The sequence below is a fragment of the Mesorhizobium sp. CNPSo 4684 genome (assembly GCF_057784315.1).
Genome location: NZ_JBWLUX010000024.1, coordinates 57,672 through 143,258, shown reverse-complemented (window position 1 = coordinate 143,258; position 85,587 = coordinate 57,672). Strand labels below are relative to the sequence as shown.

The 85,587-nt window shown below is 63.6% G+C and carries 83 protein-coding genes and 1 tRNA gene (1 of these 84 cut by a window edge); 60 read left to right on the top strand and 24 right to left on the bottom strand.

Going from position 1 to position 85,587, the window contains the following annotated elements:
• The 30 genes from AC04SG_RS22285 to AC04SG_RS22140 form a co-directional block, all read left to right on the top strand.
• A partial coding sequence (locus tag AC04SG_RS22285; protein ID WP_488552806.1) for a FliI/YscN family ATPase occupies positions 1-1,150 on the top strand: 1,150 nt, incomplete at its 5' end.
• Positions 1,137-2,327 carry a hypothetical protein gene (locus AC04SG_RS22280; RefSeq protein WP_488552805.1) on the top strand — a complete coding sequence of 397 codons (1,191 nt, stop codon included), beginning with the start codon at positions 1,137-1,139 and terminating at the stop codon, positions 2,325-2,327. The genes AC04SG_RS22285 and AC04SG_RS22280, both read left to right, overlap by 14 nt.
• Before the next feature lie 91 nt (positions 2,328-2,418).
• On the top strand, positions 2,419-2,799 hold the full coding sequence (flgB, locus tag AC04SG_RS22275) for a flagellar basal body rod protein FlgB (RefSeq protein WP_488552804.1): 381 nt from the start codon (positions 2,419-2,421) through the stop codon (positions 2,797-2,799).
• A 2-nt stretch (positions 2,800-2,801) separates the two neighbouring features.
• The gene (gene flgC / locus AC04SG_RS22270) at positions 2,802-3,218 is read left to right on the top strand and encodes a flagellar basal body rod protein FlgC (protein WP_112396534.1); all 417 of its coding nucleotides are present in this window, start codon (positions 2,802-2,804) and stop codon (positions 3,216-3,218) included.
• Positions 3,218-3,553 carry a flagellar hook-basal body complex protein FliE gene (fliE, locus tag AC04SG_RS22265; protein ID WP_477332608.1) on the top strand — a complete coding sequence of 112 codons (336 nt, stop codon included), beginning with the start codon at positions 3,218-3,220 and terminating at the stop codon, positions 3,551-3,553. Before flgC ends, fliE begins: the two co-directional genes overlap by 1 nt.
• Positions 3,554-3,564: 11 nt before the next feature.
• The gene (gene flgG / locus AC04SG_RS22260) at positions 3,565-4,353 is read left to right on the top strand and encodes a flagellar basal-body rod protein FlgG (protein ID WP_112559336.1); all 789 of its coding nucleotides are present in this window, start codon (positions 3,565-3,567) and stop codon (positions 4,351-4,353) included.
• Positions 4,354-4,359: 6 nt separating this feature from the next.
• Positions 4,360-4,884 carry a flagellar basal body P-ring formation chaperone FlgA gene (gene flgA / locus AC04SG_RS22255; RefSeq protein ID WP_488552803.1) on the top strand — a complete coding sequence of 175 codons (525 nt, stop codon included), beginning with the start codon at positions 4,360-4,362 and terminating at the stop codon, positions 4,882-4,884.
• Positions 4,881-6,122 (top strand): flagellar basal body P-ring protein FlgI, encoded by a 1,242-nt coding sequence (locus AC04SG_RS22250; protein ID WP_142865960.1) that lies wholly within the window; start codon positions 4,881-4,883, stop codon positions 6,120-6,122. Before flgA ends, AC04SG_RS22250 begins: the two co-directional genes overlap by 4 nt.
• 3 nt (positions 6,123-6,125) lie before the next feature.
• Complete coding sequence (locus AC04SG_RS22245; protein WP_488552802.1) at positions 6,126-6,701, top strand: MotE family protein; 576 nt, start codon at positions 6,126-6,128, stop codon at positions 6,699-6,701.
• Complete coding sequence (flgH, locus tag AC04SG_RS22240) at positions 6,698-7,402, top strand: flagellar basal body L-ring protein FlgH (RefSeq protein WP_112559332.1); 705 nt, start codon at positions 6,698-6,700, stop codon at positions 7,400-7,402. Before AC04SG_RS22245 ends, flgH begins: the two co-directional genes overlap by 4 nt.
• 17 nt (positions 7,403-7,419) lie before the next feature.
• Positions 7,420-7,920: a flagellar basal body-associated FliL family protein gene (locus tag AC04SG_RS22235; RefSeq protein WP_477338822.1), complete on the top strand. Its 501-nt coding sequence runs from the start codon at positions 7,420-7,422 to the stop codon at positions 7,918-7,920.
• Positions 7,917-8,648 carry a flagellar type III secretion system pore protein FliP gene (gene fliP, locus AC04SG_RS22230; protein WP_192254432.1) on the top strand — a complete coding sequence of 244 codons (732 nt, stop codon included), beginning with the start codon at positions 7,917-7,919 and terminating at the stop codon, positions 8,646-8,648. The genes AC04SG_RS22235 and fliP overlap by 4 nt, the downstream gene beginning before the upstream one ends.
• Before the next feature lie 213 nt (positions 8,649-8,861).
• Entirely contained in the window at positions 8,862-9,746 is an 885-nt protein-coding gene (locus tag AC04SG_RS22225; RefSeq protein ID WP_488552801.1) for a flagellin N-terminal helical domain-containing protein, read from the top strand.
• 282 nt (positions 9,747-10,028) lie between these two features.
• Positions 10,029-10,913: a flagellin N-terminal helical domain-containing protein gene (locus tag AC04SG_RS22220; protein ID WP_488552800.1), complete on the top strand. Its 885-nt coding sequence runs from the start codon at positions 10,029-10,031 to the stop codon at positions 10,911-10,913.
• A 195-nt stretch (positions 10,914-11,108) separates the two neighbouring features.
• Positions 11,109-12,752, top strand: a complete 1,644-nt coding sequence (gene fliF, locus AC04SG_RS22215) for a flagellar basal-body MS-ring/collar protein FliF (RefSeq protein WP_488552799.1) — start codon at positions 11,109-11,111, stop codon at positions 12,750-12,752.
• 3 nt (positions 12,753-12,755) lie between these two features.
• Positions 12,756-13,382: a hypothetical protein gene (locus AC04SG_RS22210; RefSeq protein WP_488552798.1), complete on the top strand. Its 627-nt coding sequence runs from the start codon at positions 12,756-12,758 to the stop codon at positions 13,380-13,382.
• A gap of 13 nt (positions 13,383-13,395) precedes the next feature.
• Entirely contained in the window at positions 13,396-14,754 is a 1,359-nt protein-coding gene (locus AC04SG_RS22205) for a MotB family protein (RefSeq protein WP_488552797.1), read from the top strand.
• The gene (locus AC04SG_RS22200) at positions 14,751-16,178 is read left to right on the top strand and encodes a chemotaxis protein MotC (RefSeq protein ID WP_488552796.1); all 1,428 of its coding nucleotides are present in this window, start codon (positions 14,751-14,753) and stop codon (positions 16,176-16,178) included. The genes AC04SG_RS22205 and AC04SG_RS22200 overlap by 4 nt, the downstream gene beginning before the upstream one ends.
• Positions 16,175-17,572, top strand: coding sequence for a flagellar hook-length control protein FliK (gene fliK, locus AC04SG_RS22195; protein WP_488552795.1), 1,398 nt, complete (start codon positions 16,175-16,177; stop codon positions 17,570-17,572). Before AC04SG_RS22200 ends, fliK begins: the two co-directional genes overlap by 4 nt.
• Complete coding sequence (locus tag AC04SG_RS22190) at positions 17,505-18,092, top strand: transglycosylase SLT domain-containing protein (protein ID WP_488552811.1); 588 nt, start codon at positions 17,505-17,507, stop codon at positions 18,090-18,092. The genes fliK and AC04SG_RS22190 overlap by 68 nt, the downstream gene beginning before the upstream one ends.
• A 221-nt stretch (positions 18,093-18,313) precedes the next feature.
• On the top strand, positions 18,314-18,982 hold the full coding sequence (locus AC04SG_RS22185) for a response regulator transcription factor (RefSeq protein WP_112559323.1): 669 nt from the start codon (positions 18,314-18,316) through the stop codon (positions 18,980-18,982).
• Between the two features lie 79 nt (positions 18,983-19,061).
• Complete coding sequence (locus tag AC04SG_RS22180) at positions 19,062-20,315, top strand: flagellar hook protein FlgE (protein ID WP_352586310.1); 1,254 nt, start codon at positions 19,062-19,064, stop codon at positions 20,313-20,315.
• A gap of 176 nt (positions 20,316-20,491) precedes the next feature.
• Positions 20,492-21,946 (top strand): flagellar hook-associated protein FlgK, encoded by a 1,455-nt coding sequence (gene flgK, locus AC04SG_RS22175; RefSeq protein WP_488552794.1) that lies wholly within the window; start codon positions 20,492-20,494, stop codon positions 21,944-21,946.
• 3 nt (positions 21,947-21,949) lie between these two features.
• On the top strand, positions 21,950-22,993 hold the full coding sequence (locus tag AC04SG_RS22170; RefSeq protein ID WP_488552793.1) for a flagellar hook-associated family protein: 1,044 nt from the start codon (positions 21,950-21,952) through the stop codon (positions 22,991-22,993).
• A 30-nt stretch (positions 22,994-23,023) separates the two neighbouring features.
• Complete coding sequence (flaF, locus tag AC04SG_RS22165; RefSeq protein WP_192254454.1) at positions 23,024-23,371, top strand: flagellar biosynthesis regulator FlaF; 348 nt, start codon at positions 23,024-23,026, stop codon at positions 23,369-23,371.
• Positions 23,368-23,808 (top strand): flagellar biosynthesis repressor FlbT, encoded by a 441-nt coding sequence (gene flbT, locus AC04SG_RS22160; protein WP_488552792.1) that lies wholly within the window; start codon positions 23,368-23,370, stop codon positions 23,806-23,808. Before flaF ends, flbT begins: the two co-directional genes overlap by 4 nt.
• Positions 23,808-24,215, top strand: coding sequence for a flagellar hook assembly protein FlgD (gene flgD, locus AC04SG_RS22155; protein WP_477288311.1), 408 nt, complete (start codon positions 23,808-23,810; stop codon positions 24,213-24,215). Before flbT ends, flgD begins: the two co-directional genes overlap by 1 nt.
• Before the next feature lie 25 nt (positions 24,216-24,240).
• Positions 24,241-24,507 carry a flagellar biosynthesis protein FliQ gene (gene fliQ, locus AC04SG_RS22150; RefSeq protein WP_192254461.1) on the top strand — a complete coding sequence of 89 codons (267 nt, stop codon included), beginning with the start codon at positions 24,241-24,243 and terminating at the stop codon, positions 24,505-24,507.
• Between the two features lie 150 nt (positions 24,508-24,657).
• Entirely contained in the window at positions 24,658-26,526 is a 1,869-nt protein-coding gene (asnB, locus tag AC04SG_RS22145; RefSeq protein ID WP_488552791.1) for an asparagine synthase (glutamine-hydrolyzing), read from the top strand.
• A 222-nt stretch (positions 26,527-26,748) separates the two neighbouring features.
• The gene (locus AC04SG_RS22140; protein ID WP_488552790.1) at positions 26,749-28,392 is read left to right on the top strand and encodes an MFS transporter; all 1,644 of its coding nucleotides are present in this window, start codon (positions 26,749-26,751) and stop codon (positions 28,390-28,392) included.
• A gap of 40 nt (positions 28,393-28,432) precedes the next feature.
• Here the strand turns inward: AC04SG_RS22140 and AC04SG_RS22135 are convergent, their stop codons facing one another.
• Positions 28,433-29,047 (bottom strand): TetR/AcrR family transcriptional regulator, encoded by a 615-nt coding sequence (locus AC04SG_RS22135; protein WP_488552789.1) that lies wholly within the window; start codon positions 29,045-29,047, stop codon positions 28,433-28,435.
• Positions 29,048-29,171: 124 nt separating this feature from the next.
• Between AC04SG_RS22135 and AC04SG_RS22130 the strand changes: the two genes are divergently transcribed.
• The gene (locus tag AC04SG_RS22130) at positions 29,172-29,834 is read left to right on the top strand and encodes a hypothetical protein (RefSeq protein ID WP_488552788.1); all 663 of its coding nucleotides are present in this window, start codon (positions 29,172-29,174) and stop codon (positions 29,832-29,834) included.
• Here AC04SG_RS22130 and AC04SG_RS22125 read toward each other — a convergent pair.
• Positions 29,783-31,618 carry a chloride channel protein gene (locus tag AC04SG_RS22125; RefSeq protein ID WP_488552787.1) on the bottom strand — a complete coding sequence of 612 codons (1,836 nt, stop codon included), beginning with the start codon at positions 31,616-31,618 and terminating at the stop codon, positions 29,783-29,785. The genes AC04SG_RS22130 and AC04SG_RS22125 overlap by 52 nt on opposite strands.
• A 234-nt stretch (positions 31,619-31,852) precedes the next feature.
• Between AC04SG_RS22125 and AC04SG_RS22120 the strand changes: the two genes are divergently transcribed.
• Entirely contained in the window at positions 31,853-32,161 is a 309-nt protein-coding gene (locus tag AC04SG_RS22120) for a hypothetical protein (protein WP_488552786.1), read from the top strand.
• A 25-nt stretch (positions 32,162-32,186) separates the two neighbouring features.
• On the opposite strand, the gene AC04SG_RS22115 is transcribed toward AC04SG_RS22120, so the two are convergent.
• Positions 32,187-32,486 carry a putative quinol monooxygenase gene (locus AC04SG_RS22115; protein WP_436261219.1) on the bottom strand — a complete coding sequence of 100 codons (300 nt, stop codon included), beginning with the start codon at positions 32,484-32,486 and terminating at the stop codon, positions 32,187-32,189.
• A 125-nt stretch (positions 32,487-32,611) separates the two neighbouring features.
• On the opposite strand from AC04SG_RS22115, the gene flhA reads away from it, so the two are divergent.
• From flhA to AC04SG_RS22100, 3 genes are read left to right on the top strand one after another with little or no spacing between them, the layout of a single operon-like run.
• Positions 32,612-34,699, top strand: a complete 2,088-nt coding sequence (flhA, locus tag AC04SG_RS22110) for a flagellar biosynthesis protein FlhA (protein ID WP_192254471.1) — start codon at positions 32,612-32,614, stop codon at positions 34,697-34,699.
• Positions 34,696-35,448, top strand: coding sequence for a flagellar biosynthetic protein FliR (gene fliR, locus AC04SG_RS22105; RefSeq protein WP_203278554.1), 753 nt, complete (start codon positions 34,696-34,698; stop codon positions 35,446-35,448). The genes flhA and fliR overlap by 4 nt, the downstream gene beginning before the upstream one ends.
• A 1-nt stretch (position 35,449) precedes the next feature.
• The gene (locus AC04SG_RS22100) at positions 35,450-35,833 is read left to right on the top strand and encodes a hypothetical protein (protein ID WP_488552785.1); all 384 of its coding nucleotides are present in this window, start codon (positions 35,450-35,452) and stop codon (positions 35,831-35,833) included.
• 35 nt (positions 35,834-35,868) lie between these two features.
• Here the strand turns inward: AC04SG_RS22100 and AC04SG_RS22095 are convergent, their stop codons facing one another.
• The 3 genes from AC04SG_RS22095 to AC04SG_RS22085 all read right to left on the bottom strand — a co-directional run bounded on the left by AC04SG_RS22095 (position 35,869) and on the right by AC04SG_RS22085 (position 38,690).
• Positions 35,869-36,684: an oxidoreductase gene (locus tag AC04SG_RS22095; protein ID WP_488552784.1), complete on the bottom strand. Its 816-nt coding sequence runs from the start codon at positions 36,682-36,684 to the stop codon at positions 35,869-35,871.
• Between the two features lie 103 nt (positions 36,685-36,787).
• Positions 36,788-38,065: a beta-ketoacyl-ACP synthase II gene (gene fabF, locus AC04SG_RS22090; RefSeq protein WP_488552783.1), complete on the bottom strand. Its 1,278-nt coding sequence runs from the start codon at positions 38,063-38,065 to the stop codon at positions 36,788-36,790.
• A gap of 46 nt (positions 38,066-38,111) precedes the next feature.
• The gene (locus tag AC04SG_RS22085; RefSeq protein ID WP_488552782.1) at positions 38,112-38,690 is read right to left on the bottom strand and encodes a TetR/AcrR family transcriptional regulator; all 579 of its coding nucleotides are present in this window, start codon (positions 38,688-38,690) and stop codon (positions 38,112-38,114) included.
• Positions 38,691-38,933: 243 nt separating this feature from the next.
• On the opposite strand from AC04SG_RS22085, the gene AC04SG_RS22080 reads away from it, so the two are divergent.
• The 4 genes from AC04SG_RS22080 (at position 38,934) to AC04SG_RS22065 (ending at position 40,992) form a co-directional block, all read left to right on the top strand.
• The gene (locus AC04SG_RS22080; protein ID WP_488552781.1) at positions 38,934-39,506 is read left to right on the top strand and encodes a rod-binding protein; all 573 of its coding nucleotides are present in this window, start codon (positions 38,934-38,936) and stop codon (positions 39,504-39,506) included.
• Positions 39,507-39,519: 13 nt separating this feature from the next.
• Complete coding sequence (locus AC04SG_RS22075; protein WP_488552780.1) at positions 39,520-39,936, top strand: hypothetical protein; 417 nt, start codon at positions 39,520-39,522, stop codon at positions 39,934-39,936.
• A gap of 28 nt (positions 39,937-39,964) precedes the next feature.
• Positions 39,965-40,513: a hypothetical protein gene (locus AC04SG_RS22070; RefSeq protein ID WP_488552779.1), complete on the top strand. Its 549-nt coding sequence runs from the start codon at positions 39,965-39,967 to the stop codon at positions 40,511-40,513.
• Between the two features lie 194 nt (positions 40,514-40,707).
• Positions 40,708-40,992 carry an SCP2 sterol-binding domain-containing protein gene (locus AC04SG_RS22065; RefSeq protein ID WP_192254487.1) on the top strand — a complete coding sequence of 95 codons (285 nt, stop codon included), beginning with the start codon at positions 40,708-40,710 and terminating at the stop codon, positions 40,990-40,992.
• An 87-nt stretch (positions 40,993-41,079) separates the two neighbouring features.
• Here AC04SG_RS22065 and AC04SG_RS22060 read toward each other — a convergent pair whose 3' ends face one another.
• Together AC04SG_RS22060 and odc2 are read right to left on the bottom strand one after the other, a co-directional pair.
• Positions 41,080-41,643, bottom strand: a complete 564-nt coding sequence (locus AC04SG_RS22060) for a GNAT family N-acetyltransferase (RefSeq protein ID WP_352556557.1) — start codon at positions 41,641-41,643, stop codon at positions 41,080-41,082.
• A 252-nt stretch (positions 41,644-41,895) separates the two neighbouring features.
• Positions 41,896-43,029 carry an ornithine/lysine decarboxylase gene (gene odc2 / locus AC04SG_RS22055; protein WP_488552778.1) on the bottom strand — a complete coding sequence of 378 codons (1,134 nt, stop codon included), beginning with the start codon at positions 43,027-43,029 and terminating at the stop codon, positions 41,896-41,898.
• A gap of 539 nt (positions 43,030-43,568) precedes the next feature.
• Between odc2 and AC04SG_RS22050 the strand changes: the two genes are divergently transcribed.
• The 4 genes from AC04SG_RS22050 to AC04SG_RS22035 all read left to right on the top strand — a co-directional run bounded on the left by AC04SG_RS22050 (position 43,569) and on the right by AC04SG_RS22035 (position 47,604).
• On the top strand, positions 43,569-44,768 hold the full coding sequence (locus tag AC04SG_RS22050; RefSeq protein ID WP_488552777.1) for an amidase: 1,200 nt from the start codon (positions 43,569-43,571) through the stop codon (positions 44,766-44,768).
• Positions 44,769-44,771: 3 nt separating this feature from the next.
• Complete coding sequence (locus tag AC04SG_RS22045) at positions 44,772-45,671, top strand: LysR family transcriptional regulator (protein WP_488552776.1); 900 nt, start codon at positions 44,772-44,774, stop codon at positions 45,669-45,671.
• 89 nt (positions 45,672-45,760) lie between these two features.
• Complete coding sequence (locus AC04SG_RS22040) at positions 45,761-46,429, top strand: DUF1007 family protein (protein WP_488552775.1); 669 nt, start codon at positions 45,761-45,763, stop codon at positions 46,427-46,429.
• 8 nt (positions 46,430-46,437) lie between these two features.
• Positions 46,438-47,604 carry a nickel/cobalt transporter gene (locus tag AC04SG_RS22035; protein ID WP_488552810.1) on the top strand — a complete coding sequence of 389 codons (1,167 nt, stop codon included), beginning with the start codon at positions 46,438-46,440 and terminating at the stop codon, positions 47,602-47,604.
• Between the two features lie 10 nt (positions 47,605-47,614).
• Here the strand turns inward: AC04SG_RS22035 and denD are convergent, their stop codons facing one another.
• The 4 genes from denD to AC04SG_RS22015 are packed head-to-tail and all read right to left on the bottom strand — an operon-like array spanning position 47,615 to position 50,563.
• Complete coding sequence (gene denD, locus AC04SG_RS22030; protein ID WP_192254497.1) at positions 47,615-48,598, bottom strand: D-erythronate dehydrogenase; 984 nt, start codon at positions 48,596-48,598, stop codon at positions 47,615-47,617.
• 14 nt (positions 48,599-48,612) lie between these two features.
• Positions 48,613-48,819: a hypothetical protein gene (locus AC04SG_RS22025; RefSeq protein ID WP_488552774.1), complete on the bottom strand. Its 207-nt coding sequence runs from the start codon at positions 48,817-48,819 to the stop codon at positions 48,613-48,615.
• 59 nt (positions 48,820-48,878) lie between these two features.
• Positions 48,879-49,862, bottom strand: coding sequence for a cation diffusion facilitator family transporter (locus AC04SG_RS22020; protein ID WP_488552773.1), 984 nt, complete (start codon positions 49,860-49,862; stop codon positions 48,879-48,881).
• A gap of 14 nt (positions 49,863-49,876) precedes the next feature.
• Positions 49,877-50,563, bottom strand: a complete 687-nt coding sequence (locus AC04SG_RS22015; RefSeq protein WP_488552772.1) for a GNAT family N-acetyltransferase — start codon at positions 50,561-50,563, stop codon at positions 49,877-49,879.
• A gap of 82 nt (positions 50,564-50,645) precedes the next feature.
• Here AC04SG_RS22015 and AC04SG_RS22010 point away from each other — a divergent pair, with 82 nt between their 5' ends.
• Complete coding sequence (locus AC04SG_RS22010; protein WP_488552771.1) at positions 50,646-51,836, top strand: pyridoxal phosphate-dependent aminotransferase; 1,191 nt, start codon at positions 50,646-50,648, stop codon at positions 51,834-51,836.
• 22 nt (positions 51,837-51,858) lie between these two features.
• Here the strand turns inward: AC04SG_RS22010 and AC04SG_RS22005 are convergent, their stop codons facing one another.
• From AC04SG_RS22005 to AC04SG_RS21995, 3 genes are all read right to left on the bottom strand, one after another.
• A complete protein-coding gene (locus AC04SG_RS22005) occupies positions 51,859-52,500 on the bottom strand; it encodes a DUF4304 domain-containing protein (RefSeq protein ID WP_488552770.1) in 642 nt (213 codons plus the stop codon).
• A 15-nt stretch (positions 52,501-52,515) separates the two neighbouring features.
• The gene (locus tag AC04SG_RS22000; protein WP_488552769.1) at positions 52,516-53,277 is read right to left on the bottom strand and encodes an SDR family oxidoreductase; all 762 of its coding nucleotides are present in this window, start codon (positions 53,275-53,277) and stop codon (positions 52,516-52,518) included.
• A 248-nt stretch (positions 53,278-53,525) separates the two neighbouring features.
• Positions 53,526-54,263: a tellurite resistance TerB family protein gene (locus AC04SG_RS21995; protein WP_352586285.1), complete on the bottom strand. Its 738-nt coding sequence runs from the start codon at positions 54,261-54,263 to the stop codon at positions 53,526-53,528.
• A 202-nt stretch (positions 54,264-54,465) separates the two neighbouring features.
• Here AC04SG_RS21995 and AC04SG_RS21990 point away from each other — a divergent pair, with 202 nt between their 5' ends.
• Positions 54,466-54,828 carry a YybH family protein gene (locus AC04SG_RS21990; RefSeq protein ID WP_488552768.1) on the top strand — a complete coding sequence of 121 codons (363 nt, stop codon included), beginning with the start codon at positions 54,466-54,468 and terminating at the stop codon, positions 54,826-54,828.
• A 24-nt stretch (positions 54,829-54,852) separates the two neighbouring features.
• On the opposite strand, the gene trhO is transcribed toward AC04SG_RS21990, so the two are convergent.
• On the bottom strand, positions 54,853-55,785 hold the full coding sequence (trhO, locus tag AC04SG_RS21985; RefSeq protein WP_488552767.1) for an oxygen-dependent tRNA uridine(34) hydroxylase TrhO: 933 nt from the start codon (positions 55,783-55,785) through the stop codon (positions 54,853-54,855).
• Between the two features lie 177 nt (positions 55,786-55,962).
• On the opposite strand from trhO, the gene AC04SG_RS21980 reads away from it, so the two are divergent.
• The gene (locus tag AC04SG_RS21980) at positions 55,963-56,601 is read left to right on the top strand and encodes a 2-dehydro-3-deoxy-phosphogluconate aldolase (RefSeq protein ID WP_488552766.1); all 639 of its coding nucleotides are present in this window, start codon (positions 55,963-55,965) and stop codon (positions 56,599-56,601) included.
• Between the two features lie 62 nt (positions 56,602-56,663).
• On the opposite strand, the gene AC04SG_RS21975 is transcribed toward AC04SG_RS21980, so the two are convergent.
• The 4 genes from AC04SG_RS21975 to AC04SG_RS21960 form a co-directional block, all read right to left on the bottom strand.
• The gene (locus AC04SG_RS21975) at positions 56,664-56,858 is read right to left on the bottom strand and encodes a hypothetical protein (protein ID WP_488552765.1); all 195 of its coding nucleotides are present in this window, start codon (positions 56,856-56,858) and stop codon (positions 56,664-56,666) included.
• A gap of 135 nt (positions 56,859-56,993) precedes the next feature.
• Positions 56,994-57,067, bottom strand: a tRNA-Gln gene (locus AC04SG_RS21970).
• Positions 57,068-57,183: 116 nt separating this feature from the next.
• Positions 57,184-59,013, bottom strand: coding sequence for a peptidoglycan L,D-endopeptidase MepK (mepK, locus tag AC04SG_RS21965; protein ID WP_488552809.1), 1,830 nt, complete (start codon positions 59,011-59,013; stop codon positions 57,184-57,186).
• 490 nt (positions 59,014-59,503) lie between these two features.
• Positions 59,504-61,042 carry a sigma-54-dependent transcriptional regulator gene (locus tag AC04SG_RS21960; protein ID WP_488552764.1) on the bottom strand — a complete coding sequence of 513 codons (1,539 nt, stop codon included), beginning with the start codon at positions 61,040-61,042 and terminating at the stop codon, positions 59,504-59,506.
• Between the two features lie 145 nt (positions 61,043-61,187).
• On the opposite strand from AC04SG_RS21960, the gene AC04SG_RS21955 reads away from it, so the two are divergent.
• From AC04SG_RS21955 to AC04SG_RS21905, 11 genes are all read left to right on the top strand, one after another.
• Positions 61,188-63,026: a M3 family oligoendopeptidase gene (locus tag AC04SG_RS21955; protein WP_488552763.1), complete on the top strand. Its 1,839-nt coding sequence runs from the start codon at positions 61,188-61,190 to the stop codon at positions 63,024-63,026.
• 418 nt (positions 63,027-63,444) lie between these two features.
• The gene (locus AC04SG_RS21950) at positions 63,445-64,182 is read left to right on the top strand and encodes a proton-conducting membrane transporter (RefSeq protein ID WP_488552762.1); all 738 of its coding nucleotides are present in this window, start codon (positions 63,445-63,447) and stop codon (positions 64,180-64,182) included.
• A gap of 165 nt (positions 64,183-64,347) precedes the next feature.
• Complete coding sequence (locus tag AC04SG_RS21945) at positions 64,348-65,490, top strand: aminodeoxychorismate synthase component I (protein WP_488552761.1); 1,143 nt, start codon at positions 64,348-64,350, stop codon at positions 65,488-65,490.
• Positions 65,439-66,101 carry an aminotransferase class IV family protein gene (locus tag AC04SG_RS21940; RefSeq protein WP_488552760.1) on the top strand — a complete coding sequence of 221 codons (663 nt, stop codon included), beginning with the start codon at positions 65,439-65,441 and terminating at the stop codon, positions 66,099-66,101. Before AC04SG_RS21945 ends, AC04SG_RS21940 begins: the two co-directional genes overlap by 52 nt.
• A 52-nt stretch (positions 66,102-66,153) precedes the next feature.
• Positions 66,154-67,074: a heme-dependent oxidative N-demethylase family protein gene (locus AC04SG_RS21935; RefSeq protein WP_488552759.1), complete on the top strand. Its 921-nt coding sequence runs from the start codon at positions 66,154-66,156 to the stop codon at positions 67,072-67,074.
• 133 nt (positions 67,075-67,207) lie between these two features.
• The gene (locus tag AC04SG_RS21930; protein ID WP_488552758.1) at positions 67,208-68,653 is read left to right on the top strand and encodes a homospermidine synthase; all 1,446 of its coding nucleotides are present in this window, start codon (positions 67,208-67,210) and stop codon (positions 68,651-68,653) included.
• Positions 68,654-68,841: 188 nt separating this feature from the next.
• Positions 68,842-69,219, top strand: coding sequence for an Omp10 family outer membrane lipoprotein (locus AC04SG_RS21925; RefSeq protein ID WP_192254529.1), 378 nt, complete (start codon positions 68,842-68,844; stop codon positions 69,217-69,219).
• Positions 69,220-69,421: 202 nt separating this feature from the next.
• Positions 69,422-71,443, top strand: coding sequence for a 5'-nucleotidase C-terminal domain-containing protein (locus tag AC04SG_RS21920; protein WP_488552757.1), 2,022 nt, complete (start codon positions 69,422-69,424; stop codon positions 71,441-71,443).
• A 155-nt stretch (positions 71,444-71,598) separates the two neighbouring features.
• On the top strand, positions 71,599-72,663 hold the full coding sequence (gene hemH / locus AC04SG_RS21915; protein ID WP_488552756.1) for a ferrochelatase: 1,065 nt from the start codon (positions 71,599-71,601) through the stop codon (positions 72,661-72,663).
• A gap of 158 nt (positions 72,664-72,821) precedes the next feature.
• Positions 72,822-73,772: an SPFH domain-containing protein gene (locus AC04SG_RS21910; RefSeq protein WP_488552755.1), complete on the top strand. Its 951-nt coding sequence runs from the start codon at positions 72,822-72,824 to the stop codon at positions 73,770-73,772.
• Positions 73,773-73,809: 37 nt separating this feature from the next.
• Positions 73,810-74,274 carry an NfeD family protein gene (locus tag AC04SG_RS21905; protein ID WP_488552754.1) on the top strand — a complete coding sequence of 155 codons (465 nt, stop codon included), beginning with the start codon at positions 73,810-73,812 and terminating at the stop codon, positions 74,272-74,274.
• Positions 74,275-74,359: 85 nt separating this feature from the next.
• On the opposite strand, the gene AC04SG_RS21900 is transcribed toward AC04SG_RS21905, so the two are convergent.
• Positions 74,360-75,355 carry a KpsF/GutQ family sugar-phosphate isomerase gene (locus AC04SG_RS21900; protein WP_488552753.1) on the bottom strand — a complete coding sequence of 332 codons (996 nt, stop codon included), beginning with the start codon at positions 75,353-75,355 and terminating at the stop codon, positions 74,360-74,362.
• Positions 75,356-75,505: 150 nt separating this feature from the next.
• Between AC04SG_RS21900 and AC04SG_RS21895 the strand changes: the two genes are divergently transcribed.
• Complete coding sequence (locus AC04SG_RS21895; RefSeq protein WP_488552752.1) at positions 75,506-77,287, top strand: outer membrane beta-barrel protein; 1,782 nt, start codon at positions 75,506-75,508, stop codon at positions 77,285-77,287.
• Here the strand turns inward: AC04SG_RS21895 and galU are convergent, their stop codons facing one another.
• A complete protein-coding gene (galU, locus tag AC04SG_RS21890) occupies positions 77,288-78,193 on the bottom strand; it encodes a UTP--glucose-1-phosphate uridylyltransferase GalU (RefSeq protein WP_192254541.1) in 906 nt (301 codons plus the stop codon).
• A 207-nt stretch (positions 78,194-78,400) separates the two neighbouring features.
• Between galU and AC04SG_RS21885 the strand changes: the two genes are divergently transcribed.
• Together AC04SG_RS21885 and AC04SG_RS21880 are read left to right on the top strand one after the other, a co-directional pair.
• Entirely contained in the window at positions 78,401-79,624 is a 1,224-nt protein-coding gene (locus tag AC04SG_RS21885; protein ID WP_488552751.1) for a lytic murein transglycosylase, read from the top strand.
• A 103-nt stretch (positions 79,625-79,727) separates the two neighbouring features.
• Positions 79,728-80,933, top strand: a complete 1,206-nt coding sequence (locus AC04SG_RS21880) for an SGNH/GDSL hydrolase family protein (protein WP_488552750.1) — start codon at positions 79,728-79,730, stop codon at positions 80,931-80,933.
• On the opposite strand, the gene AC04SG_RS21875 is transcribed toward AC04SG_RS21880, so the two are convergent.
• Positions 80,930-82,384, bottom strand: coding sequence for a glutamate synthase subunit beta (locus AC04SG_RS21875; RefSeq protein ID WP_488552749.1), 1,455 nt, complete (start codon positions 82,382-82,384; stop codon positions 80,930-80,932). The two genes, AC04SG_RS21880 and AC04SG_RS21875, sit on opposite strands and share 4 nt — an antisense overlap.
• A 141-nt stretch (positions 82,385-82,525) precedes the next feature.
• On the bottom strand, positions 82,526-85,587 hold the 3' portion of the coding sequence (gene gltB / locus AC04SG_RS21870) for a glutamate synthase large subunit (RefSeq protein WP_488552748.1). 1,687 nt of this gene lie beyond the right edge of the window; 3,062 of the gene's 4,749 nt are visible here — the last part of the coding sequence; its start codon lies off the right edge, out of view; it ends in the stop codon at positions 82,526-82,528.

Genomic DNA, 85,587 nt, shown 5'->3' with positions numbered 1-85,587 from the left:
CCCCCCCCCCCCCCCCCCCCCCCCCCCCCCCCCCCCCCCCCACGCCGTGTTTCGCCGCGGTCCGCTGGTGGTGACGCCACACGCTTCCTGGCGCGGACGCGCCATCGACGCGCTGACCCGCGCCATCGATGGCGGTCCGCCGCTGATCAGGAACGGCGAGGCGGCAAGCGGCGACGGCACCACGCCCGGCGCCATGGCGCGGCAGCGTGTCGGCACCGCCTTCACCACCGGGGTCAAGGTCATCGACATCTTCACGCCGCTCTGCTTCGGCCAGCGCCTCGGCGTCTTTGCCGGTTCCGGCGTCGGCAAGTCAACGCTGCTCGCCATGCTGGCCGGCGCCGATGCTTTCGATACGGTGGTGGTGGCGCTGATCGGCGAACGCGGCCGCGAGGTGCGCGAATTCCTCGAAGACACGATCGGCGCGCAAAGCATGGCCAAGACGGTCGCCGTCGTCGCCACCAGCGACGAGAGCGCCATGATGCGGCGACGCGCGCCGGACACCGCCATGCGCGTCGCCGAGCATTTTCGCGATCAGGGCCACCGTGTGCTTCTGGTGCTGGATTCGATCACCCGTTTTGCACATGCGCTGCGCGAAGTGGCGACCGGCACCGGCGAGCCGCCGGTGGCGCGCGGCTATCCCGCTTCCGTCTTCACCGACCTGCCGAAGCTGCTCGAGCGCGCTGGACCCGGCGCTGAAGGCCCAGGGGTTAAGGGACAAGGATCCATCACGGCCATCATCTCGGTGCTGGTTGACGGTGACGACCATAACGACCCGGTCGCCGATTCGGTGCGCGGCATTCTCGACGGCCATGTCGTGCTCGACCGCGCGATAGCCGAACAGGGCCGCTATCCGCCGGTCAATCCGCTGTCGTCGATCTCGCGCCTTGCCGACAAGGCATGGAGCCCCGAACAGCGCATGCTGGTGACCAGGCTTAAGTCGATGATCTCGCGCTTCGAGGACACGCGCGATATTCGCCTGCTAGGCGCCTACCAGGGCGGCGCCGATGCCGAGCTAGACATTGCGGTGCGCCAGGTGCCGCTGATCTATGAAGCGCTGACGCAGTCGCCGAAGGATCGCGCCTCCAGCGATGCATTCTCCGACCTCGCCCGTCATCTGAAAGGCAAGCAAAGTGTCGATGCCGGAGACTGAGCGTCAATACACCGAGCGGCTTTTGCGCGAGATGCTGGCCGAGGCCACCGCCGCCGAGGAAGCCATGGCTGACGAAGCAAGGGCTGCCAAGGCGAAAGCCGATCGCGCCAAGGCAGCCAAAACCGAGGCCGCATTGGCCAGGGCGGCCAAGCCACCCTTGCCGAGACTGGTCCAGCCTGCGTTGCGCGGCGTGCCCGAACCTGCCTTGCTCGGCTCGCCCGAGGTTACCTCGCCGAGCGCAGCCAACCTTGCCCTGCCCGGCATGGGCGAGCCATCTACACCCAGCACGCTCAGGCTTGCCTTGGTCGGTGCACCGAAGGCCGCCTTGCGCGGTGTGTCCAGGCTTGCATCGGGCAGCGCGAAACTTATATCGAGCAGCGCGTCCAAGGCGGCGTCGCGCAAAGCGGCCAAGTCCGCCTCGCGCAAAATGGCCAAGCCTGCTCCAACCGGCGAGCCCAAACCCGTATCGATCAGAACAGTCGAACCCGCACTGCGCGATGTCAGCAAGCCTGCCTTCCCCGAGGTCGCCAGACCTGCTCCGCCCGCTTTCCCCAAGCCCCCACTGCCGAAGGCTCCGCATGCCGAACTCAACGAGGCGATCGCGGCTAGCCGTGACTCGCTTCTCGACGGGCTCTTTCCCGACGTCGACTGGCCGCAGCCGCCAAGGGCGCAGTTTCCCAAGGTGAACAAGAAGGATGATCGACGCAGTGATATCGTCTTTGCTGCGCTCGGCATCACGCTCGGCCTGATCTGCGCGCTGTTTCCCTGGTATATCTTCTTCAACCAGGACCAGTTCGGCGTGCAGGCGATCAAGTTCGGCGGCAGCGGCACCAATGCCGGCCGTGTCAGCGGCGGCTCGCAGATGGAAAATTCCGGCCAGCCGCTGACCGCAAACGATGTACCCGATGTCGACCTGTTCGCCACCGGCACGCTGCAGGATCCCGAGGACAAGACACGGGCTCCGGGCGTCGACGAGCAGCCCTTTCCGGCCGACCCAAAGTTCCGCATGGTGCATGTCGCCAATGGCCGCGCCATGATTGAGGACGACGCCGGCCTGTGGATCGTTCAGCGCGGCTCGAAGCTGCCTGATACCAGCACCGTCTCGTCGATCGAGCAGCGCGGCGGCAAGTGGGTCATGGTCACCAGCACCGACCAGGTGATCGAACTCTCCAAGTAATCGCATTCTCCTGGCACGGCTCGGGCCGGCCCGCGCAAGGTCCGCGCAAGACTGGCAGCCTAGTCTTGTGCGTACCAACCCGGAGATCCCCATGGAGCCCGTCAATCTTTTCGATCTTGCAGCCAAGCAGTCGCAATGGCTGTCCGTGCGTCAGTCCGCCATTGCCGGCAACATCGCCAACGTCAACACGCCGGGCTACACCGCCGGCGATGTCGAGCCGTTCGAGAAGGTGCTCGACCGCACCGCTGTGTCGCTGACGGCCACGCAGGCCGGGCATCTCGGCACCGCCGCCACCAATGCCGGCTTCACAGTCAAGCCCGAAGAAACGACCGGCGCCATCATGCCGTCGAAGAACACCGTGGTGGTCGAGACCGAACTGATGAAGGCCGGCGAGGTCCGCCGCTCCTTCGAGCTCAACACGGCGATCGTCAAGGCCTTCCATTCGATGATGATGATGGCGGTTAAGACCTGACCATGGACGCATTGACCTCAGCCCTCAAGATCGCAGCATCCGGGCTCAGCGCCCAGTCGGACCGTTTGCGCGTCGTCTCGGAAAACCTTGCCAACGCGCAGTCGACCGGCAACACGCCGGGCGCCGACCCCTATCGCCGCAAGACCATCAGCTTCGTCTCCGAGCTCGACCGTGCCTCGGGCGGCACGATGGTGGAGGTCAACTCCATCGATCGCGACCCCAGCGACTTTCCCGTCGAATTCCAGCCCGGCAACGAGGCTGCCGACGACAAGGGCTACGTCAAGATGCCCAACGTCAACGTGCTGGTCGAGATGGCCGACATGAGCGAAGCCAACCGCTCCTACGAAGCCAACCTTCAGGTCATCAAGCAGGCGCGTGATCTGATCTCCATGACCATCGACCTGATGAGGAACCAGTAATGATCAGCGGCATTGGCGGTATCGGATCGCTTCCACTCAAGCCGGAGATCGGCGGCACTGACGCTACGACCGACCTGTTTCAGGGCACCACGGCGCCCATGGCCGGCGGCGAGATCGGCGGCACCTTCGCCGAGGCACTGAGCCAGGCCGCTTCAAAGACCGTCAACACCTTGCAGAATGCCGAGCAGGTCTCGATCCAGGCGCTCAAGGGCGACGCCGATACCCGCCAGGTCGTCGACGCCGTCATGAGCGCCCAGCAGGCCCTGCAGACCACGATCGCCATCCGCGACAAGGTCGTCTCCGCCTATCTCGAAATCAGCCGTATGGGCATCTGAGGAGACTTGCCGTGAAAGCACTCGCCATTGCAGCGACCGGCATGAACGCCCAGCAGACCAATCTGGAAGTCATCGCCAACAACATCGCCAACATCAACACCACCGGCTACAAGCGCGCGCGCGCCGAATTCTCCGACCTGCTCTACCAGGTCGATCGCACGCAAGGCGTGCCCAACCGCTCCAATTCCTCCCTGGTGCCGGAAGGCGTCTCGATCGGGCTCGGCGTCAAGACGACGGCGGTGCGCAACGTCCATACACAGGGCGAGCTGACCTCGACCGGCAACAGTTTCGATATGGCGCTGACCGGCCGCGGCTGGTTCCAGATCGAGGGCGCCGATGGCGGCACGCTCTACAGCCGCGCCGGCGCCTTTAACACCAACGCCACCGGCCAGCTGGTGACCGTCGACGGCGCCAATGTCATCCCGGCCATCACCGTGCCGGTCGATGCCATCGAGGTCGTCGTCAACAAGACCGGCCAGGTCTTTGCCCGCATCGACGGCCAGACCGATCTCCAGCTGCTCGGCCAGCTGCAGCTCGCCAACTTCGCCAACGAAGCGGGCCTCGCGCCGCTCGGCGACAATTTGTTCCAGGAAACGCCGGCTTCCGGCCCGGCCAATGTCGGTGTACCCGGCGATCCCGGCTTCGCCACGGTCGAGCAGGGCTATCTCGAGGCCTCCAACGTCGATCCGGTCAAGGAAATCACCGAGCTGATTTCGGCGCAGCGTGCCTATGAGATGAATTCCAAGGTCATCCAGGCCGCCGACGACATGGCCTCGGTCGTGTCGAAGAACATCAGGTAGGGTTTGATGGTCTCTCCGGCCTCCCGCTCCGCGCTTTGCCGCACCGCGCTGATCCTCGCGCTGGTGGCCGGCGGCGTGCCGGCTTTTGCCCAGGAGAGTGCAGACCAGCAGGCAACGCAGGTCGCCAGCAACCAGGCGGCCGGCGAAGTCGTGCTGATTCCGAGCCGGGTCATCTACCCCGGCGAGATGATCGATACCGGCGCCTTGAAGCCTGTGACGCTGCTGCCCGGCAAGCACAGGCCGGATGCGGTCGCCACGCAGGCCGAGGAACTCCAGGGCAAGGTCGCCAAGCGCACGCTGCTGCCCGGCCGCTACATTCCGGTCGCCGCCATCCGCGATGCCTGGCTGGTCGAACAGGGCGCCGCCGTGCAGGTCTATTTCATCGCCGGCGATCTCACCATTTCGGCCACGGCGGTGTCGCTGCAGCCGGGCGCCGCCGGCGATCTGATCAAGGTCCGCAACGCCGACAGCGGCAAGATCTTTTCCGGCACGGTGATGGCCGACGGCACCATCCGGGTCAGCGCTTCATGAGGCGCGGACCTGCCCTTCTGCTCGCGGCCATTCTCGGCCTGCAGCCGGCGCTGGCCGACGGTCTTACGCCCAAGCAAAAGCGCGATCTTGCCGGCCAGAATGGCGGCGCCTTTGTCGATCCCGAATACGACCCGGCCACCACCAGCCGCATGTTCAGGGTCTCCAACGGCCCAAGCTCGCTGCCGCCCGGCCAGGTCGCCTCGCGCATCAAGGACATCGCGCAGCTGCAGGCCTCACGCGACAACCAGCTCGTCGGCTACGGCCTTGTCATCGGCCTCGCCGGATCGGGTGACAGCCTGCGCAATTCGCCCTTCACCGAACAGTCGATCCGCGCCATGCTCGAAAATCTCGGCATCGCCACCGAAGGCGGCAGCGCGCGGGCCAAGAACGTCGCCGCCGTCATCGTCACTGCCAACATGCCGCCCTATGTGCAGTCCGGCGCCCGCATCGATATCGACGTCTCCTCCATGGGCGACGCCACCTCGCTGGCCGGCGGCACGCTGGTGATGACGCCACTGAAGGCGGCCGACGGCGAAATCTACGCTGTCGGGCAAGGCTCGGTGATCGTTTCCGGCTTCACCGCCCAGGGCGACGCAGAAAAGCTGACGCAGGGCGTGCCGACGGCCGGACGCGTGCCCAACGGCGCCATTGTCGAACGCACCGTGCGCGCCGAGTTCGAGGACCAGTCGCTGCTCACCTTGCAGCTGCGCAATCCCGATTTCTCGACCGCCGTTCGCATCGCCGACGCCATCAACGGCTACACCTCGCAGCGCTTCGGCATGCGCGTGGCGGCGGAGCGCGATGCGCGCACCGTGCAGATCAGGCGGCCGAAGAATGTTTCGGCGGCGCGCTTCTATGCCGAGATCGAAAACCTGGTGGTTGAATCCGACACGCCGGCGCGGGTCGTTATCGACGAGCGCACCGGCACCATCGTCATCGGCAACGAGGTCAAGATCTCGCGCGTGGCGATCAGCCACGGCACGCTCACCGTGCGCATCACCGAACAGCCGAAAATCGTCCAGCCCGAACCCTTCTCCAAGGGCGTGACCGCGGAGGAACCCTTCACCACCATCGAGGCCACCCGGCCCGATGCGCGCGTCGCCGTGCTCGATGGACCCAACCTCGAAACACTGGTGTCCGGCCTCAACCGTCTCGGCGTCAAGCCGGACGGCATCATTGCCATCCTGCAAGGCATCAAGTCGGCCGGCGCTTTGCAGGCCGATCTGGTTCTTCAATAGGCCATGAAGATGATCGATCGCCTCTTTCCAAAACGCCGCCGCAACGCAGCCCTGGCGGCCTGCATCGTCGCCACGCTTTTCGCAGCCATGCCTGTCAGCGCGGAGGAAGCGGTGCGGCAGGTTCTACCCGGCGGGCAGCAGCCGGCGGCAGCCCAGCAGCTGGTTCGCGAGAAGGCGCCCGACGAAAGCGAAATCCAGCGCTTCTGCTCCAACATCGCCGACGCCGCCCGTGACCGCCGTTACGCACTGCAGGCCGAAGAGCTGAAGCAGCTGCAGGCCGGCATCGACCAGCGCATGAAGGCACTGGACGATAAGCGCGCCGAATACGAGCAATGGTTGAAGCGGCGCGAAGTCTTCCTGGCCCGCGCCGAGGACGGCGTCGTCAAGATTTATGCCGGCATGAAGCCGGACGCCGCGGCCGAGCGCCTGGCAATGGTCACCCCCGATCTCGCCGCCGCCATCCTGATGAAGCTCGATTCGCGCAAGGCCGGCGTCATTCTCAACGAAATGGACCAGAAGGCGGCTGCCACGCTCACCGGCATCATGGCCAGCTCGGCCCGAAGGGTAGATCCGTCATGAAGTTGCAGTTGCTCGTCCTGGTCGCCGCAGCAGCGCTGTCTGGCTGCGCCGTCGACCCGAAGGAGATCGGCAGGGAGCCGGCGCTGTCGCCGGTCGGCACCGGTATCACCGGCAGCGTCAATGCCCCCTATTCATACCCGGAAGAGCCGCGCGCCCCGGTGAAGAAATTCTCGCTCTGGGACGATCGCCAGAGCCGATTGTTCACCGATCCGCGCGCGCTGCGCGATGGCGACATCCTGACCGTCAGGATCAAGCTCAACGACAAGGCCAACTTCAAGAACCAGAACGACAGGAGCCGCACCGCCGCGCGCAAGCTCGGCTATGACGTCAAACTCGGATGGGAAGATGCCAGCACCAGCGGCAAGGGCGATGCCGGTTTGAGCTCCAGCACCGAAACCAACGCCGACGGCGAAATCAAGCGCTCGGAAAACCTCGAGCTCAATGTCGCCGCTGTCGTGACCGAAGTGCTGCCCAACGGCAATCTGATGATCCGCGGCTCGCAGGAAGTGCGCGTCAACTACGAGCTCAGGGTGCTGACCATTGCCGGCATGGTGCGCCCCTCAGATATCGGCGCCGAAAACACAATCTCCTACGAACGCATCGCCGAGGCGCGCATCTCCTATGGCGGCCGGGGCCGCGTCAGCGAAGTCCAGCAGCCCGCTTACGGCCAGCAGATCCTCGACCAAGTCCTCCCTTTCTAGGTCCGGAGAACGGCGCCGTGGCAAATGTCGAACAGGTCCAGCCCAAAAAGGGCCCATCGCTTGTCATCCAGCTCGCGATGCTTTTGGCGGTGACGGGCGCTGCCATCGGTATGGGCTGGGTCTCCGGCGGCTATCTGAAGGGCGTCGGCGGACCGGTACCGGTGCCGGCTGCACCCGAGAACCAGTCCAACGCCGAGCAGCCGAGCCCGGCCGCGGAACATGCGCCGGGCACCGGGCCGATGCTCGTGCAGCTGGCGCCGATCACCACCAATCTGGCCGCGCCTGCCGATATCTGGATAAGGCTGGAAGCGTCGGTGGTCTACGACGCGCCGCAACCGCCAGAGCTCACCGAGAGCATTCACCAGGACCTGCTGGCCATGGTCCGCACCCTGAAGATGCATCAGATCGAAGGCGCCAGCGGCTACCAGCATTTGAAAGCCGACCTCGAGGAGCGCGCCGCGATCCGCAGCGGTGGCCATGCCAAACAGATTCTGATCAGGACATTGCTGCTCGAATGAGAAAACTCATCCTCGCCGCCGCGATCGTCGTCGCCGCCACTTCTGTCGCCGCTGCCCAGCAGCTGGATCTCGGCGGCATCGGCAAGGCCGACGGCGCCACCGTCGGCTACATCATTCAGATGTTCGGCCTGCTCACCGTGCTGTCGGTGGCGCCGGGCCTGTTGATCATGGTGACGAGCTTCACCCGCTTCGTCATCGCCTTCTCGATCCTGCGCGCCGGCATCGGCCTGCAGTCGACGCCGGCCAATCTGATCCTGATCTCGCTGTCACTGTTCATGACCTTCTACGTCATGGCGCCGACCTTCGACCAGGCGTGGAACACCGGCGTCAAGCCGCTGATGGACAACCAGATAAGCCAGACCGAGGCGTTCGAGAAGATCTCGGACCCGTTCCGCACCTTCATGCTGCACAATGTCCGCGACAAGGATTTCGACCTGTTCGCCGATCTCGCCCGCGAACGCGGCCAGGTGGTTGCCAAGGAAACCGTCGACCTGCGCATTCTGGTGCCGGCCTTCATGATCTCCGAAATCCGCCGCGGTTTCGAGATCGGTTTCCTGATCGTGCTGCCGTTCCTCGTCATCGATCTGATCGTCGCCACCATCACCATGGCCATGGGCATGATGATGCTGCCGCCGACCGTCGTTTCGCTGCCCTTCAAGATCCTGTTCTTCGTCCTCATCGACGGCTGGAACCTGCTGGTCGGCAGCCTGGTGCGATCCTTTACCTGACCGCCCGCGACCCTGCGTGGCGCCTGGCTAGAACTTTATGCAATATATTTCCGGTTAACCGTCCCGTTTAGCCCTTTGGTAGGGACTTGCCCGCATATTGCTCGCAGATGGCGGGTGATCGGGTCTCACGATCATTGGCATGATGCCGCTCCGTCATACCGGAAAAGCCGGTATGCAAAAAAACATCCTGTAAAAATCAAGGTACGAGTAGCCATGTCCAGTATCATGACCAACGCCGCGGCGCTGACCGCGCTGCAGAGCCTCAACAGCACCAACAAGCAGCTCGAAATGACCCAGGCCCGTATTTCCACGGGCTACCGCGTCGCCACCGCCAGCGACAACGCTGCCTACTGGTCGATCGCGACCTCGATGAAGTCCGACAACAAGGCGCTTTCGTCGGTTCAGGATTCGCTCGGCCTCGGCGCCGGCAAGGTCGACACCGCCTACACCGCCATCAACGACATCAAGGACCAGGTCGACCTGATCAAGTCCAAGCTCGTCACCGCTCGCGGCGCCTCGAAGGAAGACCAGCAGAAGATCGCGACCGAAATCAACGCCATCCAGGCGCAGATCAAGTCCTCGGTGACCAACGCCAACTTCGCCGGCTCGAACCTGCTGCAGACCGACGGCGCCGCCGCCTCCGACCTGAAGATCGTCGCTTCCTACAACCGTACCGGCGCGACCGTCACCATCGACACCATCGACGTCAAGGCTGCCGACACGCAGGTCCTTGATGTCGCCGGCACGGGCGGCATCGTTGGCGGCCTGCTCGCCACGACCTTCTTCGATCCGAGCACCACGGCGGTTACCGCCGCCGCCATCGACACCGCGCTCGGCACCGTTGAAACGGCGCTGGCCAAGCTGTCCACCGGCGCTGCCTCGCTCGGCGCCGCCAAGTCGCGCATCGACACCCAGAAGAGCTTCCTGTCGAACCTGTCGGACTCCATCGACAAGGGCGTCGGCGCTCTGGTCGACGCCGACATGAACAAGGAATCGACCCGGCTGCAGGCCCTCCAGGTCCAGCAGCAGCTCGGCATCCAGGCGCTGTCGATCGCCAACGGCAACTCGCAGTCGATCCTGTCGCTCTTCCGCGGCTGATCTCTCGACTTTACGACCGACAAGATCCGATCGGGCCGCGCCAACAGCGCGGCCCGATTTCTTTTTTGTGGCTGTTGATTTTCTCTTTAAATGGCGGCCGATTTTGCTTTTGGCCAGCGCCCGGATTGGCTTGTTTTAACAGGCCATTAACCATATCCCGGTAGTCATGGTTAACGATACCATGGCGGGCAGACCAGACGGTCGATGGGCTTATGCCTACCCCCTGATGAAGTTGATCCGGCGTGTGCGTGACACGCCAGTTTTTGAGAAGGGGTAAAGATCTTGGCAAGCATCATGACGAACGCTTCGGCGCTGACCGCGCTGCAGAGCTTGAACAACACCAACAAGCAGCTCGAAATGACCCAGTCGCGCATTTCGACCGGCTACCGCGTCGCCACCGCCAGCGACAACGCTGCCTACTGGTCGATCGCCACCACGATGAAGTCCGACAACAAGGCGCTTTCGGCTGTTCAGGACGCGCTCGGCCTCGGCGCCGGCAAGGTCGACACCGCCTACACCGCCATCACCGACATCAAGGACCAGGTCGACCTGATCAAGGCCAAGCTGGTTACCGCGCGCAGCGCCTCGAAGGACGACCAGCAGAAGATCGCGACCGAAATCAAGGCCATCCAGGACCAGATCAAGTCGTCGGTCACCAACGCTTCCTATGCCGGCTCGAACTTGCTGCAGAACGATGCTACCGCCGCCTCCGACCTCAAGATCGTCGCTTCCTACAATCGCACCGGCACGACCGTCGCCATCGACACCATCGACGTCAAGGCTTCCGATACGCAGGTTCTCGACATTGCCGGCACCGGCGGCATCGTCGGCGGCCTGCTGGCTACGACCTTCTTCGATCCGAGCACCACCCAGGTCCTCCCGGCTGCCATCGACACCGCACTCGGCGCCGTTGAAACGGCGCTGGCCAAACTGTCCACGGGTGCCGCCTATCTCGGCGCCGCCAAGTCGCGCATCGACACCCAGAAGAGCTTCCTGTCGAACCTGTCGGACTCCATCGACAAGGGCGTCGGCGCTCTGGTCGACGCCGACATGAACAAGGAATCGACGCGGCTGCAGGCCCTCCAGGTCCAGCAGCAGCTCGGCATCCAGTCGCTGTCGATCGCCAACGGCAACTCGCAGTCGATCCTGGCGCTGTTCAAGCAATAGGCCGTACCCGGCTTTCTCCGCCTTCGAATTGAAGGGCCGCGCCAACAGCGCGGCCCTTTCGCTTTGTGGCTGTGTTTTGATGCATGTCGTTGGCCCGGAACCGCTGCACACTTCCGGGCGACATGCTTTATCATCTTCGCACAAGCTTCGCGGTCTAGTGTTCCCACGGAATATCATGCTGGGAGCGCTTGAATCGTGCCGCAACAGATCCAGAGCATCATCTCGAATCTCAGGGCATTTGGCGTCAGGCGCCTCGCCATGCTGGCCGGCATTGCCGCGCTGGTCATGGCCGTCATCGGCATCGGCTCGGTCTATCTCAATCGCCCCGCCTATGAGACGCTCTATGTCGGGCTCGACCGCTCCGACGTGAACCAGATCGGCCTGGTGCTCGGCGAGGCCGGCATCGGCTTCGACGTCGGCTCCGACGGCACCTCCGTGCTGGTACCGGCCGGCACCACCGCGCAGGCGCGCATGCTGCTTGCCGAAAAGGGGCTGCCGACCAGCGCCAATGCCGGCTACGAACTGTTCGACAATGTCGGGTCGCTCGGCCTGACCTCCTTCATGCAGCAGATCACCCGCGTGCGCGCGCTCGAGGGCGAGATCGCCCGTACCATCCAGTCGATTGCGGGCATCAAGGCCGCCCGCGTCCACATCGTCATGTCCGAGCGCGCCAATTTCCGCCGCGACGAACAGCAGCCCTCGGCCTCGGTGGTCATCCGCTATTCCGGCATTGACGCCGAAAAGAGCGCCATGTCGATCCGCCATCTCGTCGCCGCCGCCGTGCCCGGCCTGTCGGCCGACAAGGTCACCGTGCTCGATTCCAACGGTAATCTGTTGGCCGCCGGCGACGATCCCTCCAACACCAGTGCTGCCCGCACGCTCGGCGTCGAGCAGACCGTCGAGGCGCAGATCGGCGACAACATCCGCCGCGCGCTGACACCCTATCTCGGACCAGACAATTTCCGCGCCAGCGTCAAGGCCGATGTCAACACCGACACCCGCCAGACCGAAGAGACGATCTTCGATCCGGAGTCGCGCGTCGAGCGTTCGGTGCAGTCGGTGCGCGCCAACGAAAACAGCAACCAGCGGCAGGCCTCGACCCCGGCCAGCGTCGAGCAGAACCTGCCCGAGACCCAGGCGACCAGCACCGACGGCCCACAGACGACATCGGCCAACGACCGCAAGGAGGAGATCACCAATTACGAGATCAACTCCAAGAAGATCGCCACCGTCTCCAACGGCTATTCCGTCACCAAAATGTCGATCGCCGTCGTCGTCAACCAGCAGCGGCTGATGACCATCCTCGGCAAGGATGCCACGCCCGAGCAGATCGCCAAGCGCGTCGCCGACATCCAGAAGATGGTGGCCTCGGCCACCGGCTTCGACGACAAGCGCGGCGATATCATCGATGTCTCGGCGGTCGAGTTCATCGACGGGCTGGACGGCGAGCCGATCGAACAGCCGGGCATAATGGCATCGATCGGAACCCATGCCGGCACGATGATCAATGCCGGCGCCTTCATCGTCGTGGTGTTCCTGGTCGCCTTCTTCGGCCTGAGGCCGATGGCCACCGCGCTGACCGCGCGGCCGACGCCCGCACTTGCCGGTCCAAGCTTCGACGATGTCCAGCGTTCGCTGCCGACACCTGAAACCACCGCCACTGCCGAACCTCCGCCGGCGGCATTGCCGAGCGGCCGCCCGGGCCCGACTCCGCTCGACGATCTTCGCCAGAAGATCAGGCCGGCGCCGCAGGAGCGGCTTGCCCGCATGGTCGATCTCAACGAGGAGCGCACCGCGCAGATCCTGCGCAAATGGGCCGCCCAGGAAGCAGCGGTATAGACCATGGTCTCGGCAGCGCTTTTCGACCTTTTGCCGGATTTCGGCGCACGTACCCAGCGCGCCGGCCAGCCGCCGCTCGCGACCAAGGCCGAGCCAAGGCCGGAGGCGCCGGCGCCGCAGGCCGACATCGGCGCGCTGATTGCCGAAGCGGTCATCGATGCCGAAACCGCCCTTGAAGCCCGCCTTGCCATCGCCCACCAGGCGGCGCTCGAGGCGCAGAGCCAGGCCAACGCCGATGAAGCAAAGGCCTTTCTGGAAAGCTTCGGCAGCGATGTCGGCGTAGCCGTCACTGCCCGTATCGACGCCATGGAGGCGAAGGTCAGCGAGCTTGTCGGCGCCACCGTTGCCCGCATCATTGGCGGCATAATCAGCGACGATCTGCAGAAACGTTCGCTGGAAGCCCTTGCCGGCACGATCCGCGAAGCCGTCGGCGACAGCGAGGCGGTGCGCATAGCCGTGCGCGGGCCGCTGTCGCTATTCGAGACGCTGAAGGCTTCGCTTGGCCCACGCGCGGCCAATCTCGATTTCGTCGAGGCGCCCGGCTTCGACCTCACCGTCGCCATTGACGAGGCGGTGTTCGAAACCCGCATCGCCGAATGGTCTTCCGCCTTGTCCGAGGCCCTCTCATGAACGGGGACTTGTCATGAGCATTGCCGACGCTGCAGAACCCAGGCACGAAATCATCATCGTGCGGCGCAACCACGACGACCACGACGACGCCCATCATGGCGGCGTCTGGAAGATCGCCTTTGCCGATTTCATGACCGCCATGATGTGCTTCTTCCTCGTCATGTGGCTGATCAATGCCGCCAACGAGCAGACCAAGGCCGCCGTCGCCAGCTATTTCAACCCGGTCAAGCTGGTTGACCGCAACGCCAGCCGCAAGGGCCTCGAAGACCTCGGCGATGGCCCGAGCAAGGTCGGGCTGACGGCTGACGACCCGAAGGACAAGACCAGCAAGGCCGGACAGGACGGCATCGGCGGCGCAGGCACCTCGGACAAGAAGCAGCCGAAGGAATCGGCGCCGAAGGCCGATCTTTCCGACGAGCATCTGTTTGCCGACCCCTATGCGGTGCTGTCGGAAATCGCCACCGATACCGGCGTCATGCAGAATGTCAGCGAGAAGGGCGATGGCGGCACCCAGGCGTCCGGCCCGGCCACCGGCGCATCGGGCGGCCAATCCTACCGCGACCCGTTCGCACCGGATTTCTGGTCGCAGCAGGTGGCGGCACCCGGCGCCGAAGCCACCGCCGAACGCAGCAAGATCGAAGGCGATCCGCTCAAGCCCGGCGACAAGGCGGCACAGACGCAAGTAGCTGAAGTGAAGGCCGTGCCACCGGCGCCGCCTGTGACGGCAGCGCCGCTCGAGCCGCTGGCGAAGCCCGCATCCGACAAGCCGCTGACCAAAGCTGAAGCCAAGGCAGAGGCCAAGGCTGAAGCCGCAAAGGCCGAAGCGGAAAAGGCGGAGGAGGCAAAGGCCGAAGCCGCCGCACAAACCGCACCCAAGCCCGAAGCCGCGGAAAAGGCGCCGAGTGCCGCCGCCGTCAAGGCCGCGGCACAGGTCAAGCAGGAACTGGCCGAGGCCTTCAAGCCAGGCGACAAATTGCACGACGGCGTCTCCGTCGAGGCCACCGACAAGGGCGTCGTCATCTCGATCACCGACCAGTTCGATTTCGGCATGTTCGAGATCGGCTCGGCAGTGCCGCGCCGTGAACTGGTGCTGGCGATGGAAAAGATCGGCCGCATCGTCAACGAGCAGAAAGGCACGATCAGCATCAACGGCCACACCGATGCGCGGCCGTTCCGCAGCGACACTTACGACAATTGGCGGCTGTCCACGGCGCGCGCCCATTCCGCCTACTACATGCTGGTGCGCGGCGGCGTCGACGAGCGCCGTATCACCGAGGTCGCCGGCTTCGCCGACCGCGAGCCGAAAATTGCAGCCGACCCGATGGCTGCCGCGAACCGCCGCATCGAGATCCTGATGGCGACCGACGGATGAGACGAGGCACCATCATCGGTCGGGCCGTCGGCCTGCTGCTGCTGAGCGCTGTCCATTCGCCCGCAGCTTTTGCCGAGGACGGCTTGCAGCCCTATCAGCTGGTGCGCTCGCTGCAGCTGGTGCAGGACCGCATCGCCGCCGGTGATCACGCCGCGTTGCCGATGCAGGCCAAGCTGCTCGAGATGACCGACACAAGACTGCGCGCGGCCAACGCCCAGGACTTCAGCGACCCGAAGAATTTTCGCGCCTTGCTGGTCTATGGCATGAGCGGCGGCAACCCCGTCACCGTCGAGGTGGCGATGTCGCGCGCCAAGACCGACCCACAAAGCCTGGCCATCGCCAAGGGCATTATCGATTATCTGAACGGCCGCCCGGCGGCCGCGATCGAGGCGCTGAAGCCGATCGATCCGATGATGCTGCCCGCCGATCTCGGCGCCTTCCTGGCGCTGGTCAAAGGCTCGCTGCTCGCCACCGAGCAACCGGCCGCAGCACTTGCGTTGCTCGACGACGCCCGCCTGCTCAGCCCCGGCACGCTGGTCGAGGAAGCAGCGCTGCGCCGCTCGGTCGGTATCGCCGCCGCGCAAGGCGATGGCGCGCGCTTCGCGCTCGCCTCGACGCAATATGTCGAGGACTATCTCTATTCGCCCTATGCCAGCCAGTTTGCCGATGCCTTCGTGTCCGGCGTCATCACGCTCCATATGGCGATCAGCCAGGACAAGCTCGCCGACATCACCGCAATGATGGATTCCGAGCGCGAGAAAGTGATCTACCTGCGCATTGCCCGCCGTGCCGCGATCGACGGCCTCGCCGGCCTCTCCGCCTTTGCCTCGGCCAGGGCCGAACAGGGCCGCGACGGCGTCCACAATCATGACGACCCGCGCGCCCAGCTCTATTCCAGCTTGTCCACGGTTACGTCGGGCACCATCGACGAGGTCCGCGCCAAGCTCGACAAGATCGATCGCAGCCAGCTTTCGCAAAGCGACCGCGACCTGCTCGACGCCGCGCAGGCCGTGGCCGGCGAAGTGATCGCGCCGCCGGCGACGCTGCCTGCCGACGAGCTTGCGCCTGCCGCGGTCAAACAGGAGCCGGTCAAGACCGCGGATACGGCAAACCCCGATGAGCCCGAACTGCCGCCGGTCGAAGGTGCAATGCCTGAGCCGCCAGCCGCAGCGGCATCGGGCGGACCGGCCGCAACCGACAAGCCGAAGGCGCCAGTCGAGTCAGCCGCGCAGGCACAGAGTACGCCTCAGACCAAGGGGGCGCAGGCGCCTTCTGTCGCCACCGCCAGCGATGCGGCGCCTGTCGTGCCGGCATCGGCACCTGCAGCCGGCGCCGAGCCCGCCGATCCCACCGACGCCGCCATGGCCAAGACGCGTCGCCAGCTCGATTTGATCGACCAGATGCTTGGAGCAGCCCCGAAATGACCACCAATGTTGGCCAGGCCCTGCCGGGATTTGCGCCCGTGCACGCTGGATCGAAGCAGACCGCGCCGAACGCCAAGGGCGAGGACAAAAGCTTCGGTGAACTGCTGCGCGGCGACGACAATGCGCCGACGCAGAAAGGCCAGGGAGCAACCGAGGCCGTGCCGCACGAGCCATGTTGGACCCGGCGCAGCGCGGCCGGCCCCGTCAAGGGAGAGACTGCACACGCGGAGACGGGCAAGACGGCTCCCAAACCGGTTGTCGGGAAAGTCGCAAAGGACCATGTCGACGGCGATCCGGACAAGACATCCGCTGACGCTGAGGCGGATGGACAAGAGGCAGGCACGGCACCGCTGCAGGACCATCTGCCATTGCTGATAGCGTTGCATGATATCAGCCGTTTCTCGGCGGCCAGAGCGAGCGGGAACGGGCCTGCTACGAATGAACAGACTGAACAACCGGCACTCGACGGCGAGACCGTTTCTGCGCAGACGCCGCCTGTGTCGTTGAAGAAATTCCGCGCGGCATCCGGCCCCGGCAACAGTCTCGACACACCGCCGCGGCCCGAACGGGCCAAGGCCGGCGCTGACGTTTCCTCACAGGATCAGCGGCAAAAGCTGGCCATGATCGAACCCCAGTCAGGCAAGCTGCCAAACCAAGATGGCGCGACACCTCTTCTGCCGGCGGACCAGACGGCAAGCGACGTTTCGGCACCTGAGGCAAAACGGTCTGCGCCGTCGACGAAGGCCGTCGATGGAGTCCATTCCGCCGCTACGTCCACATCCGAAAAACAGGCGCCGTCCGCCGGGCGCGTCGACATTGTCGCCGAGCAGAGTTTCCCGGCGCCGGCGCAAAGCCCGATGAACCAGACGACGTCGGCTCTGATCGACGCTCTCGCTTCGGACAATGGCCTGCGGCAAGCGGTTTCGACGCCGTCGACGACCGCCCAGACGGCCGGTTCTGTTGCCGTTCCGACACATATATTGAAGATCGAGCTTCACCCGGCCGAACTCGGCATGGTCACTGCCAGTCTCAGGCTCGCCGGGGAACAACTTTCGATAGAATTGAAGCCCGAAACTCACGAGGCTTACCGCCGCCTCACCACCGATAGCGACGCTATAGTGAAGTCGTTGCGCGGGCTTGGCTTCGATGTCGACAAGGTCACCATTCTGCAACCATCGATAGCAGTCCACGCTCCGGCGCGCAGTGATGCAGCGAACTCCCAGGCGACGCCGCAAGGCCGCGATCAGTCCGCTTTTCAGCCCGGGAACTCGAGCGGCAACAATGCGGGTTCGGGCGGCCAGCAGTCGGGAAGAAACCGCAATGACGATGCACAGGAATTCGGTCGCCCTGCAGCGCCTGTTCGCGAGCGTGCTGGCGACGATATGTTTATCTAGCCTCGGCACTGGATCGGCCAACGCCGCCACCAACCCTTGCGAGCCCGAGATCCTGCGCGCCGCCGATCGCTATGGCGTGCCGGCCGGCATCCTCTATGCCGTCGGACTTACCGAGACCGGCAAGAAAGGCAGCCTTCAGCCTAATGCCTTGAATATAGAAGGAAAAGCCGTTTTTCCAAGGAGTCACGTCGAGGCCTTGGCGACATTCGAAGCGGCTCGGCGCGAGGGCAAGACGCTCATCGACCTCGGCTGCATGCAGATCAACCATCATTATCACGCATCGCATTTTCGCAGTGTCGACGACATGCTCGACCCGCGCCAGAATGTCGACTACGCGGCGCGCTTCCTGGCCAGCCTGCATGCCCGTCATGTCAGTTGGTCGATGGCCGTCGCCCGCTACCACGCCGGCCCTGACAATGATCCGGCGCAGAAATATTATGTCTGCCGCGTCATAGCCAACATGGTCGCCACCGGCTTCGGCAAATGGACGCCGAACGCTCGGGCCTTCTGCAACCCATAGATGCATCCGCCTTTCGCAGATGTGCGCAAGCCGCGACCCTGCCGGTGCCCCGGCACGTCCCGGTATCGGCGGCCAACGCTACAACTTCGTGACTGCTGTTATTTCGAAACCCGAAATAACTCCCAAGAAAATAGCTACAAGAAATGATGGTTGTTCAGGATTCCCGCCACCGGTTACGCCTCTTCCCACGGGGCAGATGATCTGATTCGGAGGGCGGGCCGATGATTGTAATCGTTGACGAGCGAGAGCTCGTAACTGAGGGGTATAACTCCCTTTTCGATCGCGAGGGAGTCGCCTGTGCAGGCTTCGCGCCCGGCGAATTCGGCGAGTGGGTGACATCGGCCGCCGACACCGATTTGAAATCGGTCCGCGCCTTCCTCATCGGTGACTGCCGCGAAGGCGCCATCTCGCCACGCCAGATCCGCGACCGCACCGGCGCTCCGGTCATCGCGCTCAGCGAACAGCACTCGCTTGAAAATACGCTGCGGCTGTTCGAGAGCGGCGTCGACGACGTCATCCGCAAGCCGGTTCATATCAGAGAGATCCTGGCCCGCATCACCGCCATCCGCCGCCGCGCCCATGAGGATGTCAGCTACACCGAGATCGGCGCCATGCGCATCTTCATGGACGGCCGCGATCCCGAGATCGATGGCCAGCCGTTGCCACTGCCGCGCCGCGAACGCCGCATCCTCGAATATCTGGCGAGCAACCGCGGACGCCGTGTCACCAAGACCCAGGTCTTCAACGCCATCTACGGCATCTTCGACGAAGAGGTCGAGGAGAACGTGGTCGAGAGCCACATCAGCAAATTGCGCAAGAAACTGCGCGAGAAGCTCGGCCAGGACCCGATCGATTCCAAGCGCTTCCTCGGCTACCGGCTGGTGTTCTGATGGCGGTCTGCGCCAGCTTCGCGCAAGACAGAAATTATACCCTCGCGACCACAGACATGGGCATTGAGGAGACGTTTCGATGAGCCTTTACGGAATGATGCGGACCGGCGTTTCCGGGATGAACGCACAGGCCAATCGCCTGTCGACGACAGCCGACAACATCGCCAATTCCGACACCACCGGCTACAAGCGATCCTCGGCCGAGTTCTCGACGCTGATCATGCCGCAGGTCGGCGGCGCCTATAATTCCGGCGGCGTCAACACCACGATCCGCTCGGCCATCAGCGCCCAGGGCGTGCTTCAGTACACAACCTCGGTCTCCGACCTGGCGGTCAACGGCAACGGCTTCTTCGTCGTCCAGGACCCCAGCGGAACACCTTTCCTCACCCGCGCCGGCGCCTTCGTTCCAGATGCCCAGGGCAGGCTGGTCAATGCCGCCGGCTACCAGTTGATGGCCTACAGCTACGCCAACGGCACACCTGCCGCCACCGCCAACGGCTTCGAAGGGCTGGTGCCTGTCGAGATCTCCGACCAGGAAATGACGGCGACGCCCAGCACCTCGGGCAACTTCAACGCCAATCTGCCCGCGGGCGCCACCCCGCCCGCCGGTCCGCTGCCGTCCACCAACAGCGCGACGGCAGAGTACACGTCGAAATCCTCGATCGTCACCTACGACAATCTCGGCAACAAAAAGCTGCTCGACGTCTATTTCACCAACACCGGCACCGGCACTTGGTCGGTTTCGGTGTTCGACCAGTCCAAGGCGACGCCCGGCACATCCTTCCCCTATACGGGCGGCGCGCTGGCTTCGGCCAATCTGACCTTCGACACCACCACCGGCAAGCTCACCGGCGCCGTCGACTCAATTACGATACCCGTACCGGGCGGTGCGTCGCTCGATCTCGATCTGTCCAAGCTGACCCAGCTCGGCACCGGCTTCACGGTCTCCGAAGCGAAGGTCAACGGCAACGCTCCCAGCACGATCGAAAAGATCCAGATCGGGGAGGACGGCGTCATCTACGCCCAGTATCAGGACGGTTCGACCAAGCCGCTGTTCAAGATCCCGTTGGCCGACGTCCAGAGCGCCGACAACCTCACCGCACTGCCTGGCAACGTCTATGCGCAATCCACCGACTCCGGCACCGTGCGCATCGGCTTTGCCAATGAAGGCAAGCTCGGCAGCATCATCTCCGGCGCGCTGGAAAATTCCAACGTCGATATCGCCGAGGAACTGACCAACATGATCGCGGCGCAGCGCAGCTACACCGCAAACTCGAAAGTATTCCAGACCGGTTCCGACCTCATGGACGTCCTTGTCAACCTGAAGAGATAAACGACGGGCGCTAGTGGGATGAACCCAAACCGGAGCAGCGCGGTGCGCGGATTTCGAATTCAAGGCCACCCCGGCAAACCGGCTGGTGTGGTTTGGAATTGGAGGTTTCCGAACGCTGACGCCGCCGACAGGGCAGAAACGTCATCCCCTCCCCACTGGCCTCGTGAAAGACCCGCATGTCGCTGACTTCCGCATTGACCATAGCCCAACAGTCGCTTCAGACCACGTCGAAGCAGACCAGCGTCCTTTCCCGTAATATTGCCGACGCTAGCAATCCCGACTACGCCCGCCGCACCGCGGTCGTCGTCAGCAGCGCGCCCGGCGCCCGCTCGGTGGAGATCCAGCGCGCCGCCAACGCCCTGCTGTTTCGCCAGAACCTCAGCGCGCAATCGGCCTGGAGCGGCCAGAGCACGCTTTATAGCGGCATTGACCGCCTCGCCGTTGCCGTCAACGGCGTCGACAACGCCTCCTCTGCCTCGACCGCGATCGGCAATCTGCAGAACGCGCTGCAGCTTTACGCCTCCACTCCATCCAACCAGAACCTCGGTTCCAGCGTCATCGACGCGGCCCAGCAGGTGGTGCGCGCGCTGAACGACGGCACCGACGCGATCCAGGATTTCCGCACCCAGGCCGATGGCGAGATATCGACGGCCGTCGACGATCTCAAATCGCTGCTCAGCCAATTCCAGGAGGCCAACAAGGCGGTCATCTCCGCAACCCGTTCGGGCACGGACGCGTCCGACGCGCTCGACCAGCGCGACGCCCTTCTGAAGAAGATCGCCGACTATGTACCGGTGTCGACCTTCACGCGCGGCGACAACGACATGGTCATCACCACCAAGGACGGCACGACGCTGTTCGAGACCATTCCGCGCTCGGTCAGCTTCACGCCGTCGGCGGGCTACGCCGCGGGCACGCCCGGCAACACCATCTATATCGACAATGTGCCGGTCCGCGGCGGCACCGGCGGCAACGCCAGCGCCGACGGCAAGCTCGCCGGGTTGATCACCTTGCGTGACGGCGTCGCCGCGACCATGCAGAGCCAGCTCGACGAGGTCGCGCGCGGCCTCATCACCGCCTTTGCCGAGACAGCACCTTCGCAGCCCGACCGAACCGGCCTGTTCACCTGGTCTGGTGCACCCGCCATTCCAGCCGCCGGCACGCTGATCGACGGCCTTGCCGGCTCGATCAAAGTCAACGCTGCAATGGATCCGAGCGTCGGCGGCAATCCGGTTCTGTTGCGCGACGGTGGCGCCAATGGCTCCGCCTATATCGCCAACACCGACGGCAACGCCTCCTATTCGCAGCTTTTGATCGGCTATGGCGACAAGCTCGACAAGCCGATGCCTTTCGACCCTTCGGCCGGCATCACCGTCACCTCCAGCGTGTCCGACTACGCCGCCAATGCCATTGGCTGGTTCGAAGGCCAGCGCCAGCAGGCCTCGACCAACGCCGATGCCAAGGAAGCGCTGGCATCGCGCACCGCCGAGGCGCTGTCCAACGACACCGGCGTCAATGTCGACCAGGAGATGTCGCTGTTGCTCGACCTCGAACACACCTATCAGGCCTCGGCGCGCATGATGAAAACCGTCGACGACATGCTGTCGTCCCTGCTCGATGCTGTGGGATAAGCCATGAAAGCCACATCCGTCTCCTCAGCCGCCCTCTCCAACGCCGCGCGCTATCAGCAGATGCGCATGCAGGCCGAACTGGTCAAAGCCACCAAGGAATCGACGACCGGCACCGTCGCCGATGTCGGCCTGGCGCTCGGCGCGCGCACCTCGCAGGCGGTTACCTTCTCGCGCGATCTTGACCGGTTGAACGTCATCATCGATTCCAATTCGCTGGTCACCGCCCGGCTTTCCTCGACGCAGGATGCGCTTGGCCAGCTTTCCGACACGGCACAGAATTTGCTGACCGCGTTGACCGCCGCCGGCAATTCCTCGAGCACCATCACACAGCAAGCCGGCAAGGCCGCCGTGCAGCAGATGACCTCGATCCTCAACGCCAGCGTCAACGGTGAATATCTGTTTGCCGGCACCAACACCGACGTCAAGCCGATCGACGACTTCACCGCCACCGGCTCACCGGCCAAGGCTGCGTTCGACGCTTCCTTCTCATCCTATTTCGGCTTCACGCAGAACGATCCGCTCGCCGCCAACATCACTGCCGCCCAGATGGACAGCTTCATCACCACCAATGTCGTGCCGCAGTTCATGGGCGCAGGCTGGCAGGCCAACTGGTCGAATGCCACCGACCAGCAGATCGTCAGCCGCATTTCGCTCGGCGAAACCACGCAGACCTCGGCCAGCGCCAATGACGACAGTATCCGCAAACTCGCCATGGCTTCCGCCATGGTCACAAGCCTGCTCTCCGGCAACATCAGCCAGGCCGCGAAGACCACCGTTGTCGGCCGCGCCCAGGCGATGGTCGGCGAGGCGCTGGGCGGGCTCGGCCAGCTGCAGGCCGAGACCGGCCTTGCCGAAAAACGTGTGTCCGACGCCAGCGATCGCATGAAGACGCAGGTCGATCTCTTTGAACGGCATATCCTCGATCTGGAAGGCGTCGACCCGGCCGATGCCGCCACCCGCGTCGCGGATCTGACGCAGCATATCGAAACGTCCTTCGCGCTGACTGCGCGCCTGCAGCAGATGAGCCTGCTGAACTACCTGACCTGACAATCTCAACCGCAACGGTAGAGCCAAACGATGTACCAATTCTCCTACGCCGACATCCAGACCGACTCCGTCACCGACGCCAAGGATCGCGAGCGGCAGCTTTTGACCCGCTCGATCGAAATGCTGTCGGCGGCGGCGGCGGTCGGCCACACTTCGATGGAAGCGGTCGAGGCGCTGCACTTCACCAACCGGGTCTGGACCACCTTCGTTGAGGATCTCGGCTCCAGCGACAATGTCCTGCCCAAGGAACTGCGCGCCAACCTCATCTCCATCGGCCTGTGGCTGCTGCGCGAGGCGGAGGACATCCGCCAGGGCCGTACCGACAATTTCGAAGGCCTGATCGAAGTGTCCCAGATCATCCGGGACGGCATTCAATGACCAACACGCTGAAGATATCGCTGAAGCCGAACGAGAAGATCTACATCAACGGCGCCGTCATCCGCGTCGACCGCAAGGTCACCGTCGAGCTGATGAACGATGTCCAGTTCCTGCTCGAGAACCATGTCATCCAGGCCGAAGACGCCTCGACACCGCTGAAGCAGCTCTACTTCATCCTGCAGGTCATGCTGATGAACCCGGCCGGCGCCGTAGAGGCGCGCGCCATGTTTCGCCGCTCGCTGCCCTTGCTTTTGGCAAGCTTCGAGGACGAGCAGATCAACGGCGCGCTGAAGCAGATCGACCGCATGGTCGGCGAAGACCATATCTATGAAGCGCTGAAGGCGATCCGTGCGCTTTATCCGCTCGAACGCCGCGCGCTTGGCGGCAATGACGATGTTCAGGGCGCGAAGCGCCCACTGGCCGTGGGAGCACACTGATGAATGTGGACATGACGACACAGATCCCGGCTGGCGCCAACCAGGGCACCCAGCAGACGTCGAAGACAGCGGTCGACTACCAGTCGTTCCTGAAGCTGTTGATCGCCGAGATGAAAAACCAGGATCCCACGAAACCGATGGATTCGACGCAATATGTCGCCCAGCTCGCCACCTTCTCGCAGGTTGAGCAATCGGTGCAGACCAACACCAAGCTCGATCAGATCATGCAGTCCTCGGCGCTGTCGCAGGCGGACGCCCTGATCGGCCGCTCGATCACCTCCGCCGACGGCAAGACGACGGGCGTCGTGGCCTCCGTCAAGCTTGCCAGCAACGGCCTGATCGCCGTGCTGCAGAACGGCACCGAAGTGCCGGTCGGCGCGGGCGTTTCGATAAAGCCGGCCAGCTAGACCTGGTTCGTAGAGGCGCACTCCCATGAACGAGGCCGACGCGCTCGACATCGTCCAGTACGCGGTGTGGACGGTGCTCGTCGCCTCCGCGCCTGTGGTGCTGGTCGCCATGGCGGTCGGCATCGGCATCGCGCTGATCCAGGCCCTGACCCAGATCCAGGAAATCACCCTGACCTTTGTGCCCAAGATCGTCGCCATCATGCTGGTCGTGGCGCTGACCGGCCCGTTCATCGGCAGCCAGATCTCGGCCTTCACCAACGTCATCTTCGAGCGCATCGAAAACGGATTCTAGAAGCAATTCCAGGAAAGTGTGCCGCGGTTTTCCCGGGAAAAGCGCGTAGCGCTTTCCCTGAGGAATTGCGTAATAGTGAGAGCTGCTTGCAGCCTGCTTGGTTCCAGCTAGATTGCGAGTCATGACCCAGGCAACATCGACCGGCAGGCCATGTGCGGAATAGCCGGCGTCTGGCGCAAGCGAAACCCGATCGACGCCAACGACCTGTCGGATGTCGTCCGCATGATGCAGGCGCTGGTGCATCGCGGCCCCGATGATCACGACAGCTGGAGCAACAACCGGCTGGCCCTCGGCCATCGCCGGCTGACCATCATCGACCCCTCGCCCGCCGCCCGCGAACCGATGCTGACCGCATCCGGCCAGGGCGTGCTTGTCTACAATGGCGAGGTCTACAACTACCGCTCGCTGCGCGAAACACTGCAGGCGCAAGGCCTGGTCTTTCGATCCATCAGCGATGCCGAAGTGGTGCTCGAAGCCCTGCATCACTGGGGTCCCGAAAAGGCCGTGCCGCTGTTCGACGGCATGTTTTCCTTCGCCTATTTCGACGCCCGCAACAGTGCGCTGTGGCTTGCTCGTGACCGTCTCGGCATCAAGCCGATGTCGGTAGCCGACATGCCGGATCGGTTCCTGTTTGCCTCCGAGGACAAGGCGATCCTCACTTGCAATGGTTTTCCGCGCGACATCGACAGCCGCGAGATGACCTTGCGGCTGGCCTGGCAGAGCCGCGATTCCAGCTACAGCCTGTTCGACCGCATCGAGCGCTTGCCGCCCGCCGGCCTGTGGAAGATCACCGACGGCGGTATCGAAAAGCGCCGCTTCTGGCATGTGCTGGACGCGCTGGAGACCGCGCGCATCACTGGCGACATGTCCTCTGACGCCGAGCACATGGCGACGCTCGAGGCGCTGCTTAAGGACAGCGTCGAGCTTCACTGCATCGCCGATACCGGCGTCGCCACGGCCTGCAGCAGCGGCGTCGATTCCGGCCTGATAACAGCGCTGGCAAGGCGGTTCAGGCCAGAGGTCCATGGTTATGTCGTCGACCCGCAGCTCGGCCGCAGCGAGGCCGAAGACGCCGAGCGCACCGGCCGCCATGTCGGTGTGCCCTTGCGCCGGGTGCCAGTCGACAGGGACCGTTTTTTCGACCTTTGGCCAAGGGTAATCTGGCATCTGGAAAGCGATGGCTGGCACGCCAGCCATGTCGGGCTGCTGGCGCTTGCCGAACAATGCCGGGTGGACGGCGTCAAGGTGTTGCTGACCGGTGAAGGCGCCGACGAATTGTTTGGCGGTTACCCACTACAGGCCTTGAGCCTGAAGATGTGGCGCCCCTGGTCGTGGCCCCGGCGTCTGTTGCATTCGAAGCGCTCGCTCGACCGAAGATTCGAGCATCAGCGCCGTGCGCCCTACAAGGTCTCGGCTGGAAGCCACTCACAAATGGAGCGCAACATGGTCCTGCGCGCCCTGTCGCCGGAGCTGAACTTCCTCCAGACAGAGACTTTCGACCGCTTGCAGCCGGTAGCGCCGCCCGCCGATCGTGCCTTCCTCGGACATTGCCTCTATGACCTCTATTCACATCTGCAGGACATCCTGCACCGGCACGACCGGCTGAGCATGGCGGCGTCCGTGGAGCTGCGGGTCCCGTTCCTGGAGAACCGGCTGATCGATTTCGCGATACATTTGCCGAGGCGGCATAAATACCGCGACAAAACAGGAAAATGGCTTTTGCGGAAGGTCGCGCAAAAGCATATTCCGCGCCAGAACGTCCAGGCGCGCAAGATCGGCTTCGAGATATCGTCCGAATTTTCGGCCGGCACCGAGACTTTGCTGCGCGGCGGTTTCCTGCGCGATGCCATGAAGTGGCCCACAGCCAGCGTGGAGGACATGATCCGGTTCGCGCGGCGCGAAGAACCTTCCAGGCTGCGGCTTGTCGGCATGGAGCTTTTCCTGCGCCTTCACGCCGGCGGCGAGACGACCGGCCGGCTCACCGATGCCCTGCATGCCGCCGCCCGCGACAGAAGCTGACTTCGCCCCGGCCGATCCCCCGGCGCGGTGGACCAACGAGAACATTGCCCTGGGCAGCGAACCCTTGCCGGCTGACGTATTTTCGCCTTGCTACCCTGTTGTTGGACCATGATCTTTTTCGAAGGTGCGTTCGCCCTTTTGGATGTCGTACTCTATTTCAAACGGATGCCATGATTGTCGTCCCGGCGGGCGAAACCAGCGCATGAAGGTGGGACAGGTCTGATGATCGATGACGAGCCGGACAGCGAACGCGTCTCGGCGCTGGCGCCGTTCCGGCATGGTATTTTTCGCGCCGTCTGGTCGGCCAGCCTGGTGTCGAATTTCGGTGGCCTGATCCAGGGCGTCGGCGCCGCCTGGATGATGACCACCATCGCAACCTCGCCCTACCAGGTGGCGCTGGTCCAGGCCTCGACCACTCTGCCGATCATGCTGTTTGCGCTCGTCGCCGGCGCCATTGCCGACAGCTTCAACCGGCGCAAGGTGATGCTGATCGCCCAGGTCTTCATGCTGGTCGTCTCTGCACTTCTAACGCTGTTCACCTGGAACGGCTGGATGACGCCGTGGACGCTGCTTGCCTTCACCTTCCTGATCGACAGCGGCACGGCGCTCAACAACCCGTCCTGGCAGGCATCGGTCGGCGACATGGTGCCGCGCAACAAGCTGCCGGCGGCTGTGGCGCTGAATTCGCTCGGCTTCAACCTGACCCGCAGCGTCGGCCCGGCGATCGGCGGTATCATCGTTGCCGCTGCGGGTGCGGCCGCGGCCTTTGCCGCCAATGCGCTGAGCTATATCGGCCTCATCATCGTGCTCTTCCGCTGGAAGCCGGATCTGCCGGTCTCGTCGCTGCCGCGCGAGACGCTGGGCGCTGCCATGGGCGCCGGCCTGCGCTATGTCGCCATGTCGCCCAACATCGGCAAGGTGCTGGTCAGGGGCTCGGCCTTCGGCTTCAGCGCCGGCGCTGTGCTGGCGCTGCTGCCGCTGGTGGCGCGCGACGTCGTCAAGGGCGATGCCTTGACCTACGGCATCATGCTCGGCGCCTTCGGCATCGGCGCCGTCGGCGGTGCGCTGATCAGCGTGCGTCTGCGGCAATTGCTGTCCAGCGAGACGATGGTGCGCATGGCCTTCGCCGGCTTCGCCGTCTGCGCCCTCAACGCCGCAATCAGCCACAATGCCTGGCAGACATCAGCGGGCCTCCTCATTGGCGGCGCCTGTTGGGTGATCGCCCTGTCCCACTTCAACGTCACCGTGCAGATGTCGACGCCGCGCTGGGTCGTCGGCCGGGTGCTGTCGGTCTACCAGACGGCGACCTTCGGCGGCATCGCGCTGGGCAGCTGGATCTGGGGCGTCGTTGCCGATGCGCATGGCGCCGAAACCGCGCTCATTGCAGCAAGCATCGCAATGCTCGTCGGCGGCGCAATCGGCCTGCTCCTGCCCTTGCCGCAGCAGACCGCGCTCAACCTCGACCCGCTCAACCGCTTCAAGGAGCCGCATCTCGGCCTCGACCTAAAGCCACGCAGCGGCCCGATCGCCATCATGATCGAGTATGTCATTCGCGACGAGGACGTGCCCGAATTCCTCGCCACCATGGCCGAGCGCGGCCGCATCCGCCGCCGCGACGGCGCCCGCAACTGGACGCTCGCGCGGGATCTGGAAAACCCATCCGTGTGGATCGAGCACTACCACACGCCGACCTGGCTGGAATATATCCGCCACAACCGGCGCGCCACCCATGCCGACGCCGTCGTCACCGAACGGGTGCGGGCGCTGCACAGCGGCGACGAACCGCCGCGCGTGCGCCGCCTGATCGAGCGCCCGACGACCGCCGGCACCGCGCTGGTCTCGCCAAAGGGCCCGATCGAGCACTAGACTAGACCGGTCTCGGCGTGGCCAACGAAGATCGGCCTGCCTATTTTGCCAGCAAGGCGAGAAAATCATCGAGGCTTTGCTGCATCAGCGACTCGGCTTTTTCGGCGCCACCCCATTGGGCAAACTGACCATCGATCCACATGCGGGCGAGACCGTAGACCAGCGCACGTGCCTGCAGCGGAACGCCCTCGATGTCGGCTTTCCGTAACTGCCCGGCCGCGCGCGCGTCCTCCAGCATTCGCACCATCAGATTGCGGATTTCTTCATTGAGCCCGACAAGCGTCTCGGAGGCATCGAAATCGATCGCCCGGCGCATCGAGATAATCTCGAAATGCGTCGGGTTGTCGATCACCCAGCGCAGATAGGCGACCCCCAGCGCCCGAAAGCGCGACAGCGGGTCAAGCCGTTCTGCTTTGTCGAGCTCGACCGAAATCCCGGCGCGAAACCGGCGCATCGCCTCTTCGGCCACAGCGGTCATCAGCGCGGTCTTGGTCGGAAAATGCCGGAACGGCGCTCCTGATGACACGCCGGCCCGCTTGCCGGCTTCACGCACTGTCACCTGATCGACGCCATCCTCCCTGGCAATGGCAAGGGCGGCGTCAATTAACGCCTGCCGTAGACTGCCGTGATGATAGGTCTTGCGTTGCGTCGTCATGCCCCTGTCCCCAGCCTTCCCGTCATCACAATCCCGCGATTAATGCAAGCACGACTTACTTCCGGATTGCAACGGCAGCCGATTAATGTAAGTAGTGATTACATAATCTGATCGGGAGGACTCCATGGACACCGTCGTACCAACCCTTGCAACCAAGGCAACGAGCCGCTGGTGGCTGTTCTGGCTTTTGGCCGCGATCATTCTTGCCCTGTCCGGGCTTGTCGCATTTCGCGGCGATTTCTCGGTCGAATCCGTCCGTGGGGTCGTGCGGCTCACCGCCCAGACGTCGCTCATCCTGTTCTGCATCGCCTTTTCGGCATCGGCGCTCGCGCGCCACCTGCCAAGTGCATCCACGCTGTTCCTGCGCCGCCATCGGCGCCAGACCGGACTGGCCTTTGCTTTTTCGCACGGCGTCCATGCGGTCGCCCTGTTCGTTTTCGCGCAGACGAGTCCGGATCAGTTCGACGACGCCACCGATACGGCGATGTTCGTCTTCGGCGGCCTTGCCTATCTGTTCATCATTGCCATGGCCGCGACGTCCTTCGATCGCACGGCTGCGTGGCTCGGACCACGCGCGTGGCGCATCCTTCACACCGTCGGCGGCTACGACATATGGCTCACATTTCTGATTGCCGAGGGCAAACGCGCAGTCCACGACGTCTACTATTGGCCCTATGTGGCTCTTCTCATCGCCGTCATGGCCATTCGCTGGTGGGAAAAGGCAGTCGGTAGGCACTACTCCTCGCCGGACAGGTCGCGCCGCGCCTTGTCGAGTTCTTCGGCATAGCGCCGCATCAGATGGCTCTCGGTGAGCAGGCCGAGCACGACGCGGTTGTCGAAATCCTCGACCACGGCCAGTTCCTCGGCGCCGGCGCGCTGAAAGGTTTCGGCGGCGGACTGGACGTTCATGGTCGGCACCAGCACCGCATCCGTGAATTTGGCCAGCGCCAACACCGGCGCCTCGCCGTCGGACGGGTCGCTATGCAGTTCCGCGACGATCAGCACGCCGACATAATGCTGGTCCTCATCGACGGCGATGACGCGCTGCGCCGAGCCCAGCGGCACATCCTTGCGGAACGCGGCAAGCGTCTTTGCGGCATCGACCGTGCGAACATCCTGGCGCATCATTTTTCCGACCGTCAGATTGCGCATCCAGCCGACATCATGAGCGCTGCGGATGGTCTCGCCGCGCAGGTGAAAACGCCAGGTAGAGAAGGAGTAGCCGAAGGTTTCGCGCACCAGGATCGCCGCCATCAGCGAGGCCGCCAGCACGACGCCGGTCAACGTCAGGTCGCGGGTCGATTCCAGCGCCAGGAAGGTCATGGTCAGTGGCCCGCCGACGACGCCCACGGCAAGCGACGTCATGCCGACAACGGCGGCGACGGAAGAGTCGATGCCGGTCGCCGGCGAGATGATCGCCATCACGCCCGCAAAGGCCTTGCCGAGCAGCGCGCCGAGGAAGAGCGAGGCAAAGAACAGGCCGCCGCGAAAGCCGGAGCCGAGCGAGATCGCCGACGCCGCGAGCTTCAGCACGAAGACGGTGGCGACGACGGCGAGGCCGTAATTCATCGCGAATTCGCGATGCAGCGCACCATGGCCTGAGGACAGAACCTGCGGCGTGATCAGCCCGAGCAGCCCGACGGCGGCGCCGCCGATGACCGGGCGAAGCGAACCGTCGATTGCCAGACGCGCGAAGCCACGCTCGACCAGGCTGACCAGATGCATGATGGCGATGGAGGCCGCACCGCCCAGCAACCCGAGCAGCAGGAACGGCAGATACTGGCTGGCGGTCAGCTCCGGCAAGCCGGAGAGTTCCATCGGAAACGGCACGACGCCGAACATCTCGGCGGTCAGCGACGCGCAGATCGCGGCAGTCATCACCGGAGCGACATTGGCGACCGAATAGATGCCGATGATCAGCTCGAAGCCGTAAAAGGCGCCGGTCAGCGGCGCATCGAAGGCAGCGGCGATGGCGCCGGCCGCGCCACAGCCGACCAGGATGCGCACATCGTTGCGGCGTAGCCTGAACGCACGCGCCAGCCGCGACGCCAGGCCGGAGCCGACCTGCGTGTAGCCGGCCTCCAGGCCGACCGAAGCGCCGAAGCCGCTGGAGATCATCGTCTGCCCGGCGATGATGAAGGTGTCGGTAAGCGACATGCGTCCGCCGTACAGCGCATTGGCCTCGATCGGGTCGACCGGGGTGCGGAATTTCCGCTTCCGCAGCCAGATCACCGTGAGGCCGAGCAGGATGCCGCCGATCGCCGGAATCAGCGCCTGGAACGGGCTTTGCAGGGAAAACATCCCCGACAGCCGGCCGCCGGGTTGGACGCTGAACAAAAGGAAATGCAGGCCCTGCACGGCCTCGCTCATGCCGGTGACCAGCACTGCCGAGATCACCCCGACGGCACCGGCCAGGGCAACGATGACAATGCCGCGCGCCTCGAGCAGCGGGACCGATCGGATCAGCACCGCGCGCAGGCGACGGGCATAGACCTGGGGTTCATTAGGCAACGGAGCGGCTCGCCGGGTGCGAGGGATGAAAGCTGCCGTGGCTGATACGCCCGGCGGCATTGCGTGGCAATCGCAATGCCGACTGCTTGTGGCGCCATTTTGGCGTTGCGGCGAGCCGCGAAAGACGGCAGCTCCTTCGCCCAGGCGAGCAAGCCGGCCGACCTTGACCGCACTGCCGATCAGCCAGGCTCGCCGCCCCGCTTCAGTCCCTTGCGGGCTATATGAGCGGTCGCTTACGCAATCGACGCAACTATGGTATTTTTGCCCGTCTCTATTTCCCTCGAGGAGGAGAACATGAGTGCGCGGGGATTTTTTTCATTAGCTGTTGGCATGATTTTCTTGAGCTCGTCTGCCGTAAGCAATTCAAGCGTGGATATGCCGGTTAGGTCTGTGTCACACCCGACGTCTCTTTTGTCGGGAGGCAATCCGGAAAACCAAAGCCGACCGGCAAAGGAATTTATCCAGACTGCACAACAAGATGTCTGCTGTCCTGGCGGCTATCCTTGGTATCGCAATTCGACAAACACCTGCTACGGCAGCTATGAAGATTGCCACGATACCGATGGCGGCGGTTGGTCCTGCAGACAGGTCAATGCCTGCTAGGCCATCTCCAGCTGTTGCCTAGTCCTCAAGTCGGCTTGGGCTCGCCGGCCTCATAAAGCATGAGGTTGCGCTCGCCGATGCCGAGCGCTGCCCAGCTCGCCCGCCAGTCGGCGATGTGCGGCGAGCGGAAATGCGCGTCGAGCGCTTCCCTGTCGCTCCACACCTCCGTGACATGGATGAGCCCGGCGTCGAGCACGTCCTGCGCATAGGAATAGTCGATGCAGCCGGGTTCAGTGCGGCTGCCCAAGATCATGCGCTGCATGGCCGGCCTTGCTTCGTCGAGCCTCTCCGCCGGCAGTCGGATGGTACCGATGATCACCAGCATGATCGTTCTCCTCAAGGCCTCTGTCTTCGCGGCAAGTAACCAGTCCTCCCACCCTCGCGCAAGCTTGGCCGGTTAGGCTCGAAGGGCTGCCCTCATGTTCGGGCAGTCCATGGCTCGGGGACGATATGGCGATCAGCGAAAGCTTAGCGACGGGAACAGTGGCCAAGAACGGCCGCGATGTCTTCTTCGCCATCGGCATCGTCATCATCCTGGCCGTGCTGTTCCTGCCGATCCCGGCCTTCCTCATCGACATCGGACTCGCTTTCTCGATCGCGCTGTCGGTGCTGATCCTGATGGTGGCGCTGTGGATCCAGCGGCCACTCGATTTCTCGTCCTTCCCGACCGTGCTGCTCATCGCCACCATGCTGCGGCTATCCCTCAACATCGCCACCACGCGCATGATCCTGTCGCACGGCAATGAGGGCACGCACGCCGCCGGCTATGTCATCGCCGGTTTTTCCAAACTGGTGATGGCCAGCGATTTCGTCATCGGCCTGATCGTCTTCATGATCCTTATCGTGGTCAACTTCATCGTCATCACCAAGGGCGCCACCCGTATCGCCGAAGTCGGCGCCCGCTTCACCCTCGATGCCATCCCCGGCAAGCAGATGTCGATCGACGCCGATCTGTCGGCCGGCATGATCGACGACAAGACCGCGCAACTGCGCCGCCGCGAACTGGAGGAAGAATCCTCCTTCTTCGGCTCGATGGACGGCGCCTCGAAATTCGTCCGCGGCGACGCCATCGCCGGCCTGATCATCACCGCCATCAACATCGTCGGCGGCATCGCCATCGGCTATATCAGGCACGGCATGGGCATGGGCGAAGCCGCCGACGTGTTCATCAAGCTGTCGGTCGGCGACGGCCTCGTCACCCAGATTCCGGCGCTGATCGTATCGCTCGCCGCCGGCCTGCTGGTCTCCAAGGGCGGCACGCGCGGCTCGACCAACCAGGCGGTGTTCGGCCAGCTCGGCGCCCATCCGCGCGCGCTCTACGTCGCGGCCTCGCTGCTCGTCCTGCTCGGCCTGATGCCCGGCCTGCCGTTCTTCCCGTTCTTCACGCTGGCCGCCGGCATGGCCGGCCTCGGCTACGTCATCCCGATGCGTGCCAACCGTGAGGCTGCCGCCGTCGAAGCGCTCAAGGACCAGGAAAAGGCCAACAAGGTCGAGGAGGAGAAAAACTCGGTCAAGGCTTCGCTCACCACCGCCGAGATCGAACTTTTGATCGGCAAGCAGCTGTCGACGCGGCTGCTGGTGTCGCACCAGGAACTGGTCTTCCGCATGGCCAAGATGCGCAAGAAGTTCGCCACGCAATACGGCTTCGTCGTGCCGGAAGTGCGCGTCGCCGACGATTTCGGCATCCCGCCGAAGAGCTACCAGATCAAGGTCCATGGCACCGTCGTCGCCGAATACCAGATGCGTGTCGGCGAGATCATGGTGCTGCTCGGCACCCGCGACCTGCCCGACGTTCCCGGCGAGGAAATCCGTGAGCCGGCCTTCGGCATGCGCGCCTTCTCGGTGCTCGAAACCTTTGCCGAGGATCTGAAGCGCGAGAACTACACTTTTGCCGACAATATGTCGGTGCTGCTCACCCATCTGTCCGAGGTGATCCGTAACAACCTGCCGCAGCTTCTGTCCTACAAGGACATGAAGGCGCTGCTCGAACGCCAGGATCCGGAATACCGCAAGCTCGCCGACGAGATCTGCACCTCGCACATCTCCTATCCCGGCCTGCAGGCGGTGCTGAAACTGCTGCTCGCCGAGCGCGTCTCGATCCGCAATCTGCACCTGATCATCGAGGCCATCGCCGAGATCGCGCCGCATGTGCGCCGCACCGAGCAGATCGTCGAGCATGTCCGCATCCGCATGGCGCAGCAGATCTGCGGCGATCTCTCCGAAGGCGGCATGCTCAAGGTGCTGCGCCTCGGCAACCGCTGGGACCTCGCCTTCCACCAAAGCCTCAAGCGCGACGCCAAGGGCGAGGTGCGCGAATTCGACATCGACCCGCGCCAGCTCGAGGAATTCGGCCAGGACGCGACCAAGGCGATCCGCAAACATCTCGAGGCCGGCGAGCGTTTCGTTCTCGTCACCGCCCCCGATGCCCGGCCCTATGTGCGCATGATCATCGAGCGCCTGTTCACCACCCTGCCGGTGCTCTCCCATGTCGAAATCGCCAAGGGCGTCGAGATCAAGGTGCTCGGGACGATCTCGTGAACATACTGTCGCAAGGCGTCGTCATCGCCGCCTTCCTCGCCTTCTGCCGCATCGGCGCCTGCTTCATGCTGATGCCGGGCCTGTCCAGCGCCCGCGTACCGGTCCAGGTGCGGCTGTTCGTGTCGATCGCCGCCACCGGTGGCCTGCTCGCCTTCCTGTGGGACAAGATTTTTCCCTTCGTCGATGCGCGTCCGCAGGTGCTGGCGCCGATGATCATTTCCGAACTGCTTGTCGGCGGGCTGATCGGCGCCATGACCAGGCTCTACATGGAGGCGCTGCGCTTCATGGGCTCGGCCATCGCCATGCTGATCGGCTATGGCGGCACCGGCGGCCCCGCAATCGAGGAGCCGGAACCGCAGGCGGCCCTTGCCGCCATCATCTCGTTTTCGGCGCTGCTGCTGCTCTTCGTTTTCGATTTCGACCACGAGATCATTCGCGCGCTGGTTGCCTCCTACACGGTGGCGCCGGTCAACGTCTTCTTCAACCCGCAGGCCGCCCTGGTCGATCTCACCGACACGGTGTCGGACGCCTTCTTCCTGGTCCTCCGGCTCGGCAGCCCGTTCGTCGCCTATGCCATTCTGGTCAACCTGACGATCGGCTTCGTCAACAAGCTGACGCCGCAGATCCCGGTCTATTTCATCTCGCTGCCCTTCGTCATTGCCGGCGGCATGATCATCTTCTACTTCGCCATCGGCACCATGCTGTCGCTGTTCGTCGACGGCTTCGTCGACCTGACGCTGGCGAGGTGAGATGACAACGCGCAAGGAACGGCTGAAGAAGCTGGTCCAGGTGCAGGAGCAGCTGAAGGCGCTGCACGAGACCCGCCACGCTAGTTTCCTGGCGGCGGCGGCATCCGCCGAGACCGAGGCCAAGGAACTGGTCCAGCATTTCGACGCCGACGGGTCGATGGCGGTCCTGTTTCCCGACCTTTACCATCGCCGCATCGCCAACGCGCTGGTGCGCCAGGAATCCAGCCTGGAAAGCGCCAAGCGGGAGGTCGGGCTGATCGCCACCGCGACGGCGCGCACCAACATGGTCGAGCGCGCCTACAAGGACGTGCGCCGCCAGGACGAGCGCGAACGCTCCGACCGCGACCGGTTGGATCTGATCGCCCAGAAGCGGGGGCAGGAGTAGGCGGCGAGAGTCTTTGCTTTCTTGATGTCCTTTCGTCAGACCGGGAGCCCGAGCTGCTTTCGCAGGCTTTTGTCGAATGCGGACGCGGGGACGAAACGGCGCAGGAGACTGACCTGGCGCGCCATTTTTCCCGCCGCGTAGCGTTTCTTCGGAGTGGGATCGATCGCAGCGGCCAAAACGGTCTGGGCTACCACTTCGGGCGCATCGCCTTTTTCCATCGCTTTCCGCACGGCTACAGTCATGCCAGCGCGGGCGGAATCATAAATATCAAGCAACTGATCGGGGGCGGCGAGATTGTCCTCGAATGACGTGCGGGTATAGGCGGGCTCCACCAACGAAACGCGAATGCCGAACGGGCGCAATTCGTGATCGAGCGATTCGGAATAGCCTTCGACGGCATGTTTGGTCGACGAATAAAGCGCGAAATAGGGGGCGGGGATAAACCCCTGGACCGAACTCAAATTAACGATTCTGCCCTTTCCTTGGCGTCGCATTGCCGGCAGGATCGCGTTGGTCACGCGGAAAACGCCGAAGACATTCACTTCGAACAGCGCCTGAGCCTGTGCGATTGAGGACTCCTCCGCGCCGCCAAACAGACCCATACCGGCATTGTTGACAAGCAGGTCGATGCGTCCGGTCTTGGCCAGAACGTCATCGACCATTTTCGCAACGGACGCGTCGTCGGTCACGTCGCAGGTCAGCATGGTAACGCCGTCGGATTGTTTGGAGGCCGTGCGACGGCTGGTTCCGAATACGTGAAAGCCGGCGTTCCGTAGGGTGTCGGCGGTTGCGCGTCCGATGCCGGAGGATGCCCCTGTGACGAGGGCGACGCCAGGATTGGTCTTGTTCATGGAAATCATTTCCTTCTTTGCGTTGGATCGGAGTTGGAGAAGCATGAAAGGTCGGAGCGGTCGGAGCAGAGGGCGGCAGTCATGACTGCCTCTGGCGCTCGCGTCAGGCTACCGGGTGGTTCCAGCGCCTGAACAAGGCGCTGGCATTCACGCCGCCAAAGCCGAATCCATTGGAGATCGCGTACTCCATCTCCACTGGCCGGGGCTCGTTTGCGACGAAGTCGATTCCGTCGCCGGCCGGATCGGCCGCGCCCAGATTGAGGGTCGGCGGGGCGACCTGATCCCTGAGCGCCCGGATCGCGAAGATGGCACCAAGCCCGCCAGCCGCGCCCAGCAGGTGTCCGGTCGCCGATTTCGTTGCGCTGACTGCTATCGCGTAATCGCGCCCGAACACGCTCTTGATTGCCTCGATCTCACCCAGGTCGCCTACTGGCGTGGAGGTCGCATGCGCATTGAGATGGCGAACCTCGCGCGGCGAAATCCCTGCTTGCGCAATTGCGATCTCCATGGCTCGGCGCGCACCGTCGCCGTCCTCAGGACCAGAAGTGACGTGGTGAGCATCCGCGGTCGTCCCGTAGCCGACGAGCTCGGCGAGCGGTTTTGCGCCGCGCGCCAGCGCATGCCTCAATTCCTCGATGACCAGAATGCCGGCTCCTTCGCCCATGACGAAGCCGTCGCGCGACTTGTCGAACGGTCGGGAGGCCTCATCAGGACGGTGATTAAAGGAGGTCGAAAGAGAGCGTGCCGCGGCAAACCCACCGAGGCTGACGATATTCATGCATGCTTCCGTCCCACCGCACACGGCAATATCGGCTTCATTGGCGCGAATAAGACGAGCCGCATCGCCGATCGCCTGGATGCCGGCCGCGCACGCCGTCACCGGCGCGCCGAGTGGGCCTTTGAAGCCGTGGCGGATCGAGATGTGGCCTGCAGCAAGATTCACCAGGAAGGACGGCACCGTAAAGGGCGACAGGCGGCGGACGCCACGCAGGTCGACGGTGCGCACCGCCTCGGTGATGGCGGGAAATCCGCCGATCCCTGAAGCGATGATCGTGGCCGTGCGCAGGCGGTCCGTTTCCGAGCCCGGCTTCCATTTTGCCTGCACAAGCGCCTCTTCCGCCGCCGCCAGCGCAAAGAGAATGAACCGATCTACCTTGCGCTGATCCTTCGGCGGCAGGACGGCATCCGGATCGAAACCAGCGTCCGGATCTTCTTCTATGGAGGGCACCACCCCGCCGACCTTCGCGGGCAGGTCGCCCACCACATCGTCCGGAAGCCTCCGGATGCCCGAGCGGCCGGCCAGGAGACGCGACCAGGACGCTTCAACATCGGCAGCAAGGGGCGTGACCGCCCCCATGCCTGTAACCACAATCCGTCGCATCTATTCTCCTATCACTTGGGTGCGCCGACAGCGCTGTCCACACCGCTCAAGCAGTGACTGCTTCGCGAACCTGGTCGGTCGCCGCATTCAGAAAAGCCTGCGCGAGGCCCAGGTCGTTGACGACCCGCGAGAGCAGCACCGCGCCGACCATTGTCGAGAGAATGGCCATGGCGTTGCCGCCGGCCTCGTCGCCGTCGGCCTCGCCAACCCAACTGCCGAGCATCTCAAGGTACTCCTTGATCCCGGCTTCGAATGACGCCTTCACGTCGGCACCCTGTCTGGCAGCATCCGAGCCGAGTGCAACGACCGGGCAGCCGTCCATCTTTTCTTCGCGATGATCCATGCTGAGATAGAACGAGATCACTGCGTCGAGCGGATTCTCGGGGTTTGCTGCTGTTGCGGCCGACCACCGGTGGGTGGCGCTCTCCATCGCCCGCCTTGATGCCTGCGCAGCCAAGTCGTCCTTTGACGCGAATTGCTTGTAAAAGGCGCCTTGGGTCAGTCCGGCACCCTTCATCAGATCCTTGAGGCCGATGCCGTCAAAGCCTCGCTCCCGAAAAAGACGGCTTGCCACATTGATCACGGCTTGGCGGTTTTCCGCAGCTTGGGTCCGACTCACGCGCATCGTCATCTCCGGTTTTTAGATTACGTGCATAATCTATACCTCATATAGAGTGTGAACGCAATCTATTGCGGCTCGAGCGATTAAGCCGACTGCGGATGAGATCTATGAGGTTTCGACGGAGGAACTGGAACGACGACCAGTTTAGGCTGCCAACACGCCTGCATTCCGCCCTCTCCCGCGCAAGCCTGCCACAAGCTTGTTGCGGCATGGTCGCTCAGGAAACCCGGCAAAGAGGCGGACTTCTTGGCGATTTCTCCACCCAGTGACATCGTTCTCGATGTTGCCCGAGCCGTCGACCCGACGGATATCGAGGCTGCCCGTGCCGCGCTCACCAAGCGGGCCAATGGCGTTGGCGGTACTTTCTCTGTCGACATGGCGGCTTCGGTCGACGCCGGTTCGATCCTGTCGCGCGCCACGGCCGACAAGGCCGCTACAGGCGCCGATCCCGCCAACAAGTTCAAGAAGTTCGAGGCGATGGTCCTGCAGACCTTCATCCAGAACATGCTGCCCAAGGACACCGAGGGCGTTTACGGCAAGGGGCTGGCCGGCGACATGTGGAAATCGCAGCTGGCCGAGCGCGTGGCCGACGTCATGGCCGAGCGCGGCGGCATCGGCATCGCCAAATCGCTGCTGGCCGACCATTACAAGGACGGCAAGCGCACCGTGCCGATCGGCCCAGTGTCAACCGGGCCGCACAAGACCGAGATCGACCAGCAGACCCGGCTCTCCACCTCGCTGGTCGAGGAATTGCAGCGCAAGGCCGCACGGTCGATGACCGGCGACGAGACGACCATCAAAACCGACATCAAGATCTAGACCAGGATTTTCAATGGCCGATTTTTCAAAATTCTCTTCCAACCTGCCGGCACGTACTTCCGAGGCGCCGATCCCCCTTGCACGGCCGGGCAACCTAGCCGCCATCATCGGCCGCATCGAGGAGGCGGTCGAGGAAGAGACGGCGGGTCTGAAGAACGACACAAGCTATGACCTCAAGGCCTCGAACGCCCGCAAGAGCCGCTACCTCTACGAGCTGACCCGCGCCATGAAGGGCGCCAACGAGATCGAGTTCCTGGAAGAGCACCGCGACAGCCTGGCGCGGCTGCGCCAGAAGCTGGCGAAGAACGAGGCTGCGATCCTCGCCCACCTCAACGCGGTCAACGAGGTCGCGACGCTGTTGAAGAACGCCATCCAGCGCGCCGAAGCCGACGGCACCTACTCGGCCGGCGAATTCGGATGGGCGAGCTGATGATCTCGACGACAGGCGGGAACAGCCGGTGATCAAATTCATCGCCGCCGCGATCTGGATTTGCGCCGCCACGCTGGGCGCCGTGTTCTATTCGTTCCAGGCGGCCGGCGAGCGCGGCGTCGGCGAAACGCCGAAGCCGATGCTGGGCGGTCTCGACTACGTCAAGACCGACATCATCTCGGTGCCGCTGATCCGCAATTCCAGGATCGACGGCTATTTCCTCACCAAGCTCGTCTACACGGTCGAGCCGGCCGAGATAAAGAAGATGTCGATCCCGGCCGAAGCGCTGATGACCGATCAGGTCTATTCCTATCTCTACTCCAACCCGCAAATCGACTTCACCAAGAAGGAAACCATCGATCTCGATGTCTTCCGCAAGGCCATACGCGACACCGTCAATGCCCGCGTCGGCGCCGACCTGGTGCACGAAGTGCTGATCGACCAGGTCAACTTCCTGACCAAGGACGAGATCCGCGACAACGCCATGCGCCGCCGCAAGGACCCGGCCACGCCGACCGAAACGGCCGCGGCGGAATCGGCCCAGGGCGAGCCGGCCAAACCGGCCGCCGAGCACTGACCCCACCGCAGGAGGGAATGTTCCCTTCGCCTTTGTCCCTTCCGACTGAAACGAGATGACGCACCGCGTTGACGTTTACGTCAACTCGAAGCTATATGCGCCAAGCGACCAGGATCGCGGCACGCGCGAGAGAGCGACTTCGGCAGAGGCCGGCACTGACGCGTGGCAAAACGCAACGAGACGAGGAGAACAGCATGGGCGTTCAGGAGATTGCCGAGAAGATCAAGTCGCGCGTGGCGAGCGCCGGTTTTGAACACTCGGTGAAGTTCGATACCGGCAGCGACGGCGTCATCGTCATCGACGGCGCAACCATTTCGACTACCGACGCACCGACCGACTGCACCGTCAAACTGTCGCTCGACGATCTGGATTCGCTGATCGCCGGCGACCTCAACCCGACCATGGCGTTCATGTCCGGCAAGATAAAGGTCGAAGGCGACATGACGGTCGCCATGGCGCTCAGCCAGCTGCTCGGCTGATCCCGTCGCAACAGCAAAACGCCGCCCATCAGGCGGCGTTTTGCTTTTGTCGACCCCAGGCTTTTGCGCCCTAGAAAGCCGAAGGCTTTACGCCGCGAAGGTCAGCGGCAGCGCCTTGAGCTTGCGCCCGGCCGCCTTCACCGTGCCGTGCGCGCCGTCGAGCGCGCCCTCGACCAGCTCCAGCGCCAGCAGGCGGTGCCGCTCGTACGGACCTGGCATCGCCAGCGCGCCCGTCTTGTCAGCCGAAAAGCCGAAGCGACCATAGTAAGGCGCATCGCCGACCAGCAGGATCGCAGCATGGCCGAGACGCGCGGCCTCGGCCAGCGCATGGCGCATCAGCGCCGAGCCGATGCCGGCATTCTTTAGCGCCGGGTCAACGGCAAGCGGGCCGAGCAGCAGCGCTGCCGGACCGCCCTCGCCCACCCTCACATCCCACAGCCGCACGGTGCCGACAACCGCGCCCGCCGCATCGCGCACGACAAAGGCGAGGCCTTCGGAAGGCCGGCGGCCGCGCCGCAGCTTCTCCGACGATTTCTTGCGCCGCATCGGGCCCATGGCATCGTCAAGCAGTGCCTCGCGCGATGCAATGTCGGCCGCAGTTTCAGCGACGATGACAATGGCGCGGCTATTCTCCCCCCTCGAGGGGGAGATGTCGCCGAAGGCGACAGAGGGGGTCGCCGCGCGTGAAGCGCCAACGCCTCTTATCGCAAAAGAAGTCGAGGCAGCCGAGGCGACCCCTTCTGGCCTGCCGGCCATCTCAAGGGGGGAGATCCCCACGGCACCGTCAATGTAATTTGCAACGTCCATTTCCGCGATCCTTCACGAGCGGAGCTTGTTCCACAGGCGAACCCAAGTGGGCGACAAACGCCCACATGGGATGATCTGATCGGTCCTTTCGAACCGTCAGATCACGTAGGATCGGAGAGGCTCGAAGCCGTTGAAGGCGACCGCCGAGTAGGTGGTCGTGTAGGCGCCGGTGCCTTCGATCAGCACCTCGTCGCCGATGGTCAGCGACAAGGGCAGCGGATACGGCGTCTTCTCGTACATCACGTCGGCCGAATCGCAGGTCGGGCCGGCGAGCACGCAAGGCGCCGTCTCCGAACCGTCATGGCGCGTGACGAGCGGGTAGCGGATCGCCTCGTCCATCGTCTCGGCCAGACCGCCGAACTTGCCGATGTCGAGGAACACCCAGCGCATATTGTCGTTGTCGGCCTTCTTGGAGATCAGCACGACTTCAGACTTAATGACGCCGGCATTGCCGACCATGCCGCGGCCCGGCTCGATGATGGTCTCCGGGATGGCGTTGCCGAAATGCTTGCGCAGGGCCGAGAAGATCGCCTGGCCATAGGCCTGGGCCGCCGGCACGTCACGCAGATAGCGCGTCGGGAAACCGCCGCCCATATTGACCATCTTCAACACGATGCCTTCATCGGCAAGCGTGGCGAACACCTTCTTGGCGTCGGCCAGCGCACGGTCCCAAGCCGTCAGGTCGGTCTGCTGCGAGCCGACATGGAACGACACGCCATAGGCGTCGAGGCCGAGCGTCTTGGCATGGCGCAGCACGTCGACGGCCATCGCCGGCACGCAGCCGAACTTGCGCGACAGCGGCCATTCGGCGCCTTCGCCATCGGTCAGGACGCGGCAGAACACGCGCGCGCCGGGAGCGACGCGAGCGATCTTGTCGACCTCCTCGACGCAATCGACCGCGAACAGCCGGATGCCGAGCTGGTAGGCGCGTGCAATGTCACGCTCCTTCTTGATGGTGTTGCCGAAGGAGATGCGGTCCGCCGGCGCACCGGCGTCCATCGCCATCTCGACTTCGGCAACGGAAGCGGTGTCGAAGGACGAGCCCATCGCAGCAAGGAGGCGCAGGATTTCCGGCGCCGGGTTTGCTTTCACCGCATAGTAGATCCTGGAATCGGGCAGCGCTTTTTCGAAGGCGCGGAAATTGTCGCGCACGACATCGAGGTCGACGACGAGGCAGGGGCCGGACGGACGTCGGGTGGCGAGGAAGTCGAGGATGCGCTGGGTGGCCATCGGGGTCTCTCCATAGCGCCTTTCGGCGCGCACAAGGGTGCGGACGCGGGCTGTCGGCCTCGCGAACACGCAGTCAAACAAAGGCGGGACGTCGAATTCATGGAACCAGCCGGTGGAGACCCCGGAACCATGAAACGCCGTCTCGCGGCGATGAACCTTGGCCTTGCCCGGCCTCGGTTCGCTTTGTCTGCCTTGGCTTGGATGGGAGACCCGTCCGCACTGCCGGCAATGAAGGTGTGCCTCTTTAGTAACCCCGGTCTTTGGACAACCGGAAGAGAACCAGAAAGGCCCGCACCGTCGTTGCTTCAAGGTGTCCTCGGGCTGGCGGTTGGCCGCTAGACCGACTGGAGGGGTTGGCTCCAGTTACCTTACCGATTTCCCTCACCATTCGAGGATCGGCGGACACCCACAGGCACGTGCGACTTTGGGCAAGCGCGATATAAGATCGAAAGATTTCACAATCAATAAAAATCGTATCCCAGGTTGTAAAATTTCTGGCATCGAACAATGCTGCGCCAACCGTATCCGGATATCGAACGATGACAGGCACGCACGGCCCGCTCAACGCTTTCCTCAATCTGCGTCGAATGCCGGTCGCCAATGCGGAACTGGGGCCGCTGGCCGGGCTCAGGCTGGCCGTGAAGGACATTTACGACGTCGCCGGCTACCGTACCGGTTGCGGCAATCTGGCGAAGTTCAACGAGGCGCACGCAGCCTCCAGCACCGCACCCGCCGTGCAGATGATTCTCGATGCCGGCGCGCGCTTCATCGGCAAGACGCAGACCGACGAGTTCGCATTCTCGCTGATGGGCCAGAACGCGCATTTTCCGTTCCCGGTGAACCCGGTAGCACCCGATCGCGTCACCGGCGGATCGTCGTCTGGCTCGGCGGCGGCAGTGGCGGGCAAGCTTGCCGACATCGCCACCGGATCCGACACCGGCGGCTCGATCCGCGCGCCGGCGAGCTTTTGCGGGCTGATCGGGCTGCGCACCACGCATGGCCGCATTTCGCTCGAAGGCACGATGAAGCTGGCGCCGAGCTTCGACACGTTCGGCTGGTTCGCCGACGACATCGAAACCTATGAGACGATCGGCAAATTGCTGCTCCGCCGCGACCCGCACCAGCACCCGCTCAACCGGCCGCTTTCGATCCGCTGGCTGGACGCCTTCGTGGCAGGCCCGGACGAGGCAGCCGAATATGCCGGGATGAGAGCGCTGGCGGCCACTGTGGTCGGTGAACCGAAGCCGGTGGAATACGTCTTCGCTTCCGTCCCCGACGAGCTCTACTGGTGCTTTCGCCGGCTGCAGGCCGCCGAAGCCTGGCAGCAGCACGGCGCCTGGATCGTGTCGGGCGAGCGCCATCTCGGGCCGGGCGTCGAGGAACGCTTTGGCTTTGGCCGGACGATCGACGCCAAGACGGTGCAGGCCGAGGCGGTGCGCCGCCTGACCTTCCGCTCCGAGCTTGCCGCCCTGCTCGACCAGGACGGATTTCTGGTCCTGCCGACGGTTCCAGGCCCCGCGCCTCTGGTCAAAGGCGAGCCACAGCAGCTTCAGGCCTACCGCGAAAGGGCCTTGCATCTTTTGTGTCTTTCGGGTCTTTCAGGCTTTCCGCAAATCACCCTGCCGCTGGGCTCGGTCGACGGCGCCCCTTTCGGCCTCTCGCTTCTCGGCCCTCCCGGCAGCGACATTGCCCTGATACGGCTCGGCCGGCGGCTTCTCGATACGGCACGAAAGGCCTGATCCATGGACACACTGACCCGCATGCGCGCCTTCATCGACGTCGTCGAGGCCGAAGGTTTTTCCGCCGCTGCGCGCAAGATCGGCCGCTCCAAGGCGCTGCTGTCGAAATATGTGCGCGAACTCGAAGACGAACTCGGCGCGCTGCTGCTCAACCGCACCACACGGCAGTTCTCGATGACCGAGGCCGGCCATACCTATTACAGCCGCGCTTCGGAAATCGTGCGTGAGGTCGACAGCCTGGCCGACGCCGTGCGCGAGTCCTCCGGCGATGTGCGCGGCCGGATCAAGCTGTCCGCGGCACGCACCTTTGCCGATGCGCCGATCGGCCAGTCGCTGATCGACTTCGCCAAGCAGCATCCCGACATCGTGCTCGACATCCATCTCGACGACCGTTTTGTCGATCTGGTCGAGGAGGGTTTCGATCTTGCGGTACGCATCTCGCGGCTGGAAAACTCCTCGCTGATCGCTCGACGCCTTGGACCATTTTCGGTCAGGCTGTGCGCATCGCCGGAACTGATCGCCAAGCACGGCAAGCCGACGCGCCCGCAGGATCTTGCCAACATGCCCTGCATCGTCGACACCAATGGCCGTTCGCTCGCCAACTGGCGCTTCAAGGGCGAGGGCGAGGAGTCGGTCAGCGTCAATGTGTCGGGTCCGATCGAGGTCAACAGTCCGATGGCCGCGCGTGCCGCCGCCGTGTCGGGCCTGGGCTTCGCCATCCTGCCCGATTTCATCGCCGCCCCCGACCTCGCATCGGGCGAGCTCGTGTCCTTGCTCGACGACCGCATCCAGTCGGGCAGCGGCATTTTCGCCGTCTATCCGCATCGCCGTTATCTGCCGGCCAAGGTCCGCGTTTTCGTCGATTTCCTGGTGCAGTGGTTCAAGAACCGCGAAGGCGCCTGACCTGTCTTAGCTCTGTCGCGGTCCCAATTTCGCCCGCTTTCTGGTAACCTCTCGAAATCTCTCCGAGGCCGATGGAACAGCGACCGAGAATGCACTTGAAACAGCACGCAATCATGCTGGCTTCGGCCTTGGCGGCGCCTTTTGCCGCCGTCGGAGCGGCTGGCGCGCATCCTCACGTCTTTGCCGAGGCCCGCCTCGACGTGATCCTCTCGCCGGATCACCAAAGTGTGAAAGCGCTGCGCCACCTCTGGCGCTTCGACGATTTGTTTTCGAGTACGGTGATGATGGAGTTCGACAAGAACTCCGACCTGAAGCTTGACGACAAGGAGCTGAAGGATGTCGCCGACACCGTCCATGCCTCGCTGGCCGAGTTCAACTATTTCCAGCTCGTCACCGTCAACGGCAAGGACGTGCCGATGACGCCGCCGCCGCACCTGATGGCCAATTTCGACAATGACCAGCTGATCATCCTGTTCGAATCCGAGCCGAAGGAGCCGATCAAGCTCGCCGGCAAGATCGATTTCGGTGTCTACGATCCGACCTTCTACACGGCCATCGATTTCACCGAGGATTCCAACATCACCGTCGAAGGCCTGCCCTCGAACTGCACCAGCAAGGTCATCCGGCCCGATCCGGACGAGGCTATCAAGGAAAACCAGAAGACCCTGACGGAAGCTTTCTTCAACGACCCGACAGGCACCGACATGAGCAAGATCTTCGCCACCAAGCTCGAACTGAACTGCCCGCCAGAAGGATAGATCCGGTGATGAAACCGTCCCTGCGTTTGGCGTTCGGCCTCGTGGCCGCTGCCCTGGTGATGACGCACTTTCTCGGGCAGGCCCACGCCCAAAGTTCGCTCGGCATCGGCGTCAATGACGGCATGGCGCCGACCACCGGACTGTTCGCGCACATCCTGATGTGGATCAATCTCAGGCAGCAGGAATTTTATCGCGCGCTGGCCATGGCGATGAAAGCGATGCGCGAGGACGGCAGCAAGATGTGGCTGCTGATAGGCCTGTCCTTCGCCTACGGCATTTTCCACGCCGCCGGCCCCGGCCACGGCAAGGCGGTGATCTCGTCCTACATGGTGGCCAATGAAGTGGCGCTCAAGCGCGGCATCCTGTTGTCCTTCGTCTCGGCGCTGCTGCAGGGCCTGACCGCGGTCGTGGTGATGCTGCTTGCCTATTTCGTGTTGCGCGGCACCGCCATCTCGATGACCGACGCGGCCTGGTTCATGGAGATCATGAGCTATATCTTCGTCACTCTGTTCGGCGCCTGGCTGCTGTGGCGCAAGCTCGGGCCAACGGTCCTGCGCTGGTTCGGCAAGGCGCCCGCCTACAGCCTGTCGGCCGCCCATGCCGGTCATTCCCATGGCGGCCATGCCGGCCATTCTCACGCCGGTCACTCGCATGCTCCTCACAGCCATGCGGCGCATGCGCATTCGCATGCCCTGCATGTGCATGACGACCATGACCACGACCATCACGATCACGCTGCGCACGATCATTCCCATCACGACCACGCCCATCATGACCACGCGGCGGGCGAGGTCTGCGACACCTGTGGCCATTCGCATGCGCCCGATCCGGCGCTGCTGTCGGGCGACCGCTTCGACTGGCGCACGGCGTGGTCGGCTGTGGCCGCTGTCGGCATCCGCCCCTGCTCCGGCGCGCTGATTGTGCTCAGCTTCGCGCTGCTCAACGGCCTGTGGCTGGGCGGCCTGCTGTCGGTGCTGGCAATGTCGCTCGGCACCGCCATCACCGTCTCGGCGCTGGCAACGATTGCGGTGACGGCCAAGAACTGGGCGGTCTATTTCGCCGGCGATGGCCGCATGGGCAACCGCATCCATACGTTCGTCGAGATCGGCGGCGCCGCCTTCGTCTTCCTGTTCGGACTATTGCTCCTGTCGGCGAGCCTGGCCGGCAGCGTTTGACGCTAACGGGTCAGCCCTGACCCGCTATCTTCCCGCCCAGCTCATCCTCGATATGGGCACGGATGATCTCATCGAAGCTTTTTTCGGCGCTGAAGCCGAGGTCTCTTGAGCGCCGCGCCTCGAAGCGCGTCGGCCAGCCCTTGACGATTGCCCAGATCGTTTCGTCGGGCTGTTCGCGGATCAGCTTCACGACTTCGGCGCCGGCAATACGTTCCAGCGCCTCGATCTGCTCGCCGACGGTGACGGCAACGCCGGGCATGGTGAGGTTGCGGCGCGGCCCGACTGCGGCACCATCGATCCCCGCGGCATGGATCAGGAAATTCACCGCCGAGCGCGGGCTGGCATGGGTGTGCAGCACCGAACGCGGCACCGGCAGGATCGCCTCCTGGCCGCTGAGCGGCTCGCGAATGATGCCCGAGAAGAAGCCCGAAGCCGCCTTGTTCGGCTTGCCGGGCCGCACGCAGATAGTCGGCAGCCGGATGCCGATGCCGTCGAAGAAGCCGCGCCTGGAATAGTCTGCCAGCAGCGCCTCGCTCATCTGCTTCTGGGTGCCATAGGAGGTCAGCGGCGTCGGGTGGAAGTCATCCGGGATGACATCCGGGAACGGCGCCCCGAACACGGCGATCGATGAGGTGAAGACGAGGCGTGGTGCAAAGCCTGCCAGCCGCACGGCGTCGAACAGCGCCCTGGTGCCATCGAGGTTGACGCGGTAGCCGAGATCGAAATTGGCTTCCGCCTCGCCCGACACGATGCCGGCGAGATGGAACATCACGTCGGGGCGTGAAGCGACCAGGCTCACGGCGGCACCGGCGTCGGCAAGGTCGCCGGTATGCGTGGCGATGCTCACACCCTCCATCGCCGGCGCCTGCGGCGGCACGATGTCGTGCAGGTCGAGCGCCGTGATCTTGCGGCCGTTGAGCGTGCCGTCCTTGGCCAGCCGGGCGATGAGTTTGCGGCCGACCATGCCGGCCGCGCCAGTAATCAGGATGCGCATGTCGAAAAAGCCTCTTATTTGCCCTTGTTCTGGCTGCGGCTCCGCAACCAGAACACCAGAAAGAATGCCAGCACGAAGCCGATGCCGACGATGCCGGCAAGGACGGTCGAGACATTGCCGAGCGCCAGCATCACCGTCGGCAGATTGTAGGCCGCAATGCCGAACAGCAGCATGATCCAGGCTGCGGCAATCAGCGCGTTTCTGTTGTCGCGATCCATCATGCCGTCCCGCCGTCGCGGGAACTCGTCAACTGGGATGCCAATGCCATGAAAATTCCCTGTCAGTGGTAATGGCCGTGATGCGGCGGCGCACCATGGTCGTGGTCATGATCGTGGTCGTGTTCGTCATGGCTGTCGGCGCATTGGCCGAATTCCGGCTCGACGGTGGCGTGGCTGATGCCGTGCTCGGCGGCGAGCCGCTTCTTGATGGCGCTGACCGCCTGATGCGCATCGACGCCATCGTTGAGGCAGGCATGCAACGTCGCCATGTTGCTGGAGCCGTCGAGCGACCAGACATGCATATGATGCACTTCGCGCACGCCCTTGACGGTGCCGGCAATGTCCTTGGCAATGAGGTCGCGGTCGAGGCTCGCCGGCACGCCTTCGAGCAGGACATGGGCGGCTTCGCGCATCAGCGACCAGGCGGTCGACAGGATCAGCACCGAGACCAGCACCGACAGGATCGGATCGATCGGCGTCCAGCCGGTCGCCAGGATGACCAGCGCCGCCACGATCGCCGCCGCCGAGCCGAGCAGGTCGCCCAGCACATGCAGGATGGCGCCGCGCATGTTGAGGCTGTCGCGGTCGCCGCCATGCAGCACGAAGAACGATGCGATGTTGACTAGAAGGCCGGCGATCGCCACCACCAGCATCGGCCCGCCCAGCACCGGCGCCGGCGTCATCAGGCGGCCCCAGGCCTCGTAGATGATCCACAGCGCGATGGCGAAGATGGCGATGCCGTTGGTGTAGGCGACCAGCGTCTTGACCCGGCCGAAGCCATAGGTGAGGCGCACCGTCGCCGGCCGTCCGCCCAGATGGAAGGCATACCAGGCAAGGCCAAGCGCGATGGAGTCGGCCAGCATATGACCGGCATCGGCCAGCAGCGCCAGCGATCCCGTCAGCAGGCCGCCCAGCACTTCGGCAACCATGAAGCCGGCGGTCAGGCAAGCCGCGATCAGCACGCGTTTCTTGTCGGTCGAACCATGCACATGACCGGCGCCGTGGCTGTGGCCAGCGTGCGAACCGTGATCATGGCTGTGCGCCATCGCCTAAACTCCTGCTACGCGCCGAACTCGGCGCGGAAATCCTCGAGCCGCCGCTTCTGCCGGCCTTCGCCATCGAAATTGGCCGGATCGAGCCAGGCATCGTAGGCTTTGCGAAGCGCCGGCCATTCCTTGTCGATGATCGAGTACCACGCGGTATCGCGGTTTTCACCCTTGACCACAAGATGCTGGCGGAAAATGCCCTCGAACTTGAAGCCGAACCGTTCCGCCGCGCGTTTCGAGGGTTCGTTGCGGTTGTTGCATTTCCACTCGTAGCGGCGATAGCCGAGCCCGTCGAAAATGTATTTCATGAACAGGAACTGCGCTTCGGTTGCCGCAGGTTTGCGTGAGATCAGCGGACCCCAATAGATGTTGCCGATCTCGATGACTCCATAGGCTGGATCGATGCGCATCAGCGTCTGCCGCCCGGCGACCTTGCCGCTGGCCTTGTCGATGACCGTGAAGAACAGCGGATCCTCACTTGCCTCGACCTTGTCCAGCCATGGCTGGAAATCGGCGCGGGTCTGCGGCGGATAGTCGGGCAGCCAGGCAAAGCGGCCGTCGATATCGGGCACGGATGACGCCTCGTAGAGGCCGTCGCCATGCTTTTCGGCGCTCAGCGGCTCCAGCCTGACATAGCGGCCATCGATGGCCTTGCGCTCAGGCCGCGGACGCGCTTGCCAGTCTTTGAGATTTTCAGACACGTAAACTCCAATCCGTTTGACTTTTGTGAGCAGACGCTCACAAAAACGCGACCCAACAGTAAGAACCACACGGACGGGAAAAATGCTCCACACGATTTCGGCCTTCGACCGTCTCGGCGAGGAAAACGCCTTTGCCGTGCTCGCGAGGGCGACGGCGCTGGCTCAACAAGGCCGCGACATCGTCAATCTCGGCATTGGCCAGCCCGACTTCAAAACCCCGCAGCACATTGTCGAAGCAGCGATCAAGGCCCTGCGCGACGGCCACCACGGCTATACCCCTGCCAACGGCCTGTTGGCGACGCGCGAGGCGGTGGTGCGGCGCACGCTGACCACCACCGGCGTCGAGGTCTCGGCCGAGAATGTGATGATCCTGCCCGGCGGCAAGCCGACCATGTTCGCGGCCATCCTGATGTTCGGAGAACCGGGCGCCGAAATTCTCTATCCCGATCCCGGCTTTCCGATCTACCGCTCGATGATCGAATTCACCGGCGCTGCACCCATTCCCGTGCCGATCCGCGAGGAGAACGGCTTTGCCTTCTCGGCTGAGGAGACGCTGGCGCTGATCACGTCGAAGACCAGGCTCCTGATCCTCAACTCGCCAGCCAACCCGACCGGCGGCGTGACACCGCGCCCCGAGATCGAGAAGCTGGTCAAGGGACTGGAGAAGCACCCGCAGGTCGCCATCCTCTCCGACGAGATCTACGACGTCATGACCTATGACGACGAGACGCATTTTTCGCTGCTCAATTTCCCCGAAATCCGCGACCGGTTGATCGTGCTCAATGGCTGGTCGAAGACCTGGGCGATGACGGGCTGGCGCATGGGCTGGTCGATCTGGCCGAACGGCGACAAGGGCGCCCATCTCTACGACAAGGTGCGCAAGCTGGCGGTCAATTGCTGGTCCTGCGTCAACGCCCCCAGCCAGTTCGCCGGCATCGCGGCCATCGACGGCCCGCAGGACGATGTCGACAAGATGATGCGCGCTTTCGACAACCGCAGGAAGATCGTGGTCGAGGGGCTGAATGCTCTGCCCGGCGTGTCCTGCATCACGCCCAAGGGCGCCTTCTATGCTTTCCCCAATGTCTCCAAGACCGGCTGGAAGGCCAAGAAACTTGCCTCGGCGCTGCTCGAGGATGCCGGCGTGGCGCTGATCGGCGGCCCCGATTTCGGCATTCTCGGCGAAGGCTATATCAGGCTCTCCTACGCCAATTCCGAAGAGAACATCTTGCGCGCGCTGGAACGGATCGAGGCGTTTTTGAAGAAAAAAGCCTAGAGATAATCCGGTGGCCTTCGCGCTAATGGAGCCGATGAATCCGACTGTTTCGGTTGTACCAATGTTCGAGAAGTTCGTTGTGTCGGTCAGATTCGATAGCGCTGATGAGCGTTTCCGCGCGTTCGATACAGACGGCGCACCACTCTCGCCCGTCAGCGATGTAGTACGAGATTGCAGTTTTAAGAGCTTCGGTCGCCCGGGCCTTCTCAGCGGACCCGGCCTCGGCGCCTCCGATTTGAAACCATCGGTGGTGTTCTGATCCCCAGCGCTGGCCGAGCAAATATCGGGCATGCTGTTGGTAGCTGCTGTTCTCCGCAAAAAAGGGCAACGCTTGATCGATCGCAAGCTGAAGCATCGCGATGGCCGATTTTTCTGCATCGTCAGCGGACGCTGACGGCAACCAGACGTCGGCGCCATCAGGCGCCGCCAGCCGAAAACCAGGCTGAAGAACAGGCATGTCATTGCCCGCAATGCTAAACGCAGCGACGTTGACGCAGAAGTCGCGCGATCCGAACGCCGAAATCTGGAAATTGAACTCGTGCAGGATGCCGCCGCAAACTCGGATGAAATCACGACGGCCTGCTCGCTGAAAGCCCTGGTCGCGAATTGCCGAACGCCACACCCGGTCAACAGCTGGGGTAAGTAAGTCCCGCAACTTCGCCATCTGTGATGACCTGCACTACCCCCTGCCCACAAATGGCATCTTCGTCGCCATCACCGTCATGAACAGCACATTGGCGTCGAGCGGCAGGCTGGCCATGTGGACGACGGCATCGGCGACGCGCTGGACGTCCATCACCGCTTCGGGGGCGATCGAGCCGTTGGCCTGTGGCACGCCGACGGTCATCGCCTGCACCATGTCGGTCAGCGCATTGCCGATGTCGATCTGGCCGCAGGCGATGTCATAGGGTCGCCCGTCGAGCGCCAGCGTCTTGGTCAGCCCTGTTATCGCGTGCTTGGTCGCGGTGTAAGGCACTGAACCCGGCCGCGGCGCATAGGCCGACACTGAACCGTTGTTGATGATGCGGCCACCCATTGGCTTTTGTCTGCGCATGGCGCCGAAGGCGGCGCGGGCGCACAGGAACGATCCGGTGAGATTGACGCCGACAATGTCGTTCCAGACCTCGACCGGGATTTCGTCGATCGGTGTTGATTTGTAGCTCAGGCCGGCATTGTTGAAGAGCAGGTCGACGCGCCCGAAAGCCGCCGCCACCGTCTCGAATAGATCATCGACTTCGCCGGCCTTGCTGATGTCGCAGGCGACTGCCAGCGCCTTGGCATCCGTCTTGCCGGCTTCAGCGATCGCGGCGTCGAGCACCTGTTTGCGACGGCCGCAGAACACGGTGTTCCAGCCTGCCTTGAGCAGCGCCGTGGCGACGCTCTTGCCGATGCCGGTGCCGGCGCCGGTGACGATCGCGGTTTTCTCTGTGAGGGCTGTCATGATTTTGCTCCTGCGCACCGCGCATCCCCGGCACAGATCGGGATGCATCCGAATGCACCGAGGCATCGCAAATGACGGGGATCATGGCAAGCCGAACAACCTGTGATCGGCTGAACAAAAAGGGCGGTCATTGGCGACCGCCCTGATCTGAACCGGGCTTGGGAGGAGGAAAAGCCGATCCGACTGCTAGAATCATGCGCTTCCTCGGTAAACGAGACGTTAACGCATTTCCAGCCCGGCCGCGCTTCCTACCAGCGCGGGTTCGGCGCGGTCCCGGCCGGGGCCGGCACCTTGGCCGCCGACACGGTCGCCTCGACATGGTCGACCAGCGCATCCGGCAGGCCGAGCCGGCCGGCGAGCAGGTCGAGATAGCCGCGTTCGGCGCGCGTATCGGGATCGATGGTCAGCCGCGACGCCGTATAGAGCTCGAGCCTCTGCTCATCGGTCTTGGCGCCGGCGACCAGCGTGTCGAGATCGAGCGGGCTGTCCAGCTCGGCCAACAGGAATTTTTCGGCATCGGAACCGACGCCGGCGAGCTTGAGCTTGCCGGCGATCTTTTCGCGTTCCTCGTCGTCGATATGGCCGTCGGCCTTCGCCGCCGAGATCATCGCCCGCACCAGCGTCAGCGTGAACTCATCCTCGCCCTGCGGCGCCTGCGAAGGATGGAAGCCGGTGTCGGCGGGCGGCGGCAGCAATTCCGGCTGGCCGGCGGCCGGCGCCTGCTCGGGGGCATTGCCGGCCTTGTAGTTCTGGTAGGCCTTGTAGGCGAGGCCGCCGATCGCGGCCAGTCCGCCGAGCTTGATGGCGGTGCCCGTCACCTGGCGTCCCGTGCCGGTCCCAAGCAGCACCGCGGCCAGCGCACCGGCGGCCAGCGGATTGTCCTTGGCCATCTGCACGGCCTGTCCTGCCTTGTCGCGGACGGTGCCGGTGGTGCCGGGGACTTGCGAGCCGAGCAGGTCGTCGAGAAGCTTCTTGGGGTCGAACATAGTACCTCCAGAAAAGGGCCAGTCAAACGTGGACGGGCGGGTTTTGGACGTTGCAGACGTAGGGCCCGCACATTGACATTACAATGACGGGCTCGCGCTTTGCTAACGGCGCCGGCAATGCCGAAAACTGAAATCGATGTGTCGATACCGGCCTCCGCTTGGGCTAGTGTCGCAGCCGAATTACCGAGGGAGGAGCTCTGCCGTGACCGATCAGCCTGGCCATGAACCGGCCCGTGACCCACAGGATCTGGAGCGCCTGCTGATCGACCGGCAATGGGTAGGAGACATTGACGGCATGGTGGCGCTGTTCGAACCCGACGCCGTCATCGACAGCGGCGAGGCAGAACTAATCCGTGGCCGCGAGGCGATCCGGGCACTGTTTGCCGCGTTTACCGCGAGCGGGCGAAAATTCCAGCGCGGCGAACAGCGCCCCGCGGCGATCAATGGCGATTTGGCGCTGACCTCGACCCGGCTTCCCGACGGCACGGTGACTTCGGAGGTCGCACGCCGACAGAGCGACGGCACATGGCTGTGGGTAATCGACCGCTATTCCGTCGCGTGGTGATGCAGCCAGGCCGTTGCCCCGACGCTAGCTGCCGATATGCTCCCTGCCCTGCGCCTGCGCCAGTTCGACCTGGCGCTGGCGTTCGGCGTAACGGGTGCGATCCTCGTCCGAGCGGGCGTCATGGCAATGCGGGCATGACACGCCGGTGGTATAGCGCGGCGACAGCCGATCCTCCGGCGTCAGCGGATGCCGGCAGGCGCGGCACAGTTCAGCCTCGCCCTCGGTGAGTCCGTGCGACACCGAAACCCGCTCGTCGAAGACGAAACACTCGCCTTGCCACAGGCTGTCTTCGGCCGGCACCTCTTCGAGATATCTCAGGATGCCGCCCTTGAGATGGAACACATCCCTAAAGCCGAGCGACTTCACATAGGCCGTCGCCTTTTCGCAGCGTATGCCGCCGGTGCAGAACATCGCGACCTTGCGGCCATCGAGCTCGTCGCGATGCTTTTCGACCCAGGCCGGGAACTCGCGAAAGCTCGACGTGTGCGGGTCGATGGCACCCTCGAAAGTGCCGATCGACACTTCGTAAGCGTTGCGGGTGTCGATGACGATGGTGCCGGGGTCCGAGATCAGCGCGTTCCAGTCGGCCGGCGCGACATAGGTGCCGGCGCTGGTCGCCGGGTCGAGATCCTCGACGCCCATGGTGACGATCTCGCGCTTAAGCCGCACCTTCATGCGATGGAACGGCATTTCAGCGGCATGGCTGTATGTGACCTCGAGATCGGCGAGGCCTTCGATAGCCTCAAGATAATCGATCAGATCGGCGATATCGGTCTCGCTCCCGGCAACCGTGCCGTTGATGCCTTCCTGCGCCAGGAGCAGCGTCCCCTTGATGCCGCGGCCGCAGCAGAAGGCGGCGAGCGGCGTCCGCAAGGCCCGCAGCACCTCGAAGTCCCCCAGCCTCGCAAATTTGTAGAGCGCGGCGACGCGCACAGGGTCATGATTGGACAGTGTCATCGCCAAGCCACTAAACCGTGGTCAAAGCGGATTCAAGGCAAAGCCAACAAAGCCTTGTCGGCATTCGCTGAGAGGCTCGTGGGCCGGCAGATGTGACATCGCGGCAGGCCGGGTTTCGTGGACTCGGAATCTGCCTTCTGCTAATCGGTTGAAATCATCCCCAGGAGAGATAAGCCAATGCCCAGCAAGACCGAAAAGCTCCTGTCGCTGCTCAACGGCCAGCCGGTCATCCCGGTGTTGAAGATCGCCAATGTCGCAGACGCCGTGCCTCTCGCCCGGGCGCTCGCCGCCGGCGGCCTGCCGGCAATCGAAATCACGCTGAGAACCGCCGACGCCCTGGAAGCGATCCGCCGCGTTGCCGGAGAGGTCGAGGGCGCCATCGTCGGCTCCGGCACCATCCTCGATGCCAGGCAGTTCGACGAGGCAGCAGCAGCCGGCTCGAAATTCATCGTCAGCCCCGGCATCACGCGCGAACTGCTCGCGGCAGCCAAGGGCAGCGACGTTCCCCTGCTGCCTGGCGCCATCACGCCCGGCGAGATCATGGCCGCCCGCGAGGCCGGCCTGCGCTTCCTGAAATTCTTCCCGGCCGAACAGTCCGGCGGCATCGCCTCGCTGAAGGCTTTCGCCTCGCCACTGGCCGATGTGAAGTTCTGCCCGACCGGCGGTATCTCGGCCAAGAACGCCGCCGACTATCTCAGCCTGCCCAATGTCATCTGCGTCGGTGGTTCCTGGGTGGCGCCGGACGAGCTGGTCAAGGCCGGCAAGTGGGACGAGATCGAGGCGCTCGCCCGAGAAGCAAGCAAGCTCAAGAAGTAACGCCAGTCACGAAAAAACCGGCCGGCTTGCGCCGACCGGGTTTGCTGCTTGCAAAAATACGGTCAGTTACAGACCGTAACCTTCTTGACGATCTTGTGGTGATGCCGCCAGGTCGTGACCCACTTGGTCCGGCAGTGCTTCTTGTGCATATGCATATGATCTTGGGTCTGGATGACAATGGTTGCGGCCTGCGTCGGAGCGATTGCCGCCGAAGCCGTTGCCAATGCGATGGCCGACGCCAAAAGAATGTTTTTCATTGATATCCCCAGGTTGGAACGAACCCAGCCTAACCCGCAAAAAGGTCAGTCGTTCCGGCCTCACAAGAAGTTCAGCCGCGCGTGATCGGCCGGGCTGACCTGGCATGACTGCCTGTGATCGTAGATCGAGAGAGTTGGTTCCCGCTCATGGGCTCGAACCACGATTCACGCCTTCAAAGGGCGCTGTCCTACCATTAGACGAAGCGGGAATGCAGGCTGGTGGTTAGCATTCCGGGACGCTGGAAGCCAGTGCTGGAGATTCGCCAAAAACAAAAAACCGCGCGGGCTTCCCAGCGCGGCTTCGATGTTTACCCGGTCGAGGACCTTACTTCGTCTGGAAGCGGGCGACCGAAAGGAATTTCACGGCATTGCCGGTGAAGCGGTTGGCATCGGCCATCTGGTTGTCCGCCTGGAAGCCTGCGGTGTAGACCTCGCTCGGCGGCGTATGCACGATATTGTAGGCATAGCGCGGCGCAGTCGTCGGGCTGGAAACGGTGGCAATGTTGTCGCCGCTGCTCAGTGCCCATCGCGCCGCCTGCGGTTCGGCCGCCACCACGACGGCCTTCGGGCCGGGCTTCAGGTCGCGGGCCGAGGCCCTGGCTTCCTTGCGCGTGGTTTTCACGCCGGCGCCGATCACGGAGGCGGGATCGGTACCGGCCGGACGGGCAGCAATCGCGCCCCGCGGCGTTGCGGCATCGACGCCTGACGGATCGTTGAACGCCGAGCGCGGCTCGAGCGAGGCAACCTGATAGTCGTCGGTAACACCGGCGGCATCGGCGGCACTGGCCTGTTCGAGAACGGCCTTGACCTCATCCGGACGCTGCGACGGCAGCACCGAGAAGGCGTCGGTTGCGGTCTGCTTGTGGGCAGCCGTATCGGCCAGCGCCAGCAGCACGCCCTTATCCTGCGGCGAAAGCTCAGCCGGCGGGGAAGAGCGGTCGGGACGCCAGGTCGGCAACGGGACGTTGACGGCGACCTGCGCCGGAGCGGCAGCTTGATCGGCCCCCTGGTCAGCATTAGCCGGATCGGCCATGCCGAACGGCACATTGGCCGGCGCCTGCGCCGTCGCCACTGTCTGTTCGGTGGTGGCGTCGGCCATGCCGAACGGTACCGTCTCAGGCTGCTGCGCGCCGACATCGGCTTTCGGCCGCGGCGCGAAATCCGGCAGCGGCACTTCCTTGGCCGGCAGCGCCGCGATGATCGTCTCTGGTGTATCCTGCTGCGGCTCGGAATCGTCCGCGCTGTCGTCGGCAAGCTGCGGAATATTGGCGCGCTTCGCATTTTGCGGCGACACGATCGCGATGCCGGGCAGGTTGCTGTTGTTGTTGCTCCTGGCAGCCAGGACCGGCTTCACGCTTCTCGGCGACGGCGCGGCGGTCGCGACATCGGCGCTGTCGTCGGCTTCGTCTTCGCCGCCACCGCCAAAGAAAGCGGAAAGGAAGCCACCGGATTTCTTGGTGCTGCCGCCAGCGCTGGCCATCATGATGGCCGGAGAACCGGCGCCCTTGCGCGCCTTGTAGGCGGCGAGTGCCTGGTCATAGCCCGGCAGCGGCTTGCCGTCGCTCGGCACATGCAGCGTCTTGCCATTGGGGAACAGGCTGACCAGTTCCTGGCGGCTGATGCCGGGCCAATGGCGCACATTGCCGACGTCCATATGGACGAAGGGCGAGCCGGACGACGGATAATAGCCGACGCCGCCGCCCTGCATCTTGAGGCCGATGTTGCGCAGCTTCTTCAGCGGTACGCCCGGAATGTAGAAGTCCATCGCCTTGCCCAGCATGTGCTGGCTTTCCTTGGCGACACCTCGGCTGCGGCTGCGCAGCATCGAGTTGGTCGCCGGCGAGCGATAGCCGCAGACGACCTGGATGTAGTCTGTGGCGCCGGCCTGCCGATATGCTTCCCACACCAGGTCGAGCAGGCGCGGGTCCATCTTGGTCGGTTCGTTGCGACGCCAGTCGCGCAGAATGATGTTGATCTTCCTGAGACCTTCCGGATCGTAGCGGCCATTGCGCTTGTAGACGATCTCGGCCTTTTCGTGCGTGTGGAGGTGATAGAGTTTCAGCGAGCGCGTTTCGGCGCTTGCCCCGGCAGCAGTTGCGGCAAGGAAACCAAACGCAACGATCACCGCTGCCAGCCATCTCGGCCAGACGCCAATGTGATAGTGCCGCCCGTTGCTGTGTCGTTCGACTTTGTTCAAATCAAAAGGCCTTGCAGGCTGCCGTTTGTCCCCGGATTTGCCCAAACGGATGCGTGGTTCTCACATCCGAATATCGATCCTAATGGTTAATCATCGCTTATTGAAGCCGAAATGCGGTAACACCGTGGCGATATCCCGTCAAAAATAATACACAGGATTTCTTGGTAAACTGCTGGTTTAGATCAAGATTCAGCCTTTTGCCGCTACACGATCTGTTACTGTTAGCCTTAATGCGTGAACGGCGCCGTTCCGCATCGCCATATTTCCGCCCCAACCCCTTATGCAGCGCTAGATATCGCCTCGCAAGCTGGTCCCGGCCTTGCGCCAACAAGCTGTGGAATTCGGGGTTCCAATGCATGTCGCTCAAAAGTGGTCCCGGTTTTGAGACAACGACATGCATAATAAGACCTAAAGCGCGTCGCCTGATTCCGTTCAAGCGCGACGCGCTTTAGGAGGCAAGACGGTCGAGGCGGCCGGTTTCCGGGTCGATGCCGTATTCTTTAAGCTTGCGGTAGAGCGTCGAGCGGCCGATGCCGAGTCGGCGGGCGACTTCGCTCATCTGGCCGTTATAGTGGTCGATGGCGAGCTTGATCATTTCGAGCTCGACATCGGCCAGCGCGCGCACATTGCCGCGCTCGTCCAACGCCCTCAGCGTGCCGAAACGCTGAAGCAGCCTGGCCGGAGGTTCGATCTCCGCCGCGACGGGTCCGACGCCATCAGTCTGGGCGCTATCGCCTTGCGATTCGCTGCTCCAGATCATGACGGGGTCCGACAGGGACGCGTCGGTATCGAGATTGACGGTGCCCTCGACTTGTGCCCGGATCTGCGGGAATTCGTCTGCTGTCAGCACGTCGCCCTCGGCAAGCACCGAGGCCCGGAACACGGCGTTTTCCAGCTGTCTGATGTTTCCCGGCCAGTCATAGGCCTGCAGCATGGCCAATGCGGCTTCCGAAATGCCGTGCAGGCGATGGCCTGCCGGCGCCACCTTGTCCATGAAATGCTTGACCAGATAGGGGATGTCGTCGCGCCGGTCGCGCAGCGGCGGCACGAAGATCGGGTAGACGTTCAGCCGATAGAACAAATCCTCGCGGAACTTGCCGTCCTTGACCTGCTGCAAAAGATTGCGGTGCGTGGCCGAGATCAACCTGATGTCGACCCTGACCGTGGCGCGACCGCCGACCGGATCGACCTCGCCATCCTGCACCGCCCGCAACAGCTTGACCTGCACGTCGAGCGGCAGGTCGCCGATTTCGTCCAGGAACAACGTGCCTGAATGCGCCTCGACGAACTTGCCGGTGTGTTTGTCGGTGGCGCCGGTGAACGAGCCCTTCTCGTGGCCGAACAGGATCGATTCGACCAGATTGTCGGGGATGGCGCCGCAATTGACGGTGACGAAGGGTTTTGAACGACGATCACCGGTGCCCTGGATGGCGCGGGCCACAAGTTCCTTGCCGACGCCCGATTCGCCCTCGATCAGGATTGGGATGTTGGAGGCAGCCGCCTTCTGGCCGAGGCGGATCACCCGGTCCATCGCCGGGCTGTGCGTGATCATGTCCTTGAAGGTCAGGTGGCCGCCACGCCGCCGCGATGTGCGCTTGACCTCATCCTCGACCGCCTCGACCTTGAGCGCGTTGCCGATCGCGGTCTGCAGCCGGTCGGGGGATGCCGGCTTGACGACAAAATCGAAAGCGCCGTGGCGCATCGCCGAAACCACGGTCTCGATGCCGCCCTGCGCGGTCTGCACGATGACGGGAACGGTGATGCCGCGTTCGCGCATCGCCTTCAGCACGCCGATGCCGCCGAGGCCGGGCATGACAAGGTCAAGGATGACCGCCGACACATCGCGCGCGCCGGGTCCGTCGAGAGCTTCGAGGCCGGCCTCGCCGCCATCGGCGACGATGGCACTGTGGCCGAATTTCGTCACCGCCGCCTCGAGCAGCCTGCGCTGCACGGGATCGTCATCGACTATGAGAATGGAACCTGTCATGACTGATTTGAGTTGCCTGCCTGGGAAATCCCCATGGATCATCCTGGCACAGGGTTCTAAACAAGGTTTCAAAAAACCCGGTGAATGAATTCCTTAGGATTTGACCGGCTTGCCCTTTCCCCTTGATTCCAGAAGGTAATTGTTGATGCGCAGGATTCTCGGTCGGCAGCTTGCGGCGGCAGCGTCCGGTCAGGGCGCGGCGGAGCTCGGCGACCTGCCGGAATGGAATCTCGCCGATCTCTATTCCGGCATGGAAGCGCCCGAGCTGAAGCGCGACATCGCCAAGGCGGCGGCCGATGCCGTCGCCTTCGAGAACCGCTGGAAGGGCACGCTGGCCGCGGAGGCCGAGCGCGGCAGCGCCGGCAAGCTCGGCGAGGCGCTGAGCGCCTATGAGGCGCTGGAGGAGCTGATCGGCCGCATCGTCTCCTATGCCGGCCTGATCTATGCCGGCAACACCGCCGATCCGCAGCGCGCCAAGCTCTATGGCGACATCCAGGAGAAGATGACCGACGCCAGCGCACATCTGTTGTTTTTTGCGCTGGAGCTGAACCTGATCGACGACAAGGCGCTCGAAGCAGCCCTTGCCGCCGATGCCGGCTTTGCTCACTACCGGCCCTGGGTGCTCGATCTCAGAATGGACAAGCCATACCAGCTCGAGGACCGGGTCGAGCAGCTTTTCCATGAAAAGTCGATCACCGGGCGCGGCGCCTGGAACCGCCTGTTCGACGAGACGATGACCGATCTGCGCTTCGACATAGACGACGAGGAGTTGACGCTGGAGCCGGCGCTGAACCGCCTGCAGGACGCCGATGGCGAAGTCCGCCGCCGCGCCGCCGAGGCGCTGGCCGCCACCTTCCGCAAGAGCCTACGCACCTTCACGCTGATCACCAACACGCTGGCCAAGGACAAGGAGATTTCCGACCGCTGGCGCGGCTTCGAGGACATCGCCGATTCACGCCACCTCGCCAACCGGGTCGAGCGCAGCGTGGTCGATGCACTGGCCTCCGCCGTGCGCGAGGCCTATCCGCGCCTGTCGCACCGCTACTACGCCATGAAAGCGCGCTGGCTTGGCATGGAGGTGATGAACCACTGGGACCGCAACGCCCCCTTGCCAGAAACCCCGCAAGCGGTGATCCGCTGGGACGATGCCAGGAACACGGTGCTGTCGGCCTATCAGCGCTTTTCCCCCGACATGGCGGAGATCGCCCGCGTCTTCTTCGACCGCAACTGGATCGACGCGCCGGTGCGGCCCGGCAAGTCGCCCGGCGCCTTTGCCCATCCGACCGTGCCTTCAGCGCACCCTTACGTGCTGCTCAACTACATGGGCAAGCCGCGCGATGTGATGACGCTGGCGCATGAGCTCGGCCACGGCGTGCACCAGGTGCTGGCCGGCGGCCAGGGTGCGCTGATGGCCTCTACGCCGCTGACTTTGGCCGAAACAGCATCCGTCTTCGGCGAGATGCTGACCTTCCGTTCGCTGCTCGATCAGACCATCGACAAGCGCGAACGCAAGGCCATGCTCGCCCAGAAGGTCGAGGACATGATCAACACGGTCGTGCGCCAGATCGCCTTCTATGAGTTCGAGCGTAAGGTGCATGCCGAGCGCAAGAACGGTGAACTGACTTCCGACAAGCTTGGCCAGTTCTGGCTCGAGGTACAGGCCGAGAGCCTGGGGCCGGCGATCAAGCTGCGCGAGGGCTATGAGGTCTTCTGGACCTACATCCCGCACTTCATCCATTCGCCCTTCTACGTCTACGCCTATGCCTTCGGCGACTGCCTGGTGAACTCGCTCTACGCGGTCTACCAGAATGGCGAGCACGGCTTCCAGGACAAGTATTTCGAGATGCTGCGTGCCGGTGGCACCAAGCATCACTCCGAACTCCTCGCTCCCTTCGGCCTCGACGCCACCGACCCCGCCTTCTGGCAGATCGGCCTTGGCGTGATCGGCGGCCTGATCGACGAGTTGGAAGCGCTCGACAGTTGATGCTACGAGCCGTTGAACCGGTGGCGCAGAGCAACAGGTTCGGCGGCGCCGGTCTCGACTTTGCGAAGTCGCAGAACAGTTTAGCCGGAATGCATGTGACGGCAGCTCTGTTCTTGTTCTAAATATCTGTTCTTGAAGAACTCTCGGGCCAAATTTTCCGTTAGCTTTCCAGAATCCGTATGATAGCCTTTCTGGCTGAAGCTCAGCCGTGCACGCGGCTTAGGCCGGACAGCATCCCGGCCCATGGCAGCGGTCAGGCGAATGCGACAGCGACGGTTGGCAATGGGCGGGAAAGCCGAAAGCCGGCAATCGACGACAGACCGGCTGTTCCCTGAACTGCCGAACCACCAATGGATGATCCGAACTGCCAAGGTCATGACTTGAGACGGCGGCGGACGGATCCGACTGGAGAGAGACGATGACCTTCTTCTACATTGTCCTGGCGTTCCTTGTAGGTGTGTTGGTTGGCTGGTTTATCTGGGGCCGGCTGCGTGCTGAACTAGACAGCCTGCGCGGCGACCTCGACCGCACCCGCGGCGAGCGCGATAGGCTGCGCGCCGATTCCGATCGTCTGACCGGCGAACTCGACGCCTGCGGCAAGACCCGCGCCGATCTCGAACGCCGGCTGCGTGAAACGTCTACTCCATCGGCCAAACCTTCCAGCTCGGCGCCGGTCGCATTGGTCTCGACACCCGCAACGGCCAAGTCAGCTCCGGCCGCGAAGCCGGCCGCGCCCGCGAAACCCGCCGCGGCAAAGCCTGCCGCCGCCAAGCCAGCTGCGGCCAAATCCGCCGCCAAACCGGCTGCCAGCAAACCTGTGGCTGCCAAGGCGAGCGCCGCTCCGAAGCCCGCCGCTTCAAAGCCGGCTGCAGCCCCGAAGAAGGCTGCACCGACAGCTGCGAAGGCCGACAATCTGCGCCGCCTGATCGGCATCGGACCGGTCAATGACAAACTGCTCAAGGGCCTTGGCGTCACGACCTACGCCCAGATCGCCGCCTGGACGGCGGCCGACGTCAAGCGCATCGAGGACACGCTGAATTTCGACGGCCGCATCGCGCGCGAAAAGTGGATCGAACAGGCCAAGCTGCTTGCCGCCGGCGACGAGAAAGAATTCGCGCGCCAGTTCCCGACCGCCGGGACCGCCAACAACACCTGATCTGATCATCGGCAATAAGCCCGACAAAGCGGCGCCTTCGGGCGCCGCCTTTGTTTTCGCAAGTGCCACCGTCTTTGCGCCCTGCGACGCCGCTCCCTCGATTGCACGCCGCCCGCCCCCCATATAGAGCGGTTCTGGCGTCATCGACCGCAGCATCCGAGCCCCATGCCCCTGCCCTCTGCCATTTTCCGCAACGATGAAAGCGGCCGCCAGTTGGTCTTCGACCGCCCGGCCGACATCATCGTCGCCTATGAGGCCAAGGATTTTCTGCCGGCTCTGGCGGCTGCGCAGGCGGCATCTGACGCCGGCAAATGGCTGGCCGGCTATTTCTCCTATGAAGCGGGTTATTTGCTCGAGCCGAAGCTGGTGCCGCTGCTGCCCGAGGGCCGGCGCGCGCCGTTGATCTGCCTCGGCGTCTTCGATGCTCCGCTGGAGCAGGCCGTGCCGCAGAGCGGCGCGGCGACCAATGGTCCGATCTTCGATGCAAGAGCGTCATGGTCGCAGAAGCAATACGCTGACCGTTTCGCGCGCCTTCACGAGCACATCCGCAAGGGCGATTGCTACCAGGGCAATCTGACCTTTCCAGTCCACGCGCAGTGGTCCGGCGACCCGCTCGCCGCCTTCGACGCGCTGACCGAACGCCAGCCGGTAAAGTATGGCGCCCTGATTTCGCTCGGCGATCCAATCGTACTGTCGCGCTCGCCCGAACTGTTCTTCGAGATCGACACCGAAGGCATGATCGAAACCCATCCGATGAAGGGCACCGCGCCACGCGGCGCAACCAAGGCCGAGGACGCGCGGCTGAAGGCGTTCCTGCGCAATGACGAAAAGAACCAAGCCGAAAACCGGATGATCGTCGATCTCCTGCGCAACGACATCTCGCTGATCAGCGAGGTCGGCACGCTGGAGGTGCCGGAGCTGTTTCGCATCGAGAGCTACCCGACCGTCCACCAGATGGTGAGCCGTGTGCGCGCGAAGCTGTTGCCCGATCTCGGCATCCGCCAGATCTTCGCCGCTCTGTTTCCCTGCGGCTCGATCACCGGCGCGCCAAAGATCCGCGCCATGGAAATCCTGCACGATCTGGAAGCCACGCCTCGTGACGTCTATTGTGGCGCCATCGGCTGGATCGCGCCCGGCGGCACGATGCGCTTTTCGGTGGCGATCCGCACCATCTCGCTCTTTTCCAGCGGCGAGGCCGTCTACAATGTCGGCGGCGGCGTCGTCTTCGATTCGACGGCCGAAGAGGAGTATCAGGAGTGTCTGCTGAAGGCGCGCTTCGCGACGGGAACACCGCCGACTTCGACCTGATCGAGACCATGCGCTGGGAGCCCAGCCAGGGCTTCCTGCGTTTCGAGCGCCACCTCGCGCGCCTCTACGGCTCGGCGGAAGAACTGGGCTTTGCCTGCGATCCGCAGCGGGTCGGCGAGGTATTGGCGAACACTGTCGGGGCGCGGCAGACGGCGCTGCGCACCCGTCTCGTCCTGCAGCGCAATGGCGAGGTCACGGCTGCAGCCCAGCCTTACGAGCCGCTCGCGGCCGACAAGGTCTGGCGGCTGCAGCTGGCGCGGGTGCGGCTCTCCTCCACTGACACGCTGCTGCGCCACAAGACCAGCCGGCGTCAGCTCTACACCCATGCTCGGTCTGAATATCTTGCCACCCAGGCCGACGAGGTGTTGCTCGCCAATGAGCGCGGCGAAATATGCGAAGGCACGATCACCAATGTCTTCGCCGATTTCGGTGACGGCGTGCTGATGACGCCCCGGCTCGATTGCGGCCTGCTGCCTGGCGTATTGCGCGCCGAGCTTCTGGATGAAGGCCGCCTCCAGGAAGCGATCTACAGCTATGACGAGTTAAAGTCGGCCAAGGCGATCTTCGTCGGCAATTCGCTGCGCGGCTTGATCCCGGCAACATTGGCCTGATACGAAGCGGCTGCGAGAATGACCGCCGGTATTGGACACTTTTTAGCAAAGCATGAATTCTCGTCAGCCCACTCACACGCCCTATGATGGCTCCTCAAAGCTCTTCACCATCGGGCTGAAGCCGCTTGAACTCGACAAATGGATCGAGGTCGACGGGCACCTCATCGACCATCTCGCCGAAAAGCGTCGGCTCTATGCCGAAATTCCCGGCAAGGTGTTCGTCGAGGAGAACGGCACGCGCGACGCCCAGCGCGAAGTGCGCGACCTTATCGAAGCCCATCTGCTGTCGACATTTCCTGAAACGTACCGGCAAACCGGTGCCGGCATCGAGGTCATCGGCGCCGAAGGCAACAGAGCCGATGTCTTCAGCAACGCCCCGCTGGTCGCAGCCTCGCTGTTGGTCCAGGAAGACCTGATCCTGATGCGCCGCGATGACAGCGGCTGGCGGCTCGCCGCCGGATCACTGTGCTTTCCATCATCCTGGTCGCTGCTCGAAAAATTCGGGCGGCCGCTGCAGGAGATCCACGCACCGGTGCCTGGCTTCGGTCCGGGCACCAGGCCGGCCGAGCTCATCAACCGCATGTTCGACGGTCTGCAGGGTCAGGCCGTCGAGCGCTTCAACTGGTCGATCCAGGCCGACGACGCACTTTATCATCCGCTCTCCAATGTCGAGCGCATCGACCGTGCCACCAACCGCCCGTCGCGCTTTCCGGATGACGACGTCAACGCCTTCATCCGCGTCGAGCGCCAGACGCTGCGCAAGCTGCCCGTATCGCGCGACATCCTGTTCACCATCCGCATCCATCTCGACCCGCTGGCCGTGTTGGCGCGGCACCCGGACCGGGCAACGCTTGCCGCCTCTTTCGCCGCGCAATTGCTGGCACTGGACGAGGCTCAACTCGACTACAAGGGCATGACCGCTGACCGCGACCGGCTCGCCGTCCTCCTTAACCACATGGCCAATGCTGCCTAGCGGGCGGTTGGCGCTTTTCGCTGGTTTATGACAATGATCTGTGATGTAGCGCATATCCACCGGGCGAAATGCCCGGTTTTTCGCGCGTGTTTTGCCCCAGTTTCCCGGGTTTTTTGAAGGAGTGCTCGATAAAATGGCGAATGAAAACTGGCCCGTTTACGGTGAAATCACCGGCCCTGTCGTGATGATCGGCTTCGGTTCGATCGGACGGGGAACGCTGCCTCTGATCGAGCGCCATTTCAAATTCGACAAGTCGCGCATGACGGTCGTCGACCCGCTCGATATCGATCGCAAGCTGCTCGACGAGCGCGGCATCGCCTTCGTCCAGGAGCACGTCACCGAGAAGAACTACAAGAAACTGTTGACCCCGCTTCTGACCAATGGTGGCGGCCAGGGCTTTTGCGTCAATCTGTCGGTCGATACCGGTTCGGTCGACCTGATGCGGCTCTGCCGCAAGCTCGGCGTGCTCTACATCGACACCGTCGTCGAGCCGTGGCTCGGCTTCTACTTCGACACCAAAGCCGACAATGCCAGCCGCACCAACTACGCGCTGCGCGAAGCGATGATCAAGGAGAAGCACGACAAGCCCGGCGGCGCGACGGCGGTTTCGACCTGCGGCGCCAATCCAGGCATGGTCTCGTGGTTCGTCAAGCAGGCGCTGCTCAACCTTGCCGGTGACCTCGGCCTCGAATTCTCCGAACCGGCGCAGGACGACCGCGACGGCTGGGCAAAGCTGATGAAGAAGACCGGCGTCACGGGCATTCACATCGCCGAGCGCGACACCCAGCGCACCAAGAAGCCCAAGCCGATGAACGTGTTCTGGAACACCTGGTCGGTCGAGGGCTTCATCTCGGAAGGCCTGCAGCCGGCCGAGCTTGGCTGGGGCACGCATGAGAAATGGATGCCGAAGAATGGCAAGGAGCACAAACATGGCTCCAAGGCTGCGATCTACCTGGAGCAGCCCGGCGCCAACACCCGCGTGCGTTCATGGTGCCCGACGCCGGGCGCGCAATACGGCTTGCTGGTGACCCACAACGAGGCGATCTCGATCGCCGACTTCTTCACCGTGCGCGGCAAGAAGGGCAAGGTCCAATACCGCCCGACCTGCCACTATGCCTATCATCCCTGCAATGACGCGCTGCTGTCGCTGGACGAAATGTTCGGCGCAGCCGGCAAGCCGCAGCCGGTCCACCATGTGCTTGACGAAAACGAACTGGTCGACGGTGTCGACGAACTCGGCGTGCTGCTCTACGGCCACGACAAGAACGCCTACTGGTACGGTTCGCAGCTGTCGCTGGCCGAAGCCCGCAAGCTGGCGCCCTACCAGAATGCCACCGGCATGCAGGTCACCTCGGCCGTTCTCGCCGGCATGGTCTGGGCGCTCGAAAACCCCGAAGCCGGCATCGTCGAGGCCGACGAGATGGACTATAAGCGCTGCCTGGAAGTGCAGTCCCCGTATCTTGGGCCGGTCAGGGGCTACTACACCGACTGGACGCCGCTCGATAACCGTCCTGGTCTGTTCCCAGAGGATCTCGACAAAAACGACCCGTGGCAATTCCGCAACATCCTCGTCCGATAGCGGTTCCATACCCCTGCCTCACTGCCTTGCAATCGCCCGGAAATCGGGCGATTGAAGGGATGCGGACGAGAGCAGTGTGCATCCATTTGGGCGCACGAGGGACCGCTCTGGAAACTTGAGGCCACGCACATCGTGTTTCCCAAAACGTTGTTTGGCGATTGGGCCGATGCGTCAGGAGAGGATTTCACATGACGATTGCGCGCAAAATTCTTTCGGCGGGCGCGGCGGGCGCTCTTGCGACGATGATTGCCGCCTGCACAACCGGCGGCTCCGACGGGCCGCCGATCTCATCGCAGCCGCGAGGCGTCGAGGGCTCTTGGCTGAACGCCGAAGGCAAGGCGGTCTCGACATTGAACGGCGGCGTCTTCACCACCGTTTCGGCGGAGACCGGCGAGAAATTCGCTGATGGCAGCTATACCAAGACCGGCGCCACGTCGGTCGAGATCAACGGCACCTCGCTGATCCGACAGCAGCCGATCGCCTTCAACTGCCTGCTGGTGTCGATCAACCAGCTGAATTGCACCAGCTCCGCAGGCCAGAATTTCGTGCTGACCAGGCGCAGTTGAGCCTATCTGATATAGCCTTCTAAAAGGGCGGCGGCGCGATGCCGCCGCCTTTTTTATGCCGGCAAACCGATGCCGATTTCGTCCACCCTGATTCTTCTTGCATCGCCACAACCGCGATGTGAACATGTCGGAAAAGCTGGCTATTATGCCCCGTTCACGCTGGGCGTTAAACGGCTCGACCACATCCATCCGGGAGACGAAGATGAAGAAGCTCGCTGCCATTGCCGCCCTTTCTGCCTCGACGCTCAGCCTGTCGGCCGTGCCATCCTTTGCCGACTACACGTTGAACATCCTGCATTTCAACGATTGGCACAGCCGCATCGAAGGCAACAACAAATATGAGTCGACCTGCTCGGCTGAGGAGGAGACCAAGGGTGAGTGCATCGGCGGCGCCGGCCGGCTGGTCACCGCGATCGCGCAGGAGCGCAAGAAGCTCGAAGGCCAGAACGTGCTGCTGCTCAATGCAGGCGACAGCTTCCAGGGATCGCTGTTCTACATCACCTACAAGGGTTCGGCGGAGGAGGAATTCCTCAATCAGATCAAGCCTGATGCGGTGACGCTCGGCAATCATGAGTTTGACGATGGCGAGAGCGCGCTGGTACCTTACCTCGACAAGGCGCAGTTCCCGGTCGTCAGCGCCAATGTCCTGCCCAACGACAAGTCCGGCGCCGCGGGCAAGATCAAGCCGTCGATCGTCGTCGAGGTCGGCGGCCAGAAGATCGGCATCATCGGCGCCGTGACCAATGACACGCCGGAACTCGCCTCGCCTGGCCCCAACATCGCCATCGCGGACGACGTCAAGTCGATCGCGGCAGAGGTCGAGAAGCTGAAGGCGCAAGGCGTCAACAAGATCATCGCCGTCACCCATATCGGCTACAGGCGCGAGCGCGATGTCATTGCCAAGATCCCCGGCATCGACGTGGTCGTCGGCGGCCACAGCCATTCGCTTCTGTCCAATACCGACCCAAAGGCCGAAGGCCCCTACCCGACCATGGTCGACAACCCCGACGGCTCCAAGGTACCGGTGGTGCAGGCGGCCTCCTATTCGAAATATCTCGGCGAGTTCAAGGTCGTGTTCGACGACAATGGCGTCGTCAAGGAAGCCAGCGGCGACCCGATCTTCCTCGACAAATCGATCACCCCTGATCCCGCCGTGCTTGCCCGCATCAAGGAACTCGGCGCGCCGATCGAGGCACTGAAGAACAAGGAAGTAGCCGAGACCACCGAGGCCATCGACGGCAGCCGCGAGAATTGCCGCACCAAGGAATGTGCGATGGGCAACCTCGTTTCCGACGCCATCCTCGACCGCGTCAAGGGACAGGGCGTCGAGATCGTCGTCTCCAATGGCGGCGGCCTGCGTGCCTCGATCGACAAGGGCACCGTGACCATGGGCGAGGTGCTGACCGTGCTGCCGTTCCAGAACACGCTGGCGACCTTCCAGATTTCCGGCAAGGATCTGGTTGCCGGGCTGGAAAACGGCGTCAGCCAGGTCGAGGACGGCGCCGGCCGCTTCCCGCAGGTGGCAGGTCTCAAATACGCCTTCGACAAGTCGGTCGCGCCCAATGCCGGCCGCGTCAAGTCGGTCGAGGTAATGGAAGGCGGCGCCTGGGCGCCGATCAATCCGGACAAGGACTATCTGGTCGCCACCAACAATTATGTCCGCCAGGGCGGCGACGGCTACAAGGTCTTCGCCGAGAAGGCCAAGAACGCCTATGATTACGGCCCCGGCCTGGAACAGGTTGTCGCCGACTATCTCGCAGCGCATCGGCCCTATACGCCGAAACTCGACGGCCGCATCACCGAGGTCGCCGCAACCGTAGCGGCTGCCCCGGCCACTGAACCGGCAAAACCTGCCGAACCGGCACCTGCTCCGGCCGAGCCGGCAAAACCGGCCGAGGCGGAGCCGGCGATGCCCGCGTTGCCGGCAGGCTCCGGCGACATATCCACCACCCCGCCGAGTGTGCCGGCGGAAACGGCCCCGGCAGCGCCTACCGAACCGGCCAAACCGGCTGAAGCAGCCCCTGCTCCCGCAACGCCTGCCCCCGCCGAGCCGGCAAAGCCGGCCGAGGCCAGCCACGTCATCGTCGCCGGCGATACCTATTGGGACCTCGCCAAGAAGGCCTATGGCGACGGCACCAAATGGAAGGTGATCTCCGAGGCCAACAAGGGCTACGAGCCACGCCGGCTGCCGGTCGGCGCGACCCTGACCATCCCGCCGAAGTAACTTCGCTTCGCGCATGCGACCAGCAAAACCGTCCGTAAAAACGGGGGTTTTGGCTTTCAGGGTAAGGTGCGGCCAGACGCAGCATTGAAAACGCGCGCCGCATCGCTAGTTTCGCCGCGACATCGTCGGTTTCGCGCGGTGTCGGGAGACCTTCCATGACGCTTTCCACGCCTGTCGACCCCAAAGCCGCGAAAGCGCTCGGCCCGTTGCCGGCGAGACATCCGCCGGTCAAGGCCGGCAAGATCGGCGTCATGCTGGTCAATCTCGGAACGCCCGACGGCACCGATTTCAAGCCGATGTGGCGCTACCTCCGTCAATTCCTGTCTGATCCGCGCGTCATCGAGCTCAACAAGGCGATCTGGTATCCGATCCTCTACGGCCTGGTGCTGACCACGAGGCCGAAGAAGTCCGGCGCCAACTATGCCAGGATCTGGAACCGCGAGAAGAACGAGTCGCCGCTGCGCACCTACACGCGAGCCCAGAGCGAGAAGCTGGCGGCGGCGCTTCGCGACCTGCCCGATGTCGTCGTCGACTGGGCGATGCGCTACGGCAACCCTTCGACCGCGAGCGTCGCGCAAAGGCTGGTCGCGCAAGGCTGTGACCGCATCCTGTCCTTCCCGCTCTATCCGCAATATTCGGCGACCACCACCGCGACCGCCAACGACCAGCTGTTTCGCGCGCTGATGAAGATGCGGGCGGCGCCCGCCATCCGCAGCGTGCCGCCCTACTATGCCGAGCCGGTTTATATCGAGGCGCTTGCCCGCTCGATCGAGCTGCATCTGGCGACGCTCGACTTTCAGCCGGAGGTGGTCATCACCTCCTATCACGGCATCCCCAAACCCTATTCCGACAAGGGCGATCCCTACCAGGCGCATTGCCTGGAGACGACGCGACTGCTGCGCGAAAAGCTCGGCTGGAGCGAACAGAAGCTGATCACCACCTTCCAGTCGCGCTTTGGCGCACAGGAGTGGCTGCAACCGTATACCGACAAGATGGTCGAGAAACTGGCCAGGGACGGCGTGAAATCGATTGCCATCGTCAATCCCGGCTTTTCCGTCGACTGCATCGAGACGCTGGACGAAATCGGCCGCGAGGCGGCCGAGACCTTCCACCACGCCGGCGGCGCGAAATTCGCCCACATCCCATGCCTCAACGACAGCGCAGAAGGCATGGCGGTGATCGAGGCGATGGTGCGGCGCGAACTGTCGGGCTGGGCCTGAGCCCGCTACGTTGTAGCGATCGATCGCCACTGTTGCGGTATTCTACGCACTAATAATCAGCGATCACCTGATTGTAACATTATTGAAACACACCTAAGTGTTTGGTGAAGTCGGTTGCATGGAATCAACGCCATGGCTGGCATCTGAGGGAGATTTAAATGGACTTCAGTGGTTTTGGTATTGCGATTGGTGCACTTGCCTTTCTGGTGTTGGTGCTTCTTATCAAAGGCATCCGGACAATCCCGCAAGGCTACAATTATACGGTGGAGCGCTTTGGTCGTTACACCAAAACACTAAGCCCCGGCCTCAACCTCATCGTGCCGTTCGTCGACCGTATCGGCGCCAAGATGAACATGATGGAACAGGTGCTCGACGTTCCGAGCCAGGAAATCATCACCCGCGACAACGCCATAGTCGGTGTCGACGGCATCGCCTTCTACCAGATCCTCAATGCCGCGCAGGCCGCCTATCAGGTCGCCGGCCTGGAGAACGCCATCCTCAACCTGACGATGACCAACATCCGTACCGTGATGGGCTCGATGGACCTCGACGAACTCTTGTCCAACCGCGACGCCATCAACGAGCGGCTGCTGCGCGTCGTAGACGAAGCGGCGCACCCGTGGGGCATCAAGATCACCCGCGTCGAGATCAAGGACATCAATCCGCCGGCCAACCTCATCGAATCGATGGGCCGGCAGATGACGGCCGAACGTAACAAGCGTGCGCAGATCCTTGCCGCCGAAGGTCTCAAGCAGTCGCAGATCCTCGAGGCCGAAGGCCGCAAGGAAGCCGCCTTCCGCGACGCCGAGGCGCGCGAACGTTCGGCCGAGGCCGAAGCGCGCGCCACCCAGGTTGTGTCGGAAGCCATCTCCAAGGGCGACGTGCAGGCGCTCAACTACTTCGTGGCGCTGAAATACACCGAAGCGATGGGCAAGATCGGCACCGCGACCAACAGCAAGGTCGTGCTGATGCCGATGGAAGCCTCGGCGCTGATCGGCACACTCGGCGGCATTAGCGAGATCGCCAAGGAGGTGTTCCGCAGCGAAGGCACCGCCGGCGCCGCGCGGCAGGCTGCCCGCCCTCCAGTGGTTCGCCCGAGCGAGAACTGAGATCAGACGAGAACTGAGGTCATAGGAGCTCACTCCGATGTTCGACCGCATCATTTCCGAACTTGGCCCGTGGAACTGGATGGTTCTGGGCTTTGTCCTCCTGGTGATGGAGGTCATAGCACCAGGCATCTTCATGCTGTGGATCGGCATCGCCGCGCTGTTGATCGGCGTGGTTTCCCTGCTGATCTGGGACGCAAGCTTCTGGACCTGGGAAGTCCAGGTCCTCGCCTTCCTGGCGCTGTCGCTGGTCTCGGCCTTCGCCGGCAAGAAGCTGGTTGGCGGGCGCAATATCCCGAGCGACCAGCCGCTGCTCAACCGCCGCGGCGCACAGATGGTCGGCAAGATGGCTACCCTTGCCGAACCGATCAAGGATGGTCGCGGTCGCATAAAACTCGGCGACACGCTGTGGCGCGTCTCCGGTCCTGACCTGCCGGCTGGTACCCAGGTGCGCGTCGTCAGCTCCGCCGACACCGATCTGGAACTGACGGTCGAGGCTGTCTGAACACCCAAAAGCGCGCTGCGCATTTTTGGCAAAAAATCGAAGCGCGTCGCGTAGGTCACCCCAATGCGACGCGCTTTGAGCTTCCTCAGGCCGCGCCGATGCGCAGCAAATCGTGGAAGTGAACCACGCCCACAGGCATCCTGTTTTCGGTCACCACCAGCGCACCGATATTGTATTCGTTGAGAAGCGCGATCGCCGTGCCGGCCAGAGTCTGAGGATCGACCGTCTTCGGTGTGCGGGTCATGATGTCGTCCACGGCGATATCGGCCAGGTTGCGATGCAAATTGCGCGCGACATCGCCGTCGGTGATGATCCCGACCAGTTCGCCCTTCGCGTCGACGACGCAGACACAGCCGACTTTCTTGTTCGACAGCGTCATGACCGCTTCAGGCATCTTGGTGCCAAGCACGGCTAGCGGAATCTGGTCGCCGACCCGCATGATCTCGGAGACGAGAGTCAGATTGGCGCCGAGCTGGCCGCCAGGATGGAAGGTGCGGAAATGGTCGGGGGTGAAACCGCGCGCTTCGAGCAGCGCGATGGCTAGCGCATCGCCGACGACCAGTTGCAGCAGCGTCGATGTCGTCGGCGCCAGGCCGTGAGGGCAGGCTTCCGGTACCGATGGCAGAAGCAGCACCACGTCGGCCGCGCGCGCCAGCGCCGAAGTCGCGCCGGAGGTGATCGCAATCAGCGGGATCGAAAAGCGCCTGGAATAGGCGACGATGCCCATCAATTCCTTGCTCTCGCCGGACCACGACATGGCGATGATGGCATCATCCCTGGCGATCATGCCGAGATCGCCATGATTGGCCTCCGCCGGATGGACGAAAAAGGCGGGCGTGCCGGTCGAGGCGAGCGTGGCGGCGATCTTGGAGCCGATATGGCCGCTTTTGCCGACGCCGGTGACGATGACCCGGCCATCGATGCGCGAGATAATGTCGACGGCGTGCGCGAAGGGTTCGGCCAGTCCGTTTTCCAGCGCGGCAGCCAATGCCGCCACGCCGGCCTGTTCCGTGGCTACCGTTCTCAGCGCCGAGGCGATCGAAGCCTCCAAAGGCTTCTTTTCTGGGGATCTCGCATGCATGGCTGATGCGATTAGCGCGTTGCCGTTCGCCTGTCCAACAGAATTGCCGTCCGGCCAGGTCTGACAGGCAGCCCTTCAACCCTCCGTTAACCATCCCCGTTTACGGTTCGGTAAGTATGGCGCGCTTGCGCCGCGCAAGCAGTGGTGACGATGTCGCGGGCCCATCCTGAAAAGAAAAAAGGTCGAACGGGCAAAGCCTTTTGCGCTCTGCTTGTGGCGACGAGCATGCTCGCTCTGCTGCGGCCAACTGCGCTTCATGCCCAGGAAACCGAGCTGCGCGGTGAAGTCTCGGAATCCGCGATCCTGTCCGATCAGCAGCGCCGGGCCAGGCAATTGAGCAAGGCCAACACGCAGGTCAAGCCGGCGCCTGCCGACACCGCCCCCACGGAAAACACGCCAACCGCCTACGTGCCGGCCAGCGATGGCGCCTTGCCGGACGACACCGACCCGTCACAAGCCGGCGCAAACAGCATTTTCGACCCGCCGCAAGCCACCGACGATTCGTTCGCCGACCAGCCGCCAACCGTCCAGCCACGCCGGCCGTCGACGGCAAAACAACGCGCAGCCGATGGGGACAAGACCAAGGACAAAACCAAGGCTGCCGACAAGAAGAAGCCTGGCCAGGCGACGGACGCGACCACCACCGGAACAACGTCGACCGACACAACGACAGACGATACCGACCAGGATACGGCCAACCGCCGTGCCCTAACCGTCGACAGCGTCGACCGGCAGAAGCTCGATCCTGGCGCCGAGCGTACCGATGCCATCGAAGGCCAGAAGAAGAAGCCCGAGGACGACCCCTACGCGGCAACCGGCATCAAGGTTGGCTCCTTCCTGCTGCGGCCGACGCTGGAGCAGGGCGTTACCGTCACGTCGAACGCCGATTCCAGCAACGGCGGCAAGTCGGCGGTGCTGTCCGAAACGGCGCTGCGTTTCTCTGCCGCCTCCGACTGGCGCGAGAATTCGGCTGTCATCGACGGCCACGGCAACTTCCGCAACACCATTTCGGGCCAGAAGATCAACGAGGGGCGCGGTCGTATCGAAGGCACGCTCAATGTCGACCTCGACAATGAACTGCGCGCCATCGCCAAACTCGGCTACGAGATTGCGCCGGAATCGGCGTCCTCGCCCGACGCCATTGCCGGCGTCACCTCGCAGCCGATACGCCAGACCGTCGACGGCAGCCTCGCCGTCAAGAAGGATGTCGGCAAGCTCCGCTTCGCGCTGACCGGCGCGGTCTCCCACGATATCTATGGCGACGCGAAGCTGACGGACGGCACCGTGTTGTCGCAGAAGGATCGCGATTCCACCCTCTACACCGCGACCTTGCGCACCGGTTACGAGATCTCGCCCGCCATCACGCCTTTCGCCGAAGTCGAAGTCGGCCGACGCGCCTATGATCTGCGCGTCGATTCAAGCGGCTTTGAACGGTCGTCGACGCGGCTTGGCGCGCGCGCCGGTGTCGAAGTGGACATGGGCGAGAAACTGGCCGGCGAATTCTCGGCCGGCTGGCTCCGGGAAGCGATCGACGACAACCGGCTGGAGGCGAATTCGGGGGCGTCGGTGAATGCCGACCTTAAATGGTCGCCCGAACGCGGCACCATCATCGGCCTGACCGCGCAGACCATGATCGAAGACACGACGACCGCGAATGAGAGCGGTGACCTCCTCTATTCAGGCCGCCTCACCGGCGAACGGCAGATCCGCGCCGACCTGACCGGCAACGCCGCCCTTGGCCTCGACTGGCGCGACTACACCGGCTCCGACGGGCATGACCTGACGTTGAGCGCCGAGGCCGGGCTGACATGGTGGCTGAACCGCTATGTCGGCCTCACCAGCCGCGCCCGCACCGAAAAGCTGACCAGCAATCTGCCCGGGCGCAACTACACCGCCAACAGCATCTATTTGGGGCTGAAGCTGCAGCGGTAGCTAGAAGGCAGCGCCGCGGCGCTCGGACGGCTTCATCTCGTCGAGCAGCGTGCGGATGACGCCGGCCATGTTCTCGTTCATGTCGCTGCGCCACAGCGCGAAGGCGACATTGGCCTCGACGAACCCTTCCGGCGAGCCGCAATCGAAGGTGCGGCCCTGATAGTGGTAGCCAAAGAACGGCTGCTGCTTTTCCAGCTTCAGCATCGCGTCGGTGAGCTGGATTTCATTGCCGGCGCCCTTTTCCTGGCTTTCGAGGATCGTGAAGATCTCGGGCTGCAGGATGTAGCGGCCGTTGATGTAGAGATTGGACGGCGCGGTGCCGGTCTTCGGCTTTTCGACCATCTCGGTGATGCGGAAGCCGTGATGCGTGTCCTCGCCGCGCCCGACAATGCCATATTTGTGGGTTTCGGCCGGATCGCATTCCTGCACGGCGATGATGTTGTTGCCGGTCTCCTCATAGAGTTCGACCATGGCCTTCATGCAGCTCTTTTCCGACTGCATGATCATGTCGGGCAGCAAGAGCGCGAACGGCTCATCGCCGACCAGTTCGCGCGCGCACCAGACGGCGTGGCCGAGGCCCATCGGCACTTGCTGGCGGGTGAACGAGGTCTGCCCCGGTGCCGGCTGCAGCCGCTGCAGACGGGCCAGCTGCTCGTCCTTGCCGCGCTGGGCGAGTGTGTCGTAGAGCTCGAACTGGATATCGAAATGGTCCTCGATGACCGCCTTGTTGCGGCCGGTGACGAAGATGAAATGTTCGATGCCCGCCTCGCGCGCCTCATCGACGACATACTGGATGACCGGCCGGTCGACGACGGTCAGCATTTCCTTGGGGATGGCCTTGGTGGCCGGGAGGAACCGCGTGCCGAGACCGGCGACCGGGAAAACTGCCTTGCGAACTCGCTTCATGCGTCAATTATCCGTTTGATTGCCTGCTCCGCAATCCCGTTTCGAGACATTTTCACGTCGAAATCGAGGATTACGAGCTGCTGGTGAGAACTTCCAGTGCCTAAAGCATCGACATGTCTTTTCGTTCCAGGCACCACCTATGGTAAACTAATTCCTAACCCGGTTCGGCGATGAATGGTCTTTCCTGAGATAGTGAAGGAGGAAAAGATGTCCGTTCGCAGTGCCGCAAAACTCGTTACCAGCGTCCTGACGGCGGCCAGCCTCTCGCTCGCCTTGCTGATGCCGGCCGGACCGGCCTTTGCCGATGCCGGTTTCCGGCAATGGGTCGCCGGCTTCCGCGCCACCGCCGTGGCGGGCGGTGTTTCCGGCGCGGTCTATGACCAGGCGTTCCGCGGCATCAACGAACCCGACCCGGTGGTACTGGAAAAGGCCCGCACGCAGCCTGAGTTCAGCGCGCCCGCCTGGGACTATTTCGACAACCGCGTCCATGACCAGTCCGTTGCCGTCGGCCAGCAGATGGCCAAGAAATGGAAGCCGTGGCTGGACCGCATCGAGGCGAGGTTCGGCGTCGATCGCTACATCCTGCTCGCCATCTGGTCGATGGAATCGAACTATGGCGAGATCCTCAAGCGCGACGACATCATGCGCAATGTCATCCGCTCGCTGGCGACGCTCGCCTATGGCGACCCGAAGCGGTCGAAATTCGCCCGCACCCAACTGGTCGCCGCGCTGAAAATCCTGCAGACCGGCGACATCGACGAAAGCCACCTGATGGGCTCCTGGGCCGGTGCCATGGGCCAGACCCAGTTCATCCCGACCAGCTATCAGCATTATGCCGTCGACATGGACGGCAACGGCAAGCGTGACATCTGGAATTCGATCCCCGATGCGCTGGCGACATCAGCCAATCTGCTGAAGAAGAATGGCTGGCAAGGTGGCAAGACCTGGGGCTATGAGGTCACCATTCCGGCCGGCAAACTGCCAGCTGGCTCGAAGACGCTGGCGCAGTGGCAGGCGCTCGGCGTCGCCAGGGCCAATGGCAAGCCGTTCAGGAACGCAACCGACAAGGCGACGCTGAAAGTGCCGGACGGCCGCGGCGGACCGGCCTTCCTGATGATCAAGAACTTCTCCGTCATCAAGGCCTACAACAACGCCGACAAATATGCCCTCGCCGTCGGCCTTCTTGCCGACGAAATCGCCGGCTCTACTGGTCTGGTGCAGGACTGGAAGCGGCCTTTCACCAAGCTGTCCTTCGAGGAAAGGCAGGAGTTGCAGAAACGGCTTTCGCAGCACGGGCTTTATGACGGCAAGTTCGACGGCAAGATCGGTGACGGCACGAAAACCGCCATCATGACCTATCAGGCAGAGGTCGGCTTGACCCAGGACGGGTATCCGAGCATGGAAGTGCTCAAATGGCTCAGAAAGAAATAGGGCCAGACGCAGTGCCGCGCATTTGCGACGCGCAAGGGACGCTGTAGCATCGATCTGCGCATGATCCCTGCGAGGGTCATGCACAAAGGGATGGAGAGGGAGCTTGGTTTCGGCAGCGCGTATCCGTGTGATCGTCTTCCGCTTGCCGATTCTCGTTCTGGCCATCGTTGTCCTGGCGACGGGAGTCGCCGGCACTTTCCATACACCGGCTTTGGCGCAGGAACAGCCGCAGGACCGCGGCTGGTCGTTGCGCGACCTGTTGTTCCCGCGCCGCAGCGAACGCATCGAGCCGCCGCTCGACATCCGAAAGGCAAAGCCGAAGGTCAAGAAAAAGCCCCGTGCGCCCGTTGAACCTGCCGTTCCGATTGTCGAGAAGGCGCCGGATTCCCGCGTCATCCTGGTGATCGGCGATTTCATGGCGAGCGGCCTTGCCGAGGGCCTCGACACCGCCTTTGCCGCCAACCCCGCCATCAGGATCGTCGAGCGCGCCAACGGCTCGTCAGGCTTCGTGCGCGATGACGTCTACAACTGGCCCGAACAGGTCAAATCGCTGATCGAGACGGAGAAACCGGCAGCGGTCGTCGTCATGCTCGGCTCCAACGACCGCCAGCAGATGCGCGTCAACGACGTGCGCGAGCAGCCGCGTTCCGAGAACTGGACCAAGGAATACGAACGCCGGACCGAGGCATTCGGCAAGGCGCTGGCGTCGACCAAAGTGCCCTATCTGTGGGTCGGCATGCCGGCCTTCAAGGCGCCGAAGATGACCTCCGACATGCTGGCCTTCAACGACATCTACCATTCGGCCGCCGAGAAGAACGGCGGCGAATTCGTCGATGTCTGGGACGGGTTCGTCGACGAGAACGGCGCCTTTGTCTCGATCGGCCCCGATATTAACGGCCAGGCCGTGCGGCTGCGCTCCGACGACGGCATCAACGTCTCGAAGGCCGGCAAGCGCAAGCTCGCCTTCTACACCGAAAAACCGCTGGCCAAGATACTCGGCCTGGCAGCGCCGGGAAGCGTGGTGACGGCTGCCGCACCCGCCGGTGCCCCGGTCGAGGCACCGTCCCTGCCCGCCGCCCCCATCGTGGTCGACCGCACGGTGCCGATGCTGCTCAACGATCCGGCGCTCGACGGCGGTGCCGAACTTCTCGGCGCCGCGGCGACGCCGAAGGCCAATCCGCAGCTGCCTGGCGAAAAGTTGATCCTCGAAGGCAAGGCCCCCGAGGCGTCACCCGGCCGCGCCGACGATTTCTCCTGGCCGCCGAAGGCCGCTGCCGCGACTGATACGACGACGGCGATCAACCGTTAGCGAGGCAACACCGTCGACCCCATCAGTGCTTCGTCGATCGAGCGCGCCGCCTGGCGGCCCTCCCGGATCGCCCACACCACCAACGACTGGCCCCGGCGCACATCACCGGCGGCAAAAAGCTTGTCGACGCTGGTCTTGTAGTCGCGATCGTTGGCTTCGACATTCCTGGAACGCCGGCTGTCGGTCGTGATCTTCATCTGACCGTCCAGCTCCTTCGCCACGCCCACGGCAGCCGGTCCGGCAAAGCCGATGGCGATGAAGGCGAGATCGGCGCGGATGACGAATTCGGTGCCGGCGATCGGCTTGCGCTTCTCGTCGACCTCGCAGCACTTGACACCGGTCAGCTGGCCGTCTTCGCCGATGAATTCGAGTGTCGCCACCTGGAATTCGCGCTCCGCACCTTCGGCCTGCGACGATGACGTCCGCATCTTCGTCGCCCAGTAGGGCCAGACCGCGAGCTTGTCTTCCTTTTCCGGCGGCTGCGGGCGGATGTCGAGTTGGGTGACGCGCACCGCGCCCTGGCGGAAGGCCGTGCCGACGCAGTCGGACGCGGTATCACCGCCGCCGACGACGACGACATGCTGGCCGCCGGCGATGATCGGATGCGACGGCCATGCCACCGACTGGATCGGCTCGCCGCCGACCCGGCGGTTCTGCTGCACCAGATAGGGCATGGCATCATGGACGCCGCCGAGATCGTCGCCCGGAATGTTGGCCGGACGCGGCGATTCCGAACCGCCGCAATAGAGCACCGCGTCATACTCGGTAAGCAACTCGGCGACGGGCTTGTCGACACCGACATTGACGCCGCAATGGAAGGTCACGCCCTCGCCCTGCATCTGCTCGATGCGGCGGTCGATATAGTGCTTCTCGATCTTGAAGTCGGGAATGCCATAACGCATCAGCCCGCCGGGGCGGCTCTCACGCTCGTAGACACTGACCTCGTGCCCGGCGCGGCCGAGTTGCTGCGCCGCCGCCATGCCGGCCGGGCCGGAGCCGATGACGGCGACCCGCTTGCCGGTCTTCTTCTCTGGCGGATAGGGCCGGATATGGCCGGTCTCGTAAGCCTTGTCGGCGATTGCCTGCTCGACCGTCTTGATAGCGACCGGAATGTCCTCGAGGTTCAGCGTGCAGGCTTCCTCGCAAGGCGCGGGGCAGATGCGGCCGGTGAATTCGGGGAAATTGTTGGTCGAATGCAGGTTGCGGATCGCATTGTCCCAGTCGCCATTATAGACGAGATCGTTCCAGTCCGGGATCTGGTTGTGGATCGGGCAACCGGTCGGTCCGTGGCAGAACGGGATGCCGCAGTCCATGCAGCGCGCGGCCTGTTTCTCGACCTCCTTGTCCGACATCGGCAGCGTGAACTCGCGAAAATGCCGGATGCGGTCGGAGGCCGGCTGGTACTTGTGCACCTGCCGGTCGATTTCGAGAAAGCCTGTTACCTTGCCCATAGTCCAGTTCCTGCTGTCCAGATGGTGCGGGTTCGCCGCACCCGTTAACCCCTTGAGGCAGCCATGGCAACCTTGCGTCGGAGGTCAAACTGTCGCTGAAAGTTCCGGGAAGCCTGGGCTTCCCGGCAAGTTCTCAAAAGCCTATTCCGCCGCCACGCCCATGCGCATGCGTTCCATCTCGATCAGCGCACGGCGGTATTCGACCGGCATGATCTTGCGGAATTTCGGCCGGAATGTCGTCCAGTCGTCGAGGATCTCGCGGCCGCGTACCGAACCCGTAAAATGGACGTGGTTCGAGATCAGCTGGTAGAGCCGCTCCTCGTCATGGCTGGTCATGTCGCCGGAGACGTCGACGCGGCCCTTGTGGTCGAGGTCGCCGCCATGGTGCAGCAGCCTCTCCATCAGATCGTCTTCTTCCGGCACCGGCTCCAACTCGACCATCGCCATGTTGCAGCGCGCGGCGAAATCGCCGGCTTCGTCCAGCACATAGGCGACCCCGCCCGACATGCCGGCGGCGAAGTTGCGGCCGGTCTGGCCGATGACGACGACGATGCCGCCGGTCATGTACTCGCAGCCATGGTCGCCGACACCTTCGACGACGGCGGCCACGCCCGAATTGCGCACCGCGAAGCGTTCGCCGGCGACACCGGCGAAATAGGCCTCGCCCTCGGTGGCGCCATAGAGCACCGTATTGCCGACGATGATCGATTCAGCCGCGACGATCTTGGATTCTTCCGGCGGCCGGATGACGATGCGTCCGCCCGACAGGCCCTTGCCGACATAGTCGTTGGCGGCGCCGACGAGATCGAACGAGATGCCGCGCGCCAGGAAGGCGCCGAAGGATTGGCCGGCAGTGCCGGTCAGCTTCACCTGGATCGTGTCTTCGCGCAGGCCCTTGTGCCTGAAACGCTTGGCCACTTCGCCCGACAGCATGGCACCGGTCGAACGGTCGACATTGCGAATGTCGACCTCGATCTTGACCGGCTGCTTGGCCTCGAGCGCGGGCTTGGCCAGTTCGATCAGCTTGCGGTCGAGCACATCGTCGATCGGGTGCTTCTGCCGCTCGGTCCAGTGCACCGCTTCATGCGGCGCGTCCGGCTTGAAGAACATCTTGCCGAAATCGAGCCCGCGCGCCTTCCAGTGCTGGATCATCTCGCGCTTTTCCAGAAGGTCGCTGTCGCCGATGATCTGGTCGATATGGGTGTAGCCCATCTCGGCGAGCAGCCCTCTCACCTCTTCCGCCACATAGAAGAAGAAGTTGATGACATGCTCGGGCGTGCCCTTGAAGCGCTTGCGCAGCACCGGGTCCTGCGTCGCGACGCCGACCGGGCAGGTGTTGAGATGGCACTTGCGCATCATGATGCAGCCGGCCGCGATCAGCGGCGCGGTCGAGAAGCCGAACTCGTCGGCGCCGAGCAGCGCACCGATGATGACGTCGCGCCCGGTACGCAAGCCGCCGTCAACCTGCAGCGCAACGCGTGAGCGCAGCCCGTTCAGCACCAGCGTCTGGTGCGTCTCGGCAAGGCCCATTTCCCACGGGCTGCCGGCGTGCTTGAGCGAGGTCAGCGGCGATGCACCAGTGCCACCATCATAGCCCGAGATGGTGATGTGGTCGGCGCGCGCCTTGGCGACGCCGGCCGCAACCGTACCGACGCCGACTTCCGAGACCAGCTTGACCGAGACGTCGGCAGCCGGATTGACGTTCTTCAGGTCGTAGATCAGCTGCGCCAGATCCTCGATCGAATAGATGTCGTGATGCGGCGGCGGCGAGATCAGGCCGACGCCGGGCGTCGAGTGCCGGACCTTGGCGATTGTCGCGTCGACCTTGTGGCCGGGCAGCTGGCCGCCCTCGCCTGGCTTGGCGCCCTGCGCGACCTTGATCTGCATGACATCGGAATTGACGAGATACTCGGCCGTCACGCCGAACCGCCCCGAAGCGACCTGCTTGATCGCCGAACGTTCGGGGTTCTTGCCGCCGCCGGGCAGCGGCAGATAACGGTCGGCCTCTTCGCCGCCCTCGCCGGTGTTCGACTTGCCGCCGATCTGGTTCATGGCGCGCGCCAGCGTGGTGTGCGCTTCGCGCGAGATTGAGCCGAACGACATAGCCCCGGTCGAGAAGCGCTTGACGATGTCGGCCGCCGACATCACGTCCTCTACCGCGACCTTCTTGCGGCCGGTCTCTTCCGCCAGCTTGATCCTGAACAGGCCGCGAATGGTCTGGGCACGGGCCGTCTCGCTGTCGATCTGCGCCGAATATTCCTTGAACGTATCCCACGAGCCCTGACGCACGGCGTGCTGCAAGGTGGCGACCGCGTCGGGCGACCACATATGGGCTTCGCCGCGCATGCGGTACATGTATTCGCCGCCGACCTCGAGACTGTTGCGCAGCACCGGGTCGTTGCCGAAGCCGTCGGTGTGGCGGCTGAGCGTCTCGGCCGCGACCTCGTCCAGGCCCACACCTTCGATCAGCGTCGCGGTGCCGGTGAAGTACTTCTCGACGAAATCCGACTTCAGCCCGATGGCGTCGAAGATCTGCGCGCCGCAATAGGACTGGTAGGTCGAGATGCCCATCTTGGACATCACCTTGAGGATGCCCTTGCCGATCGACTTGATGTAGCGCGAGACGACTTCGTAGGCGTCGACCTCCGCCGGCAGCTCGCCGCGCTTGTGCATGTCGAGCAGCGTGTCGAAGGCGAGGTACGGATTGATCGCCTCAGCGCCGTAGCCGGCGAGACAGCAGAAATGATGCACTTCGCGCGGCTCGCCGGATTCGACGACCAGACCGACCGCGGTGCGCAGGCCCTTGCGGATCAGGTGGTGATGCACCGCCGCCGTCGCCAGCAATGCCGGGATGGCGATGCGGTCCGGACCGACCTGCCGGTCCGACAGGATGATGATGTTGTAGCCGCCGGCGACAGCTGCTTCCGCCCGCTCGCACAGACGTTCGACGGCGCCCTGCATGCCGGCCGCGCCCTCGCTCGACCCATAGGTGATATCGATCGTCTTGGTGTCGAAACGGTCCTCGGTGTGGCCGATGGAGCGGATCTTTTCCAGATCGCCATTGGTCAGGATCGGCTGGCGCACTTCGAGCCGCTTGCGGCGCGAATTGCCGACCAGATCGAAGATGTTCGGCCGCGGCCCGATGAACGACACCAGGCTCATCACCAACTCCTCGCGGATCGGGTCGATCGGCGGGTTGGTGA

Excerpts from the sequence above, each read along its gene's own strand:
- AC04SG_RS22180 (WP_352586310.1), top strand. The coding sequence starts at position 19,062 with ATGAGCCTTTACGGAATGATGCGGACCGGCGTTTCCGGGATGAACGCA.
- AC04SG_RS22040 (WP_488552775.1), top strand. The coding sequence starts at position 45,761 with ATGCACTTGAAACAGCACGCAATCATGCTGGCTTCGGCCTTGGCGGCG.
- AC04SG_RS22065 (WP_192254487.1), top strand. The coding sequence starts at position 40,708 with ATGGGCGTTCAGGAGATTGCCGAGAAGATCAAGTCGCGCGTGGCGAGC.
- AC04SG_RS22280 (WP_488552805.1), top strand. The coding sequence starts at position 1,137 with ATGCCGGAGACTGAGCGTCAATACACCGAGCGGCTTTTGCGCGAGATG.
- AC04SG_RS21960 (WP_488552764.1), bottom strand. The coding sequence starts at position 61,042 with ATGACAGGTTCCATTCTCATAGTCGATGACGATCCCGTGCAGCGCAGG.
- AC04SG_RS22250 (WP_142865960.1), top strand. The coding sequence starts at position 4,881 with ATGAGGCGCGGACCTGCCCTTCTGCTCGCGGCCATTCTCGGCCTGCAG.
- AC04SG_RS21925 (WP_192254529.1), top strand. The coding sequence starts at position 68,842 with ATGACGATTGCGCGCAAAATTCTTTCGGCGGGCGCGGCGGGCGCTCTT.
- fliQ (WP_192254461.1), top strand. The coding sequence starts at position 24,241 with ATGAACGAGGCCGACGCGCTCGACATCGTCCAGTACGCGGTGTGGACG.
- hemH (WP_488552756.1), top strand. The coding sequence starts at position 71,599 with ATGACGCTTTCCACGCCTGTCGACCCCAAAGCCGCGAAAGCGCTCGGC.
- AC04SG_RS21895 (WP_488552752.1), top strand. The coding sequence starts at position 75,506 with ATGTCGCGGGCCCATCCTGAAAAGAAAAAAGGTCGAACGGGCAAAGCC.
- AC04SG_RS22100 (WP_488552785.1), top strand. The coding sequence starts at position 35,450 with ATGACAACGCGCAAGGAACGGCTGAAGAAGCTGGTCCAGGTGCAGGAG.
- AC04SG_RS22245 (WP_488552802.1), top strand. The coding sequence starts at position 6,126 with ATGAAGATGATCGATCGCCTCTTTCCAAAACGCCGCCGCAACGCAGCC.
- flgD (WP_477288311.1), top strand. The coding sequence starts at position 23,808 with ATGAATGTGGACATGACGACACAGATCCCGGCTGGCGCCAACCAGGGC.
- fliE (WP_477332608.1), top strand. The coding sequence starts at position 3,218 with ATGATCAGCGGCATTGGCGGTATCGGATCGCTTCCACTCAAGCCGGAG.
- AC04SG_RS21995 (WP_352586285.1), bottom strand. The coding sequence starts at position 54,263 with ATGTTCGACCCCAAGAAGCTTCTCGACGACCTGCTCGGCTCGCAAGTC.
- AC04SG_RS21920 (WP_488552757.1), top strand. The coding sequence starts at position 69,422 with ATGAAGAAGCTCGCTGCCATTGCCGCCCTTTCTGCCTCGACGCTCAGC.
- fliP (WP_192254432.1), top strand. The coding sequence starts at position 7,917 with ATGAGAAAACTCATCCTCGCCGCCGCGATCGTCGTCGCCGCCACTTCT.
- AC04SG_RS22210 (WP_488552798.1), top strand. The coding sequence starts at position 12,756 with ATGGTCTCGGCAGCGCTTTTCGACCTTTTGCCGGATTTCGGCGCACGT.
- AC04SG_RS21905 (WP_488552754.1), top strand. The coding sequence starts at position 73,810 with ATGTTCGACCGCATCATTTCCGAACTTGGCCCGTGGAACTGGATGGTT.
- AC04SG_RS22140 (WP_488552790.1), top strand. The coding sequence starts at position 26,749 with ATGATCGATGACGAGCCGGACAGCGAACGCGTCTCGGCGCTGGCGCCG.
- AC04SG_RS22085 (WP_488552782.1), bottom strand. The coding sequence starts at position 38,690 with ATGCGCGTGAGTCGGACCCAAGCTGCGGAAAACCGCCAAGCCGTGATC.
- AC04SG_RS22225 (WP_488552801.1), top strand. The coding sequence starts at position 8,862 with ATGTCCAGTATCATGACCAACGCCGCGGCGCTGACCGCGCTGCAGAGC.
- AC04SG_RS22095 (WP_488552784.1), bottom strand. The coding sequence starts at position 36,684 with ATGAACAAGACCAATCCTGGCGTCGCCCTCGTCACAGGGGCATCCTCC.
- AC04SG_RS22000 (WP_488552769.1), bottom strand. The coding sequence starts at position 53,277 with ATGACAGCCCTCACAGAGAAAACCGCGATCGTCACCGGCGCCGGCACC.
- AC04SG_RS22005 (WP_488552770.1), bottom strand. The coding sequence starts at position 52,500 with ATGGCGAAGTTGCGGGACTTACTTACCCCAGCTGTTGACCGGGTGTGG.
- galU (WP_192254541.1), bottom strand. The coding sequence starts at position 78,193 with ATGAAGCGAGTTCGCAAGGCAGTTTTCCCGGTCGCCGGTCTCGGCACG.
- AC04SG_RS22205 (WP_488552797.1), top strand. The coding sequence starts at position 13,396 with ATGAGCATTGCCGACGCTGCAGAACCCAGGCACGAAATCATCATCGTG.
- AC04SG_RS21885 (WP_488552751.1), top strand. The coding sequence starts at position 78,401 with ATGTCCGTTCGCAGTGCCGCAAAACTCGTTACCAGCGTCCTGACGGCG.
- flhA (WP_192254471.1), top strand. The coding sequence starts at position 32,612 with ATGGCGATCAGCGAAAGCTTAGCGACGGGAACAGTGGCCAAGAACGGC.
- fabF (WP_488552783.1), bottom strand. The coding sequence starts at position 38,065 with ATGCGACGGATTGTGGTTACAGGCATGGGGGCGGTCACGCCCCTTGCT.
- AC04SG_RS22010 (WP_488552771.1), top strand. The coding sequence starts at position 50,646 with ATGCTCCACACGATTTCGGCCTTCGACCGTCTCGGCGAGGAAAACGCC.
- AC04SG_RS21910 (WP_488552755.1), top strand. The coding sequence starts at position 72,822 with ATGGACTTCAGTGGTTTTGGTATTGCGATTGGTGCACTTGCCTTTCTG.
- AC04SG_RS22200 (WP_488552796.1), top strand. The coding sequence starts at position 14,751 with ATGAGACGAGGCACCATCATCGGTCGGGCCGTCGGCCTGCTGCTGCTG.
- AC04SG_RS22125 (WP_488552787.1), bottom strand. The coding sequence starts at position 31,618 with ATGCCGCCGGGCGTATCAGCCACGGCAGCTTTCATCCCTCGCACCCGG.
- flgA (WP_488552803.1), top strand. The coding sequence starts at position 4,360 with ATGGTCTCTCCGGCCTCCCGCTCCGCGCTTTGCCGCACCGCGCTGATC.
- AC04SG_RS22115 (WP_436261219.1), bottom strand. The coding sequence starts at position 32,486 with ATGCTGGTGATCATCGGTACCATCCGACTGCCGGCGGAGAGGCTCGAC.
- AC04SG_RS21955 (WP_488552763.1), top strand. The coding sequence starts at position 61,188 with ATGCGCAGGATTCTCGGTCGGCAGCTTGCGGCGGCAGCGTCCGGTCAG.
- flgK (WP_488552794.1), top strand. The coding sequence starts at position 20,492 with ATGTCGCTGACTTCCGCATTGACCATAGCCCAACAGTCGCTTCAGACC.
- AC04SG_RS21945 (WP_488552761.1), top strand. The coding sequence starts at position 64,348 with ATGCCCCTGCCCTCTGCCATTTTCCGCAACGATGAAAGCGGCCGCCAG.
- AC04SG_RS22035 (WP_488552810.1), top strand. The coding sequence starts at position 46,438 with ATGAAACCGTCCCTGCGTTTGGCGTTCGGCCTCGTGGCCGCTGCCCTG.
- AC04SG_RS21980 (WP_488552766.1), top strand. The coding sequence starts at position 55,963 with ATGCCCAGCAAGACCGAAAAGCTCCTGTCGCTGCTCAACGGCCAGCCG.
- flgH (WP_112559332.1), top strand. The coding sequence starts at position 6,698 with ATGAAGTTGCAGTTGCTCGTCCTGGTCGCCGCAGCAGCGCTGTCTGGC.
- flgC (WP_112396534.1), top strand. The coding sequence starts at position 2,802 with ATGGACGCATTGACCTCAGCCCTCAAGATCGCAGCATCCGGGCTCAGC.
- AC04SG_RS22170 (WP_488552793.1), top strand. The coding sequence starts at position 21,950 with ATGAAAGCCACATCCGTCTCCTCAGCCGCCCTCTCCAACGCCGCGCGC.
- flbT (WP_488552792.1), top strand. The coding sequence starts at position 23,368 with ATGACCAACACGCTGAAGATATCGCTGAAGCCGAACGAGAAGATCTAC.
- AC04SG_RS22075 (WP_488552780.1), top strand. The coding sequence starts at position 39,520 with ATGGCCGATTTTTCAAAATTCTCTTCCAACCTGCCGGCACGTACTTCC.
- AC04SG_RS22185 (WP_112559323.1), top strand. The coding sequence starts at position 18,314 with ATGATTGTAATCGTTGACGAGCGAGAGCTCGTAACTGAGGGGTATAAC.
- odc2 (WP_488552778.1), bottom strand. The coding sequence starts at position 43,029 with ATGGCCACCCAGCGCATCCTCGACTTCCTCGCCACCCGACGTCCGTCC.
- AC04SG_RS21950 (WP_488552762.1), top strand. The coding sequence starts at position 63,445 with ATGACCTTCTTCTACATTGTCCTGGCGTTCCTTGTAGGTGTGTTGGTT.
- AC04SG_RS21935 (WP_488552759.1), top strand. The coding sequence starts at position 66,154 with ATGAATTCTCGTCAGCCCACTCACACGCCCTATGATGGCTCCTCAAAG.
- AC04SG_RS22135 (WP_488552789.1), bottom strand. The coding sequence starts at position 29,047 with ATGACGACGCAACGCAAGACCTATCATCACGGCAGTCTACGGCAGGCG.
- AC04SG_RS21975 (WP_488552765.1), bottom strand. The coding sequence starts at position 56,858 with ATGAAAAACATTCTTTTGGCGTCGGCCATCGCATTGGCAACGGCTTCG.
- AC04SG_RS22050 (WP_488552777.1), top strand. The coding sequence starts at position 43,569 with ATGACAGGCACGCACGGCCCGCTCAACGCTTTCCTCAATCTGCGTCGA.
- flgB (WP_488552804.1), top strand. The coding sequence starts at position 2,419 with ATGGAGCCCGTCAATCTTTTCGATCTTGCAGCCAAGCAGTCGCAATGG.
- AC04SG_RS21930 (WP_488552758.1), top strand. The coding sequence starts at position 67,208 with ATGGCGAATGAAAACTGGCCCGTTTACGGTGAAATCACCGGCCCTGTC.
- denD (WP_192254497.1), bottom strand. The coding sequence starts at position 48,598 with ATGCGCATCCTGATTACTGGCGCGGCCGGCATGGTCGGCCGCAAACTC.
- fliK (WP_488552795.1), top strand. The coding sequence starts at position 16,175 with ATGACCACCAATGTTGGCCAGGCCCTGCCGGGATTTGCGCCCGTGCAC.
- flaF (WP_192254454.1), top strand. The coding sequence starts at position 23,024 with ATGTACCAATTCTCCTACGCCGACATCCAGACCGACTCCGTCACCGAC.
- AC04SG_RS22120 (WP_488552786.1), top strand. The coding sequence starts at position 31,853 with ATGAGTGCGCGGGGATTTTTTTCATTAGCTGTTGGCATGATTTTCTTG.
- AC04SG_RS22190 (WP_488552811.1), top strand. The coding sequence starts at position 17,505 with ATGCACAGGAATTCGGTCGCCCTGCAGCGCCTGTTCGCGAGCGTGCTG.
- AC04SG_RS22130 (WP_488552788.1), top strand. The coding sequence starts at position 29,172 with ATGGACACCGTCGTACCAACCCTTGCAACCAAGGCAACGAGCCGCTGG.
- asnB (WP_488552791.1), top strand. The coding sequence starts at position 24,658 with ATGTGCGGAATAGCCGGCGTCTGGCGCAAGCGAAACCCGATCGACGCC.
- AC04SG_RS21900 (WP_488552753.1), bottom strand. The coding sequence starts at position 75,355 with ATGCATGCGAGATCCCCAGAAAAGAAGCCTTTGGAGGCTTCGATCGCC.
- AC04SG_RS22045 (WP_488552776.1), top strand. The coding sequence starts at position 44,772 with ATGGACACACTGACCCGCATGCGCGCCTTCATCGACGTCGTCGAGGCC.
- trhO (WP_488552767.1), bottom strand. The coding sequence starts at position 55,785 with ATGACACTGTCCAATCATGACCCTGTGCGCGTCGCCGCGCTCTACAAA.
- AC04SG_RS21875 (WP_488552749.1), bottom strand. The coding sequence starts at position 82,384 with ATGGGCAAGGTAACAGGCTTTCTCGAAATCGACCGGCAGGTGCACAAG.
- AC04SG_RS22025 (WP_488552774.1), bottom strand. The coding sequence starts at position 48,819 with ATGATGGATCGCGACAACAGAAACGCGCTGATTGCCGCAGCCTGGATC.
- AC04SG_RS22020 (WP_488552773.1), bottom strand. The coding sequence starts at position 49,862 with ATGGCGCACAGCCATGATCACGGTTCGCACGCTGGCCACAGCCACGGC.